We start from the raw sequence: 111,812 nt of genomic DNA, 5'->3' as shown, positions 1-111,812 counted from the left end.
TCGCGCGCCCTGTCCATCGAGAAGATGCAGCTCGACGAGATCCGCAAGGACCTCAACGAAGAGTTCCGCATCGTCGAAGGCGCCACCTTCGAGCGTCTGCGCTCCGCCCTGGTTGGTGCCAAGGCCGAAGGCGGCGCTGGCCTGAAGAAAGGTGCAGTGATCGACGACGCTTACCTCGACGGTCTCGAGCGCGGTCAGTGGTTCAAGCTGCGCATGGCGGAAGATGCTCTCAACGAGCAGCTGGAAAAGGCCCAGGCCTACATCAGCGACCGTCGCCAACTGCTCGACGACAAGTTCGAAGACAAGAAGCGCAAGCTGCAGCAGGGCGACGACCTGGCGCCGGGCGTACTGAAGATCGTCAAGGTCTACCTGGCCATCAAGCGTCGCATCCAGCCGGGCGACAAGATGGCTGGTCGTCACGGTAACAAGGGTGTGGTCTCGGTGATCATGCCGGTCGAAGACATGCCGCACGATGCCAATGGTACCCCGGTCGACATCGTCCTCAACCCGCTGGGCGTACCGTCGCGTATGAACGTCGGGCAGATCCTCGAAACCCACCTGGGCCTTGCGGCCAAAGGTCTGGGCGAGAAGATCAACCGCATGCTCGAAGAGCAGCGCAAGGTCGCCGAGCTGCGCAAGTTCATGCAGCAGATCTACAACGAGATCGGTGGTCGTCAGGAAAACCTGAACGAGCTGTCCGATACCGAGATCCTCGACCTGGCGAAGAACCTGCGTGGCGGTGTGCCGATGGCTACCCCGGTATTCGACGGTGCCAAGGAAAGCGAGATCAAGGCCATGCTCAAGCTGGCCGATCTGCCGGAAAGCGGCCAGATGCGCCTGACTGACGGCCGTACCGGCAACCAGTTCGAGCGTCCGACCACTGTCGGCTACATGTACATGCTCAAACTGAACCACCTGGTCGACGACAAGATGCACGCTCGTTCCACCGGTTCCTACAGCCTGGTTACCCAGCAGCCGCTGGGTGGTAAGGCGCAGTTCGGTGGTCAGCGCTTCGGTGAGATGGAGGTCTGGGCACTGGAAGCCTACGGCGCCGCTTACACCCTGCAGGAAATGCTGACCGTGAAGTCGGACGACGTGAACGGCCGGACCAAGATGTACAAGAACATCGTGGACGGCGATCACCGCATGGAGGCCGGCATGCCCGAGTCCTTCAACGTGTTGATCAAAGAGATCCGCTCGCTCGGTATCGACATCGAACTGGAAACCGAATAACACGCACCGCCTATGCGGCGCCCGGCCAAGGCCGGGTTGCCGCTGGTCCGTGAGGAGGAAAGGCCTTGAAAGACTTGCTGAATCTGTTGAAAAACCAGGGTCAGGTGGAAGAGTTCGATGCGATCCGTATCGGTCTGGCTTCGCCTGAGATGATCCGTTCCTGGTCTTTCGGTGAAGTGAAAAAGCCGGAAACCATCAACTACCGTACCTTCAAGCCTGAGCGCGATGGTCTGTTCTGCGCCAAGATCTTTGGCCCGGTAAAGGATTACGAGTGCCTGTGCGGTAAGTACAAGCGCTTGAAGCATCGCGGCGTGATCTGCGAGAAGTGTGGCGTGGAAGTGGCCCTGGCCAAGGTTCGTCGTGAGCGCATGGCGCACATCGAACTGGCCTCGCCGGTTGCTCACATCTGGTTCCTGAAGTCCCTGCCGAGCCGTATTGGCCTGCTGCTGGACATGACCCTGCGTGACATCGAACGCGTGCTCTATTTCGAGAGCTATGTCGTTATCGATCCGGGCATGACCACCCTGGAAAAGGGCCAGCTGCTGAATGACGAGCAGTACTTCGAAGCTCTCGAAGAGTTCGGTGACGACTTCGACGCGCGCATGGGCGCCGAAGCTGTTCGTGAGCTGCTCAACGCCATCGACCTGGACCACGAGATTGGCCGCCTGCGCGAAGAGATTCCGCAGACCAACTCGGAAACCAAGATCAAGAAGCTGTCCAAGCGCCTGAAGCTGATGGAAGCCTTCAAGGACTCCGGCAACCATCCGGAGTGGATGGTCCTGACCGTTCTGCCGGTACTGCCGCCGGACCTGCGTCCGCTTGTTCCGCTGGATGGCGGCCGCTTCGCGACTTCCGATCTGAACGATCTGTATCGCCGCGTGATCAACCGTAACAACCGTCTGAAGCGCCTGCTTGATCTGTCGGCGCCGGACATCATCGTGCGCAACGAAAAGCGCATGCTGCAGGAAGCAGTCGACGCCCTGCTCGACAACGGCCGTCGCGGTCGCGCCATCACTGGCTCGAACAAGCGTCCGCTGAAGTCGCTGGCCGACATGATCAAAGGTAAGCAAGGTCGCTTCCGTCAGAACCTTCTCGGTAAGCGTGTGGACTACTCCGGTCGTTCCGTGATCACCGTGGGTCCGACTCTGCGTCTGCACCAGTGCGGTCTACCGAAGAAGATGGCGCTTGAGCTGTTCAAGCCGTTCATTTTTGGCAAGCTGGAAATGCGCGGCATGGCGACCACCATCAAGGCCGCCAAGAAGATGGTCGAGCGCGAGCTGCCCGAGGTTTGGGACGTTCTCGCCGAAGTCATCCGCGAACACCCCGTACTGCTCAACCGCGCACCGACCCTGCACCGTCTGGGTATCCAGGCGTTCGAGCCGGTTCTGATCGAAGGTAAAGCGATCCAGCTGCACCCGCTGGTCTGCGCCGCGTACAACGCCGACTTCGACGGTGACCAGATGGCCGTCCACGTACCGCTGACGCTGGAAGCCCAGCTGGAAGCGCGTGCGCTGATGATGTCGACCAACAACATCCTCTCGCCTGCCAACGGCGAGCCGATCATCGTGCCGTCGCAGGACGTGGTTCTGGGTCTGTACTACATGACCCGTGAAGCGGTGAACGCCAAGGGTGAAGGTCGCGTATTCGCCGACCTGCAGGAAGTTGACCGCGTGTTCCGTGGCGGCGAAGCCTCCCTGCACGCTCGGGTCAAGGTACGCGTCAACGAAGTGGTCAACGAGAAGGACGGCTCGGTTACCCGCCGTACCCGCATCGTCGACACGACTGTTGGTCGCGCCCTGCTGTTCCAGATCGTGCCGGCGGGCCTGCCCTTCGACGTGGTCAACCAGTCGATGAAGAAGAAGGCGATCTCCAAGCTGATCAACCAGTGCTATCGCGTGGTTGGTCTGAAAGAGACCGTGATCTTCGCTGACCAGCTGATGTACACCGGTTTCGCCTACTCGACCATCTCCGGTGTGTCGATCGGCGTGAACGACTTCGTCATCCCGGATGAGAAGGCGCGCATCATCGACGCCGCCACCGAGGAAGTGAAGGAAATCGAATCGCAGTATGCCTCCGGCCTGGTAACCCAGGGCGAGAAGTACAACAAGGTGATCGACCTCTGGTCCAAGGCCAACGACGAAGTGTCGAAGGCGATGATGGCCAACCTCTCGAAAGAGTCGGTTGTCGATCGTGAAGGCAAGACCGTCGAGCAGGAGTCCTTCAACTCCATGTACATGATGGCTGACTCCGGTGCTCGTGGTAGCGCCGCGCAGATCCGCCAGCTGGCCGGTATGCGTGGTCTGATGGCCAAGCCGGACGGCTCCATCATCGAGACGCCGATCACCGCCAACTTCCGTGAAGGCCTGAACGTACTGCAGTACTTCATCTCCACTCACGGTGCTCGTAAAGGTCTGGCGGATACCGCACTGAAGACCGCGAACTCCGGTTACCTGACTCGTCGTCTGGTCGACGTGGCGCAGGATCTGGTAGTGACCGAGGTCGATTGCGGTACCGAACACGGTCTGCTGATGACCCCGCACATCGAAGGCGGTGACGTGGTCGAGCCGCTGGGCGAGCGCGTACTGGGTCGAGTGATCGCCAAGGACGTATTCAAGCCGGGCAGCGACGAAGTCATCGTGCCGGCCGGTACCCTGGTCGACGAGCAGTGGGTCGAGTTCATCGAGCGTGCCAGCATCGACGAAGTGATCGTGCGTTCGCCGATCAGCTGCGAAACCCGCTACGGCATCTGCGCCAAGTGCTACGGTCGCGATCTGGCCCGTGGTCATCAGGTCAACATCGGTGAAGCGGTCGGCGTTATCGCGGCCCAGTCCATCGGTGAGCCGGGTACCCAGCTGACCATGCGTACGTTCCACATCGGTGGTGCGGCCAGCCGTACTTCCGCAGCTGACAGCGTTCAGGTGAAGAACGGCGGTGCTATCCGTCTGCACAACCTGAAGCACGTCGAGCGCGTGGACGGCAACCTGGTAGCGGTTTCCCGCTCCGGCGAGCTGGCCGTGGCCGACGAGTTCGGTCGCGAGCGCGAGCGCTACAAGCTGCCGTACGGTGCCGTGATTTCCGTGAAGGAAGGTGACAAGGTCGAAGCTGGCGCCATCGTCGCCAAGTGGGACCCGCACACCCACCCGATCGTGACCGAGATGAAGGGTGTGGTTACCTTCGTCGGCATGGAAGAAGGCATCACCATCAAGCGCCAGACCGACGAACTGACCGGTCTGACCAACATCGAAGTGCTGGATCCGAAAGACCGTCCGGCCGCTGGCAAGGACATTCGTCCGGCGATCAAGATGGTCGACGCCAATGGCAAGGAACTGCTGCTGCCGGGTACTGATGTACCGGCCCAGTACTTCCTGCCGGCCAACGCCCTGGTCGGCGTGGCTGACGGTGCGCAGATTGCGGTCGGTGACGTTATCGCCCGTATCCCGCAGGAAACCTCGAAGACCCGCGACATCACCGGTGGTCTGCCGCGCGTTGCCGACTTGTTCGAAGCGCGTCGTCCGAAAGAAGCCTCGATCCTGGCGGAAATCAGCGGCACCATCGCCTTCGGTAAAGAGACCAAAGGCAAGCGCCGTCTGGTCATTACCCCGACTGATGGCAGCGATCCGTACGAGGAGCTGATTCCGAAGTGGCGTCACCTGAACGTCTTCGAAGGCGAACAAGTGAACCGCGGCGAAGTTATCTCCGACGGCCCGAGCGATCCGCACGACATCCTGCGTCTGCTGGGCGTCAGCGCGCTGGCCAAGTACATCGTCAACGAGATCCAGGACGTTTACCGCCTGCAGGGCGTGAAGATCAACGACAAGCACATCGAGACCATCCTGCGTCAGATGCTGCGTAAAGTTGAGATCACCGAATCCGGCGATTCCAGCTTCATCAAGGGCGACCAGATGGAACTGACCCACGTACTGGGCGAGAACGAGCGTCTGTCGGCTGATGACAAGTTCATCTCCAAGTTCGACCGCGTTCTGCTGGGTATCACCAAGGCCTCGCTGTCCACCGAGTCGTTCATCTCGGCGGCCTCCTTCCAGGAGACCACTCGCGTACTGACTGAAGCGGCGGTTACCGGCAAGCGTGACTATCTGCGCGGCCTGAAGGAAAACGTGGTGGTGGGTCGTCTGATCCCGGCCGGTACCGGTCTGGCTTACCACAGCGAGCGCAAGCGTCGCCGTGAAGCCGACAAGCCGGTGCGAGTGAGCGCCAGTGAAGTGGAAGCGGCGCTGACCGAAGCGCTGAACTCCGGCAATTGAGTGTGATGCCCCGGGCGAGCAATCGTCCGGGGCGTTGCCTTGACTGGGGGCTTCAGTCTCTTTAGACTCATGCACCCCTAAATTTGGCAGGGCGTTGTGCTCTGCCATTTTGCTTTTGTTGTAATAAATAGCGTCGAAAGACAACAGTGGAGCTAGTAGATGGCAACTATCAACCAGCTGGTACGTCAGCCGCGCAAGCGTATCGTCGAGAAATCCGACGTTCCTGCGCTGCAGAACTGCCCGCAGCGTCGTGGCGTGTGCACCCGCGTGTACACCACCACGCCGAAGAAACCGAACTCCGCACTGCGTAAAGTGTGCCGTGTTCGTCTGACCAACGGTTTTGAAGTCACCTCCTACATCGGTGGTGAAGGTCACAACCTGCAAGAGCACAGCGTCGTGCTGATCCGTGGCGGTCGTGTAAAAGACCTTCCGGGTGTGCGCTACCACACTGTTCGCGGTTCGCTGGATACCACCGGCGTTAAAGACCGTAAGCAGGGTCGCTCGAAGTACGGTACCAAGCGTCCGAAGTAATTCGGTTCGCCATTTTTCTTTTTATTGAGTCGATAAGAGTAAGGTCGGGCGTAACCGAATGGTTATGGTCCCGGGCTAACCTGAAGACCGTTTGAGGGCTTATCATGCCAAGACGTCGTGTAGCAGCTAAGCGTGAGATTCTGGACGATCCGAAATACGGAAGCCTGATTCTCGCCAAATTCATGAACCACGTGATGGAAAGCGGCAAGAAAGCAGTCGCCGAGCGTATCGTTTACGGTGCTCTGGAAACTGTTAAAGCGCGCAAGAACAGCGATCCCCTGGAGATCTTCGAGAAAGCTCTCGACGCCATCGCTCCGCTGGTCGAAGTGAAGTCCCGCCGTGTTGGCGGTGCGACTTACCAGGTCCCGGTCGAAGTTCGTCCGTCCCGCCGTAATGCCCTGGCCATGCGTTGGCTGGTGGATTACGCGCGTAAGCGTGGCGAGAAGTCCATGGCTCTGCGCCTTGCTGGCGAGCTGCTGGATGCTGCTGAAGGCAAAGGCGCCGCAGTGAAGAAGCGTGAAGACGTGCACCGTATGGCTGAAGCCAACAAGGCCTTCTCGCACTACCGCTTCTAATTTCAGCGCTTCTAAATTTGCGAGGGCTTTATGGCTCGTACTACACCGATTAACCGGTACCGTAACATCGGTATCGTGGCTCACGTGGACGCGGGTAAAACCACGACCACCGAGCGTGTCCTTTTCTACACCGGCAAAAGCCACAAGATGGGCGAGGTGCATGACGGCGCCGCGACCACCGACTGGATGGTGCAGGAGCAGGAGCGTGGTATTACCATCACCTCTGCTGCCATTACCGCTTTCTGGAAAGGTTCCGAGAAGCAGTACAAGGACGAGCACCGCTTCAACGTCATCGACACCCCGGGGCACGTTGACTTCACCATCGAAGTAGAGCGCTCGCTGCGCGTACTTGACGGCGCTGTCGTTGTGTTCTGCGGCACTTCGGGCGTTGAGCCGCAGTCGGAAACCGTATGGCGTCAGGCCAACAAATACGGCGTTCCGCGTCTTGTTTACGTCAACAAGATGGACCGTGCCGGTGCTGACTTCCTGCGCGTGATCGGTCAGATCAAGCAGCGCCTGGGTCACACTCCAGTGCCGATCCAGCTGGCTATCGGTTCCGAAGACAACTTCCAGGGTCAGATCGATCTGATCAACATGCAAGCTGTCTACTGGAACGATGCTGACAAGGGCATGGTTCCTGTGCGCAAGGAAATTCCGGCTGAATTGCTGGAAGAAGCCGAGAAGTGGCGCAGCAACATGGTTGAGGCTGCGGCCGAAGCCAACGAAGAGCTGATGAACAAGTACCTGGAAGGCGAAGAGCTGAGCATTGCTGAGATCAAGTCGGCCCTGCGTCAGCGTACTATCGCTGGTGAAATCGTTCTGGCTGTTTGCGGTTCTTCCTTCAAGAACAAGGGTGTTCCCCTGGTTCTCGACGCCGTTATCGACTTCCTGCCTGCTCCTACCGACATTCCTGCTATCAAGGGTTCCAACCCGGATAACGAGGAAGAGGAAATGGAGCGTCATGCAAGTGACGACGAGCCGTTCGCGGCACTGGCGTTCAAGATCGCTACCGACCCCTTCGTGGGTACCTTGACCTTCGTCCGCGTTTACTCGGGCGTGTTGGCCTCCGGTGACGGCGTGGTCAACTCGGTTAAGGGCAAGAAAGAGCGCGTGGGTCGTATGGTGCAGATGCACGCAAACGCCCGCGAAGAGATCAAGGAAGTACGCGCTGGTGACATCGCGGCCTTGATCGGCATGAAGGACGTCACCACCGGTGAAACTTTGTGCAACGCTGATCAGCCGATCATCCTGGTTCGCATGGACTTCCCGGAGCCGGTTATTTCGGTTGCCGTGGAGCCTAAGACCAAGGACGACCAGGAAAAAATGGGTATCGCTCTGGGCAAACTTGCTCAGGAAGACCCGTCTTTCCGCGTCAAGACCGATGAGGAGACTGGTCAGACCATCATCTCCGGCATGGGCGAGTTGCACCTGGACATCCTGGTTGACCGGATGCGCCGTGAGTTCAACGTCGAAGCCAACATCGGTAAGCCTCAGGTTTCCTATCGTGAGCGCATCACGAAGAACTGTGAAATCGAAGGCAAGTTCGTTCGTCAGTCCGGCGGTCGTGGTCAGTTCGGCCATTGCTGGATCCGTTTTGCTCCTGCTGACGAAGGTCAGGAAGGTCTGCAGTTCGTGAACGAAGTAGTGGGTGGTGTGGTTCCTAAGGAATACATCCCGGCTATCCAGAAGGGTATCGAAGAGCAGATGAAGAACGGCGTTGTTGCCGGCTATCCGCTGATCGGCCTGAAGGCTACCGTGTTTGATGGTTCTTACCACGACGTCGACTCGAACGAGATGGCGTTCAAGGTGGCTGCCTCCATGGCAACCAAGCAGCTGGCCCAGAAGGGCGGTGGTGAGCTGCTCGAGCCGATCATGGCGGTAGAGGTTGTTACCCCTGAAGACTATATGGGTGACGTGATGGGCGACCTTAACCGCCGTCGCGGCATGATCTTGGGTATGGAAGACACGGTCTCCGGCAAAGTAATTCGCGCCGAAGTTCCGCTGGGTGAGATGTTCGGTTATGCGACCGACGTCCGTTCCATGTCTCAGGGTCGCGCTAGCTACTCTATGGAATTCAAAAAATACAATACGGCTCCGTCGCACATCGTCGAGTCTGTAACCAAAAAACAAGGCTGATTCAGCCCTTTAGGCAAGGAGTTCACTGTCGTGGCTAAAGAAAAGTTTGAACGTAACAAACCGCACGTCAACGTAGGCACCATCGGTCACGTTGACCACGGTAAAACCACCCTGACCGCAGCTCTGACCCGCGTTTGCTCCGAAGTATTCGGTTCGGCTCGCGTTGACTTCGACAAGATCGACAGCGCCCCGGAAGAAAAAGCTCGCGGTATCACCATCAACACCGCTCACGTTGAGTACGACTCGGCTGTTCGCCACTACGCGCACGTTGACTGCCCGGGCCACGCCGACTACGTCAAAAACATGATCACCGGTGCTGCCCAGATGGACGGCGCGATCCTGGTTTGCTCCGCTGCTGACGGCCCGATGCCGCAGACCCGCGAGCACATCCTGCTGTCCCGTCAGGTAGGTGTTCCGTACATCGTGGTCTTCCTGAACAAGGCTGACATGGTTGACGACGCCGAGCTGCTGGAACTGGTTGAGATGGAAGTTCGTGACCTGCTGTCGACCTACGACTTCCCGGGCGACGACACTCCGATCATCATCGGTTCTGCTCTGATGGCTCTGAACGGCCAAGACGACAACGAAATGGGCACCAGCGCTGTGAAGAAGCTGGTTGAAACTCTGGACAGCTACATCCCAGAGCCGGTTCGTGCCATCGACAAGCCGTTCCTGATGCCGATCGAAGACGTATTCTCGATCTCCGGCCGCGGTACTGTAGTTACCGGTCGTGTAGAGCGCGGTATCGTTAAGATCCAGGAAGAAATCGAGATCGTTGGTCTGCGTGACACCACCAAGACCACCTGCACCGGCGTTGAAATGTTCCGCAAGCTGCTCGACGAAGGTCGTGCTGGTGAGAACTGCGGCGTTCTGCTGCGCGGCACCAAGCGTGACGACGTAGAGCGTGGTCAGGTTCTGGCCAAGCCGGGCACCATCAAGCCGCACACCAAGTTCGAAGCTGAAGTGTACGTGCTGTCCAAAGAGGAAGGCGGTCGTCACACTCCGTTCTTCAAGGGCTACCGTCCGCAGTTCTACTTCCGTACCACCGACGTAACCGGTTCGTGCGAACTGCCGGAAGGCGTTGAAATGGTAATGCCGGGCGACAACGTGAAAATGGTTGTCACCCTGATCAAGCCGATCGCCATGGAAGATGGTCTGCGTTTCGCGATTCGCGAAGGCGGCCGTACCGTTGGTGCTGGCGTGGTTGCCAAGATCATCGAGTAATCGATTGTCGCGGTAAAAGAAAAGGCCCTTCGGGGCCTTTTCTGTTTTCTGATCAAAAGTTGACACCCCCTGGACGCATCCGTACAATCACGCCTCCTTTTAACGGGCGTAGTCCGTCCGTTGGGGATAGCAGAGATAGAGTCTGAGGTCAAAATGCAAAACCAACAAATCCGTATTCGGTTGAAGGCTTTTGACCATCGCCTGATCGATCAATCCACCCAGGAAATCGTGGAAACCGCGAAACGTACTGGTGCTCAGGTGCGTGGTCCTATTCCTCTGCCTACTCGCAAGGAGCGTTTCACCGTACTGACTTCTCCGCACGTCAACAAAGACGCGCGTGATCAGTACGAGATTCGCACTCATAAGCGTGTTCTGGACATCGTCCAGCCGACGGATAAAACCGTTGACGCGCTGATGAAGCTTGACCTTGCAGCTGGCGTGGAAGTGCAGATCAGCCTCGGCTAAAACCTTGGGGTTTTAGTCGTGTAACGCTCTGAAATGGGCGGCCATAGCGGGTGAAAGCCCCGTACACTCATGAGGTTTACAACATGACTATTGGTGTAGTCGGTCGTAAGTGCGGCATGACCCGCATTTTCACCGAAGAAGGTGTCTCCATTCCGGTTACGGTCATTGAGATCGAGCCGAATCGCGTCACCCAGTTCAAAACTGAAGAAAGCGATGGCTATCGCGCCGTGCAGGTTACCGTTGGTGAGCGTCGTGCTTCCCGCGTAACCAAGGCTCAGGCTGGCCACTTTGCCAAGGCAAATGTTGCTGCTGGTCGCGGTGTTTGGGAATTCCGTCTTGAAGAAGGCGAGTACCAGGCTGGCGATCAGATCACCGCTGAGTTGTTCCAAGCTGGTCAGCTGGTGGATGTCACCGGTGAATCCAAGGGTAAAGGCTTTGCCGGTACCATCAAGCGTTGGAACTTCCGTGGTCAGGACAATACCCACGGTAACTCCCTCTCTCACCGCGTCCCGGGCTCCATCGGCCAGTGCCAGACTCCTGGTCGTGTATTCAAGGGCAAAAAAATGTCCGGTCATATGGGCGCTGAGCGCGTGACCGTGCAGTCCCTGGAAGTTGTGCGCGTCGACGCTGAACGCAATCTGCTGCTGGTCAAGGGTGCCGTTCCTGGCGCTACTGGCGGCAATCTGGTTGTGCGTCCGGCTACCAAGGCTCGCGGTTAAGGGGAGATGCTGAGATGCAATTGAATGTAACTAACGCTCAGGCGATCGAAGTCTCCGACGCGACTTTCGGTAGCGAATACAACGAGACCCTGGTTCACCAGGCCGTTGTCGCCTACATGGCTGGCGGTCGTCAGGGCAGCAAGCAGCAGAAGACTCGTTCCGACGTGTCCGGTGGTGGCAAGCGTCCGTGGCGTCAGAAGGGCACTGGTCGTGCTCGTGCTGGTACCACTCGTGGTCCGATCTGGCGTGGCGGTGGCGTGACCTTCGCAGCTCGTCCGCAGAACCATGACCAGAAGCTCAACAAGAAGATGTATCGCGCCGCTCTGCGCTCGATCCTCTCCGAGTTGGTGCGTGCTGATCGCCTGGTTGTTGTAGAAGACTTCGCTGTTGATGCGCCGAAAACCAAGGTTCTCCTGGACAAGCTGAATGGCATGGGTCTGAACGACGTTCTGATCGTGTCTGATGCTGTTGATCAGAACCTGTACCTGGCTGCGCGCAACCTGCCGCACGTCGACGTACGCGACGTTCAAGGTTCCGATCCTGTCAGCCTGATCGCCTACGACAAGGTGCTGGTCACCGTGTCTGCCGTGAAGAAATTCGAGGAGCTGCTGGGATGAACCAGGAACGCGTATTCAAAGTGCTGGTTGGCCCGCATGTCTCCGAGAAAGCCACTGTGCTGGCGGACGGCAAGAGCCAATTCGTTTTCAAGGTTGCCACTGATGCAACCAAGCTGGAAATCAAGAAGGCCGTCGAAAGCCTGTTCAACGTGAAAGTGGCCGCTGTTAATACCGTGAACGTTCTCGGTAAAAGCAAGCGCACCGCTCGCGGCGTTGGCAAGCGTAACGACTGGAAGAAGGCGTACATCGCTCTTCAGCCGGGCCAGGACATCGATTTCGCCAGCAGTGCTGAGTAAGGTAGGGGTGCATCATGGCAATCGTTAAATGCAAACCGACTTCCGCTGGCCGCCGTTTCGTGGTCAAGGTGGTCAATCAGGAGCTGCACAAAGGCGCTCCTCATGCTCCGCTGCTCGAGAAGAAGTCGAAGACTGGCGGCCGTAACAACAACGGTCGCATCACCACTCGTCACATTGGTGGTGGTCACAAGCAGCACTATCGTCTGGTCGATTTCCGTCGCAACGACAAAGATGGCATCCCAGCCACTGTCGAGCGTATCGAATACGATCCGAACCGTACCGCGCACATCGCTCTGCTGAAGTACGCCGACGGTGAGCGTCGCTACATCATCGCGCCGAAAGGCGTGAGCGCTGGTGATCAGCTGATCGCTGGTTCCGCTGCTCCGATCAAGGCTGGCAACAGCATGTCGCTGCGCAGCATCCCGGTGGGTTCGACCGTTCACGGTATCGAGCTGAAGCCAGGTAAAGGTGCTCAGATCGCGCGTTCCGCTGGTGCTTCGGCTCAGCTGGTTGCTCGTGAAGGTGCTTACGTCACTCTGCGTCTGCGCTCCGGCGAGATGCGTAAAGTACTGGCTGAATGCCGTGCGACCCTGGGCGAAGTCTCGAACTCCGAGCACAGCCTGCGTTCGCTGGGTAAAGCTGGTGCCAAGCGCTGGCGCGGTGTTCGCCCGACCGTTCGCGGTGTGGCGATGAACCCGGTAGACCACCCACATGGTGGTGGTGAAGGTCGTACCTCTGGTGGCCGTCATCCGGTGTCTCCATGGGGCTTCCCGACTAAGGGCGCGAAGACTCGTGGTAACAAACGCACCGACAACATGATCGTCCGTCGTCGCAAGTAACTAGAGGGATACGACAGTGCCGCGTTCTCTGAAAAAAGGTCCTTTTATCGATCTTCACCTACTGAAGAAGGTCGAAGTGGCGATGGAAAAGAATGATCGCAAGCCGGTTAAAACCTGGTCGCGTCGTTCCATGATCCTGCCGCAAATGGTCGGTCTGACCATCGCTGTACATAACGGTCGCCAACACGTCCCCGTTCTCGTGAACGAAGACATGGTCGGCCACAAACTCGGCGAGTTCGCTGGTACCCGCACTTATCGTGGGCACGTGGCGGACAAGAAAGCCAAGCGTTAAGGGGTAAGGAAATGGAAGTAGCCGCTAAGTTGTCGGGCGCTCGCATCTCCGCCCAGAAAGCCCGCTTGGTCGCCGACCAGATCCGCGGGAAGAAGGTGGGCGAAGCGCTCAACCTCCTGGCTTTCAGCAGTAAGAAAGCCGCCGAGATCATGAAGAAAGTGCTGGAGTCGGCCGTAGCCAACGCCGAGCACAACGAGGGCGCAGACGTTGATGACCTGAAGGTCAGCACCGTTTTCGTCAACGAGGGGCGTTCGCTGAAGCGCATCATGCCGCGTGCCAAAGGCCGCGCTGATCGCATCGTCAAGCGGTCTTGCCATATCACTGTCAAGGTTGCGGACAAGTAACGGAGTCGATCAGATGGGTCAGAAAGTACATCCCACTGGCATTCGCCTGGGAATCGTCAAGGAGCACACCTCCGTTTGGTACGCAGACAAGCGTCAATACGCTGATTATCTGTTTGCCGACCTCAAGGTCCGTGAGTATCTCCAAGACAAACTAAAAAGCGCGTCCGTAAGCCGTATCGACATTGCTCGTCCGGCTCAGACTGCACGCATCACCATCCACACCGCTCGTCCCGGCATCGTGATCGGCAAGAAAGGTGAAGATGTTGAGAAGCTGCGTCAGGACCTGACCAAGCAAATGGGTGTGCCGGTGCACATCAACATCGAAGAGATCCGCAAGCCGGAACTCGACGGTCTGTTGGTAGCACAGAGCGTTGCTCAGCAGCTGGAGCGTCGTGTGATGTTCCGCCGCGCCATGAAACGTGCCGTACAAAACGCCATGCGTATTGGTGCCAAGGGCATCAAGATCCAGGTGAGCGGTCGTCTTGGCGGTGCAGAAATCGCCCGTACCGAATGGTATCGCGAAGGTCGTGTGCCTCTGCACACCCTGCGTGCCGATATCGATTACGCCACTTACGAAGCGCACACCACTTACGGTGTGATCGGTGTGAAGGTTTGGATCTTCAAAGGTGAGGTCATCGGTGGCCTCAAAGAAGAGCTGAAACCACAAGCGCCCGCTCCTCGTAAAAAAGCTGCCAAGTAAGGAGTACGCAAAATGCTGCAACCCAAGCGTACAAAATTCCGCAAGCAGATGACTGGCCACAACCGTGGTCTGGCTCAGCGCGGTAGCAAAGTCAGCTTCGGCGAATTCGCCCTGAAAGCTGTTGCACGTGGTCGCCTGACTGCTCGTCAGATCGAGTCGGCTCGTCGTGCCCTGACTCGTCACGTTAAGCGTGGCGGTAAAATCTGGATCCGTGTTTTCCCGGACAAGCCTGTTACCAAAAAGCCCCTCGAAGTTCGTATGGGTAAAGGGAAGGGCGGCGTCGAGTACTGGGTAGCCCAGATTCAGCCGGGCAAGGTTCTGTACGAGATCGAAGGTGTTCCAGAAGAGCTGGCGCGTGAGGCATTCGCCCTGGCTGCTGCAAAGCTGCCCCTCGCCACCTCCTTTGTTAAGCGGACGGTGATGTGATGAAAGCGAATGAACTTCGTGAAAAATCGGTTCAGCAGCTGAACGAGCAACTGCTCGGTCTGCTGCGCGATCAGTTCAATCTGCGTATGCAGAAAGCAACTGGTCAGTTGGGGCAGTCTCACCTGCTCTCGCAAGTGAAGCGCGACATTGCTCGCGTGAAGACTGTGCTCAACCAGCAGGCAGGTAAGTAATCATGGCTGAAGCTGAGAAAACCGTCCGCACGCTGACTGGCCGCGTCGTCAGCGACAAAATGGACAAGACCATCACCGTTCTGATCGAGCGCCGCGTTAAGCACCCGATCTACGGTAAATACGTGAAGCGTTCGACCAAACTGCACGCCCACGACGAAACCAATCAGTGCCGCATCGGCGACAAGGTCACCATTCGTGAGACCCGTCCGCTGGCCAAGACCAAGTCTTGGGCTCTGGTCGAAGTCGTCGAACGTGCCGTGGAAGTCTAAGGACTAGGGGTCGGAGAAATTATATGATTCAGACTCAATCCATGCTCGACGTCGCTGACAACAGCGGTGCTCGTCGCGTTATGTGCATCAAGGTCCTTGGTGGTTCGCACCGTCGTTACGCCGGTATCGGCGACATCATCAAGGTCACCGTCAAGGAAGCAATTCCGCGCGGTAAAGTGAAGAAAGGCCAGGTGATGACCGCTGTTGTGGTCCGCACCCGTCACGGCGTTCGTCGTCCTGATGGCTCGATCATCCGCTTTGATGGCAACGCTGCTGTTCTGCTGAACAACAAGCAAGAGCCGATCGGCACCCGTATCTTCGGGCCAGTGACTCGTGAACTTCGTTCTGAGAAGTTCATGAAGATCGTCTCGCTCGCCCCCGAAGTGCTGTAAGGAGAAGCCGTCATGCAAAAGATTCGTCGTGATGACGAGATCATCGTGATCGCCGGCAAAGACAAAGGTAAGCGTGGCAAGGTGCTCAAGGTTCTCGCTGACGACCGTCTGGTCGTTGGTGGGATCAACCTGGTGAAGCGCCATACCAAGCCGAACCCGATGCTGGGTGCTCAAGGCGGTATCGTCGAGAAAGAGGCGCCTCTGCACGTCTCTAACGTCGCCATTTTCAACAATGAAACCAACAAGGCTGACCGCGTTGGCTTCAAAGTTGAAGACGGTAAGAAAATTCGTGTCTTCAAGTCCACCCAAAAGCCGGTTGGCGCTTGAGAATCATAGGTAGAACACCATGGCACGACTGAAAGAGATTTACCGGAAGGAAATCGCTCCCAAGCTGAAGGAAGAACTGAAGCTGGGCAACGTGATGGAAGTTCCGCGCGTTACCAAGATCACCCTGAACATGGGTATCGGCGAAGCGATCGGCGACAAGAAAGTCATCGAGCACGCTGTTGCTGACCTGGAAAAGATCACCGGTCAAAAAGCCGTCGTGACCTATGCCCGCAAGTCCATTGCAGGCTTCAAGGTTCGCGAGGGCTGGCCGATCGGCGTCAAGGTGACCCTGCGTCGCGATCGTATGTACGAATTCCTGGATCGCCTGCTCGCGATCTCCCTGCCGCGCGTGCGTGACTTCCGCGGCCTGAATGCCAAGTCCTTCGACGGCCGTGGCAACTACAGCATGGGTGTCAAAGAGCAGATCATTTTCCCGGAAATCGATTACGACAAGATCGATGCGCTGCGTGGTCTGGACATTACCCTGACCACCACTGCCCGTACGGACGACGAAGGCCGCGCTCTGCTGCGTGCATTCAAGTTCCCGTTCCGCAACTGATTGGAGTTGGATCATGGCCAAAATGAGCATGAAAAACCGTGAGCTGAAGCGTCAGCAAACGGTAGCCAAGTACGCCAAGAAGCGTGCCGAGCTGAAAGCTGTCATCGCCAACCCTAACTCCACTCCGGAGCAGCGTTGGGAAGCCCAGGTCGCCCTGCAAAAGCAACCGCGTGACGCCAGCGCCAGCCGCCTGCGTAACCGTTGCCGCATCACCGGCCGTCCGCACGGCGTTTACCGCAAGTTCGGCCTCGGCCGTATCAAGCTGCGTGAAGCTGCCATGCGTGGTGATGTACCGGGTCTGGTCAAGGCCAGCTGGTAATAAAAACGAAGCCGGCCTAGTGCCGGCTTTGTCTTTCTATGAATCAAGCCCCTTTTGGGGCTTGATTCATTTTTGATCGGTCTCTAGAATGTCCGGCTCTCCTGAGCCTGCATTCTGTGCGCCGGTTCAGGATGGTTCCAGCCGTAAGGCTGTTCTTTTTGTTTAGGAGCATCTAGCCCATGAGTATGCAGGACCCGTTAGCGGACATGCTAACTCGTATCCGTAATGCCCAGATGGCTGAAAAGTCCGTCGTAAGCATGCCGTCTTCCAAGCTGAAGGTGGCTGTAGCCCAGGTTCTGAAGAACGAAGGTTATATTGCGGGTTATCAGATCAGCAGCGACGTAAAACCGCAGCTGTCCATCGAGCTGAAGTACTTCGAGGGCCGTCCGGTCATTGAAGAAGTAAAACGCGTCAGCCGCCCTGGTCTGCGTCAGTACAAGCCCGTCGACCAGCTGCCGAAAGTTCGCGGCGGTCTCGGTGTATCCATCGTCTCCACCAACAAGGGTGTGATGACGGATCGCGCTGCGCGCGCTGCCGGTGTCGGCGGCGAAGTGCTTTGCACTGTGTTCTAAGGGGGGATAAGCATGTCTCGCGTTGCTAAGAACCCCGTCAAGCTACCGGCAGGTGTCGAGATTAATCTCGCTGGCCAGAAGCTTTCGGTTAAGGGTGCCAAGGGCACTCTGGAGCTGAATGTACATTCGTCCGTGGAAGTGATCCAGGAATCTGGTGAGCTGCGTTTTGCTGCGCGTAATGGCGATCAGCAGAATCGTGCCATGGCCGGTACCACCCGTGCGTTGGTCAACAACATGGTCATTGGCGTCAGCCAAGGCTTTGAGCGCAAGCTGCAACTGGTTGGCGTGGGCTACAAAGCCCAGGCTAAAGGCCAGGTGCTGAACCTTGCTCTTGGCTTCTCGCACCCGGTGGACTACCAACTGCCGGAAGGCATCACCGCTGAAACCCCGAGCCAGACCGATATCCTGATCAAGGGTATCGACAAGCAAATGGTTGGTCAGGTGGCTGCCGAGATTCGCGACTTCCGTCCGCCAGAGCCGTACAAAGGCAAAGGTGTGCGTTACGCCGACGAAGTCGTCCGTCGTAAAGAAGCTAAGAAGAAGTAGGGCATAGCAAATGAGCGTAAAGAAAGAAACTCGTCTGCGCCGTGCTCGCAAGGCACGCCTGAAAATGCGCGAGCTGGAAACCGTACGCCTTTGCGTGTATCGCTCTTCCCAGCATATCTACGCCCAGGTCATTTCGGCCGACGGCGCCAAGGTCCTGGCTACCGCCTCGACTCTGGACAAAGAACTGCGTGACGGCGCCACTGGCAACGTCGACGCGGCCAAAAAGGTTGGCCAACTGGTCGCTGAGCGTGCGAAAGCCGCTGGCGTTACCCAGGTTGCGTTCGATCGTTCTGGCTTCAAGTACCACGGCCGTGTGAAAGCACTGGCTGATGCTGCTCGTGAAGGCGGGCTGGAGTTCTAAGTTATGGCAAATAACGAGCAAAAGCGCGATCGCGGTAACCGTGACGATGCCCAGAGCGATGGCTACACCGAGAAACTGGTGCAGGTTAACCGCGTTGCCAAGACCGTCAAAGGCGGCCGTATCTTCACTTTCACCGCGTTGACCGTGGTAGGTGATGGCAATGGTCGTGTTGGCTTCGGTCGTGGCAAGTCTCGCGAAGTACCTGCTGCCATCCAGAAGGCGATGGAAGCTGCACGTCGCAACATGATTCAGGTCGACCTGAACGGCACCACTCTGCAATACCCGATGAAGGCAGTTCATGGCGCGTCCCACGTGTTCATGCAGCCGGCTTCCGAAGGTACCGGCATCATCGCTGGCGGCGCCATGCGTGCTGTGCTGGAAGTGGCTGGCGTGCAGAACGTTCTGGCCAAGTGCTACGGCTCGACTAACCCGGTGAACGTGGTTCATGCCACCTTCAAGGGTCTGAAGGCCATGCAGTCCCCTCAGTCCATCGCTGCCAAGCGTGGCAAGAGTGTTGAGGAGATCCGCTGATCATGGCTACCGTCAAAGTTACGCTGATCAAGAGCATGACCGGCCGTATCCCTAACCACAAACTGTGCGTTAAGGGTCTGGGTCTGCGTCGCATCGGTCACACTGTAGAAGTCCAGGATACTCCCGAGAATCGCGGGATGATCAACAAGGCTTACTACATGCTGCGCGTCGAGGGTTAATCGATGAAACTCAATGATCTGAGTCCTGCGCCGGGTTCCCGTCGCGAGAAGCATCGTCCGGGTCGTGGTATCGGTAGTGGTTTGGGCAAGACCGGTGGCCGCGGCCACAAAGGTCAAACCTCCCGCTCCGGTGGCACCATCGCTCCGGGCTTCGAGGGTGGTCAACAGCCGTTGCACCGTCGTCTGCCGAAGTTCGGCTTCGTTTCCCTGAAAGCCATGGATCGCGCCGAAGTGCGTACCTCCGAGCTGGCCAAGGTGGAAGGCGACGTCGTTACCGTGCAGTCGCTGAAGGATGCCAACCTGATTAACCAAAACGTACGGCGTGTGAAAGTCATGCTGTCCGGCGAGGTTACTCGTGCGGTTACCCTGAAAGGTATCGCTGCCACCAAAGGTGCGCGTGCGGCTATCGAAGCAGCTGGCGGCAAGTTCGAGGACTAAATGGCTAAGCAAGGTGCTCTCTCAGCGCTCAGCAATGGCGGGTTGTCCGAGCTGTGGGCTCGGCTGCGTTTTCTGTTCCTGGCGATCATCGTCTATCGGATCGGTGCGCACATTCCGGTGCCCGGAATAAACCCTGACCGGCTGGCCGAACTGTTTCGACAGAATGAGGGGACCATTCTTAGCCTGTTCAACATGTTTTCCGGCGGCGCGCTGGAGCGGATGAGCATCTTTGCACTGGGGATCATGCCGTACATTTCGGCATCGATCATCATGCAGCTGATGACCGTTGTCAGCCCGCAGCTGGAGCAGTTGAAGAAGGAAGGGGAAGCTGGCCGTCGCAAGATCAGCCAGTACACCCGCTACGGCACTTTGATCCTGGCCATCGTTCAGGCTGTCGGCATGTCCGTCGGCCTGGCGAGCCAGGGTGTAGCGTTTTCGACTGATTTCGGCTTCCACTTCGTGGCGGTGACGACCTTTGTGTCGGGCGCCATGTTCATGATGTGGCTGGGCGAGCAAATCACCGAGCGCGGTGTCGGCAACGGTATCTCGATGCTGATTTTTGCTGGCATCGTGGCCGGCTTGCCGTCGGCAATCGGGCAGTCTTTCGAGTCTGCTCGTCAGGGCGATATCAATATCTTTGCCCTGATTGCCATCGGTCTGTTGGCGGTAGCGATCATCGGTTTCGTGGTGTTCATTGAGCGTGGTCAGCGTCGCATTGCGGTGCACTACGCCAAGCGTCAGCAGGGCCGCAAGGTCTTCGCTGCGCAGACCAGCCACCTGCCCCTGAAGGTGAACATGGCGGGCGTTATCCCGGCCATTTTTGCCAGCAGTATCCTGCTGTTCCCGGCTTCGCTGGGTTCCTGGTTTGGTCAGTCCGAAGGTCTGGGCTGGCTGCAGGATATTTCGCAGGCGATCGCTCCCGGTCAGCCGTTGAACATTCTGCTGTTTAGTGCAGGGATCATTTTCTTCTGCTTCTTCTATACGGCGCTGATGTTCAACCCGAAAGACGTAGCGGAAAACCTGAAGAAGTCCGGTGCCTTTATTCCGGGTATCCGTCCGGGTGAGCAATCTGCACGCTATATCGATGGTGTGCTGACCCGCTTGACCATGTTCGGTGCTCTGTACATGACGGCTGTTTGCCTGCTGCCCCAGTTTCTGGTGGTTGCAGCCAACGTACCGTTCTACCTTGGCGGGACCTCGTTGCTGATCGTGGTCGTGGTTGTGATGGACTTTATGTCTCAAGTGCAATCTCACCTCGTTTCGCACCAGTACGAATCCCTGATGAAGAAAGCCAACCTGAAGGGTTATGGCGGCGGAATGCTCCGCTGACATCGCGTCCGTAAGGTTCTAGGAGTTACTGATGAAAGTTCGTGCATCGGTCAAGAAGCTGTGCCGTAACTGCAAGATCATCCGCCGCGAAGGTGTTGTTCGCGTGATCTGCAGCGCGGAGCCGCGTCACAAGCAGCGCCAAGGCTGAGTGTGATTTACGCGTAATGAGCCCGGCAGCTAGTGCGCTGCCGGGTTGATTCTTTGTTATTACAGCGCTAATATCGCGCGCCCTATTTCTTGGCTTCCAGGGCGTGGGTAGCTGTCAATTGGAGTTCCACTGAATGGCCCGTATTGCAGGCGTCAACATTCCGGATAACAAGCACACTGTTATCTCGCTGACCTACATCTACGGTGTTGGTCGGACTACTGCTCAGAAAATCTGTGCAGTGACCGGTGTCAACCCGGCGGTAAAGATCAAAGATCTCTCTGACGAGCAGATCGAGCAGCTGCGTGGCGAAGTCGCCAAGTTCACCACTGAAGGTGACCTGCGCCGCGAAATCAACATGAAAATCAAGCGTCTGATGGACCTGGGCTGCTACCGCGGTCTGCGCCATCGCCGTGGCCTTCCGGTCCGCGGTCAGCGCACCAAGACCAACGCGCGTACCCGTAAGGGCCCGCGTAAGCCGATCCGCAAGTAATTGCGCCCGCGAATCGACAGGAAATAAGTCATGGCTAAGCCTGCTGCTCGTACTCGTAAGAAAGTCAAAAAGACAGTGGTTGATGGGATCGCCCACATTCACGCGTCTTTCAACAACACCATCGTGACCATTACCGACCGTCAAGGTAACGCCCTGTCCTGGGCTACCTCCGGTGGTTCCGGTTTCCGCGGCTCTCGTAAATCCACTCCGTTCGCTGCCCAGGTGGCTGCTGAGCGTGCTGGTCAAGCAGCCCTGGAATACGGCCTGAAAAACCTCGACGTCAACGTCAAGGGTCCAGGTCCAGGTCGCGAATCCGCTGTCCGTGCATTGAACGGCTGTGGCTACAAAATCGCCAGCATCACCGACGTGACGCCAATCCCGCATAACGGGTGCCGTCCGCCGAAGAAGCGTCGCGTGTAATAGGAGACAGTGAAGAATGGCTCGTTACATTGGTCCCAAATGCAAACTGTCTCGTCGTGAAGGCACTGATCTCTTCCTGAAGAGTGGTGTGCGCGCGCTTGAATCGAAATGCAACATCGAATCGGCTCCTGGCCAGCACGGCGCTCGCCGTGGTCGTCAGTCCGACTACGGTACCCAGCTGCGTGAGAAGCAGAAAGTTCGCCGTATCTACGGTGTGCTCGAGCGTCAGTTCAGCAGCTACTACAAACTGGCTGCCAGCCGTAAAGGCGCTACCGGCGAAAACCTCCTGCAACTGCTGGAGTGCCGTCTGGATAACGTGATTTACCGTATGGGCTTTGGTGCTACCCGTGCCGAATCCCGTCAGCTGGTATCGCACAAAGCGATCACCGTGAACGGTTCGACCGTGAACGTCCCGTCCTACCAGGTTAAAGCTGGTGACGTCGTGGCAGTTCGCGAAAAGGCGAAGAACCAGCTGCGCATCGTGCAAGCTCTCGAGCTTTGCGCCCAGCGCGGTCGCGTTGAGTGGGTAGACGTAGACACTGAGAAGAAATCGGGCGTGTTCAAAAGCGTTCCGGCTCGCAGTGATCTGTCCGCCGACATCAACGAAAGCCTGATTGTCGAGCTCTACTCCAAGTAAGGGCTAGAAAATAGGTGCATCCATGCAGATTTCGGTAAATGAGTTCCTGACCCCCCGTCATATCGACGTTCAGGTGGTCAGTTCGACCCGCGCCAAGATCACTCTCGAGCCTCTCGAGCGTGGCTTTGGCCACACCCTGGGCAACGCGCTGCGTCGCATCCTGTTGTCCTCCATGCCTGGCTGTGCAGTAGTCGAGGCCGAGATTGACGGTGTACTCCACGAGTACAGCGCCATCGAAGGTGTTCAGGAAGATGTCATTGAGATCCTCCTGAACCTGAAAGGTTTGGCTATCAAGCTGCACGGTCGTGACGAAGTCACCCTGACTCTGGCCAAAAAGGGCTCGGGTGTGGTCACTGCTGCCGATATTCAGCTGGATCACGATGTCGAGATCGTCAACGGCGATCACGTTATCGCCAACCTGGCGGACAACGGTGCTCTGAACATGCGTCTCACCGTGCGTCGTGGCCGTGGCTACGAGCCGGCTGATTCGCGTCAGAGCGATGAAGACGAAAGCCGTAGCATCGGCCGTCTGCAGCTGGACTCCTCGTTCAGCCCGGTCCGTCGTGTGGCTTACGTGGTTGAAAACGCCCGCGTCGAGCAGCGTACCAACCTGGATAAACTGGTCATTGACCTGGAAACCAACGGTACTCTGGATCCGGAAGAGGCTATCCGTCGTGCTGCGACCATCCTGCAACAGCAGCTGGCCGCGTTCGTCGACCTCAAAGGTGACAGCGAGCCGGTCGTGGTTGAGCAGGAAGACGAGATCGATCCGATCCTGCTGCGTCCGGTTGACGACCTTGAACTGACCGTTCGTTCGGCCAACTGCCTCAAGGCGGAGAACATTTACTACATCGGCGACCTGATCCAGCGTACCGAAGTAGAGCTGTTGAAAACTCCGAACCTGGGCAAGAAGTCGCTCACCGAGATTAAGGACGTACTGGCCTCCCGTGGCCTGTCCCTCGGCATGCGTCTCGACAACTGGCCGCCGGCAAGCCTGAAAAAAGACGATAAGGCGACTGCCTGATCGTCACGATCACCGAACTTGAAGTTTGGTAAGGAATTGAACCATGCGTCATCGTAAAAGTGGCCGTCACCTCAGCCGCACCAGCGCCCACCGCAAGGCCATGTTCCAGAACATGGCGGTTTCGCTGTTCGAGCACGAGCTGATCAAAACTACTCTGCCGAAAGCCAAAGAACTGCGCCGCGTTGCCGAGCCGCTGATCACTCTGGCTAAAGAAGACAGCGTTGCTAACCGTCGTCTGGCTTTCGACCGTACTCGTTCGAAAGCTATCGTTGGCAAACTGTTCAACGATCTGGGCAAGCGCTACGCCACCCGTCAGGGCGGTTACCTGCGTATCCTCAAGTGCGGTTTCCGCGCTGGCGACAATGCTCCGATGGCTTATGTTGAACTGGTTGACCGTCCGGTCGCTGGTGCAGCAGTAGACGCCGAGTAAGACCTAACGGTCTGCGAAGAACCGGGCCTAGTGCCCGGTTTTTTGTGTATGCAGAAAAGGCATGTGCAGGCGTGATTCGCGGGCAGCCGTTCTGGCGAGCACCTGCGCTAAGCGGCGGATATCACGCATAAAAAAGGCCGGGCAATGCCCGGCCTTTTGCTGCACGGCCGGTTTAGCCCCGATCACGCTCCAGCAGCGGCTTGAGGAAGTGCCCGGTATGCGACTGCGGCATCGCGGCGACTTCTTCCGGGGTGCCGGTGGCGATGACCATGCCGCCCTTGGAGCCGCCCTCGGGGCCGAGGTCGACCAGCCAGTCGGCGGTCTTGATCACGTCCAGGTTGTGCTCGATCACCACCACGGTGTTGCCGTGGTCGCGCAGGCGGTGCAGTACGTCGAGCAGTTGCTGAATATCGGCGAAGTGCAGGCCGGTGGTCGGCTCGTCGAGGATGTACAGGGTCTTGCCGGTGTCGCGCTTGGACAGCTCGCGGCTCAGCTTGACCCGCTGCGCCTCGCCGCCGGACAGGGTGGTCGCCGACTGGCCGAGCTTGATGTAGGACAGGCCAACATCCATCAGCGTCTGCAGCTTGCGCGCCAGCGCCGGCACCGCGTCGAAGAACTCGCGGGCTTCCTCGATGGTCATCTCCAGCACCTCGTGGATGCTCTTGCCCTTGTACTTGATTTCCAGGGTTTCGCGGTTGTAGCGCTTGCTCTTGCACACGTCGCACGGCACGTAGATGTCCGGCAGAAAATGCATCTCCACCTTGATCAGGCCGTCGCCCTGGCAGGCTTCGCAGCGCCCGCCTTTGACGTTGAAGGAGAAGCGCCCGGCGCCATAACCGCGCGAGCGCGATTCCGGCACGCCGGCGAACAGCTCGCGGATCGGCGTGAACAGGCCGGTGTAGGTCGCCGGGTTGGAGCGCGGCGTGCGGCCGATCGGGCTCTGGTCGATGTCGACCACCTTGTCCAGGTGCTGCAGGCCGTCGATGCTGTCGTGGGCGGCGGCTTCCAGGGTGGTGGCGCCATTCAGCGCGGTGGCCGCCAGGGGGAACAGGGTGTTGTTGATCAGCGTCGACTTGCCCGAGCCGGACACCCCGGTGACGCAGGTGAGCAGGCCGAGCGGGATTTCCAGGTCGACGTTGCGTAGGTTGTTGCCGCGCGCGCCCTTGATCTTCAGCGCCAGCTTCTTGTTGCGCGGGGTGCGCTGCGCCGGATAGCGGATCTTCACCCGTCCCGACAGGTACTTGCCGGTCAGCGAGTCCGGGTGGGCCATGACTTCGGCCGCCGTACCTTCGGCCACGATGCGCCCGCCATGCACGCCGGCACCCGGGCCGATATCCACCACGTAGTCGGCCATGCGGATGGCGTCCTCGTCGTGCTCGACCACGATCACCGTGTTGCCGATGTCGCGCAGGTGACGCAGGGTGCCGAGCAGGCGCTCGTTGTCGCGCTGGTGCAGACCGATGGAAGGCTCGTCGAGGATGTACATCACCCCGACCAGGCCGGCGCCGATCTGGCTGGCCAGGCGGATGCGCTGGGCCTCGCCGCCGGACAGGGTGTCGGCGCTGCGGTCCAGGGTCAGGTAGTCGAGGCCGACGTTGACCAGGAACTGCAGGCGCTCGCGGATTTCCTTGAGGATCTTGTCGGCGATCTCGCCGCGCCGGCCGGTCAGCGCCAGGCTACCGAAGTAGTCGGCGGCATCGCCGATCGGCAGGCCAGTGACGGCGGGCAGGGTGCGCTCGCCGACCCATACGTGGCGTGCCTCACGGCGCAGGCGGGTGCCGCGGCAGTCCTGGCAGGCCTGGGTGCTGAGGAACTTGGCCAGCTCCTCGCGCACGGTGGTCGATTCGGTCTCGCGGTAGCGGCGCTCCAGGTTCGGCACTATGCCTTCGAAGGGGTGCGCGCGCTTGACGATGTCGCCACGATCGTTGAGGTAGCGGAACTCGACGTTGTCCTTGCCGCTGCCATGCAGGATGGCCTGGCGGTCTTCCTGGCTGAGTTCCTCGAACGGCACTTCCAGGCTGAAGCCATAGTGCGCGGCCAGCGAGCCGAGCATCTGGAAATAGTAGACGTTACGCCGGTCCCAGCCGCGGATCGCGCCTTCGGCCAGGGTCAACTCGCTGTTGACCAGGCGACGGGTGTCGAAGAACTGTTTAACACCCAGGCCATCGCAGGTCGGGCAGGCGCCCGCCGGGTTGTTGAAGGAGAACAGCTTGGGTTCCAGCTCGCTGATCGAGTGGCCGCACACCGGGCAGGCGAAGCGCGCGGAGAAGATGATTTCCTCGCCCGGCTCTTCATCCATCGGTGCCACCAGGGCCAGACCGTCAGCCAGCTTCAGTGCGGTCTCGAAGGATTCGGCCAGGCGCTGCTGCAGGTCCTCGCGCACCTTGAAGCGGTCGACCACCACATCGATGGAGTGCTTCTTCTGCTTGTCCAGCTTGGGCAGCTCGTCCAGTTCATACAGCTTGCCGTTGACCCGCGCGCGGACGAAGCCCTGGGCGCGCAATTCCTCGAACACCGACAGGTGCTCGCCCTTGCGCTCGCGGATCACCGGGGCCAGCAGCATCAGCTTGCTGCCCTCCGGCAGGGCCAGCACCTGGTCGACCATCTGGCTGACGGTCTGTGCTTCCAGCGGCAGGTCGTGGTCCGGGCAGCGCGGAATACCGACGCGGGCGTAGAGCAGGCGCAGGTAGTCGTAGATCTCGGTGATGGTGCCGACGGTGGAGCGCGGGTTGTGCGAAGTGGATTTCTGTTCGATGGAGATCGCCGGCGACAGGCCTTCGATGGTGTCGACGTCGGGCTTTTCCATCATCGACAGGAACTGCCGGGCGTAGGCCGACAGCGATTCGACGTAGCGGCGCTGACCCTCGGCGTAGAGCGTGTCGAAGGCCAGCGACGACTTGCCGGAACCGGACAGGCCGGTGATCACGATCAGCTTGTCGCGCGGCAGGGTCAGGTCGATGTTTTTCAGGTTATGGGTACGCGCCCCACGAATCAGAATCTTATCCACGAACAGCAGCCTCGTTTGGCGCCTGGAAACCGCCAAGTATACGGCTCCGTAGCACCTAGCGGCAAAGCGTCACGCCTGTGCCGCACGGCTTGCGGCTGATAGAATCGCCGCCTCGTTTTCATGGGGTTTATCGATGCACGATCCGCACAGCGAGCGCATGAGCGCCGGCGAGACTCGCGCGGCTAGCGGCCTGGCCCTGGTATTCGCCTTCCGCATGCTGGGCATGTTCATGGTGTTGCCGGTGCTGGCCACCTATGGCATGGACCTGGAAGGTGCCACGCCGCTGCTGATCGGCCTGGCCATCGGTGCCTACGGCCTGACCCAGGCGCTGCTGCAGATTCCCTTCGGCATCCTCTCCGATCGCATCGGCCGTCTGCCGGTGATCTACGTCGGCTTGCTGATCTTCGCTGCCGGCGCAGCCCTGGCCGCCACCGCCGATTCCATCTGGGGGGTGATTGCCGGCCGCGTGCTGCAGGGCGCGGGGGCGATTTCTGCGGCGGTGATGGCGCTGCTCTCCGACCTCACCCGCGAACAACACCGCACCAAGGCCATGGCCATGATCGGCATGAGTATCGGTCTGTCGTTCGCCGTGGCCATGGTCACCGGCCCGCTGCTGACCCGCGCCTACGGCCTGTCCGGGCTGTTCTGGGTCACCGCCGGCATGGCCCTGCTCGGCATCCTGATCGTCGCAGGGATGGTCCCGCGTGCTTCCAGCACCCTGCAGCACCGCGAGTCCGGGGTGGCCAAGCAGGCGCTTTGGCCGACCCTGCGCAACCCCGATCTGCTGCGTCTGGACCTGGGCATCTTCGTCCTCCACGCCATCCTCATGGCCAGCTTCATCGCCTTGCCGCTGGCGCTGGTGGAGCAGGGCGGGCTGGCCAAGGAAGAGCACTGGTGGGTCTACCTCAGTGCGCTGCTGATCGGCTTCTTCGGCATGGTGCCGTTCATCATCTACGCCGAGAAGAAGCGCCAGATGAAGCGCGTGCTGACCGGCGCAGTGTTGGTGCTGCTGCTCTGCGAGCTGTTCTTCTGGCTGTGCGGCACCAGCCTGCGCCTGCTGGTGCTGGGCATCATCCTGTTCTTCACCGCCTTCAACCTGCTTGAGGCGTCGCTGCCGTCGCTGATCAGCAAGGTCTCGCCGGCGGGCGGCAAGGGCACGGCGATGGGCGTGTACTCCACCAGTCAGTTCCTCGGCGCGGCGCTGGGCGGCATCCTCGGTGGCTGGCTGTACCAGATCGGCGGTCTCGGTGCAGTGTTCGTCGGATGTGCGCTGCTGGCTCTTTTCTGGGTTTTTATAGCTGCTACTATGCGCGAGCCGCCTTACGTGACCAGTCTGCGCCGGCCGCTGAGTACCGCGGCCCTGGCCGATACCGGACTGGTGGGGCGCCTGCTGGCCATCCCCGGCGTGAGTGACGCCGTGGTTGTCGCCGAGGAAGCGGCCCTGTACATCAAAGTGGACACCCAACAATTGGATCGTGCGTTGTTCGAGCGGGAGCTCGAAGAGGCGCCGGTTACGCATTCAGCTTAGGAGAACGAAAATGGCCCGTGGGGTAAACAAAGTCATTCTGATCGGTAACGTCGGCGGCGATCCGGAAACCCGTTATCTGCCCAATGGCAACGCGGTGACCAACATCACCCTGGCCACCACCGACAGCTGGAAGGACAAGCAGACCGGTCAGCAGCAGGATCGCACCGAATGGCACCGCATCGTGTTCTTCGGCAAGCTCGCCGAGATCGCCGGTGAGTACCTGCGCAAGGGCGGCCAGTGCTACATCGAAGGTCGTCTGCAAACCCGCGAGTGGGAGAAGGACGGCGTCAAGCGCTACACCACCGAGATCGTGGTCGACATGAACGGCACCCTGCAGCTGCTCGGCGGCCGTGGTGGCAACAGCGAAGGTGGCGGTGAATACGCCCCGCGTCAGCAGCAGTCGCGTCCGGCTCCGCAGCAGTCCGCCCCGCAGCAGCGCCCGGCGCCGCAGCCAGCCGCTCAGCAGCAGCCGGCTCCGGACTACGACAGCTTCGACGACGACATCCCGTTCTAATAACCTGCCTGTGATCTGCTGGCTCTAGCTCGCGAGATCATCAACAGGTTCTAAGCATGTCGCGTCAGATAAACCCGGCACTCCCCAGGAGTGCCGGGTTTTTTATTGCCTGCACGAAATAGGCTTACTGCAGCACGGATTTCAGGCTGATCAGGTCGTGGCCGGCGTCGAACAGGCTCTGATAACGGTGCAGGCTCATGGTCGAGGCGTGCACATTCATCACCGTATCGCTGTCGCTGGGCGGGCTGCTGCGCTGGATGATGCGAATGATGTTGCCGGAACAGCGGGCGACGACGAAGTAGGGGAAGAACATGGGGGCTCCAGGGAAGGTTGTGCCCTCCTGTCTGTCATTAAGTGGTGCGGTGCCGCTCGAAGAAACTGATCACCTGCTTCTCGGCTTCGCGCTCGGTCATGTCGTAGCGTTGCTGCACCAGGGTTGTGAGTTTCTGCGCATCGCCCCCGGACTTGATCAGTTCGTCCAGAATCAGGTCATCCCAGACGATCTGGGCGAGGCCGGCCAGTTGCCGCCATTTGCCCTTGATCACATCGGCGAGTTCTCGGCTCATCTTGTTTCTCCTGATTGATGCTGTGTCGACCATGGCAGAACGCCGTGTGCACCGTCGGTGCGCTATGCCCCATAGGCGCTAGCGCACCAGGTCGAGTGGTGTGTCGGCCGGCTGGGCGCAGTACAGCACCTCGACCCGGTGCGGGTTGCCGTCGTCGAGCAGGGCGATGTCGTGGCCATCCAGTCGTACGCCGTCCAGGTGCACCGAGCTGACCCCGCTGGCCGTCTGGCGCACCTCGATGTGATAGCGGCTGCCGCCCAGTTGATAGTCGAGGCTGAAGCCCGGCCAGTCGGTGGGCAGCACCGGCTGGAGGCGCAGGCTGTTGCCGTGGCGCTGCACGCCGAGCAGCGACTCGACGACCAGGCGGTACATCCAGCCCGCCGCGCCGGTGTACCAGCTCCAGCCGCCGCGCCCGGCATGCGGGGCCACGCCATAGACATCGGCGGCCAGCACATAGGGCTCGGCCTTGTAGCGGGCGATGCCGGCCGCGCTGTCGCCATGGCTGACCGGGTTGAGCATGCGCAGCATCTGCCAGGCCCGTCGACTGTCGCCCAGCGCGGCGAAGGCCATGCTCGCCCACACGGCGGCGTGGGTGTATTGCCCGCCGTTCTCGCGCACGCCCGGCACATAGCCCTTGATGTAGCCGGGGTCGAGCAGGCCTGTGTCGAAGGGTGGATCGAGCAGTTGCAGCAGGCCGACATCGCGGCGCAGCAGGTGCTGTTCGAGGGCTTCCATGGCACTGAGCTGATGCTCGTGGCTGGCGGCGCCGGAAAGCACCGCCCAGCTCTGGGCGATGGCGTCGATGCGGCATTCGTCGTTGCTCGCCGAGCCCAGTGGCGTGCCGTCGTCGAAGTAGGCGCGGCGGTACCAGGCGCCGTCCCAGCCGTGCAGGTCGAGGTTGCTGCGCAGGCTGGCCGCCTGTTGCAGGCAGTGCCGGGAAAAGTCGCCATCGCCCTGCTGGCGGGCGATCACGGCAAACTGGCTGAACACCTGATGGCTGAAGAAGCCCAGCCACACGCTTTCACCGTGGCCCTGCTCGCCGACCCGGTTCATGCCGTCGTTCCAGTCGCCGGAGCCGATCAGCGGCAGGCCGTGGGCGCCGCGTGGCAGGCTGTAGTCGAGCGCGCGCCGGCAGTGCTGGTAGAGGCTTTCTACCAGCGGCGAGCGACTGGGTAGGTCGTAATAGGACTCTTCGCCGGGGTTGCGTGGGCGGCCTTCGAGGTAGCCGACCGACTCGTCCAGCACGCTGCGGTCGCCGGTCAGCTGCACATAGCGGCTGGTGGCCAGCGGCAGCCACAGGTAGTCGTCCGAGCAGCCGGTGCGCACGCCGCGATCCAGTGGCGGATGCCACCAGTGCTGCACATCGCCCTCGACGAACTGGTGCGCGGCGCACAGCAGCAGATGGCGGCGCGCCGCCGCCGGGTCGGCATGCAGCATGGCCATGCTGTCCTGCAGTTGGTCACGGAAACCATAGGCGCCACCGGACTGGTAGAAGCCGCTGCGGGCCCAGAAGCGACAGGCGATCACCTGGTACATCAGCCAGCCGTTGACCAGCACGTCGATGTCCGGCTCCGGAGTGCGGATCTGCACCGCGCCGAGGGTCGTGTGCCAGTAGGCCTGCACCGCGGCCAGTGCGCCGGCCGCCGCGCTGCTGCCGCGCAGGCGCTGGAGCAACCGGCTGGCGGCGGCAGCGTTGTGCTCCGCGCCGAGGCGGAAGATCACTTCATGGCTGTCGCCAGCTGCCAGCTCGAAACCGACTTGCAGCGCCGCGCAGGGGTCGAGACCACTGCCGGTGCGGCCCGACAGGCGCACCTGGGCCAGCGCCGCCGGTGCCTGCAGGGTGCCGTTGCGGCCGATGAATTCGCTGCGGTCGGCGGTGACGCTGCGCACCGGCGCGTCCACATCGAAGAACGCCACCCGCCCGGGGAACTCGATGGAGTAGGCGTTGCGGGCCAGCAGCGCGCCACTCTGCGGGTCGGCCTCGCTGACCACATGCATGGCGGTTTTTTGCCGCAGGTCGCCGAGCACCCAGGCCACATAGCCGGTGGCCGACAGCCGCCGCGCGCGGCCCGAATGATTGGTCACCTTGAGGCGGGAGAACTTGATCGGCGCGTCCAGCGCCACGTACACCCACAGCTCGCTATGGATGCCGTCCTCGTCGTGCTCGAAGACGCTGTAGCCGAAGCCGTGGCGGGTCACGTAGCCACCGCTGCCGGGGCGTGGCAGCGGGGTTGGCGACCAGTAGTGGCCGCTTTCCTCGTCGCGCAGGTACAGCGCCTCGTCGCTGGCATAGCCGACCGGGTCGTTGTGCCAGGGCGTCAGGCGGAACTCGTGGGCATTTTCGCTCCAGGTGTAGGCGCCGCCGCTTTCCGACAGCACCGTGCCGAACTGCGGATTGGCCAGCACATTGACCCAGGGCGCCGGGGTGCTCTGCCCCGGCGCCAGGCGGATCACATATTCGCGGCCATCGCTGCTGAACGCACCGAGCGGCTGATCCGGCGCGGCTGCGATGGGCGGCAGGCTGCTCGGCGGCGAGCGCAGCAGGCGCGGCTCGAAGCGCGGCAAGGGTGCCTCGGCGCGGCGCCGATGCACCTGCTCGGCCAGGCCGCCACGGCTGTCGCTGAGCACCAGGCGCGCCACCGCTAGCATCAGCAGGCGGTCTTCACTGGACAGCTGCTGCGCCGGGCGCACGAAGATGCCGCCGGGACGGTCGAGCAGGTGGGCTTCGCTGCTCGAGGTGACGATGGCCAGGATCAGGTCCTGCAGGTGCTGGCGGTAGCCGGCCTGGTCTTCGTTCCAGATCACCAGATCGAGCACCAGGCCCTTCTGCCGCCAGTAGGCGTGGGCCTGCACCAGCTGGCGCACCAGCTCGATATTGCCGGGGTCGGCGATCTGCAGCAGGACGATCGGCAGGTCGCCGGAAATCGCCTGGCCCCACAGGCCCGACTGGCTGCGTCGGTTGGCGCTGAGCACGCCGGATTCGGCGCGCAGCGAGGCGTTGACGTAGAGGATCGCCGCGGCCATCTGCTCGAACAGGCGGGCGTCGGCCGGCGTCGCATTGAGCTGGCGCAGCAGCACCTGGCTGTGGGTCCAGGCCAGGTCGAACACGCGGTCGGCCAGGTGGCGGTCGCGGTACTTGTCGATCAGCTGCAGGCAGGCCTCGCGGCTCTGGCTGAGGCCGGTAACCAGGTCGATAGTAGCGGTCTGCCCCGGTTCCAGGCTGATGCGGCAGCGGATCGCCACGATCGGGTCGAGGACCGAACCGCAGCTGCCGCTGAGTGCCTCACAGGCCGGGTCGAGCGCCGCCGGGTTGGCCACGCTGCGCCCGCGGCCGAGAAAACGCACGCGCTCGGTCTCGTAGGAAATCGCCTGGATATCCGCGCCATGAGCGGCCAACAGGTGGCACATCCAGGGCACGCTTTCCTCGCTGGCGCGTGGCCGCCGGGTGCAGATAATGGCCTGCAGCGCGGGCAGCAGCTCGCTCTGCACGAACAGGTTGCTGAAGGCCGGGTGCAGGGCGTCGCTGATCGGCGTGGCCAGCACCACTTCGGCGTAACTGGTCAGCTCGATGCTGCGGCGCACGCGGGCGCGGTTGGTGATGTGCAGGCGGCGCAGCTCGATGTCGTCTTCCGGCGAGACGACGATCTCGCTGTGGCAGTCGTAGCCGCGCTCGCGCACGCGGAATTCGGCGCGGGCATCGGTGAAGATCGCCTCGTAGCTCTCGGTGCGCTGCAGCGTCGGCTGGTGCGCGCTGGACCAGTAGGCGCCGCTGGCGACATCGCGCAGGTAGCAGAACTGGCCCCAGTTGTCGCAGGTGATGTCCTCCTGCCAGCGGGTCACGGCCAGCTCGTTGCAGCGGCTGTAGCCGCCGCCGGCGCTGCTCAGCATGACGTGGTAGCGGCCGTTGGACAGCAGCTGCACGGCGGGGCGTTTGCGCTCCGGGTCGCTGTACACGCGCAGCTTGGTTTCGCTGACCCGTGCCGCCGTGTCGGCGACCGAGGCATTGGCCGCGTGCAGGTACTGCGCGGCGCTTTTCGGCACGCGCTCCTGCAGCAGCAGGGCGGTGGCCTGGAACTGCGGGTCCGACTCGAAACGCCGCTGCATCGGCCGCTCCAGCAGCAGGGCGGTCAGCGCCAGCAGGCTCATGCCCTGGTGGTGGGCCATGAACGAACGGATGACCGCCGCGCTCTGCCCACGGGGCAGGCGGCTGCTGGTGAAGTCGATCGCCTCATGCAGGCCGAAGCGTCCGGCCAGGCCCATGCCCGCCAGGCGCTGGAGGTTCTTGCAGGCGGCGTCGGGCACCAGCATCAGCGCCAGGGCCGTGGCATAGGGCGCCACCACGCTGTCTTCGCCGAGGCCGCGCTTGAGCCCCAGGCCCGGCACACCGAAGGCGCGGTACTGGTAATTGCCCTGGGCGTCCTGGGTGTTGTAGCCCGACTCGGACACGCCCCAGGGCAGGCCGAGCTGGTTGCCGTATTCGATCTGCCGGGCCACCGCGGCGCGGCAGGTCTGTTCCAGCAAGGTGCCGGCATAGCTGGGCATCACCAGCAGCGGCATCAGGTATTCGAACATCGAACCGGACCAGGACAGCAGCACCGGCACCCCGGCATTGCTGGTGAGCAGCCGACCGAGGGTGAACCAGCCTTCCTGGGGCAACTGGCCCTGGGCGATCACCACGAAGTTGGTCAGGCGTGCCTCGGAGGCCAGCAGGTCGTAGCAGGCCTCGTCCAGGCGCTGCTCGTCGGCGTTGTAGCCGATGGCGAAGAGGTTGCGCTGCGGGTCGTAGAGGAAGGTGAAGTCCATGTCGGCCAGGTCTTCGACCAACTCGGCCAGGCGCGCCAGCTGGGCCAGGCGTGCGCCGGCGGCATTGCGCACGGCGCTGACCCGGGCCTGGGCGGCGAGCGGCCATTGGCTGGCATCCAGCTCGGCCAGTTGGCGCCAGGTACTGATCGGCGCGGCGCTGCTGCTGGCCGGCAGCTGGCAGGCCAGCAGCTCGTGCAGCAGATCCTGGCAGTGCGCCTGCAGGGCACTGAGCCAGAACTGCGCGTCGCTGCCCGCGGGCAGGTTGAGTGCGGCGCTCAGGGCGTCTGCTTGCTGGCTGAGGCTGTGCAGGCGCAGCAGGGCGGCGTCGACGCTGGCCGGTGGTTTGGCGAGGGCGGCATCCAGCTCGCTCTGCAATTCCTGCAGCGGCGCTGTTTCCAACGCGGCGGCGGCCAGGGCGTCGCGCAGGGCGGCCAGGCTATCGGCCAGGCCGTCGAACTGGCGCGGCTGCAGCAGCGGCGCATCGGCCAGGGCCAGCAGGCCGGGACGCAGGGTCAGCAGCAGGCCGGCCAGGTTGCCGCTGTCCACCGTGGAGATGTAGTGCGGCGGCAGCGGCTGCAGGCTCTGCGTGTCGTACCAGTTGAAGAAGTGCCGGCGGTGGCGCTGCAGACGGGCCATGCTGGTCAGCGACTGGTCGAGGCGTTCCAGCAGGCGGCCGCTGCTGAGGTAGCCGAAGTCGTGGGCCGCCAGGTGCGAGAGCAGGGCCATGCCCATATTGGTCGGCGAGGTGCGATGGGCGACCACCAGGTCGGGGGCTTGCTGGATATTGTCCGGCGGCAGCCAGTTGTCCGCCGGGCCGACATGCTCGTCGAAGAATGCCCAGGTCTGGCGCGCCAGCACGCGCAGGAAGCGCAGCTCCTCGGCGGTCGGGGTGAACGGACGCTGGGTGGTCGCACGGCTCAGCCACCAGGCAATTCCCGGCGCGGCCAGCCAGGCCAGTAGGAAGGGGCCGGCCAGACCCAGCACCTCCGGTCGCGCCAGCAGCAGGCCCGCGCCGACCAGCACGGCCAGCAGCGGTGCGACGGCCATCTGCCGATACAGCCCCGGCAGCTCGTTGCGGCTGCTGCGCTCGACTTCCCGCGAGGGGTTCCACTGCAGCAGGCGGCGCTTGCTGACCAGCATGCGCCACAGGGTGCGGGCGATGGCGTCGAGGCTGCACAGCGCCTCGTAGGGCAGCCAGACCAACGCCAGCAGGGCACGGGCCAGGTGCAGGCCGGTGCTGCGCAGGGTGGCGCTGAGGTGCTGGTGCAGGGGCATGTCGTGTGCCTTGCGCAGCAGATCCTGGAGCGAGGCGAGCAGCGGCTGGGTGAGCACCAGGGCCAGCACCGCCAGGGTCCAGGGCAGCGGCTCGGCCACCGCGAACCAGCCCCACAGCAACATCGTCAGGAAGGCCAGCGGCTCCAGGCTGCGGCGCAGGTTGTCGAAGATCTTCCAGCGCGCCAGGGCGCTGAGGCGGTTGCGTTCCCGCGCGCCACAGGCGGTCGGCGTCCACGGCAGCAGCCAGGGCAGCAACTGCCAGTCGCCGCGAATCCAGCGATGGCGGCGCTTGGCGTCGGCGCTGTAGCGCGCCGGGTGTTCCTCGTACAGCTGCACATCGCTGAGCAGGCCGCAGCGCGCGTAGCAGCCCTCGATCAGGTCGTGGCTGAGGATGCGGTTGTCCGGCAGACAGTCGCTGAGGGCGAACTCGAAGGCATCCACCGCGTAGATGCCCTTGCCGATGAACGAGCCGTGCTGGAACAGATCCTGGTACACGTCGGACACGGCGCGGGTGTAGGGATCAATCCCGGCGTCGCTGCCAAACAGCTGGGCGTAGGCCGAGCGCGCGCTGCTCGGCAGGCTGATGCCGACCCGCGGCTGAAGGATTGCGTAGCCGGCGCTGATGCGCCGTTGCACGGGGTCGTACTGCGCGCGGTTGAGCGGGTGGGCCATGGCGCCGATGAACTGGCGGGCAACATCGCGCGGCAACTGGGTGTCGGTGTCCAGGGTGATCACATAGGTCACCGGTGGCAGCGCCGCGATGGCGCCGACGATCAGGCTGAAGCGCTCCTGGCCACGGCCGCGCAGCAGCGCATTGAGTTCGGCGATCTTGCCGCGCTTGCGTTCATGGCCCATCCAGCGCTGCTCGGCGGGGTTCCAGCGGCGCGGCCGGTGCAGCAGGAAGAAGCGCTCGCCATCGCTGCTCGGGTATTTCTGGTTCAGCGCCTCGACCAGCTGGCGGGCCAGTTGCAGCTGCTCGGTGTCCTGCGGCAGTTCGGCGCTGGCGGCGTCGAGGAAGTCGGTGAGCAGGGCGAAATGCAGGTTGCCGTCGCGGTTGGCGAGAAAGCGCACTTCCAGGCCTTCGACCAGTTCCTCGATGTCGCTGCTGCTGCCGATCAGGCTGGGCACCACCACCAGGGTGCGCGCCTGGGCCGGGATGCTGTCGCTGTAGTCCAGGCGCGGCAGGATGTCCGGGGCGACGGTCAGGGTCACCAGCCAGTTGACCAGGCCTATGGCCAAGCGGCTGCTTGTGATCAGGGCAGGCAGGGCGAGCAATGCCAGCAGGTAGCCTGGCGCGCCGCCGCGTTGCAGCAGCGCGAGAAACGGCCAGGTGAACAGCAGGGTAAGCAGCAGCACCGGGCCGAGGAACACCGTCAGCGGGGTGCGGCGCAGCAGGCGCTGCCAGGCATCGGCCGGCGGCACGCGGGCAGCCAGGCCGCGTTCCAGCTCGGCGCGGCCCAGGCCGATCAGGTAGTAGCCGACATGTGCAGTGACGGCCGTGGCGTCGCCTGCGGCCGCGCCAACCGCCAAGGCAATCGCGGCGCGCGCCACGTCTTCCTCGCTGTGCGGGCAGTGGCGCGCCACGCGCTCGACGGCATGGCGGTAGTGGTCGCGGGTGGCGAAATCCATCTGCACGTAGACCTGTACCGGGTCCTCGCGCAGCACCTGTTCGACGCGGCTGAGGCTCTCGACGAAGCTCTGCCAGTCGCTGGCCGTGAGCAGGCGCAGGCTGGCGATGCTGTTGCTGATGGAGACCTGTTCGGCGGCCTGCTGCTGGGCATCCAGTTGCACCAGGCGCTCGATGCTCTGCCCGGACTCGCCGAGCAGCTGTTCGATCCAGGTCAGCGGCAGGATCAGCGCCGCGTTCTGCCCCTGCAGGCGGCGCGCCAGTTCGGCGACGAACGAACTGCTCATCGGCGGTGCGGAGCGGGCCATGTCGGCCACCGCGAGGACGATGCTCTTGGCGTCGCGCTCGGCGGTTTCGGTGAGCTGGTCGGCCCACTCGTTGGCCAGGGTGCGGTCGTTCCAGTTGGCCATGACGCGCGCGGCCACGCGGCGCAGGTTCTCGATCAGCGCCAGGCGCAACATGATCGGGATCGCCCACAGCTCGCCGAGGGTCAGCGGCACGCAGCTCTGGTAGGCCTCGACGAAGCGGCTCAGGCTCTCGCAGTCGACCCGCCCGTCGCCATGGGAAATGGTGTCCAGGGCGATGTCGTAGACCCGCGGCAAACCGGCCGAGGGGCCGTTGGCCAGGCGCGGCAGTTCGCGGCTGTAGCCCTTGGGCAAGTGCTTCTGCGCGGTGCGGATCTGTTCTTCGATCAGGTAGAAGTTGTCCAGCAGCCACTCTGCCGCTGGCGTGGCCCGGCGCACGGCGGGTGCCACGCTGCTCAGGGTGGCGCAACTGCTGGCCAGGGTGGCGCTGTTGTCGGCCAGGCGCTGCAGCAGCGAGTCACTGGCCGAGCCGGGGCTCAGGCGATGTTGCTGGGCCAGGTGGATACCGTGGCTGGCCATCTGTTCGGCGCTGAACAGTTCAGCGCGCAGGACCGGTTCATACTCGAATGGCGGCGGCGGTTTGCGCCATAGGCGGCTCAGGGTGCGGGTCCATTGACTGTCCATGGTGTCCTTGGCAGGGCGCGACGACGGCTTGCGGCTGACGCAGGCAGCGGCGACGCGGGGGAAGACGCCAGCGCAGGGCTGGTACGGCGTTGCTCTGATGAGTCTGCGTGGCGCGGCGGGTGTGGGTCTGTCCGTTAGCGCACATAGCACCGGGTGCGACGCTGTGTCCTCCTGCGCTGTACGGTCTTCTCGCTAGAATGCGCCGACCTTGCAGGATGTCGTCCTTGAACCCACTCAGCCGCAGTTTCCGCGATTGGCTCTACGCCTTTGCCCTGGTGGGCATGCTGCTGCGCGTGAGCATGCCGCTGTGGGCCATGCCGCTGATGAGTGCCGATGGCTTCATGTTGCTGTGCACATCCCAAGGGGTGCAGTGGCAACTGAGCGAGCAGGGCGACGACAGCTCCGCCAGTCAGCAACTGCCCTGCATGCAGTGCGGCGCGCACCTGGCCAGCCTGCAGTCCTTCCCCTTCAGTCCACCGCCTCCCGCGGTGGCGCCGTCGCCGCAGCGCCCGCGCTTCGCCGAGCTGCTGGCGCTCAGCCCGCCGTTCCTGGTGGCGCCGCCTAACCGCGCGCCACCGCTCGTTTCCTGACTCCAGCCGATCTGCGCCCTCGCTATGGGGGCGTCCTGCTGTCTTTGCATTCAGGAAACATCATGACTGACCGTCCTTCCTCGTCGGCTGCTGCCGGCTGCTGTTCTTCGTTCGCTCTCAACCCGCCACGCCTGCGCTGGCAGCAGGCTTTGGCCCTGTGCAGTGGCCTGGCCCTGGCGGCTCCGCTGCTGGCGGCCGAAACGCCGGCAGAGGCGCCGCTGCAACTCACCGAGCTCGATGCCACGGTGATCACCGCCGTGCAGCAAAGCTCGCCGCTAACCGTGGTGACCAATCCCAAGGAGCCGCGCCAGCCGGTGCCGGCCGCCGATGGCGCCGACTACCTGAAGACCATCCCCGGTTTTGCCGTGACCCGCAGCGGCGGCGCCAATGGTGATCCGCTGTTTCGCGGCATGTTTGGTTCGCGCCTGAACATCCTCAGCAACGGTGGCGTGCTGCTCGGTGCCTGCCCCAATCGCATGGATGCACCGACCTCCTACATCGCGCCGGAAAGCTACGACCGCCTGACCGTGATCAAGGGCCCGCAGACCGTGCTGTGGGGGCCGGGGGCTTCGGCCGCGACGATTCTCTTCGAGCGCGACACCGAGCGTTTCAGCGAGCTGGGCGGGCGTGTCGACGGCAGTGTGCTGGCCGGTTCCAACGGCCGCTTTGATCGGCGCATCGATGCCACCGCTGGCAACTCACTGGGCTACCTGCGCCTGCTGGCGGGCAGCAGCCAGGCCGACGACTACGCGGATGGCGATGGCGACAGCGTGCCGTCGCGCTGGGACAAGTGGAACAGCGACCTGCTGGTCGGCTGGACCCCGGACGAGGACACCCTGGTCGAGCTGTCCGGCGGTCGTAGCGATGGCCAATCGCGCTATGCCGGGCGCGGCATGGATGGCACCCAGTTCCTGCGCGAGAGCCTCAACCTGCGGGTCGAGAAGAACAACATCGGCGAAGTGTTCAGTGGCCTGGAAGGGCAGCTCTACTACAACTACGCCGACCACGTGATGGACAACTTCACCCTGCGCAGCCCCAACCCGGCCGACCCCATGGTGATGATGCGCAACCCCATGGCCTCCAACGTCGACCGGCGCACCATCGGTGGTCGCCTGGCCGGTACCTGGACCTGGGCCGACCATGAGCTGGTGACCGGTGTCGATGCCCAGCGCAACGAGCATCGCAAGCGGGCCTCTACCTACAGCATGGGCATGATGGGCCAGCCAGGCGTCTACACCGACTACGACCAGTACGCCTGGGACAAGGATGCGGTGTTCCACAGTTACGGCCTGTTCAGCGAGCTGACCTGGAACCTCAGTGGCAGCCAGCGCTGGATCGGCGGGGCGCGCCTCGACCGCGCCTCGGTCACCGACTACCGGCAGACCCTGGGCAGTGCGATGAACATGAACCTGCGCACCAATCCGACCGCCGATGACACACGCAATGAAACCCTGCCCAGCGGTTTCCTGCGCTATGAGCACGATCTGTCCGGCGTACCGGCCACCGTTTATGCCGGCCTCGGCCATGCCCAGCGTATGCCCGACTACTGGGAGTTCTTCTCCGCCAGCCCCGGCCCGAGCGGTTTCATCCAGCCAATCGAATTTCTGGAGCCGGAGAAGACCACCCAGCTGGATTTTGGCGTGCAGTACCAGGACGAGCAGCTCGAAGCCTGGGCCTCGGCCTATGTCGGTCAGGTGCGCGACTTCATCCTGTTCAGCTATGGACCGGGCCTGATGCCGGGGCATACCCGCTCCACGGCGAGCAATATCGACGCACGCATCATGGGCGGCGAACTGGGCGCGGCGTATCGTCTGAACAGCCACTGGAAGACCGATGCCAGCCTGGCCTACGCCTGGGGAAAGAACAGTTCGGATGACGATGCCCTGCCGCAGATGCCACCACTGGAAGCCCGCCTGGGCCTGACCTACGAGCAGGAAAAGTGGAGCGCCGGTGGTTTGTGGCGCGTGGTGGCGGCGCAGAACCGCGTGGCGCTCAACCAGGGCAATGTGGTCGGCAAGGACTACCAGAAGACCCCGGGTTTCGCCGTGTTCTCGCTCAACGGGGCCTATCGCCTGAGCGAGGAGGTGAAGCTCAGTGCCGGCGTCGACAACCTGTTCGACAAGGACTACAGCGAGCACGTCAACCTGGCGGGCAACGCCGGATTCGGCTTCTCCGCCAGCGATCCCGAGGCGCTGAAGGAACCGGGGCGCACCTTGTGGACCAAGGTCGATGTGAGCTTCTGATCGCGTTCGGCTAAAAAGCACGGTGAATGGCGTAATGCGGTTCACTTAAGCGCGTTGCTCCCTTACCCACAAGTGGGAGAGGGGACTGTCCGTGTTGGCGGAAAGTCATTATTCCGTTGCATGGCCGCTGCATGTGCCGCCAAGAAAAACGCCGCGATCCGAATGGATGTCGCGGCGTTTTTCTTAAACGAGCAGCATTATGCCGTTAGGCAGGTTTTAGGGGGCGAACGCGCTCAACCTAGCCGCGCATGCCGGCGTTATTGCGCAGTGCCTTGACCTGATCATGATTGCGCAGCACGTTTGCATACTGGTGCTTGACCAGTTCGCGAACATTGAGCGGCAACTCGTTTTCCAGGGCCTCCGAATAGCGCTTCTTGGCTACGTCCTCGCCGCGCTCGCACTCATTGAGTACGGCCTTCTCGTCCTGCCCGGTGACCATTGCCTTGAAGTCGACCCAACGGCGGTGAAGATCGCCTGACACGCTGGTGTCATCCTCCGGGTCGCCGCCGAGTCCGAGCACCATGGTTTGCAGCTCTTTGGCCGCTGCAGCACATTCGCGCGCACGCTCATTGAACAGGCTTTTCAATTCCAGGCTCTTTACATCCTCGGCGCAGCTGAGAAATCCAGCTTCGCCATCTTTGCTGGTTTCGATCAGGTCGTTGAGGACGTCGATGGTTTTATCCAGGTTGTCATTGCTCATAGCGATGCTCCTTGCCGGTGGGGCCGGCGGCTAATCCGGGTGACCTCTGCTGAAGTCGCGAGTCCTGCAAGATTGCGGGGTGTCCGGTAGGAAAAAATGACACTCGGCGTAGGCCCAGTCGGTGCGCTATCGCGCTTATCAAATGGATCGATTCTTTGGCCCCGGTTAACCAACTGTTGCCGGGGGCCAGACTCTGCGAAGGCCTGAAATGGGCAAGTCTGCAGCGATCGAATACACCGACTGATGGGTGGTCTTTCAGCCACGTCGGGTGATGGCCCGACCCAGCAGAAACGCCAGCGCCGCCCCGGCGCCTACGGCTTTCCAGGGTTGCTCACGCACATAGCCATTGGTTACCGCGGCAGTCTGCCGGGCGCGCTGCATAAGGCTGTTACCGCCAGCCTCGGCGGCGGCCTTGGCCGTGGCGATCCGCGCACTCAGTTTGAACTTGGCCTGGGCCTGGTCATCGCCGGTGAGTGAGTTGGCATCCTTGATCAGCTCCTCGATGTCGGCCAGAAAACTATGGAAATCGCGTGCAGCATGGGCTGTGGGTGGGCTTGCCTCGCCTCGTGCAATGGGGCCCGCGACGATCGGGCCAATGCCGGTGTCGAGACTACTAGAGGCGGAATTTCCTGGGATGGTTGGATTGTGCATGGTGACTCCTGTAGCTGATGGAACTGCCGCATGGCGACGATTGCGCAGAGGCTCGCAAGGCGAGTCCGACTGGCGCGGTATGTCACCAATCTGCGCGCCAAAGGCTGACAGGTCTGTGCGTCAGCAAACGCTGGCGGTTGGCCACTGCGGTGCGAACGGGGGCTGACGTTTGGAGTGGCCATGCGGCCGTGTCGCGTTGAGCAACAGCGTCGCCTTCACGCCGCAGCTATTGCCTAGGGCTTTGCTCGCTGCAGGTCGGCGGCTGGCCGAATAGGCCTGCCAGCAGTGGCGGCTCGGCGCGCGGCTAGGCGCGAGTATCTGGAGTGCCGCGCGCGTGCTTCTTCTGCAGGATCAGCGATGCTTCGTTGTAGGCCTGCTGGAAGGAATTGCCGCCGATCCACGCCACGGCCGTGTCTTCGTCTTCATCGTGGAAGAGCGCGCGATAGGTGATCAGCAGACCCATCATGAAGTCGGTGGCTGCGTCTTCCGCTTCCTCGGCGACCACCAGTTCCAGCACCGGGTATTGCAGGAACACCAGGCACATCGCCAGCAGGCTGATGCCTTCACCAACCTTCATCGCCTCGAACAGATCGTCGAAGTCGGCCGGGTCGAAACCGTTCTCTTCGATGTCCTTGAAGTCGAAGGTGCTCAGGTCGATTGCCACATCATCGAACGGCTCGTTGATGAATGGATTAGCCAGTAGTGGATGGACGACATTGGCTTTGGCTTTGCCCGAACGGTTCTGCTTGGCCTTGGCTTTGGCCCGCTGGGCACGTTTTTGCTGTTTATCCGGGGAGGCCATGGCGGCGAGTTCCTTGAGCGAGGCAGCCATTTTCATGGCCCAGGTTATTCGGGGGCAAATTGTATTCAGTCTGGGCCAGGTTCGTCGGCCCAGAGGGGATAGATTTTTCTGTGCCCCAGCTGACCGCCACCGATGTGTGGCGGCAGCCGTTAGCCGAGTGAGCGGATCAGGTACAGTGCCGCCAGATGGCCAGGGTAGAACCAATAGCCCCAACGCGTGACCGGCCAGATCTTGAGCCGGCCCGGTCGACGCAACAGCCATAGCCCAAGCAGAGGGGTGAGGAACGCTGTGCTCACGATCAGCAAGCTGTAGGGCTGCAACCCCCACTCCGCGAGCCAGCGGTTGCGACTGTTGGCCAGTACGCACAGTGCGGCAGGCAAGAGCCACGCAAGCCCGGGGCGCTGAATGGCCATGAGCAGTGCTGCTGGCAGCAGTGCGCCGAAAACGCCGTACATCAGGCGTTCCTGCATCAGCACCGCGACAGTCACGCCAGTCAAAGCCAGCACCAAGCCGTCGCGTCCGCGGTGGTGCGCGCCCCAGGCGATCAGCAGGCCCAGCAGCAGCGAGGGCATCACGTTGAGCGTGCTGCTGTCGCTGGACAGCAGGCGATAGGGCAACTCCGAGATCACGGCAAACGCCGCCATCCAGCCCAGGTAGCGAGCGTTGTCTTCGCTGTACAGCACCCCCGATTGCGAGCGCGCCACGTTGGCTGCAATTCCCAGGCAGAACAGTGGAAAGGCCAGGCGCCCGACGATGAACAGCCATTCGCTTTCAGGCCAGACGTAGCGCAGGTGATCCAGCAGCATGCTCAGCATCGCCAGCCACTTGAGCAGGTCCAGGTGGGTGTCGCGCGCCTGTGGGCTCATCCAAGCCACCCCAATGTCAGCGCAGCCAGCAGCAGATAGCGAGTAGCCTTGGCCAGCGTCACGATCAACAGAAAACTCCAGAAGGGTTCACGCATGACGCCGGCGATCACGGTAAGCGGATCACCAATGATCGGCACCCAGCTGAGCAGTAGCGACCAGCGCCCGAAGCGGTGATAGGCCTGCTGGGCTTGTTCCAGCTTGCCTTCGCTGACGGGGAACCAGCGCTTGTGCCGGTAATGCTCGATGGAACGGCCCAGCAGCCAGTTCAGTGCCGAACCCAGCACATTGCCCGTGGTGGCCACCGCCAGCAGTGTCCAGGCCGCGTAGCGGTCGGTCAGCAGCAACCCGACCAGTACCGCCTCCGATTGCATGGGCAGCAGCGTGGCGGCGCCGAAGGCAGCGAGGAACAGGCCGAAATAACCGGATAACTCCCACATCGGCTAGGCGTTCAGGCCGATCCAGCCGTGGAAACCGACGTAAACCCCCACGCCGATGATCAGCAAGCTGGACAGGTAGGGTGCGCGTCGCGCCACGGCACCTAGCCAGGGCCAGCGATTGGAGGCCTGACGTGCGCCGATAGCGGCGGCAGCGCCCACGCTGACCAGGGTGATGGCCAAGCCAATGCTGAAGCACAGTACCAGCACAGCCCCCAGGGCAACTTCCTGCACTTGCAGGCAGAGCAACAGCACGGTGATCGCGGCCGGGCAGGGAATCAGTCCGCCCGTCAGGCCGAACAGGATGATCTGGCCGGTGGTGACATTGCGGTTGCTGAAACGCTGGCGGATATCGTTGGCATGCGCCAGCGCATGGGCATCCTGGTAGCCTTCCAGCGACAGCTCTAGGCCTTCCAACTCGGCATGAGCATGCTCATGGCCGTGCTCGCGGAACTCCAGGTCATAGTCGTGGGCGTGACCGGTATGGCCCAGGCTCAGGCGCGCGGTAAATTCGTGGGGCTCGGCAATCTCGTCCGTTGACTCCAGATAGTCCCCGCGGTCGACGAAGCGAAACTGCTGGGCCAGGCCATCGGCGCGGGTCGTCAGCAGGCTCACTTCGGCAGCCGGCCAGGCATGGCCAGTCAAGGTCTTCAGCCGCCAGCGCGGAGGGACGCCTGCCTCGAAGATCGACAGCTCGATGTGGCCGTGCCCGGTATCGATGCGGTGGGTTTCATCGTGGTTGTGATGCTCATGTTGATGCTCGTCACCCTCCTCGAAACGCCACATCTGTTCGCCTCGCCAGGTGCGCCAGAGCATCCACAGGGCGATGCTGATAATGATGGCGGCAGACGCGAGCTGGAAGTACGGCTCGGTGGTTTCGGCATTCAGGTTTTGCCCCAGGTACATGCCGGCCATGGCCACCAGCCAGACCACGGCGGTGTGCGAAAGCGTTGCGGCAAGCCCCAGCAGAACGGCCTGCTTCACCGTGCCGCGAATGGCCACGATAAACGCCGCCATCATGGTTTTTGAATGCCCAGGTTCCAGGCCGTGCAAGGCGCCCAGCAGGATGGCGCTGGGGAAGTACAGCCAGGCCTGCGAGGCCCCCTGTTGCAGCAGTTCGGCGAAGCTCGACATGGGGGTAATGACCTAGAGGTACTTGGTGATTTGCTTGAAATCTTCGAGTGACGCGCGCTCGCCGGTTGCGAGTGCTTCGACCGTGTGTTCCAGGCAGTGATCGATATGATCCTGGATCAGCACGCGCTTGGCCTGACACACGGCTTTTTCCACGGCATGCAGCTGCTGAGCGATGTCGACGCAGGCTCGACCGTCTTCGATCATGCCGACGATGCTGCGCAGATGCCCCTCCGCACGCTTCAACCTTTTGACGATATCGCCATGGCTTTGGTGCGGGTGGCCGTGTTCGTGATCGCTCATGCCTTGAGTCTCGTGCATCAATGAATTGCGCTCGCATGCTATCCCCCCTGGGGGGATATGGCAAACCTGCCGCGCCGACAGAAAAGCCAGCTATTTGCCTCTTGAAAGAGCTACTGCATGCTCAGCAAGCCCGTCAGCATCCAGGTGATTTTGCCCTTGCTCTCGCCATCCTGAGCGCCGTGGCTGTTGCCGCAGCCTTGCGGGTCACAATGCTGATGCCTGCGGAGTACCTGAGCGTCAAGCGAGTTATCTAAGACAAAATGCCCCTGCGGTGCGACATCAGGCGCAAGGCCGAGCAGGCGCAAAAACGCCTCGGCGCGTTGGCGGCGAGGCGTTGGCGGGGTGGTTACTTGAGGTTGGCTTTCAGCGCGGCAGCGGCTTGCTGCATGGCGCTTTGCGTGCCCGGGATCTGGCTGATCACGTTGAGCAAACCGAAGTCATGGATCATCCCGTTGTAGCGTACTGAGGTGACGTTGACCCCAGCTGCATCCAGCTTGCGCGCATAGGCTTCGCCTTCATCCCGCAGCACATCGAACTCGGCGGTCTGCACCAGAGCGGACGGCAAGCCTTGCAGTTGTTCCACCGATGCCTGCAGCGGCGATGCGTAGATTTCGGCGCGTTGTTTCGGGTCGGTGGTGTAGTTATCCCAGAACCACTGCATCAGGCTTTTGCTGAGGAAGTGACCGTCGGCGAACTGGTTGTAGGAGGCGTTGTTGAAGTTGGCGTCGGTCACCGGCCACATCAGCAGTTGGAATTTGATCGCCGGGGTGCCTTTGTCTTTGGCCATCAGGCTGACCACTGCGGCCATATTGCCGCCCACACTGTTGCCGGCCACTGCCAGGCGCTTGCCGTCGACGCCGATCTGCGCGCCGTTCTGCGCCACCCACTGGGTTGCGGCGTAGGCCTGGTTGATGGCAGTCGGGTACTTGGCTTCCGGGGACGGGGTGTAATCGACATACACCGCCGCCGCGCCAGAGCCCACTACCAGGTCACGAATCAGGCGTTCGTGGGTCGGGTAGTCGCCCAGCACCCAGCCGCCACCGTGGAAGAACATAAACACCGGCAGCGTGCCCTCGGCAGCGGCGGGGCGCACGACTTTGAGCTGGATCGACTGGCCATCGACCTCGATGGTCTTGTCGACCACCTTGATCGCGGATACATCGACCTTGACCCCCGCCTGCGCGCCAACCAATACGGCGCGGGCATCTTTGGGGCTCAGCTGTTCCAGCGGCTTGCCACTGCCTGCGGCGAGGGCATTGAGGAATTCTTGGGTGTTGCGCTCCACCCCGGGGCTACCCGCAGCGAAGGCGCTGTTGACAGCGAGGGCCAGTAGTCCGGCAGCGAGAATACGAGTCATGGCGTTACTCCTTAAATGAGTTCGTGGCAGTGCAGATCGGGATGGACGTTTAACTAGGACAGCGGTTGATCGCCTAAACGCGGCTTTGCCTGAGCCACGCGGCGCAAAGGCCCCATGGCTCGGCGATGAAGCTGCGCTCAGTTGGCGGTTTGCTCGGCCGCTTCAATGATCAAGGCCGCGACCTTTTCGGGGTTGGAGGTCATCACTACGTGTGAGGCACCCTGGATCGTCACGGTTTTCTTCGACCCGGCACGGTCCGCCATGAACTTCAGTGCGGCTGCGGGAATGTTCTTGTCCGCCGAGCCGTATATGAACCAGGACGGCAGTTGCTTCCAGGCCGGAGCGCCAGATGCTTCATGCAGGGCGTTTTCGGTGATTGGGCGTTGGCTAGCCGCCATCAGCGCTGCCTCGGGAGCGGCGACATCGGCAGCAAACTGCTGAGCGAATTTGTCCTGCTGGATGTACAGATCCTTATTGCCGTCTTTCAGCGTCACGGGCGTGGCCAGGGTTGGCCCCAGGGTGCTGCCCGGATAACGACCGGATAACTCGATTGCGGTCTCGCCTTTTTCGGGGGCAAATGCGGCGACATACACCAGGGCCTTCACGTTCGACTGGTCGTGCACCGCGTTGGAAATCACGCTGCCGCCGTAGGAGTGGCCGACCAGAATTACTGGGCCGCTGGTTTGCGCGACGATGCTGGCGACGTAGTCGGCGTCGTGCTTGACCCCGCGCAGCGGGTTGGCCGCCGCGACAACCGGGTAACCCTGCGCCTGCAACTGCGTGGCGACGCCGTTCCAGCTGGCGGACTCGGCAAACGCACCATGCACCAGTACCACGGTTGGCTTATCGCTTGCGCCTTGCGTGGCCATTGCAGGGCTCATGGCGCCAAGGGCGATGGCTGTGGTGGCGATGGCGGTCTTAATCATCGTGAAAGTACGCATGGTGAACTCCTTTCTCTTGAGCAAATTGATAACGCGCCGGTCCGAAGCTCTGCGGGCATGGCTCGGCCATCATGGGCAGCTGGTTGGCTGGTCAGGCGCCGCAGTGGGTTTGCGCTGCTGGCGCCTGGACAGGGCTGAGGCTTAGTCGAGCAACGTCAGGGTGACGTCGATGTTGCCGCGGGTGGCGTTGGAGTAAGGGCAGACGATGTGCGCACGCTCGATCAGGGTCTGTGCTTGCGCGCGGTCCATGCCGGGCAGACTGATGCGCAATTCGACTTCGATGCCGAAACCGTTGGGGATCGCGCCGATGCCCACCACACCTTCGATCGATGCGTCTGCCGGCATCGCCAGCTTGTCGCGGCCGGCCACGAACTTCATTGCGCCGATAAAGCAGGCCGAGTAACCCGCGGCGAACAGCTGCTCGGGGTTGGTGCCCTGGCCGCCGGCACCGCCAAGTTCTTTCGGGGTGGTCAGGGCAACGTCGAGTACGCCGTCGGAGGAGATGGCACGGCCATCACGGCCGCCGGTGGCTTCTGCATAGGCACGGTAAGCAATGGTTTGAATCGACATGCTGGTAATCCTCTAGAGCTGTTGGGTTGGGTGGTTCAGAGCGTTGCGGTGTCAGGTGGTGATCAATCTTTTCTGGATGGTAGCGCTAATGTTTTGTGCGCTAACCAGTTCCGTGGAGCGAAATCTAGCGCTCATTAATTTAGTGCGCAAGATATATTTTTGATCATTTAGCGATAAGAACTGCCTTGTTCAGGCATAAGCGAGGAATGGCGGGCTGTTGCGCCCTGTTTTCGCGGGCGACGGCAGGGCGAAATGGTTGAGGCGAGTGGGACGTGACGGGGAAAGTGCAGGGATATGGGCGACTGCGCCGTCGCCCCGCAGCTTACACGGCCTGTTGCAGGCTGCTGCGCAGAGCGACCAGCTCAGCCTTCAGGGCGCCGAGCTCCGCGCTGGATTGCTGGGTGGCGGTAAGGATGCAGCTGGGAATGCTCTTGGCCTGTTCGCGCAGGTTGCGGCCTTTGTCGGTGAGGAACAACTCGACTACCCGCTCGTCGACACTGCTGCGGGTGCGCTTGAGCAGGCCTTCGGCTTCCAGGCGCTTGAGCAACGGGGTAACCGAGCCGGGGTCGGTGAGCAGGCGGCTGCTGAGATCACCCACGGTGATGCCATCGCCTTCCCAGAGCACCATCATCGCCAGGTACTGTGGGTAGGTCAGGCCCAAGGCCTGTAGCAGCGGCTTGTAGACCTTGGTCAGCATCAGCGAGGTCGAATACAGGGCAAAGCACAGCTGGTTGTCGAGCAGCAGTTCGGCGCAAGGGTCTTGCGGGTTCATGGTGTTTTCCAGCGGCACAGGACAGTGGTCGACAATTTATCGCGCTAACTACTGTTATGCCAATTTAGTGCGCGTGACGCTCCGCCGGCCCTGGTAAACCCTGCTACGCCGTCCCGGGTCATCCAGGCTGACGTCCTGCCGTTGCATGGCCAGCTTCTGCCACCAGCCAGCCCGCTGCATGCCGGCTGGCGGTCTTCTCGGAGCCTGCTACTTCAACTCCCAGCGCCCATCCACCCGTTGTGCCAGACCGCGCTCACCGAGGGACTCCAGGTAGCGCTGCATGCCTTTTTCGCCGCGTTTCTTGAACACGCGGATGCTGCGCGGCAACAGGTTGGGGAAGAGCATGGCCAGGCTGGAGATCCATGACTCGCTGGCCTTGGGCGTGCGTTCCAGGCAGGGCTTGTCGAGCATCAGCAGGACTTGCTCGGCGACGTCTTCCGGTTGTTGCGGCGGGTCCATGAACTGCAGGGCGTTGCCGCCGTCGATGGCTTCTTTTTGCAGCATCGGCGTTTCGGTGGCGGCCGGCAGGATCGAGCCGACCTTGATGCCCTTGGCTTGCAGATCCAGGCCGATCGACAGCATGGCGCCGCGCAGGCCGAATTTGCTGGCGCTGTAGATCGGAGACTCGGGCATGGGGAAGATACCGCCGATGGACACCGTGGTGACCACCCGCGCATCGGCCGAGCGTTGCAGCAGTGGGATGGCCAGGCGGGTCAGCACCAGCGGCGAGATCAGGTTGATGTTCAGCTCGCCGACGATGCTTTCCACCGAGCGCGTGTCAAAGGGTTCGACCGTGGTGATGGCGGCGTTGTTGATGAGGATGTCGATCCGGCCGAATTTCTCCTCCACCGTTTCCATCAGGCGCTGCAAGGCGCTGTGGTCGGTGAGGTCGGCGGCGAATGGCGTAGCCTGTTCGCCGAGGCGCGCGGCCACCTGGGCCAGGCGCTCGGCGTGGATGTCGACCAGCACCAGGCGCATACCGCGCTGGATCAGCTTGGCGCAGATGGCCTGGCCGATGCCGCCGGCCGCGCCGGTAATCACTACCACTTCATTCATGGCTTGTACTCGTTGAGTGGTTCTTTGAGTCCGTCGGGTTGGCTCCGCGTCACCGTCATGGTGGATAAGCAAAGCGTTATCCATCCCTGGCCTGATCCTGTAGGAGCCAGCTTGCTGGCGATACGCAGCGTCCCGCTGATCGCCAGCAAGCTGGCTCCTACAAAAGCTCCCCGCAGATACAGACGGGGAGAGAGGAGCTAAGTGCTTACACAGCGTGCTGCGTCTGCTGCAGAGGCGCCGCGGGGAAGCCGGGGTGCTTGCGTAGGGTGGCGTAGTAGCCGTCGTCCAGTTCGCCCCAGCCTAGGGTCTGGCGCAGTTTGCGCAGGTGGCTCTTGAGCGCGTGGACTTCCAGGTACACCTCGTGGCGCTGGGATTTGACGAAGTTGATGCCGCCGGACAGGTCGGGGTTGTCGGTGGCGATCATCTGCTCGAACTGGCGCGCCTGTTCCGGGCGCAGCAGTTGGTCGCGCAGGTAGCAGGCGACGGCGTGGGCCTCGTTGTCGAACAGCTTGTAGGCGCTGGAGTTGGTTTCCAGGTAGCCGATGCCGAACAGGTTGTGGTGCTGGCGGCTGAAGATCGACAGGTACAGCTGTGGGCGGCCACCCTTCCATTCGAAGTAGTCGGCGGCGTACTTGCAGCTCCACTTGTAGCCAGTGGCGTAGAGCACCAGGTCGAGCGCCTCGCGGCTGCCGTCCTTGAACACCGCGTAGTCGCCTTCGAAGTGGGAGATATCCGGTTTCACCTGGATGTCGCCGTGCTGCAGGTAGTGCAGCAGCTGGGTGTTCATCAGCGGGTGGCTCTCGAACAGCTTGTGGTCCGGCTTGGGCAGGCCGAAGCGGGTCAGATCGCCGTTGATCAGGCGCAGGATCAGGCTGAACACCGGGCGCACCAGCCAGATCGGCAACTGCGGGCCTTTCTCGCTGACCTCGTCGGCGGGCAGGCCGAACAGGTGCTTGGGAATGAAGTGGTAGCCGCGCCGCAGGCTGATGAAGGCCTTGCTGGCGTGTGTTGCCGCGTCGCAGGCGATGTCCGCGCCGGAGTTGCCGGCACCGATGATCAGCACGCGCTTGCCGTTGAATTCGTCGGCTTTCTTGAAGGTCACCGAGTGGCGGATCTCGCCGTTGAACTGGCCTTTGACCTCCGGCATGTTCGGGTCCCAGTTGCAGCCGGTGGCGCAGACCACGGCGCGGTAGCAGCGCTTCTCGCCGCTGCTGAGGGTGACCAGCCAGCGGCCGTCCTCGCGCTTGGCAACATGCTCGACCGCGGTGTTGAAGCGGATCTTGTCGTACAGGTCGAAGGCATGGGCGAAGGAGCGGGCGTATTCGAGGATCTGCCGGTTGCTCGGGTAGTCGGGGAAGTGCTTGGGCATCGGGAAGTCGAGGAAGCCGGAGAGATCGCGCGAGGAGATGAAGTGCGCGGACTCGTACATCGGCGTGCCGGGGTTAGTGATGTCCCACACGCCGCCGACATCGCTGTGGCGTTCGAACTGCTCGTAGACCAGGCCCTGGCGCTTCAGCGCGCGGGCCATGCACAGGCCGCCGGGGCCGCCGCCGATGATGCACACGGCATCGCCGCAATCCTGGATGGTGTTGTTCGCTGTGCTCACGGGTTGCTCCGCTCTGGGTAGTGGCGATGAGTCCACGTTAGCCAAGCGCCGGGGTGGCCAGCAGGGGCGAGATGGCCGCGAAAGGGGGCGGAAACGGACAAGCGGGTAGGGCGGCTCCGTGTTGCCTGGCTCCTTCTCCCCCGCAGGTGGAAGGGGATGCCTTACGGGTGTTGGGAGCTTGTACAGAAGTGCCAGCTTGTAGAGCGGCTGAGTGGCGATGCCTGCCTCAGTCGGGGCGCTTGGTGGCAGCGGCTGATTCGGCTGGATGACTTATAGCTAGTGCGGTTTACGCGATTGGTGGGGAAAACCGCGGCGCAGAGGGCTCGCTTGGCGTGTGCTGGCCTGAGTTATACAAAATCTATACATGGCATAGATAAAATTGGCAAAACTTGTACAGCTTTAATGCTGGCACTGTGCCATTCTGTTGGCGTCAATATTCAATTTCGTCACGGAGTTAACCATGCATACCCCCATGAGCATCGCCCTACGCCTCAGTCTGGGGTTTGGTTTGATTCTGTCGCTGATGCTGCTGATCAGTCTGATTGGTGTGCAGCGTGTCGGCTTCATCGACGGCAGCCTGACCGAAGTCAGCGAGGATGCCGCCCTCAAGCAGCGCTATGCGATCAACTTCCGCGGCAGCGTGCATGACCGCGCCATTGCCATTCGCGATGCGGTGCTGGTGGATGACGCCGTGGCCCTGCAGCGGCACCTGCTGGAGATCGAGCGGCTGGCCAGCTTCTATGCCGAATCCGCTACGCCGATGCGTCAGCTGGTCAGCAGCAAGGGCGCCTCAGCGGAAGAAAAACGCCTGCTGGAGCAGATCAACCAGATCGAGCAGAGCACCCTGGCGCTGACGGCCAGCCTGATCAGCGAGCGGCAGAACGGCGCGCGCGACAGTGCCGTGCGCCTGCTCCTCGATCAGGTATCGCCGGCCTACAGCGAGTGGCTCAAGCGCATCAATGCCTTCATCGATTTCCAGGAGGGCATCGTCAATCAGAAAGTCAGCGCCGTACGTGAGGCCGCCGAAGGCTTCAAATGGCTGATTTTGCTGGCGACCCTGGCCAGCGTGGTGCTCAGTGTGATCGTCTCGTTGCTGATTATTCGCCAGCTGAAATCCACCCTGGGCGCCGAGCCTTATCAGGTTGCCGAAGCCATTCGTGATCTGGCCGCCGGCAAGTTGCTGCAACAACTCAACACCCGTTACCCGCACAGCGTGATGGGTATTCTGCAAACCAGCCTGGGCAATCTGGCGCAGACCATCGTCCAGGTGCGCAGCGCTGCCGAGCAACTGGCGACCGCGGCCGCCACCCTGCAACTGAATGCCGACAACAACCAGCAGCAGATTCGTCTGCAGTCGGATGAGGCGCAGCAGATGGCGGCGGCGGTCAACCAGATGGCCGCCACCGTCAGTGAGGTGGCCAGCTATGCCGCCACCGCCGCAGCGGCCACCCGCAGTGCCGACAGCGAAGCGGATCAGGGTAACCGCCTGGTCAAAGACAGCGCCGGCGGCATCCAGCACCTGGCGCAGACCCTGGAAAATGCCGCCACCACCGTGCAGCAGGTGTCCCATGACAGCGCCGGTATCGAGACCATCATCGAAGTGATCAACTCGATCGCCGAGCAGACCAACCTGTTGGCGCTCAACGCTGCAATCGAGGCTGCCCGTGCCGGCGAACATGGCCGTGGCTTTGCCGTGGTGGCCGATGAAGTGCGCTCGCTGGCCAGTCGTACCCAGGAATCCACCCGCGAAATTCGCGAGATGATCGGCAAGCTGCAGGACGGTGCCAGCAAGGCCGCCACCGTGATGCACGCCAGTCGTGAACTGGCCCGCCAGACCGTGGAGCAGACCAGCCAGGCCGAAAGCGCGCTGGGCAAGATCCGTCAAGAGGTCGGCTCGATCAACAGCATGAACGCGCAGATCGCCAGCGCCTCGGAACAGCAGAGTCTGGCCGCCGAAGAGGTCAGCCAGAACATCAGCCGCATCCATGAAGCCACCCGGCAGACTGCCGCCGGCTCAGAGGTGATGGCCGGTGCCAGTCGTGAGCTGGCGGGATTAGCCAGCCAACTGACCAATCGAGTGAGCTTCTTCCACGTCTAATCCAGGTGCCTCGGTGCGCATGGATAACTGCGTAGCCCGGATGCAATCCGGGAGGCAGGCGGCTCCGCCCCCCCGGATTGCATCCGGGCTACGTTGGTGGGCGGTGTCAGGCGGGGTGGATCTGCCGGCGGGCTTCGCGCGGGGCCACGCCGGTCCAGCGTTTGAAGGCGCGGCGGAAGTTGCGCACGTCGCTGAAGCCGGTTTCGCTGGCCACGTCGATCAGCCGGCTGTCGCGGTGGCTGAGCAGGGCCAGGGCCTTGGCCCGGCGCAACGAGTCGATGATGCCGTGGTAGGACAGCCCGGCCTCGTCGATGCGCCGGCGCAGGGTGCGCTCGCCGAGGTTGAGCTGCTGTGCCAGCTCGGCCAGTTGCGGTGGGCGGCAAAGGTTCTTGCGCACTTCGCGCTGGATGGTTTCGATCAGGTCGGAGCTGCCTTGCTGCTCCCAGCGGGCGCTGTCGAGCAGGCTGGCGATCTCGGCGGCGACGTAGTCGTCGCGAGTTGGCAGCGGCAGTTGCAGCCAGCGTGCGTCGAAGGCGATCAGGCTGTGCCCGGCGCCGAACTTGACCGGACAGCGGAAGATTTCCGCATAGCGCTGCCAGTGTGGCGGGCGCGGGTATTCCAGTTCGATGCGGTCGATGGTCAGATCCTCGCCGGACAGGTGACGGACGATGGCCTGGGCGCTGGCGAAGGCCTCTTCGAGGTAGAACACCGCCACTTCCGGGTCGAAGAAGCGCGTGCTGGCGAACACCAGGCAGCGCCCGCCGCGCAACTCCATTTCGTAGTCGAGCAGGGCGCCGGTGTGGCGCTGGTAGCGGATGGCAAGGTCCAGCGCCTCACCCAGGGTCGGGCTGGCGAGCATGGCCATGCCCACCAGGCCCCAGGACACGGCCGTCTGCCGATGCCCCACCGCCAGGCCCAGGCCGCTGTCGTCGAGGGTCTGCAGGGCGCGGCGCACCAGCAGGTAGCTCTGCCGGTAGGACAGGCGATAGTCGGGCTTCTTCAGATCGTCCGGCTCGAAGCCCAGGCCACGGCAGAGCTGGGCCGGATCGCGGCCGAGGGTGGCGACGTGCTGCAGGAGGAAGCGCGAAATCTGCGGCGGTGCGGAGGCCTCGGAATAGCGCGGGTCGGCGATGGGTTTCATGGGCACGCTCCGGCAGGAGGTCGTTATCTGGCGTCGAGCGCCTGGTTCTTGTTGTTATGGCGCGGGCATCAAGACCCGCTAGGTGTGCATAGTTAGCATGGGCTGGCAGCAGGGCGCCAGTCGCCGCTTTTCGTAGGAGCCAGCTTGCTGGCGATCAGTGCCCCGAGAGGACGTATCGCCAGCAAGCTGGCTCTTACAAGAGCGGTTGCCGCCCGACTCAATACGCCCCCAGCTCTGCCGATGCCTGCCCGGCGGCGTGCTGGGTGGCAGCGTTGGCTTGGTCCTTGAGCAAGCGCCGGCCGGCGATCAGGCGCACCCACCACGGTACTTTTTTCACCCGCCCGCCACCGAGGCGCGCCAGCACGTAGGCCATGGCGCATTTCTCGAACAGCTCGGCGTTGAACAACATACGGTTGCGGGTGACGCCGATGGCCAGCAGGTGGCCGTCGACCAGTCCGGCGTTGCCACCGGAGGCCAGCACGCCAGGCAATCGCGCGGCCGTGGCCGGTGCCCAGGAACGGCCGATATGCCGTGCCTGCTCGTCGAATACCGCGGGCATGGCCTCGCCCAGATCGCCCAGTTGCAGGCTCCAGCGCGGGCTCAGAGTGGCCACCGCGCCGGCATCGCCGCGCAGCCGGTAGACCTCGGCGTGCAGGGCTGCCAGGCCTGTGGCGGTCTGGTTCAGTTCGACTTCGCGCGGCTCCTCGCGAGCCAGCAGCAGGAGCATGCGCCCAGTGCCCGGCAGCAGCAGCGACAGGCTGTCGCCTGCATCATTGAGAAAGCCCTTGGCGCGCATTCGCGCGCCGGCGTGCAGCAGTTCGTCGTGCATGGCTCAGACCAGGCCGAAGACATCGTCGAAGCGATTGAGCGCCTCGTCGATGATCGCGTCGCTGTCGGCGGCGCTGGTGTACATGCGGCTGCCGGCCAGGGTCACCAGGCCGTGAGCCATGTAGGCGGCGCCCATCTCTTCCATCATGTGTTTGCGCGGGTTGACCTCGCGCAGCAGCTGGATCGGGTTGCGCACATTGAGCAGCAGCACGCCGGAGGTCTGCAGATGCACCACCGAGCCCTGGTTGTAGACCACGTAGGGCAGGCCGCGGCGCTCGATGATCTGCGCCAGGCCGGCGGTCAGGCGGTCGCCGGCACGCCCGGCGAGGAAGGGTGCGTTGCGTTTCTCCATCTCGATCAGGCTGTAGTAACCGGCCACGCAGGACAGCGGGTTGGCGGTCAGGGTGCCGCCGACGAAGGCGCGCTTGGTCTGCTTGCCGCCGATGCCACCAGCCAGCAGCATCATCACCTCGCGCCGCCCGCCGATGCCGCCGGCCATCGGGTAGCCGCCGGTCAGACACTTGCCGAAGATGGTCAGGTCCGGCAGCACGTTGAAGTAACCCTGGGCGCCGGACAGACCGACGCGAAAGCCGCTGACCACTTCGTCGAAGATCAGCAGCGCGCCGAACTCGTCGCACAGTTTGCGCAGGTTGGCGTTGAACTCCTTGTGCGCCGGGCGGGTGCCGCTTTCCGGGCCGAGCGGCTCGACGATGATCGCCGCGGTGCCGCCGCGCAGGCGGTTGAGTTGCAGGCGCCGGCGGATCGCCGCGAGGTCGTTGGGGAAGCTTTCCTGAGTGTGCGACGTGGCGCCGCGCGGGATGCCGATGGCCTCGCGCCGGCCGGTGCCGGGGATGCGCATGCCGTACACCAGCTGGTCGCTCCAGCCGTGGTAGGCGCCGCCGATCTTGATCACCCATTTCTTGCCGGTGTAGGCGCGGGCCAGGCGGATGGCGCCCATCACCGATTCGGTGCCGGAGGCGAGCATGCGGAACATTTCCACCGAGGGCACGTGACGGCAGACCAGCTCGGCCAGCTTGTATTCGTACTCGTGCAGCAGGCCGGTGACCGGGCCGCACTCGCGCAGGGTTTCGATGACCTTCTCCTGGACCAGCGGGTCGTTGCTGCCGAGCAGGGTCGGCCCGCCGGCCTGGAGGAAGTCGATGTAGCGGTTGCCGTCGACGTCTTCCAGGTGCGCGCCCTGGGCACTTTTCATCGCCAGGGGGAAGGGGTAGTTGAACGCCAGGTTGTGCTGGATGCCGCCGGGGATCACCGTCGCGGCCTGTTCGGCGAGGCGTTTGGAGGACTGGCATTTTTGCTCGAAGTAGCCGAGCACTTTGTCCATATTCTCGCGGCGGATCGGCCGGATCGGCTGCTTGATCAGCGCCTTTAGGCGCGCGTCGATGGCGTCGGTATCCGGCCAGGCGGAGATGCCGGAGTGTTGCGGATCGGGCTGGGTGGAGGCGTTCATCGCGGGTTCTCTTCTCATGATCCGGGTCTAGGAATTCAGGGCGGCCAGCGCTTGCTGGAACTGGCGGTTGGCGGGCTGGGCGGCCAGCGCGCGCTGGAACCAGCGCACCGCTTCCTGCTCCAGCAGTTGCACCACGCGGCAGGCGTCGTCGAGGCTAGCGCCCAGGCACACCGCGCCGTGGTTGCGCATCAGGTAGGCATTCAGGTCGAAGCGCACGCGCTTGCCGACATTGCTCGCCAGCCAACCGGTGCCGGAGGGGGCGTAGGCGCACACCGGCACGTCGCCGCCAATCAGCCGGCGCGCGTGCTCGTCGCTGATCGGCAACGGCCGGTCGAGCAGGGTGAAGGCGCTGGCCACTGGCTGGTGGGTGTGTACGCTGGCCCGGCAGTCCGGGCGAGCCTTGAACATGCACGCATGCAGGCCGCTTTCCACCGAGGGCTTGCCGTGGCCGGCGAGTTGCTTGAGGTCGCTCAGGCGCAGCACGCAGATATCGTCCGGGGCCATGGCGTAGTAGTCGCTGGCCGAAGGGGTGACGGCAAAGTGCTCGGCGTCGATGCGCAGCGCCAGGTTGCCTCCGACGCCGGCGAGGAAGCCCTGATCGGCCAGCGCCACGGCGGTGCGCACCACCTGTTCGCAGGCCTGCTGTGTGAGGTTCATGGCTTGGCTCCGTGCAGGCGGGCGTAGAACGGCGCCAGCGCCTTGTGCGCAGCGCGGAAGGTGGCGTAGCTGTCGTGATAACGCTGGCGATTGCTGGTGCCCGGCTCGAAGCTGCGGCGCAGGGCTACCCGCTGCGGGATATCGGTAAACGTCATGGCGCCGATGCCGACCCCGGCGAGGAAGGCGGCGCCGCGGGCGTTGGCCTGGATCGGTTGTTCTGGCTGGTGCACGGTGATGCCCAGCACGTCGGCGAAGATCTGGCTCCACACATCGGACTGGCCACCACCGCCGACTAGGGTGATCTCGCGTGCCGGTTGGCCGAGAAAGCCTTCGACCGCGTCCATCATCCAGCGCGTGTTCAGCGCCACGCCTTCGAGGAAGGCGCGCACCATGTCTTCGCGGGCATGCTCCAGGCTCAGGTTGAGCAGGCCGGCGCGCAGGTTGCCGTCGTCCACCGGGCTGCGCTCGCCCATCAGCCAGGGCAGGTAGAGCAGGCCGCGGGCACCGGCCGGTACGCCGGCGGCGATCTCGTCGAGGATGCGGTACACATCCGGGCGCGCTTCGTCCTGCAGCAGGGCGTCCTTGGCGTAGAGGATGCGGTCGCGCAGGAAGCTCAGGTTGGCCCCGGCGGCGGACTGCATGACCATCATCAGGTAGCGGTCGGGCAGGGCGCAGGGCACGGCGGCGATCTGCTTGAACAGGTCGGTTTTCTTCTGCGCCACATGGGCGCCGATCCACGACGAGGTGCCGACGTACAGGTGCAGGGCGTTGTCCGCCACCGCGCCGGAGCCGAGGGCTGAGGCGCTGTTATCTACCGCGCCGGCCACCACCGGCACACCGGCAGGCAGGCCGAGGCGTTCGGCCACCAGCGGGCGCAGCGGGCCGAGCACGTCGCTGCAGCGCACCAGTTCTGGCAACTGGTCGCGCTGCAGGCCGGCCAGTTTGAGCAGGTCGTCGTCGTAGTGGATGTTGGCCGGGTCGCGGTTGTCGGTGATCCAGGTGGTCAGTGCCGAATCGACGGTGGCCACAGTGCGCCCAGTCAGGCGCAGGTTCATGAAGTCGAGGACGTTGAGGAATTTGGCGGTGCGCGCATACAGCTCGGGCATCGCCTCGCGGATGAAGGCGATATGGCCGAACGGGTCCTTGCCGGACAGCGCCGGTGCGCCGCCGGTCAGGCGCAGCCAGCGCCAGAGTTTCAGCGGGTCGTAGCCGGCCACGCGCGGCAGACGCCCACTTACCTGGCGCTGCACGGCGGCCTGGCCGCGCATGTCCATGTACAGCATGGCGCGGGCCAGCGGCTTGCCGTCGCGGTCCACCGGCAGGGTGGCTTCACCCTGGCAGGAGCAGGCGATGGCCGCGACCTTGGCAGCGCTGCCGGGATTGTCGTGCAGCACTTCGATGGTGCTATCGAGAAAGGCCTGCCACCAGTCTTCCGGGCATTGCTCGACGCCGGCACCGGGCAGCACATGGCTGGTCACGGCGCGAAAGGCGAAGGCGCGCACCCGGCCATCGAGGCCGACCAGGGCGGTCTTGCAGCCGGAGCTGCCGAGATCCACGGCCAGTACCAGGCGTTCGTCGTGACTCACTGTTTCACCTCAGAACCTGTCTACGATCTTTTGATCGTCGGCCATGCTGCGTTGAAATTGGGCTCGGGCTGCTCATTTACAGCTCGTAAACTCCGCGCCCTCGCCCGATTTCGCCTTGCCTTGCTCTAGCTCAAAAAATCGTAAACAGGTTCTTAACACCATCGGCCTCTTCCCATTTTATGAGAGTCACGCTAAAACATAAGCATTGCTCATGTTTCGAGAATGCTGTGGCCAATAAAACTTTGTCAAGCGCCCCACCGACCCCGCGAGTGCGTCGTGAACCCAAGCAGGAGCGTAGCCAGGCGCGCTTCGAGGCGATCCTCGCGGTGGCCTTGGAACTTATCGCCGCGCGCGGCTACGAGGCTGTGTCGATGCGCGAAATCGCCCGCGAGGCCGGCCTGCCGATCGCCTCGCTGTACCTGTACTTCCCGACCAAGCTGGCCATCGTCCAGGAGGTCTGGCAGCGCTACACCGGCAGCGTCGGCGAGCGCCTGCAGGCCGACCTGGCGCTGCTCGATGGCGCGCCGGACAGTGCGGCGGCGGGGGCGCTGATCGAACGGTTGATCGACCTGATGGTGGATATCCAGGTCAGCCATCCCGGCTTCGTCGAGGTCTGGGGCTGCGTGGCGGCGTCACCGGAGCTGCGCGCGTTGAACAGTGCCGACACCCTGGCCACTGCCGAGCTGGTCGGCCGTGCCATCTGCGCCGCCCAGCCGGCAGCCGATGCCGAGCTGGTGCATGGCCTGGCGCTGGTGCTGTGCGAGGCCGGTAGCTCGGTGACCAAGTTGGCCCTGGAGCTGCCCGAGCCGCAGCGCTCGCGCACCCTGGCGCAGCTGAAAAAGACCCTGCAGTTCGTCTACGCCAGCAGCCTGCAGGCCTTTGCCCGGCAAGTGTGAAGAAGAGGTTTCAGGGGCCCCTTCGGCACCGTTTTTTGTCCGCTTCGGCCCCATGGAGGTTTTTGCAACTCGGCTAGTTTCGTCACATCACCACTAGGGGACAGCAGCATGTCGCATAACAAGAGCAAGATGGCGCTGGCAGTCGGGATAGGGATCTGGGGGATACAGGCCCACGCCTTCGAGATCGATACCGGGCCGAATGTCACCACCTCGCTGGAAAGCGTGGCCGAGTACACCTCGGTGTACCGCACCACCGGCCCCGAGCGCATCTACAGCAACGGGCAGAACATCTTTGCCAACAACAACGATGGCAGCGAGTACTACGACCGTGGCTTCGTCTCCAACGAGTTCAAGCTGACCTCGGAGCTGCACGTGCGCACCGAGCAGGACGGCCTGTTCGTCCGCGGTACCGCCTGGTACGACACCCAGATCATGGACAACGACCCCAGTGGCGATGGCTTCGCCACGCACAACACCGACAGTGACGAGCGTTACCCCTCCGACCTGGAGAACCGTGCCGGCCACCGTTCGCGCCTGCTCGACGCTTACCTCTACACCAACCGCTACATCGGCGAGATGCCGGCCAGCCTGCGGCTCGGGCGCCAGGTGATCAACTGGGGCGAGGGCATCTACTACGCCGACGGGATCAACGTGATCAACCCGGTGGACATCGGCCGGGTGGTGTTGCCCAACGCCAGTCTCAAGGACGCCCTGCTGCCGACCAACATGATCTCCGGTCAGCTCGGCCTGACCGACGCACTCAGCGTCGAGGCCTTCTATGGCCTGGAGTGGAAAGGCCACGAACTGATCCCCACCGGCGCCTTCCTCAACAACCAGGACTACTTCGGCAAGGGCAGCAACGGCGTGCTGGTCGACTTGCGCAACGACCTGGGCGACCTGGCCGAGCTGGTGCCGGGGCTGAATGGCGAGAACGGCATAGTCGCCGGCGCCCGCTATGGCGAGGAGCACGACGCTCGCGACGACGGCCAGTTCGGCGTGGCTCTGCGCTACCTGGTCGAGGAGTGGAACAACACCGAGTTCAGCCTGTATTACCTCAACTACCACAGCAAGGTGCCGTTCCTGAGCATCCAGAAGGGCCAGTCGTTTGCCTGTAGCAACGGCACGGCTGGGCAGTTCAGCGGCTTGTGCGGCTTTGGCCTCGACTCGACTGTCGACGGCCTGGCCCTGCTCGACAGCACTTACTACGACTTCATCTACCCCGAGGACATCCGCCTGTTCGGCCTCAGCGTGTCCGGCACCATCGGCGACACCAGCGTGGCCGGCGAGCTGGCCTACCGGCCCAACGCGCCGCTGGAGCCCTCGATGATCTATGAGCTGGAGCAGCTAGGCAGTGGTGCTTTGGAGGGGAATGGTGCCAGCGGCGGCAGCATCGACCTGGGCGAATTCGGCGACGGCTCGGCCAACGATTCGCGCAGCACTATCGACCTGTACAAGCGCCACGAGCTGTATACCGGCTCGGTTTCGGCCATCCACGCCTTCGGCCCGGTGCTGGGCCTGGATGACCTGATCGTGCTCGGCGAGGCCGCGTTCAACCATGTGCCGGGCAGCCTGCTCGATGCGGTCAACTACGAATACCTGGACTCCTTTGCCTGGGGCTACACGCTGAACGTCTCCGGGCTGATCCAGGACGTGCGCCCCAACCTCGATCTGCTGCCGGGCCTGACCTTCCGCCAGGACGTCTCCGGCACCTCACCGTCGCTCAACGAGAACTTCATCCAGGGGCGCAAGTCGGCAACCCTCGAACTGGGCGGCAAGTACGGCCAGAAACTGGCCGGCAAGCTCGCCTACACCTCGTTCTGGGGCGCGCGCAAAGACAACGCGCTGATCGATCGCGACCACGTCGCCCTCAACGTCACCTACTCCTTCTGACGGCAGGAACCACAATGACTAGAAATGCTTTGCGTGCCCGTTCCGTCCTGCTTTCGCTGGGTCTGCTGCTGCCATTGGCGGCCCAGGCCAAGGTCAGCGCCGAGCAGGCGGCGCAGCTGGATGGCCCCCTCACGCCCTTTGGCGCCGAGCGCCAGGGCGACGCGGCCAAGGGTATCCCCGAGTGGACCGGTGGCCTGACCCAGGCACCGGCCGGCTACGCCGGGCCGGGCAGTTTCCATGTCGATCCGTTTGCCGGTGAGCAGCCGCTGCGGGTGATCGATGCGCAGAACATGGCGGCCGACGAGGGCAACCTCAGCCCAGGGGTCAAGGCGCTGCTGAAGACCTATGCGCAGACCTTCAAGGTGCCGGTCTATCCCAGTCACCGCAGTTTTGCCGCGCCGCCGGATATCTATGCCAACACCCGCAAGAACGCCGAGCAGGCCAGTCTCGGCGACGGCGGTAATGGTCTGGTGAATGCCTATGCCGGCGTGCCGTTCCCGATCCCGGCGGATGGCCGCGAGGCGATCTGGAACCACATCGCCCGCTGGCAGGGCCGCTATATCGACGAGGTGGCGGTTACCGCCCAGGTCACGCCCAGCGGCAGCTACTCGATCCTGCGTGAACGCATCCAGCTGCTGTCCAGCTACTACAACCCGAACAAGGATGCCGGCAGCCTGGACAACAAGCTCTATACCTACGCCAGCGAGCTGTTGCCGCCTTCGCGCGATGCCGGCCGTGCGCTGCTGGTGCATGAGCCCATCGACCAGGTCGCCGAGGCGCGCTCGGCGTGGATCTACAACCCCGGCCAGCGCCGCGTGCGGCGTGCGCCGACCCTGGCCTATGACACGCCGATCGACGGCATCTACGCCGACGACACCGACATGTACAACGGCGCCACCGACCGTTACGACTGGAAGCTGCTCGGCAAGCAGGCGCTGCTGGTGCCCTACCACAACTACGCCATGGAGCAGCCGGGGCGCAAGCTGGAGGAGCTGATCCAGCCGGGCCACCTCAACCCCGACCTGACCCGCTGGGAAATGCACCGCGTGTGGGTGGTCGAAGCGACCTTGCGCCCTGGCCAGCGCCATGTGCACGCCAAGCGCCGCTTCTATCTGGATGAGGACAGCTGGTACGCCCTGATGGTGGAGAACCACGACGCCCGCGGCGAGCTGTGGCACGTCAACCTGGCCTTCAGCAAGAACGCCTACGAGGTGCCGACCATCGCCCCGGTCAACCTGGTGTTTCACGACCTGATCGCGCGCAGCTACTCGGCCCTGGGCCTGCGCAACAACGAGAAGGCACCGCGCCAGTTCCTCCTGGCGGCGCCGCCGGAAAGCTACTTCACCCCGGCCAGCCTGCGCCGCAAAGGTACGCAGTAGCTTTTCTTGGGGGAGAGGGCTTGGCCAACACCCCTCTCCCCAACCCTCTCCCGTGAACGGGAGAGGGGGCAAAGGCGATCCGCACCTGACGCTACACGTCGCCGTGGTGCTGAAAAAAAGATCGTAAAAAGCTTCTGAACGAGATTTCCAACTTGGTGGTTCAAGCTTGCGGCCCTGCCGCAGGGCGGAGCTTTGTCCGCCGCAAGCCGAGCCGACTGAGAAACCCACCGGCTGAGTTCAAGCCACCCGTTTGCAGTCTTGCAAGAGCGTTTCGCTCAAGGTGCTGAATCATGATGACAAGAAGGAGAATGCCCCGGTTATTCCTCGCGGCCTGCTGTGCCCTGTTGCCCGCATGGGCGCAGGCGTACAGCGACAACTACCTGGTTGGCGTCGGCAAGTACGACGTCACCGGCGCGGCTGCCGAGGTCGGCATGATGGGCTATGCCGACCCCGCGCAGAAAAGCAGCGGCATCCACAACCGCCAGTATGCGCGCGCCTACATTGTCGCCGAGCCTGGCGCGGACAAGGCCGTGGTGTTCGTCAATGTGGATGCCGGCGCGCTGTTCCAGTCGGTCAACCAGGCAGTCGTCGAACGCCTCAAGGCGCGTTTCGGCGAGCGCTACAACGAGGGTAACGTGGTGCTCAGCGCCACCCATACCCATGGCGCGGCGGGCGGTCAGTCGCACTATGCGCTGTACAACGTGACCATCTTCGGCTTCATCAAGGAGAACTTCGAGGCTCAGGTCAACGGCATCGTCGCGGCCATCGCCGAGGCCCACGCCAATCTGCAGCCCGGGCATGTGCTGATCAATCGCGGCGAGCTGCACAACGCCAGCATCAACCGCTCGCAGCCGGCCTACGACAACAATCCTGCGGCCGAACGCCAGCGCTACGGCAGCTCGGTGGACCCGGACATGCTGATCCTGCGTCTGCGTCAGGGCACGCGGGATGTCGGCATGATCAGCTGGTTTGGTGTGCATCCGACTTCAATGAGCAAGAGCAATACCCTGCTCACCAGCGACAACAAGGGACGCGCCGAGTGGCGCTTCGAGGAACTGGTCAAGGCGGCCGGCAACCCGGATTTCATCGCCGCGTTCGCCCAGAGCAACCATGCCGATACCACGCCCAACCTCAACCTGGATGGCACCGGGCCGACCAGTGATCAGTTGCGCAATACCGAGATCATCGGTGACCGCCAGTTCGACAAGGCGCTGCAGCTGTATCTCGATGCCAGCGTGCAACTCACCGGCAGCGTGGATTTCCGCCACCAGTACAACGACTTCTCGAAGATCAGCGTGCGCCCCGAGTTCACCGGCGGCCAGCCGCAGAAAACCTGCAACGCCGCACTCGGCTACGCCTTCGCGGCGGGCACCGAGGATGGCCGCGGCCTGGAGGATGTCGACGAAGGCACGCTGGAAACCAATCCGCTGCTCAATCTGATCACCCAGACGATCACCCCGCCGACCGAGGCGGACAAGGCCTGCCACGCACCCAAGCCGATCATCCTGCAGCAGAGCGCGTTCAAACCCTACCCCTGGAGCCCGGAAGTGCTGCCGACCTCGATCCTCAAGATCGGCCAGTTCGCCATGCTCGCGGTGCCGGGCGAGTTCACCGTGATGTCTGGTCGGCGTTTGCGCGAGACGGTGCGCCAGGCTCTTGGTGATACCCAGCAACTGGTAGTGGCAGGTATGTCCAATGCCTACGCGGGCTATGTCACCACCGCCGAGGAGTACGACAAGCAGCACTACGAGGGTGGCTCCACCCACTTCGGCCGATGGACCCTGGCCGCCTACCAGCAGGTGTTCCACGGCCTGGCCCTGGCCCTGCGCGACCAGCAGGCGGTGATCAGCAGCCTGACGCCACGTGATCTGCGCAACGACCAGAGCAACTTCGTCACCGGCGTGGTCTACGACAACCCACCGCTGGGCAAGCGCTTCGGCCAGCTGATCAGCGATGCCCAGGCCCAGTACCGCGTCGGGCAGACGGCGCAGGCGGCGTTCTGGACCGGCCACCCACGCAACAACCTGCGCACCGAAGGCACCTTCCTCGAAGTGCAGCGCAAGGTGGCCGGAAGTTGGCAGACGGTGGCCCGCGACAATGACTGGAGCACCGAGTACCACTGGCTGCGTAAGGACGGTTTCTGGGGCACCTCGCAGGCTACCCTGCGCTGGACCATTCCGCAGGGCACCCCGCCCGGCGAGTACCGCCTGGTGCATTACGGTGACAGCAAGGCGCCGGTAACCGGGCGTATCTCCAGCTTCTCCGGGGCCAGCCGCAGCTTCCTGGTGCAATAACAGCGGCGCCGCGGCAGGGCAGCAACGGCTCTGTCGCGGTCTTCCATGGCCTCCGTCACGCCGTAACGCAGTTTGCGGGTGACGACCCCGGGTAAAACCCGCAAAATACCGCCAGTCTGGCTGCTTGCAGCCTGTTCCTTTCGTGACTGGAGTAACCCGCACCACCATGCGCATGCGCCTGATGCTGCTGGGCGGCGGCAATGCCCTGGGGCAGGCGCTGATCCGCCTGGGGGCCGAGGAAGATATTGGCTTTCTTGCCCCACGCCCACCCGAGGGTGGCTGGGATGTCGCCAGCCTCACCCAACTGCTCGATGACACGCGCCCCGATGCGCTGATCAATCTCGCCTACTACTTCGACTGGTTCCAGGCGGAGACGGTTGACGAGGCGCGCTTCAGTCAGCAGGAGCGGGCGCTCGAACGCCTCGCCGAGCTCTGTCAGCACCACAATATCGTCCTCCTGCAACCGTCCAGCTACCGGGTCTTCGATGGCTCGCGGGCCACGGCCTACAGCGAGAAGGACGAGCCGGTGCCGCTGGGCATTCGTGGCCAGGCCCTGCGCCGTATCGAACAGAACGTGCGCGCCACCTGTCCGCGGCATGTGCTGCTGCGCTTCGGCTGGCTGCTGGATGACAGCGCCGATGGCCTGCTCGGGCGCTTCCTGCGCCGTGCCGAACTGGAGCAGCAACTGCTGATGGCCGATGACCGGCGCGGCAATCCGACCCTGGTCGACGATGCCGCGCGGGTGATCATCGCCGTGCTCAAGCAGCTCGATTGCCAGTTTCCGCTGTGGGGCACCTATCACTACGGCGGCCACGAGGCGACCACGCCGCTGGCCCTGGGTCAGGCAATCATCAGCGAGGCGCGCCCACTGCATAAACTGCAGGTACTGGAAGTCAGCCCGCAAGCCCACGCCGCGCGGGTGGATGCCGCCGACGAGCCGCAGCACGCAGTGCTGGCCTGCAAGAAGATCCTCAATACCTTCGGCATCAAGCCGCGCGCCTGGCGGGCCGGCCTGCCGGCCCTGCTCGATCGCTACTACCGACACAGTTGAGAGCGCATGCCTGATTCCCTGATCCTGGTCACCGGTGGCGCCGGCTTTATCGGCTCGCACCTGACCGATGCCCTGCTCGCCGCCGGCCACCGCGTGCGTGTGCTGGACAACTTTTCTACCGGCCAGCGCAGCAACCTGGCGCTGGATAATCCACGGCTGGAAGTGCTGCAGGGCGATGTCGCCGATGCCGCGCTGATGCGCCGCGCGGTGGTCGGCTGTCAGGCCGTCGCTCACCTGGCCGCGGTGGCCTCGGTGCAGGCCTCGGTGGACGATCCGGTGGGCACCCACCAGAGCAACTTCATCGGCACCCTCAACCTCTGCGAAGCCATGCGCGAAGCGGGCGTACGCCGTGTGGTCTACGCCTCCAGCGCGGCTGTCTACGGCAACAATGGCGAAGGTGTGGCGGTGGGCGAAGACACGCCCAAGGCGCCGCTCACCCCCTACGCCGTGGACAAGCTGGCCAGCGAGTTCTACCTGGACTTCTACCAGCGCCAACATGGCCTGGAACCGGCGATCTTCCGCTTCTTCAATATCTTCGGCCCGCGCCAGGATCCGTCCTCGCCCTATTCAGGGGTGATCAGCATCTTCACCGAACGCGCCCTGGCCGGGAAACCGATCTGCGTGTTCGGCGATGGTGAGCAGACCCGCGACTTCTTCTATGTTGCCGACCTGGTGCCGCTGCTGGTGCAGGCGTTGACTCAGGCGCAGGTGGCGAGCGGTGCGGTGAACGTCGGGCATAACCAGTCGATCAGCCTCAACCAGCTGCTCGCAGCGATTGGTGATGTGCTCGGCCGCCTACCGGCAGTGACCCATGCCGAGGCCCGTGCCGGCGATATTCGCCATTCGCGGGCGGACAACAGTCTGCTGCGCGAGCGCTTCCAGCTGGCCCCGGCGACGCCGTTGCAGGATGGTCTGGCGCAGTTGCTCGGTCGCGCGTAGGGCGGGTGAAACCCGCGAATGGGCAACGCGGGTTTCACCCGCCCTACGCCTGCACGCAAAAAGAAACCCCGCATTGCGGGGTTTCTTTTTATTGCGGCTAACAGGTTCTTAGAACTTGTAGCCCAGGCCGATCATATACACGAACGGATCGACGTCGACGTCCACTTCCACTTTGCCGAGGGCGTTGTGATCGACGGTCGCAGTGGTGTCGATGTCGAGGTAGCGCACCTGGGCGTTGAGCAGCAGGTTGTCGTTGAGCATGTAGTCCATGCCCACCTGGTAAGCCAGGCCCCACGAGTCGTCCAGTTCCAGGTTGCTGAAACCGTTGGTTTCCTGGCGGCTGCTCAGGTCTTCGTCGAAGAAGATGGTGTAGTTGATGCCCAGGCCGACATAGGGCTGGAAGGCGGATTTGCTGTCCAGCGGGTAGTACACGGCGCTCAGGGTCGGCGGCAGATGCTTGATGTCGCCGAAGCTGCCATCGATGGTGCCGGCCGGTGTGCCCAGCGCGGCATCGACGCCTTTCACGCCTACCTGGTGACTGAACGGGGTGGCGGCCAGCAGCTCGATACCGATGTTGTTGGTGATCATGTAGGCGAAGTTCAGGCCCAGCTGGGTGTCGCTGTCCAGGGTGGCCTTGGTGCCGGCTACGTCAGCGCCGCCGACTTGCAGCTCGCTGCTGTCTTCCTGCGGGTCAACGGTGGCGGCGCCAGCGCGCACGATGATGTCACCGGCTTCGAAGGCCTGGGCCAGCGGCGCGGCAACGGCGAGGGCGAGAAGGGATGCGGTCAGCAGGGACTTGCGCATGGGGTGCTCCAATCAGATAGGTAATGTGTTGGCTGAGTGAATTGTCAGCCAACCTGATGGGGGCACTTCTTGACTTGGCTCAATAGGCGGGGGTGTTGTTGAGCGGTTGGGGTGCGTCAATCTGGCACACCCTAGATCACATTTCGTATGGATAGATCTTCTCGGCCTGCATCTGGTAGCCGGCTTCGGCCAGCTCGCTGCTGATCTGGCCTACCTTGAGCGGGCCTTCGATCCAGAATGGCTGGTACAGCGCATCCATCAGCACGCCCAGTTCGCTGGTGACATGCACGATCTGGTTGGAGGGTGGCGGCGGCACGTGGATGCAGGCGCCGAAGTAGGGCACCAGGAGGAACTCGGTGACGCGGCCTTCCTCGGTCACATCCAGCGGCACGATGTAGCCCGGCAGTTTCACCTGCTGGCCGTCGAGCGCCTTGACCACCGGCGCCGCCGGCGACTGTTGCGCGGCGGCAGGGCCGCTTTCCGCGGCAAGGGCGTCGGCCAGTTGCGAGAGGTCGTGCATCGGCGCCGCCGGCTGGGCAGTCTGGGGCGGCGCGTCGGCCGGCACCATCTCGCTCCAGGTCAGCTCGCGCAGTTCGGCGGCCATGGGCGCGGCGCTCCACAGTGCGGTGGTGCAGGACAACAGCAGCGCAAACAACAGGCGACGCATGGGCAACCTCATAGACGTATCGACAGGCCATCGGCCAGAGACTGCCGATAGGCGCGCCAGGCCGGCACGCTGCCCATCAGCAGGGCGGCGCCCAGAATAGCGCCGAGCAGGCGCCACTCATAGCCGCTGGGCAGGTTGAGTGGCAGGAACAGGCCGTACTGCGCCTGCACATAACCCTGGCTGGCGGCGATACCGAGATACAGCAGGGCCAGCCCCAGCGCGACGCCGGCCAGGGCCAGTGCGAAGGCTTCCAGTACCAGCAAACCGGCGATATGCCAGGGACGCGCGCCCACCGAGCGGAGGATGGCCATCTCCCGGCGGCGTTCGTTGAGGCTGGTGAGGATGGCTGTGAGCATGCCGATCAGCCCGGTTAGCACGACGAACAGCGAGACCACGAACAGCGCCTTCTCGGCCACGCCCATCAGGCTCCACAGCTCCTGCAGGGCAACACCGGGAAGGATCGCCTGCAGCGGCTCGCCGCGGTATTCGTTGACCTGGCGCTGCACAGTGAAAGTGGCGATCTTGCTTTTCAGACCCAGCAGCACGGCAGTTATCGCCTTGGGTTGCAGGTGCATTTCACGGGCCTGCTCGGCCGAGACCTTGCCCGCGCCACGCGCCGGCACGCCGTTTTGCCAGTCGACATGCAGCGCTTCCATGCCGCTCAGGGAAATATGCAGGGTGCGGTCCACCGGCGTGCCGGTGCGGGCGAGGATGCCGACCACGCGGAACGGCTTGTCGTCGTGCTGGGTCAGGCTGACCGTGCTGACGCCGTGGGCCAGGACGATCTGGTCGCCCAGTTTGTAGTGCAGCGCCTGCGCCACTTCGGCGCCGAGCACCACTTCGAACAGGTCATTGAAGGGTTTGCCTTCGCTCAGCTGCAGCGGCTGGCCGCGGCCGTAGTGGTAGTGCGTGAAGTAGCCGGTGTCGGTGCCGAGCACCCGGTAGCCGCGGTGCGAGTCGCCCAGCGACAGCGGGATCGCCCACTTCACCTGCGGGTGTTTGGCCAGGGTCTCGAAGCTGTCCCAGCGGATATTGTTGGTGGCGTTGCCGATGCGGAACACCGAGTACAGCAGCAGGTTCACGCTGCCAGAACGGGCGCCGACTATCAGGTCGGTGCCGCTGATGGTGCTGGCGAAACTGGCGCGCGCCTCGCTGCGCACCCGTTCGACGGCGAGCAGCAGGCACACCGACAGGGCGATGGCGAACACCGTGAGCAGGGCGGTGAAGCGGCGGTTGTTGAGGCTGGCCAGGGCGATGCGGATCAGGTGCATATTAGGCTTCCTGCGGGCGCGCGGCGCGGTTCAGCTCGGCCAGCGACAGGGCGCGGTCGAACAGTGGGGCCAGGCTCTGGTCATGGCTGACGAACAGCAGGCTGGCGCCGGCTTCGCGGCATTCATTGAACAGCAGGGAGAGGAAGGCCTCGCGCGCATCGGCATCCAAGGCCGAGGTCGGCTCGTCGGCGATCACCAGTTCCGGTTGGCCGATCAGCGCGCGGGCGGCGGCGACGCGTTGCTGCTGGCCGATCGACAGCGAGTCGGCACGCCGCGACAGCAGTTCGGCCTTCAGCCCCAGGTGTTCGAGTAACGCCGTGGCAGCTGCAGCGACACTGCCGTGGCGCTGGCTGGCGCGGGCGGCGCGGGACTTGGAGAAGCGGCAGGGCAGCTCGACGTTCTCGCGCACCGAGAGGAACGGCAGCAGGTTGAACTGCTGGAAGATATAGCCGGTGTGGTCGACGCGGAAGCGATCACGGGCGCCCGAAGACAGTCGCGCAAGGTCGTGGCCGAGCAGCTTCACGCTGCCACGTCCGGGCAGTTGCACGCCACCGAGCAGGCCGAGCAGGGTGGTCTTGCCGCTGCCGCTGGGACCCTTGAGGAAAAGGCTCTCGCCGCGCTGCAGGGTGAAACCGGGAATATCCAGCAACTCCGCCTGGCCGGGCCAGGCGAAGCCGAGGTCGTTGAGTTCGATCAGTGGGTCGGACATGGTCGGGCCAATCGCGGACAAGGTGGACAGCATAGGGAGTTTGCTGCGGCAGGTGTAGACCGCGAAACGTAGGGTGCACCATGCGCACCAGGGGGCTGTGCGTGGCATGCGGTGCGCGCGGCGCAACCTACGGGATTAATCAGAAGGTCAGGCGCGTATTGCCCGGACTGAGCTGCGCACCCTGCTGGCCGCTGGGGCCGATCAGCTGCACGTCGAGTTTTTCGGTGCCGGGGAAGCTACCGAAGAAGCTGCCCAGCTCCAGGGTTTGCAAAGCAGCGGGCGTGGCGCAGTCGAACTGGTAGTGGGCGCTGATATCGCTATGGCCCTGTTCCTCGCCAGGTTCGTGAGCGGCATGCTCGTCGTGCTCGTGCTCGTGCTCGTGCTCGTGCTCATCTGCGTGTGCGGCGAACAGAGCGCCCTGCAGTTCATGCTGCTTGAGGGTGCACTTGGCTTCGATGGGCAAGGCAAACAGCGCCTGGGGTTGTTCCAATTGCTGGCGGACGGCGGCGACCTTGGCCTGATCCGCCGCGCTGCTGGCGGCGTGCTCGAAACCGACCAGGTTCATCGCCGGACTTTCCAGTTGGATTTCCAGGGTGCTGCCGTCCAGCGCCACATTCAGGCTGGCCACGCCGTGTTCATGCTTGTCGAGGCTGCCGTGTTCGGTATGGTCGTGCTCATGGCTCTGAGCGTTTGCAAGTGCCAGCGGCAGCAGGGCGAAGGGCAGGGCGAGCAGCAGATGGCGCATGTGGAGGCTCCGGAAAGGATAAATTTGTAGTTATGTTATAACAAGTTTTGGTTGAGATTGGCCAGCTCCGTTTGGCGCGCTCGCGGCGCCATGGCAGCATGCCCGCCATTCAGTGAGGAATTGACGATGCTGCGAATCAAGGGGCGAATCGGCGAGTGGCCGGTGGATCTGTCGGTGGAAATGGATCAGGAGGACTGGGCGCAACTGGCGGCGCTGCTGCCTCGCGACAGCGCCATAGCGCCGGTACCTGAACCGGTGGCTGCTGTGGCAAAGGCTCAGGACGGCCTGTGGCAGGCCGCGCAGGACTTGCTGCAGCGCGCCGGCAGCCTGGATGGCCCGCAACTGCTGACCGAGCTGACGGCCCTGGCAGGCAGTGCCGCGGCGGGCAAGCGCCTGCTGGTGCGCCTGCGCCATTGCTCGCAGGTGCAAATAGAAAGCGGCGCCGAAGCGCCGCTATATCGCTGGGTTGGCTGATCAGCCGGCCTGGTTGATCAATACGCTTGGCGCGCCGCGTTCCAGCTGCGCGCGCAGGTCGGCGGGGATGGCGATTTTGCCGAAGCTCTGCGCGTCGACCATCACATAGGTAACTTCGCTGCGCGCCACCAGGCGCTGCTCGGCCTGCTGGATGATCTCTACCAGCAGGCTGTACGAGGTGGTGCCCAGGCGCAGGGTCTGCACCTGGATGGCCAGTACGTCATCGAAGCGCGCCGGCGAGCTCCAGTCGGTGGTCATGCGCACCACCTGGCTGTCCAGGCCCCGGTCGAGCAGGTACTGATAGCTGCCAAACAGAGCGCGGTAGAACTCGGTGGCGGCTACGTCGATGTAGTCGCCATAGCGCGCGTTGAACACCACCTGCTGGGCATCGCACTCGCCGTAGCGTACGCGCAGCAATAGCTGGAATGGCGTGCTCATCTCAATAAATGGCCTGGTACAGCTTGCGCCGGTATAGGGTCACCAGCGGGTGGTCGTTGCCGAGCAGGTCGAATACCTGCAGCAGGGTCTTGTGAGCGATGCCCTCGGCATAGCTGCGGTTACGCACGAACAGTTTGAGCAGGCCGTCCAGGGCCGCCTCGTACTGCTGGCGCGCCAGTTGCTGGATAGCCAGCTGGTAGGTGGCCTCGTCGTCGTTGCTGTCCTGGGCCAGGCGGGCTTTCAGGTCGGCGCTGTCCGGAAGGTCGGCGGCCTGGCGCAGGAAGGTCAACTGCGCCTTGGCGCCGGCCAGGGCCTGCTTGTGTTCATCGCCTTTCACCGCATTCAGCACTGCCTCGGCTTCGCCCAGCTCACCGCGTTCAGCTAGGCAGCGCGCATAGAGGATCAGCGCGGCGGCATTTTCGTTGTTCTCGGTGAGGACCTGCTTGAGCAGGCTCTCGGCCTCGCCGATGCGGCCTTCGGCGAACAGCGCCTGCGCCGTTTCCATGGGGTCGGCGGCTTCCGGCGCCGGTTCGGCGACATGCGGCTTGAGCATCTCGCGGATCGCCGATTCCGGTTGCGCTCCAGCAAAGCCGTCAACCGGTTGGCCATCCTTGAACAGCACTACGGTGGGCAGGCTGCGGATGCCGAAGCGGGCGACGATGTCCTGCTCGATGTCGCAGTTGACCTTGGCCAGTAGCAGTTCGCCGCGGTATTCCTCGGTGATCTTCGCCAGCAGTGGCATCAGCGCCTTGCACGGCGCGCACCACTCGGCCCAGAAGTCCACCAGCACGGGCTTGTGGAAGGAGTTCTCGATCACCAGCTGTTCGAAGCTGGCGGCGCCGGAAATGTCGAAGATGTAGGAGGTATCGCTCATGGAAGAATCTCGGGAAGGCGAAAGGCTGCAACTATAAATGCGGGCGTGTTGGCACGGATACAAGTAGCCCGGATTGCGTCCGAGCTACGGACTGCTCTTGTAGGAGCCAGCTTGCTGGCGATGCTCTTGTGCTGCCGCGGATCGCCAGCAAGCTGGCTCCTACGCCGTCACCGTCGCCGTCAGCGCTGGGCGTGGTACAGGCTGACATGGCGAAACTCCGCCGGCTCGGCCAGGTCCGGCCAGGTGCAGGCTTCCAGCATGCCCAGGCGCTGGTACAGCGGGTGCTGGAAGTCCTTGACCCGCGAATCGGCGACCAGCGCCTCGCGGCCACGGCTGAGGAAATGGTCGAGCAGCGGCAGGTTGGCGCGGTCGTAAAGCACGTCGGCGACGATGATCAGGTCGAAGCGGTCGGCCTCGGCGAAGAAGTCCAGCGAGTAGCTCAACTCCACCCCGTTCAGCTCGGCATTGGCCCGGCAGGATTCGATGGCCAGCGGATCGAGGTCGCAGGCCACCACTTCCAGGGCACCGGCCTTGGCGGCGGCGATGGCGGCCACGCCGGAGCCGGCGCCGAAGTCCAGCACGCGCTTGCCGCGTACCCACTCGGGTTGTTCGGCCAGCCAGCGCGCCAGCACCAGGCCGCTGGCCCAGCAGAAGCTCCAGTAGGGCGGCTCCTCGAGGATCAGCCGGGTTTCTTCCGGGCTGAAGCAGCGATCCATGTTCGCCGCATCGATCAGCCACAGCTTGAGGTCGGTGCCGGGCAGGGTTTCCGCCACCAGGCGCGCATCACCGAGCAGCTGCTGCAGGGCGTCCTGCAGGACGTGCGGTGCTTTCATGGCGCGCTGACCAGTGGCAGTTCGCCGAGGCTTTGACTCTGCGCCTGGCTGATGCGCTGCGGCGGCAGGCGCAGGACCAGGCGTCCGGACTGGCTGATGCGGGCGCGCAGTTCGACCCGCGCACCGTTGGGGAAGTACGCCGGGTTGAACGGCAGGCGGAACGGCAGCAGCTGGCCGTTGCCCGTCAGGGTCAGGCTGGCCAGTAGCTGCTGCGGGCGGTCGCGCTCGTCGATCACCAGCAGGGCCATCTCCACGTCGCTGCCAGCTGGTGGTGTGCGCAGGCTGCCGCGCAGCTCGCGCATATGGCTGGGCAGCGGCGCCTCGACGACGACGGCCGGCTTGGCCACGGCGACTGGTGCTGGCGCCGGCGCGACGGGTTGCGTGGGTTTTTCCGGCGCACTGGCGCAGGCGGCCAGGAGCAGGGTACTGAACAGGGGAAGCAGCAAGCGTATCGACATGGCGAACCTGGGCGGCAAGGCATTTATACAGGCAAGACTAGCGCGGGATGCGCTGGGGCGGGCGCCTGTATACCGCAAAGGCGCTGGCTTGTCTTGGCAAAGGGATGCGCTACCATGAGCCACCTTTTCATAGGGCCGTTTCCCGCCATGCATTGCCCCTTCTGCGCTGCCAACGACACCAAGGTCATCGACTCCCGCCTGGTCGCCGAGGGCGAACAGGTGCGCCGCCGCCGCGAATGCCTGGCCTGCGGCGAGCGTTTCACCACCTTCGAAACCGCCGAGCTGGTGATGCCGCGCCTGATCAAGCAGGACGGCAGCCGCCAGCCGTTCGACGAGGACAAACTGCGCGCCGGCATGCAGCGTGCGCTGGAGAAGCGCCCGGTCAGCGTCGAGCGCCTGGAAGAGGCGATCGCCCATATCAAGCAGAAGCTGCGCGCCACCGGCGAACGCGAGATCAAGTCGCTGGTGCTCGGCGAGCTGGTGATGACCGAGCTGCAGAAGCTCGATGAAGTTGCCTATATCCGCTTCGCCTCGGTCTACCGGCGTTTTCAGGACCTCAACGAATTCCGCGAGGAAATCGATCGCCTGGCCCGTGAGCCAGCGAAACCATGAGCGTCACCGCGAACGACCAGCAGTTCATGGCCCGCGCGCTGGAGCTGGCGCGCAAGGGGCTGTATTCCACTCATCCCAATCCCCGCGTCGGCTGCGTCATCGTGCGTGACGGGCAGATCGTCGGCGAAGGCTGGCACGCCCGCGCCGGTGAGCCGCATGCCGAAGTGCATGCCCTGCGCCAGGCCGGCGCGCGGGCGCAAGGTGCCACCGCCTACGTCACCCTGGAACCCTGCAGCCACCACGGGCGCACGCCGCCCTGCGCCGATGCGCTGGTCGCGGCTGGTGTCGCCCGCGTGGTGGCAGCCATGCAGGACCCTAATCCGGAGGTGTCCGGCAAGGGCCTGCTGCGCCTGATGCACGCCGGCATCGCCGTGCACAGCGGCGTGCTGGAGGCCGAGGCGCGGGTGCTCAACGCCGGTTTTATCAAGCGCTTGGAACAGGGCCTGCCGTTCGTGCGGGTCAAGCTGGCGATGAGCCTGGACGGGCGCACGGCCATGGCCAGCGGTGAAAGCCAGTGGATCACCGGGCCGGAAGCACGCTCGGCGGTGCAGCGCCTGCGCGCGCGGGCCAGCGCCATCCTCACTGGTGCCGACACCGTACTCACCGACCAGGCGCGTCTGACCGTGCGGCCTGATGAGCTGGGCCTGGGCGCAGAACTGGCGGCCCTGGCGGTGACCCGTCCGCCGCTGCGCGTATTGGTCGACGGGCGCCTGCGCGTGCCGCTGTCGGCGCCGTTCTATCAGACCGGCCCAGCACTGGTCGCCACCTGCGCCGCTGCGGCAGCGCGTGATCGCTTCCTCAGCGATGGCCACGAACTGCTCGCCGTGCCGGGCAGCAATGGCCATGTCGACCTGCGCAAACTGCTGATGGAGCTGGCCAGCCGTGGCGCCAACGAAGTGCTGGTCGAGGCCGGACCGCGCCTGGCCGGGGCGTTTGCCCGCGCCGGGCTGGTCGACGAGTACCAGCTGTTCGTCGCGCCGAAGTTTCTTGGCTCCAGCGCGCGACCCTTGCTGGATTGGCCGCTGGCGCGCATGGCCGAGGCCCAGGAGTTGGAGATCCGCGAGATCCGTGCGGTGGGCACCGACTGGCGGATCATCGCGGTGCCCAAGCGCCCCGCGTAGAAGCGCGGCGGGCTTTTGTGGTAAAACGTCCCGCGCAGCCCAAGGGCTGCAACGTTCTCAGGGCGGGGTGTAATTCCCCACCGGCGGTAATGACACGTTAGGTGTCTAGCCCGCGAGCGCTTGTCTGTCCTGCTGGGGCGGCAAGGTCAGCAGACCCGGTGTGATTCCGGGGCCGACGGTATAGTCCGGATAAAGAGAGAGCGGGATTCCCTTCCGGGGCGCCGTACGTCTGCGCCCGCGAAAATCCCTATCGATCCCATCGCCCTGTTTGTCTTGCGAACAGGAGTGCGTAGTGATGTCTTATGTTTTTCGTGCTGTCCGCCGCCCTGTGTGCGGTGGTTGTGCGCTGCCAATAGGGGAGGTCTGATGTTTACCGGAATCATCGAAGCGATCGGCACCATTCGTGCGCTGAGCCCCAAGGGCGGCGACGTGCGCGTGTATGTCGAGACCGGCAAGCTGGACCTGGCGGATGTGAAGCTGGGCGACAGCATCGCGGTGAACGGCATCTGCCTGACCGCCGTGGAGCTGCCCGGCAATGGCTTCTGGGCCGACGTCAGCCGCGAGACCCTGGCGCGCAGCGCCTTTATCGACTTGAAAGCGGGGAGTAGGGTCAACCTGGAAAAGGCCCTGACACCGACCAGCCGCCTGGGCGGTCACCTGGTCAGCGGCCATGTCGATGGTGTCGGTGAAATCGTCTCCCGCGAGGAGAACGCCCGTGCCATCCAGTTCCGCATCCGCGCGCCGCGCGAGCTGGCCAAGTACATCGCGCTGAAAGGCTCGATCACCGTCGATGGCACCAGCCTGACGGTAAACGCCGTGAATGGCGCCGAATTCGAGCTGACCATCGTGCCGCATACCCTGGTCGAGACCATCATGGCCGACTACCGCCCCGGGCGGCAGGTCAACCTCGAGGTCGACCTGCTGGCGCGCTATCTGGAGCGCCTGCTGCTCGGCGACAAGGCTGCCGAACCGGCCGCTTCCGGCATCAGCGAAAGCTTTCTGGCCGAACACGGCTACCTGAACAAGTAAGGAATAGCCCCCATGGCTCTGAATACCGCAGAAGAACTGATCGAAGACATCCGCGCCGGCAAGATGGTCATCCTCATGGATGACGAGGATCGCGAGAACGAAGGCGACATCATCATCGCCTCCGAATGCGTCACCGCCGAGCACATCAACTTCATGGCCCGCTTCGCCCGCGGCCTGATCTGCATGCCGATGAGCCGCGAACGCTGCGAGCTGCTCAAGCTGCCGCTGATGGCGCCGCGCAACGGTTCCGGCTTCGGCACCAAGTTCACCGTGTCCATCGAAGCTGCCGAGGGCGTGACCACCGGCATTTCCGCCGCCGACCGCGCGCGTACCGTGCAGGCCGCCGTGGCCAAGGGTGCGGTGGCCGACGATATCGTCAGCCCCGGCCATATCTTCCCGCTGATGGCCCAGCCTGGCGGCGTGCTGGCTCGTGCCGGGCACACAGAGGCAGCCTGCGACCTGGCGCGCATGGCCGGTTTCGAGCCGAGCGGGGTGATCTGCGAGATCATGAACGACGACGGCACCATGGCCCGTCGCCCGGAGCTGGAAGTGTTCGCCGCCGAGCACGGCTTGAAGATCGGCACCATCGCCGACCTGATCCACTACCGCCTGATCCACGAGCGCACCGTGCAGCGCGTCAGCGAGCAGAAGATCGACAGCGAGCTGGGCCAGTTCAACCTGGTCAGCTACCGCGATGCCCTGGATGACAGCGTGCACATGGCCCTGACCCTGGGCAGCATCTGCGCAGAGACGCCGACCCTGGTACGGGTGCACAACGCCGATCCGCTGCGCGACCTGTTCATGGTCAAGCAGGCCGGGCGCTGGAGTCTGCGTGCGGCCATGGCCGAAGTGGCCAAGTCCGGCAGCGGCGTGGTGCTGCTGCTGGGCAATCCGATCAACGGTCCGGAGCTGCTCGCTCAGCTCGAACGCAGCCAGGGTGCGGAAAGCAAGTCGGCCAGCCCGACGACCTACAGCACCGTCGGCGCCGGCTCGCAGATCCTGCGTGACCTCGGTGTGCGCAAGATGCGCCTGCTCAGCTCGCCGATGAAGTTCAACGCGATATCCGGCTTCGACCTGGAAGTAGTAGAATACGTGCCCGCTGAATAAGCCGGTCTGTCGATCGGCTGTTCATATTCTATGTTTACAGTGCGCTGCCAATGGCGCACTGGCTCTTTAACGCCATACGAGACTCGCCATGACCCTGAAGACCATCGAAGGTACCTTCATCGCCCCCAAGGGCAAGTACGCCCTGGTAGTGGGCCGCTTCAACAGCTTCGTCGTCGAAAGCCTGGTCAGTGGCGCAGTTGATGCCCTGGTGCGCCACGGTGTGAGCGAAAGCGACATCACCATCATTCGCGCCCCGGGTGCCTTCGAAATTCCCCTGGTCACCCAGAAAGTCGCCCAGCGTGGCGAATACGCGGCCATCATCGCCCTCGGCGCGGTGATCCGTGGCGGCACCCCGCACTTCGAATACGTTGCTGGTGAATGCACCAAGGGTCTGGCTCAGGTCTCCATGGAATACGGCGTGCCGGTGTCCTTCGGCGTGCTGACCGTCGACTCCATCGAACAAGCCATCGAGCGTTCCGGCACCAAGGCCGGCAACAAGGGCGCCGAAGCTGCCCTGTCCGCTCTGGAAATGGTTAGCCTGCTGGCGCAGCTGGAGGCCAAGTGAGTCTTAACCACGACGACAGCCAGGACGCTCCGCAGCCCAAGGCCAAGGGCAAGATCGCGACCCGCCGTGTGGCCCGCAGCCTGGGTATGCAGGCTCTGTATCAGTGGCACATGGCCGGCCAGTCGCTGAACGAGATCGAAGCGCAGTTCCGCGTCGACAACGACTTCAGCGGCGTCGACGGCGGCTACTTTCACGAGATCCTCATCGGCGTGGCCACCCAGAAGACCGAGATCGACGAGGCCATCGCGCCTTGCCTGGATCGCCCGCTGGACGAGCTGGACCCGGTCGAACTGGCTATCCTGCGCCTGTCCACTTGGGAGCTGCGCAACCGCGTCGACGTACCCTATCGCGTGGTGATCAACGAAGGCATCGAGCTGGCCAAGGTGTTTGGCGCCACTGACGGACACAAGTTCGTCAACGGCGTACTGGACAAGCTGGCGCCGAGCCTGCGTGCCGCCGAAGTCAGCGCCCACAAGCGCTGATCGGGCGGTAGCCGGGTGGGTGAGTTCGAGCTAATCTGCCGCTTCTTCGCCGCCGCGCCCTGTGCGCAGGCGGCCGAAGGAGTCGCCCTGGGCATCGGCGACGACTGTGCCCTGCTGCAACTGCCAGCCGGCGAACAGCTGGCGGTGTCCACCGACACCCTGGTCGCTGGCGTGCATTTCCCCGCTTCCCCCGATCCCTTCCTGCTCGGCCAGCGTGCGCTGGCAGTGGCGGCCAGCGACCTGGCAGCCATGGGCGCTATGCCTCTGGGCTTTACCCTGGCCATCACCTTGCCGCAGGCGGACGAAGCCTGGCTGCAGGCGTTTGCCCGTGGTCTGTCGCAGATGGCGCAAGGCTGTCGCCTGGCCCTGGTCGGCGGCGATACCACCCGTGGTCCACTGAGCCTGACCGTCACGGTGTTCGGCCGGCTGCCGGTCGGCCAGGCGCTGACCCGCAGCGGTGCCCGTCCCGGCGACCTGCTCTGCGTCGGTGGCGCACTGGGCGATGCGGCGGGTGCCTTGCCGCTGGTGCTGGATCAGCGCCAAGAGCTTGGGGAACAGGCTGGCTATCTGCTGCAGCGCTACTGGGCGCCGCAGCCGCAACTGGCGCTCGGCCTGCTGCTGCGCGGCAAGGCCACGGCGGCGCTGGATATCTCCGACGGCCTGCTGGCGGACTGCGGGCATATCGCCGCCGCCTCCGGCCTGGCCCTGCATATCGAACTGGCTCGCGTGCCGTTGTCGCCGGCCCTGCAGGTCATCGCCGGGACGGCCGCACGCGATTGCGCGCTGGCCGGTGGCGACGACTATGTATTGGCGTTTACTCTGCCGCCCGAGCACCTGGCTGCCGTGCAGGCGGCCTGGCCGGCGACCGTGGTGATCGGCCGGGCAGTGGCCGGTACCGGGGTGGCGCTGCTGGATGACAGCGGCGCCGTGATCCAACCGCCACGGGCGGGCTATCAACATTTCGGGAGTTCGGGTGACTGATTCGGTTCGTGTGGCGCCGCAGGTGTGGCGCAATCCCTGGCATTTTCTGGCCTTCGGTTTCGGCTCCGGGCTGATGCCCAAGGCGCCGGGCACCTGGGGCTCGCTGGTGGCCATTCCGTTCATTCCGCTGTGGCAGATGCTGCCGGACTGGGGCTACTGGCTGATGCTCGGCATCACCATGCTGTTCGGTTTCTGGCTGTGCGGCCGGGTCGCCACGGATATGAAGGTGCATGACCATGAAGGCATCGTCTGGGATGAAATGGTCGGCATGTGGATCACCCTGTGGCTGGTGCCTGAAGGTTGGCACTGGATCCTGCTAGGCTTCCTGGTATTCCGCTTCTTCGACATCCTCAAGCCGTGGCCGATCCGCTGGATCGATCGTCATGTGCACGGCGGAGTAGGCATCATGCTGGATGACGTGCTGGCCGGCGTATTTGCCTGGCTGAGCATGCAGTTGATTGTCTGGGGCGTCGCCTGGCTCTAGGAGTAGGTATGCGCGGTTACTGGCTGGGCTTTGTGCTGTTGTTTTTCGGCCTGTCGACCGTGCAGGCCGAAGAGAGCGAGCTGACCGAGATTCGGCTGGTCAGTGAACACTGGACCGGGCATACCAATCCTGATGGCAGTGGCCTGGCCTGGGATATCCTGCGCCAGGTGTTCGAGCCAGCCGGGGTCCGGATGAATTTCCAGATCGTGCCCTATACCCGCTCCATCGGCCTGGTGCAGCGCGGCGAGGCGGATGCCTGGCTCGGCTCGTACCGTGACGAGGTGACCGAGCGCATTTTCTACCCGCGCTGGCATTACGATTCCGATCAGATCAGCGCCCTGGGCCTGGCCAGCCAGCCGCTGCCAACCCTGCAGACGCTCGGCAGCTACCGTCTGGCCTGGATGCGCGGTTATGACTATCAGAACTATCTGCCAGGGCTCGGCAAGTTCCAGGAAGTCGAGCGGCGCAGCGGCATCCTGCACATGCTCGAGCGTGGCCATGCCGACTTCTATATCGACGCCCTGACCGAAGTCGAAGATGTCATACGCACGGCTGCGCAGCCGGAACGCTTCCGCATAACCGAACTGACGCGCTTGCCGCTGTATCCCGGCTTTGCCGATACTGCGCGCGGTAAGGCGCTGGCGCAGATCTACGACCGGCGTATGGCCGAGCTGGTGCAGAGCGATGCCCTGCGTCCGTTGTTCCAGCACTGGCAACAGCCGTACCCCTTCGACAAGGACATGGAGAAACCCGATGCGTCGCCTTGAGTTACTGACTGCCAGCCTGTTGCTGGTGGTGAGCGCCGTGTTGCATGCCGAGACCCAGGTGCAGGTGGTCGGCCTGTTTCCCAATGCCGCCGTGCTGGTCGTCGATGGCCAGCGCAAGCTGGTCAAGGCCGGCCAGACCGGCCCTGGCGGGGTGAAAGTGTTGAGTGCCGACAGCAAAGGCGCGGTCTTGCTGGTGGATGGCGTGCAGCGTAACTTCAACCTGACGCGCGAGTACAACCAGGCCGGCAGTGCCGGGCCGCAGACTGAGCAGCTCAGCATTACCCGGGGGATTGGCAACCACTTCTGGGTGGCGGGTTCGCTTAACAGCTATCCGGTGCAGTTCCTCGTCGATACCGGCGCGACCTCGGTGGCAATGAACGAGGGGCAGGCTCGCCGTCTGGGCATCGACTATCGCGTAGTCGGCCGGCCGATGGTGGCCAGCACGGCGGGCGGCAATGTACGCGGTTGGCGGATCAAACTCGACCGGGTCAAGGTTGGCAGCATTGAAGTGCTGGGTGTCGAGGGTGTGGTACTGGAAGGCGACGCGCCGACCGAAGTGCTGCTCGGCATGAGCTTCCTCAGTCGCGTGCGCTGGCGCGAAGAGAATGGCGTGCTGCTGCTGGAATCGAAGATCTAGCGGCGCGCTCTGCTCGGCAGCCCGGCCGCGCAACAGCTTCGCGAGCAGAGCTCGCTCCTAAAGTGCTTGCTTGCCGGCGCGCAGGGGCGATCGATCGAATGGCTCGATCCTTATCCCGCACAATTCACGCTGCCTGCCCGGCGGGTGCTGCTGGTACAATGCCGGCCTTTCTGCCGAACACTCAACAGGAGCACCCGGTGTCCGTTGTCTTCGTCGCCGCCTCCCAGCTGCCCACGCCTTTCGCGACTTTCACCATGCACGGTTTTCTCGATGAGGAGACCGGCAAGGAGCACGTCGCCCTGACCCTCGGCCAGGTGAACGATGGCGCTCCCGTGCTCGGTCGCCTGCACTCCGAGTGCCTGACCGGCGATGCCCTGTTCAGCCAGCGCTGCGACTGCGGCGCCCAGCTCGAAGCGGCTTTGCGCGCCATCGCCAAAGAGGGCCGTGGCGTGCTCCTGTATCTGCGCCAGGAAGGCCGCGGTATCGGCCTGCTGAACAAGATTCGCGCCTATGAACTGCAGGATGGCGGGGCCGATACGGTCGAGGCCAACGAGCGCCTGGGCTTCGCCGCCGACCAGCGTGACTATTCGATCTGCCAGCCGATGCTCGATCACCTGGGTATCAGCGCGATCAAGCTGATGACCAACAACCCGCGCAAGGTCAAAGCCCTGGAAGGCTTCGGCGTGCGTGTGGCCGAGCGTCATCCGCTGGAGATCGGCCTCAACGTGCACAACCGCAAGTACCTGACGACCAAGGCTGGCAAGCTCGGCCATATGCTCGGCTTGCAGCATCAGGAAGAGGCCGAGTGACGCGCGCCGAAGTGCGCCGCCGTCTGGCCAGCGAATGGTGGCGCCAGCTCGCCCTGACGCTGGCGCCGTTGCTGGTCCTCGGCTTCTTCTTCGGTGGTCAGCCTCCGGTGCTGGCGCTGCTGGAAATGCCGCTGTTCATTGCCGCGATGATTTCGCTGTTCATCACCTTGCCGCTGTTTTCCGCCTACAAGCGCGCGCTGATCGCCACCCAGCAGGCGCTGGATAGCGCCGATGAGCCGGCTGCCTGGGTCGAGCTGGCGCGTCGTCGCCGCCTGGCCTTTCTCGCTGCCGGTCTGCCGGCCTGGATCGCCGCTGCGGCGCAGTTCACCGGTTTGCATGCAGTAGCGCTGTTCCTCCTCGCCCTGAGCAGCGTGGTGCTGCTCTGCCTGTACCGCATTCCTCGCCAGCTGGCCTGATGCGACTGCTGCTTGGCGCCTGCCTGCTCGCCTGTGCCTTGCCGCTGGCGGCGGTGGAGCGGGTAGTCAGCCTGGCGCCGTCGATGACCGAGATCATGCTCGAGCTGCAGGCGTCAGACTTGCTGGTCGGTGTGCTGGATGCCGGCGAGCGCCCGCCGGCCCTGGTTGGTCTGCCTTCGCTGGGGCGCTACCAACAGGTGGAGCTGGAAACCCTGCTCAGCCTCAAGCCCGACCTGATTCTGCTCTGGCCGGACAGCGTGACGCCCAGTCAGCGTGAACAACTGCGTCGCACCGGCATTCCCCTGCATATCGGCGAGCCGCATGACTTGCAGGAACTGGCCGAGCAGTTCGCCGCAGTCGGCGCGCGCATCGGCCGCGAGCGCCAGGGTCGCGAGCTGGCCGCGCGGTTCCAGACCGGCCTGCAACGCCTGCGCCAGACCTATCGCCGCGAGCCGCCGTTGCCGGTGTTCTACCAGGTCTGGCACCAGCCGCTGTATACCGTCGGCGGCGGCCAGATCATCAGCGATGCCCTGCGCCTGTGCGGCGCCGAGAATGTCTTCGCCGAGCTGCCGCTGGCCGCGCCGCAGGTCAGCGTCGAGGCTGTGTTGCAGCGCGATCCGGCGGTAATTCTCGCCGGCAGTGTGGCCGAACTGCAGACCTGGCAGGCCTGGCCGCAGCTTAGGGCGACCCGTCGCCAGCAGCTCTGGGCGGTGCCGGACAAGGGGCTGGAACGGCCCAGCTTCCAGATGCTGGCAGCTACCGAGAAACTCTGCCAGTTGCTGGCCCTGGCGCGGTAGGGCGGGTGAGCCCGCGAGATTGACTGCGCGGGTTGCTGGCCCTACGACAGACAAACAAAAGGCCCCGGTTGGGGCCTTTTGCGTTGTGCCGGGTGTTTACAGCTGCGGCGTCCAGACGAAGCCGAGCAGGGCGCTGCGGCCTTCCTGGCTGTAGCTGTAGCGCTCACCCGCGTGCTCGTACAGCGAGCGGCTGTAATCCTTGTCCAGCAAGTTATCCAGCTTGGCTTCCAGCTTCAGCTCGGGGCTGACCTGCCAGCTGCTGCGCAGGGCCAGCAGGCCGTAGCCAGCTAGTTGGTACTGATTGTCCGGGTCGTCGTAGCTGCTGCTCACGGCCTGCCAGCTGGTGCCGATGGCGACATCGCCGAAGCTGCGATCCAGATCCAGGCTCAGGGTGCGCCGCGCGCGGCGGTTGAGGGTGTGGCCGCTGTCACGATCGCGCGGGTCGACGAAGGCCACGCCCAGTTGCCCCTGCCAGCCGAACAGTTCCTGCTGCAGCGCGGCCTCGAAGCCATGGATGCGCGCCTTGGCGATGTTCTGCGGGATGAAGTCCTGGTCGCTGGCGATCGCGTCTTCGATGTCGGTGCGGTAGACCGAGGCCTCCAGGTGGGTACTGGCGGCCAACTGGCTGCGCCACTGCAGCTCGACACTCTTGGAGTGTTCCGGCTGAAGGTTCGGGTTGCTGTAGTCCGGGTAGTACAGGTCGTTGAAGGTCGGTGCGCGGAAACCTTCACTGTAGGAGGCGATCAGGTCGTTGCGCTCGTCGAGCGGCAGGGTCAGGGCGCCGCTCCAGGTGTTTTCGCTGCCGAACTGCTCGTTCTTGTCGTGGCGCAGGCCCAGTTCGGTGGAGAAATGCTCGCCGTCGTAGCGGTGCTGGATGAAGGCGGCCTGGTTCCAGCGCTGTTGCTCGGCGAAGGCGGTGTTGCTGTTGAGCTGGTCTTCGTACCAGTCGGCACCGAGCATCAGGCTGTGGCTGTCGCTGAGGCTCAGGGTGTTCAGCCAGTTGACCGAGTCGCGGTAGGTGTTGAACACGCCGCGCTCGGTGCTGAGCTTGTCCAGGCTTTCTTCGCGGTTCTCGCTGTGGCCGACTTCCAGGCGGCTGTTCCAGCTGTCGTTGAGCTGGGCGTCGAGGTAGCTGGAGACGCTGCTGACGGTGAAGTCGCTGTACGGGTCCTGTTCCACCGATTCGAAGGTGGTCATGTCGAAGCGGCCAAAGGGGTTGTCGAACTCGGTACGGCCGCGCTGGTCGAGGATGCTGATGCCGGCTTCCAGCTTGTCGCTGAAACTGTGGCTGAGGCTCAGGCTGAAGGCCTTGTTGCGGTAGGCGTCATGATCCTGATCGGCTTCGTAGGACGTGCCGGTGCGGTCGAAGCCATTGGTTTCGTCGAGGCTGCCGGCCAGGCTGAAACGCGTGGCCTCGTCGCCACCGGAAATGCCGGCGCTGCGCTGCCAGGTACCCCGGCTGCCATAGCCCACGCGCACGAATGGCTTGAACCCTTCGCCGCTGCTGCGGCGGGTGAATATCTGCACGACGCCGCCGATGGCATCAGCGCCGTACATGGCCGAGCGCGGCCCGCGCAATACTTCGATGCGCTCGATCTGCTCGATATTGAGGTGTTGCAGGTTGCTGTCGCCGGAGCTGGCCGAGCCGATGCGCATGCCGTCTACCAGCACCAGGCTCTGCGCCGACTTGGTGCCGCGGATATACAGGCTGGCCAGGCTGCCACTGCCGTTCTGCGTTACCTGCACGCCGGGCACGCGCTGGAGCAGCTCGGTCACCGAGGACGGTTGCAGGCGCTCGATATCGGCGCGGGTGAACACCGTGCTGGCGGCGCTGCTGGCGCTGCGTTGCTGCACGTCGCGGTTGGCGCTGATCAGGGTTTCCGACAGCTTCAGCGCGGCCTCCTGGTCTTCGCTGGCGAAGGCCGTGGAAGCGGGCAGCAGGGCAATGGCAAGAGCCAGGCGGGACAGTTTCATCAATGGATCCTCAAAGAGTCGGCAGACTTTTGAGGAGGGCAGGGACAAGCGCCACGACAAGCCGACGCTTGACGGTGATGCCCTCCGCAACACCAGTCGAATCCGTCGAGGCCGGTCTCCGGGCTTGCCACTGAAAGCGAACTTTCCCTGTCGATCGCCTTCCCGGGGAATCTCCCAGTGGCACGTCGATCGACATGGCAGCGCGAGGCTGCGGTGGCTTACCGTTGCGGGGGCAGCGCCGGAATGGCTCGTGACGAGCGCACCGGCTTCCCGTTTAACGCCGGTCGATCACGACGGGCGCACCTTGGCGGAAGTAAAACGCCGCGCACCTTAGTGCGCGGCTGGATGAATTACAAGCGAGTTAGACTGTGCTCTGGATGAGCGGCATTCATGTGGGCAGTTGCGCCAGGCGCTGGCGCACGGCCGCTTCGATGCCGGCTTCGTCCAGGCCGCATTCGGCAAGCATCTGCGCCGGCTTGGCGTGCTCGACGTAGCTGTCCGGCAGGCCCAGGTGCAGTACGGGCTTGAGCAGGCCTTGCTGGGCGAGGAACTCGCTGACCGCGCTGCCTGCGCCACCCATGATGACGTTCTCCTCGATGGTCACCAGCAGCTCGTGGCTGGCCGTCAGCTCGCGCACCAGGGCTTCGTCCAGCGGTTTGACGAAGCGCATGTCGACCACCGTGGCGTCCAGCGTCTCGCCGACCTTGAGGGCTTCGGCCAGTTGTACGCCGAATACCAGCAGGGCGGTTTTCTGGCCACGACGACGTACCAGGCCCTTGCCGATTTCCAGGCTTTCCAGCGCCGGATCGATGGGCGTGTTCGGCCCGCTGCCGCGCGGGTAACGCACCGCCGCCGGACCATCGAAGTGGTAGCCGGTGGTGAGCATCTGGCGCAGTTCGTTCTCGTCACTCGGTGTCATCACCAGCATGCCGGGGATACAGCGCAGGTAGGAGATATCGAAGCTGCCGGCGTGGGTCGGACCGTCTTCGCCGACCAGACCGGCGCGGTCGATGGCGAACAGCACGTCGAGGTGCTGCACGGCCACGTCATGGATCAGCTGGTCGTAGGCGCGCTGGAGGAAGGTCGAGTAGATCGCCACCACCGGCTTGGCGCCGTCGCAGGCCATGCCGGCGGCCAGGGTCACCGCGTGCTGCTCGGCGATGGCCACGTCGAAGTAGCGCTCGGGGAATTTATCGGCGAAGGCCACCAGGTCGGAGCCTTCCTTCATCGCCGGGGTGATGCCGACCAGGCGCGGGTCGGCTGCAGCCATGTCGCATAGCCACTGGCCGAACACGGCGGAGTACTTGGGGCCGGAGACTTTCTTCGGCTCTTCGCTGGCGGCGGTCTTGATCGGCTCCAGCTTGGTGATCGCGTGGTAGCCGATCGGGTCGGCCTCGGCCGGGGCGAAACCTTTGCCCTTCTTGGTCACCACATGGAGGAACTGCGGGCCCTCCAGGTCGCGCATGTTGCGCAGGGTGGCGAGCAGGGTCGGCAGGTCGTGGCCGTCGATGGGGCCGACGTAGTTCCAGCCCAGTTCCTCGAACAGGGTACCGGGCACCAGCATGCCCTTGGCATGCTCTTCGACCTTGCGCGCGATCTCCCAGGCGCCGGGCAGGCGCGAGAGGATCTTCTTGCTGCCTTCGCGCATGCTCGAATAGGTACGGCTGGAGATGATCTTGGCCAGGTAGTTGGACAGGCCGCCGACGTTCTTCGAGATCGACATGTCGTTGTCGTTGAGCACCACCAGCATATTGGCTTTCACATCGGACGCATGGTTCAACGCCTCGAAAGCCATGCCGGCGGTCAGTGCGCCATCGCCGATCACCGCCACGGCCTTGCGCCTGCTGTTCTGCAGCTTGGCCGCAATGGCCATACCCAGCGCCGCGCTGATGCTGGTGCTGGAGTGGCCGACGCCGAAGGTGTCGTACTCGCTCTCGCTGCGCCGCGGGAAGGCGGCCAGGCCGTCCTTCTGGCGCAGGCTGCCCATGCGCTCGCGGCGGCCGGTGAGGATCTTGTGCGGGTAGGCCTGGTGGCCGACGTCCCACACCAGACGGTCGTCCGGGGTGTCGAAGATGTAGTGCAGGGCGATGGTCAGTTCGATCACGCCGAGGCCGGCGCCGAAGTGCCCGCCGGTCTGGCCCACGCTGTACAGCAGGTACTGGCGCAGCTCGTCGGCGAGGGTTTCCAGCTCGCTCTCGGCCAGGCGGCGCAAGCCGACCGGCGTCTCGGCGCGGTCGAGCAGGGGCGTGGCGGGGCGCTCGCGGGGGATCTCGTGGAAAGTCGTGGGCATCAGGCTGATCGTTATAGGCGTACAAAAGATGCGGCAGTTTACCCGATGCGCCGGGAACTGCCCAAACAAGGTTCGCTCAGCGCAATCGGTAGCCCGGATGCACGCCAGGGAATGTTGTCCGCGGCTGCCCGGATTGCCTCCTGGCCAGCTACCAGGTGTCGACGAAGGGCCGTTTCTTGCCGCTGCGCGGCGCCGGGCGCGCTGCGCTATTGAGCCCGCGCAGCAGCCAGGCGCGGGTTTCCAGCGGGTCGATCACCGCGTCGATCTCGAGAAAACTGGCCATGTTCAGGCCCTTGCCGTTCTCGTACGCCTTGGCCACCAGTTTGTCGAACAGCGCCTGCTTCGCCGTTGCATCCGGCTGGGCTGCCAGCTCCTTGGCGAAGCCCAGGCGTACCGCGCCCTCCAGGCCCATGGCGCCGAATTCGCCACTGGGCCAGGCGATGGTGAACAGTGGCGAGTGGAAACTGCCGGCGGCCATGGCCTGGGCGCCGAGGCCGTAGCCCTTGCGCAGCACCACGGTGAAGAACGGCACGCTGAGGCTGGCGGCGGCGACGAACATGCGCGACACGTGGCGCACCGTGGCCTGTTTCTCCGCTTCCGGGCCGACCATGAAGCCGGGGGTGTCGCACAGCGAGAGCATGGGGATATCGAAGGCGTCGCACAGCTGCATGAAGCGCGCGGCCTTGTCGCCGGCCAGTGCATCGATGGCGCCGCCCAGATGGCTCGGGTTGTTGGCGATCAGGCCGAACGGCTTGCCTTCGAGGCGGATAAAGGCGGTGATCAGACCCGGGGCGAACTGGCGGCGCAGCTCCAGCACGCTGCCCGTATCGGCCAGGGTGGCGATCACCCGGCGGATGTCGTAGACGCGCAGGCGGTTTTCCGGAATCAGGTGACGCAGCTCGCGCTGGTCGGCGCACTGCCAGTCGGCAACATCGCCCTGGAAGTACGCCAGGTACTGCTTGGCCACGCGCACCGCTTCGGCCTCATCCTCGACCAGCACGTCGATCACCCCGTTCGGCCCTTGCACGCTGACCGGGCCGACCTGTTCCGGGGTGAAAGTGCCCAGGCCGCCGCCTTCGATCATCGCCGGGCCGGCCATGCCGAGGGTGGCGTCCCTGGCGGCGATGATCACGTCGCAGCAGCCGAGCAGCGCGGCGTTACCGGCGAAGCAGCGCCCGGAAACGATACCCACGGTCGGCACCAGGCCCGATAGCCTGGCCAGGCCGATAAAGGTGTGGCAATCCAGCCCTGCCACGCCGACGAAGTCGGTATCGCCCGGCCGGCCGCCACCGCCTTCGGCAAACAGCACCAGCGGCAGGCGCTGCTGCTCCGCCAGGCCGAGCATGCGGTCGGTCTTCTTGTGGTTGATCACCCCCTGGGTGCCGGCGAACACCGTGTAGTCGTAGGCGATCGCCATGCAGCGGGCGGCGTGATGGCCGAACTCCTCGGCGTTGACCGTGCCGATGCCGGCGACCAGACCATCGGCCGGGCTCAGCTCCATCAGCTCTTCGGCGGAACGGCGGCGGCGCTGGGCGGCCAGGGCCATGGCGCCGTATTCGATGAAGCTGCCTGTATCCAGCAGGTCGGCGAGGTTTTCCCGAGTGGTGCGCTGGCCGGTCTTGCGCCGCTTGGCTACGGTGGCGGGGCGGCGGGCGTCGGTCAGGCGTGCATGGCGCTCCAGCACTTCGGCGAGGTCGGCGCGGATATGCGCCAGGTCCAGGCTCTGCTCGTCCTGCAGGCCACTGCCATCGACCTCGGCGGGTTCGATGAACAGCAGTGCCTGGCCTTCGCCGAGGGCGTCGCCAGGTTGCGCGGCGAGGGCACGGACGATGCCGCTGTGGCTGGCCGTGACCACGAACTCCATCTTCATCGCTTCGAGTACGGCGATGGCCTGGCCGGCAGCCACGGCATCGCCCACGGCCACATCCAGGCTGACCAGCACGCCGGTGTTGTGGGTGCTCAGCGCCAGGGTGCCGGGCGGGGTGTCGACGCTGCGCTGCACCTGGTTGGCGGTTGCGGCGCTGGCTGCGAAATAGTGGTGCGGATGGGCCACGTTCTGGGCACCGAGCAGCTCGGCAAGGTAGCTTTCGACGAAGCGGGTGGTGACCCGGTTGGCCTGGACTTCTTCGCGTTGCAGCAGGTTCTGCAGCAGGTGCAGGTTGCTCGCTACACCCTCCAGGCGAAACTCGCAGAGGGCGCGATAGGCCCGGCGTAGTGCGGCCGGGTAGTCCACGCCGTGGGCGATCAGCTTGGCCAGCAGCGAGTCGTAGCTGGGGCTGACCGGGTAGCCGGCGTAGCCGTAGCCATCCACGCGCAGGCCGGGGCCACTGGGCGGCTGGTAGGCGCTGAGGGTGCCGCTGGCCGGGCGGGTGCTGCCGTCGGCGTGCAGGGTCTCCAGGTTGATCCGCAGCTGCACGGCGTAGCCGTTGAGCCGCGGCGGTTGCAACAGGCCGAGCTCGGCCAGGGACTGACCGGCGACCAGCTTGAGCTGGGTATGCAGCAGGTCGACGCCGGTGACCTGCTCGGTGACGGTGTGCTCAACCTGCACCCGCGGGTTGGCTTCCATGAAATAGAACTGCCCGGGGCGGCTCTCGTCGAGCAGGAACTCGAAAGTACCGATGCCCTGGTAGCGCACCTCGCTGGCCAGTTGCAGGGCGGCGGCGATGATCGCCTCGCGGACGCCGGTGTCGAGGCCGGGGCTGGGAGCAGTCTCGATGAGTTTCTGGTTGCGCCGCTGCAGGCTACAGTCGCGCTCCCACAGGTGGCTGACCGCGCCTGTGCCATCGCCGAGTACCTGCACCTCGATATGCCGGGCGCTGTGCACCAGTTGCTCGACGTACAACGCGGCGTTGCCGAACGCCGCCTGGGCTTCCGACTGGCAGCGTGCGTAGGCTTCGGCCAGCTCGCTCTCGGCCAGCACCGCACGCATGCCACGGCCTCCACCGCCGGCCAGGGCCTTGAGCATCACCGCGCCGTGTGCGGCGAGGAAGGCGCGCGCCTCGTCCAGGCTCACGGCACGGTTGAGGCCGCTGACCAGAGGCACCGCGCAACGCTCGGCCAGGGCGCGGGCGGCGGCCTTGTCGCCGAACAGTTCGAGTACCTCTGGCGCCGGGCCGATAAAGCGGATATCCGCCGCCGCACAGCGGCGGGCGAACTCGGCGTTCTCGGCGAGGAAGCCGTAGCCGGGGTGGATGGCGTCGCAACCCTGTTCGCCGGCGATGGCGATCAGCTGATCCATGTCCAGGTAGGCCGGCACGCCTCGGCCCTTGAGCAGCACGGCGAGGTCGGCCTGGCGGCAGTGCAGGCTGGCGCTGTCGTCTTCGGCGTACACCGCGACTGCGCGGATATCCAGGTCGGCGCAGGCGCGGGCAATGCGGATGGCGATCTCGCCACGGTTGGCGATCAGCAGGCTGCTAAAGGGCATGGTGGCTCCAGATTTTTATTCTGCAGCCATCTTAGGCGCTCTGTCGCCGGGGTAAACCAAGCCCTAGTGGGCGTAAGTGCGGGTATTGATCGGGGTGATGATCGCCGCATCCGGGCTACGCGTTTAGTTGCGCCGCTCGACGATGTAACGGGCCAGTTCGCGCAGCGGTTCGGCGCTGCTGCCGAACGGGCGCAGGGCATGCAGGGCCTGGTCGCGCAGTTCCAGGGCATAGGCCTTGGCGGCATCGAGGCCGAGCAGGGCCGGATAGGTCGGCTTGTGGTTGGCCTCGTCCTTGCCCTGGGTCTTGCCCAGGGTGGCGGTATCGCTTTCCACGTCGAGGATGTCGTCCTGTACCTGGAAGGCCAGGCCGATGGCGCGGGCGTAACTCTGCAGCGAGCGCAGCGCGGCGTCATCGGCCAGGCCGCTGGCCAGGGCGCCAAGCTGAACGCTGGCCTCGATCAGGGCGCCGGTCTTGTGCCGGTGCATGACTTCCAGGGCCGCCTGGTCGAGTCGCTGGCCGACCGAGCCGAGGTCGATGGCCTGTCCGCCGACCATCCCGGCCGGGCCGGCGGCGCGCGCCAGGCCGAGGACCATGGACAGGCGCAGGTTGGCGTCCGTCGGGTTGTGTCGCGGATCGGCGAGGGCTTCGAAGGCCAGGCTTTGCAGGCCGTCGCCGGCGAGAATCGCGCAGGCTTCGTCGAAGGCGATGTGGGTGGTGGGCTGGCCGCGGCGCAGCTCATCGTCGTCCATCGCCGGCAGGTCGTCGTGCACCAGCGAGTAGGCGTGGATCAGTTCCACCGCACAGGCGGCACCATCGGCGCGGTCGAGATCGCCATTCAAGGCTTCGCAGGCTGCATACACCAACAGCGGGCGGACCCGCTTGCCGCCGTTGACCACGCTGTAACGCATGGCCTGGTAGAGCCGTGCCAGTTCACTGCGCGGGGCATCGAAGAGACTTTCCAGGGCCGCGTCGACGCGGGTCTGGCAGCGCTGCTGGTAGATTGCGATCATGCTTGGTCGTCCGCGTCGAAGGGGGCTTCCTCCAATTGGCCGTCGCGTTCCAGGAGGATCTGTACCTTCTGCTCGGCCTGGGCCAGGGCGGCTTGGCAGTCGCGAGTCAAACCGATGCCTTGTTCAAAGGCGGTCAGCGAGTCTTCCAGCGACAGTTCGCCACCTTCCAGGCGCTCGACCAGCTGCTGCAGGTCGGCGAGGGATTGTTCGAAGTCGACGGTAGCTTTCTTGCGGGCCATGGCTAACGCTCTCGTGGGCTCTATAACGGGCGCGACACTAGCAAAGGCAGAGCCGCACAGCTCGGGTGAATCAGTGGCTCAGAAACGCAACACTTCGCTGTTGTTGCGGGCCGGGCCGACCATGGGGATTTTCGGCTGCTGCTTGGGTTTGACCGGCGTTTGCGGCGAAGGTGCCGGTTTGCTTTCCGCCGTCGGCTGGTTGCGCAGTGGCTCGATGGCGACGGCCAGTTGCTCGACCAGCTGTTGCAGCAGCAGGCTCTGCGCCCGTACCTGCTCGGCCGGGCTGCCGGTATGGGCCTGCTCCAGGCGCAGCAGGCGGCTGTCACGCAATTGGCCGCTGCGGTCGAGCAGGCGCCACTGGGCTTCCAGCACGGCTGGGTGCAGCGGGCCGGAGTCCAGGCGGCTGATGCTCAGCAGCACCTGTACGTCAGGGTTGAAACCGGGATTGCTCGGGGCCAGCACCAGGCGCTGGCTGTCCAGCCGGGCGGCCAGTTGGCGCAGCAGGACCTGGTCGATGTCGGCGGCCAGGCTGCCGGCCCAGCGCGCATCCTCGGCGGGCACCAGGCTGCCGTCGGCCTGGCGCTGGAGGAAGGCTTCGCGCTGCAGGTAGTCGGCGATCGACACCGGCCCGAGCAGCACGGCCAGGCCCTGGGTCTGTTGCGGTACGGCGGGGTTGCCGCCATCCAGCTGGTACAGCGGGATCGGTTTATGCGCCGTACAGCCGGCCAGGCCGAGCAGGCCGGTCAGCAGGAGAACAAAGGGGAGGCGCAACACGGTCATCATTTCACCCTGGGGGCCGCGGGTAGCGGCCGGCAGTCATACGCGAACGGGCAGGGGTTTGCCTGCGGCCGCGTATCATCCGTCAAAGCGCCGCCGGACTCCAGCCTGCGCTGCTCAGCGGGCCGCTGCAGCGGGATTGTCGAGCGGCGCTGCCGGCAGGGTGCGCACGGCCCTGGCCAGTTGCTGGCCTAGCTGTTCGACCAGTTGGCCCTGTGCAGCCACCTGGCCGTCCAGGCTGCCATCGTGGGCCTGCTGCAGGTGCAGCAGATCACTGGCGCGCTGCTCGCCGCGGGCATCCAGCAGGCGCCAGCGAGCTTCCAGCACCGCCGGCTGCTGCGGCCCGGAATCGAGGCGGCTGATATGCAGGATGATCTGCGCTTGGGCCGGGAAGCCGATGCGATCCGGGTACAGCGCCAGACGGCTGCTGTGCAGGTCGCTGGCCAGAGTTGCCAGCAGCAGCTGACCGATATCGTTCTGCAGGCTGCCGGCCCAGCGGCCGCTGGCGCTGATGTCGAGGCGCTGAAGGCTGTGGCGCTGCATCAGGCTTTCCCGTTGCAGATAGTCGGCCAGCTGTAGCGGGCCGAGCAGCACGGCCGGGCCGTCGGCACTCGGTGTGGGTGGCGTGGCGCTGCCTTGCAGCTGATAGAACTGCTGGGGTGGCGCGCTGCTGCAGGCGCCGAGCAGCAGGAAGGCCAAAGGCAGGAAGGCGACGTGCAGTAGACGTTGGCTCATGGCTGGGGTTTCCCGAAGATCAGCGATTGCGGTTGCTGTTCCAGCGTCTCGGCGGTGCGTTGCAGGGCCTTGCTGGCCCGGCTGAGCTCCTGCAGGGTGTTGCCGAGTTCGTATTGCAGGGTCGATTGCGGGCCGATGCTCTGCCGGCCATCGACCAGCAGGCCGTTGGCCTGTTCCAGAGTCTGCCGGGTGCTGGTAGCGGCCTGGCGGATTTCCACCAGGGTGGCGTTGAGTTCGCCGCTGCTGCGCTGTGCCGAGTCGAGCAGGCCGGGCAGTTGCTGCTCCAGGCGCTGGCTCAGGCGGTCGAGGTTGGCCAGGGTGGCGGCCAGGCTGCTCAGGCCCTGGTGCAGGTCGTCTGAAGTGCTCAGCTTTTCGATCGCCTGCAGGGTGCGGTTGGCCGACTCGATCAGCTCGCCCAGCGGTACTTCGCTCAAGCTGCTGGCCAGGTCCTGCAACAGGGTGGCGGCCTGGTCGATGCGCGAGGGCACGCTGGGGATGCTGGGCAGGTCGACGTCGCTGGGGCTGAACACGTAGCCGGCCTGCTCGGGGAACATGTCCAGCGCAACGATGGCCTTGCCGGTCAGCAGGCTGGGAGTCTGCAGCTGGGCGCGCAGGCCGCGCTTGATCAGCTGCTCGACCACCTGGTCGAAACCGCGCTGGCTGGCGGCTTTCTTCGGGTCGATCTGCAGGATCACCGGCATCACCACGTCCTTGAGTTTGCGGTCATAGGACAGGCGGATCTCGCGCACGCTGCCGATCTTCACGCCGCGGTAGGTGACGTCGGCGCCGACATCCAGGCCATCGAGGGCGCCGGTGAAATACACCACGTACTCGTTGGGCTTGCTGAACCAGCTGTCCCGTGACAGCAGCAGGGCGCCGGCCACCAGCAGGACCAGGCCGCCGAGCAGGAAGCTGCCGATCAGAAAGGGCTTGCGTGTTTCGCTCATGCGTCCTCCGCCTTGAGGAATGTGCCGTTGCGACCGAGGAAGCGTTGTACTGCCTGCGGGCCGTTGGCCAGCAACTCGCGCGGGGCGCCGAGGGCGATCTGGGTGCCAGTCTGGCCGTCGAGGAACAGGCAGGTGTCAGCCACCGCGAAGATGCTCGGCAGTTCGTGGGTGACCAGCACGATACTGGAGCCGAGGCTGTCGCGCAGCTGCAGGATCAGTTCGTCGAGGGCTTTGGAGCTGATCGGGTCTAGGCCGGCCGAGGGTTCGTCGAAGAACAGTACCTGCGGGTCGAGGGCCAGGGCGCGGGCCAGCGCCGCGCGTTTGCGCATGCCGCCGGACAGCTCTGCCGGGTACAACTCGTCGCAGCCGCCGAGGCCGACCAGGTTGAGCTTGAGCGCGGCCAGCTCATCCAGCTCGGCGCGGCCGAGGTTGGGCCGGTAGGTTTCCAGTGGCAGGCAGATGTTCTCGCGCAGGGTCATCGAGCCCCACAGCGCGCTGTTCTGGTAGAGCACGCCGAAGTGCTGCAGCAGCTCGGCGCGGCGCGCCTCGTCCTGTGCCCAGAAATCCTCGCCGTGGAACAGCACGCGCCCGCCCAGCGGCGCCTGCAGACCGATCAGGTGACGCAGCACGGTGCTCTTGCCGCAGCCGCTGCCGCCCATGATGACGAACACTTCGCCGGGCTGGATGCTGAAGTTGAGGTCGTGCTGGATCACCCGCGTGCCATAGCCGGCGTCCAGCTGTTCCACGATCAGCACGGCATCATTCATGAGAGATCCTGCCTATGGGCTTCTGGATTAGTGCCAGACAAGGAAAAAAGGGCCGAGGCAGCGGAGTTTACGAGCTGTAAATGAGCATGCCGAGGCCCTTTTTGACGCAGTGTGGCCGACAGACAGGAGTTCATAGGCGGGATCTCAAATCCCCAGCTGCGTGCAGATCAGCGTGATCAAGGCATCGCTGACCACCAGGGCGACGATGATGCTGACCACCGCACGGGTGGTGGCCTGGCCCACGGCCTGGGCGTTGCGTCCGCTGGCCAGGCCGTAATGACAGCCGATCAGGCCGATCAGCACGGCGAACACCAGGCTCTTGAAGATGCCGAGCAGGAAGTCGGTGAGGCTGAGCATCTCCAGGCTCTGGTTGAGGTATTGGGTGGCGGAGATGTCGAACAGTCCGGCGCCGATGATGAAGCCGCCGAGGATGCCCAGGACGTCGGCGAATACGCAGAGCAGCGGCATGGCCACCAGCAGCGCCAGCAGGCGCGGCAGTACCAGGAAGTCCAGTGGCGGGAAACCGAAGGTCTTCAGCGCGTCGATCTCCTCGTTGGCCTGCATGCTGCCCAGCTCGGCGGCGTAGGCCGCACCTGTGCGCCCCGCCATGATCACCGCGGTCATCAGTGCGCCCATCTCGCGGGTCATGCCGATGGCCACCATGTTGGCGATATACAGCTGGGCGCCGAAGGCCTCCAGCTGAGCCGCACCGACGAAGGCGAGGATCAGCCCGACCAGGCTGGCGATCAAGGCGACTATCGGCAGGGCGCCGGGGCCGCACTGCTGCAGGGCCAGCCAGAAGTCGCCGGCACGCAGGCGCGAGCGGCCCTGCAGCAGGCGCAGCAGGGCCAGGCAGACTTCGCCGAGGAAGGTGCAGCTGTTGGTCAGGGTGGTCAGCAGGTCGAGGAAGCCCTGGCCCATGCGGGTCAGGGGATTGCGGCTAACGCTGGCTTGGTCGGCGGCCTTGATCGGGTGGGCGCTGCCCATCTGCAGCAGGCGTTCCACGCCATCGGGCAGCTCCAGCCAATGCAGGGTCAGCTGACGCTCCTCGGCCAGGCGCTGTATGCGCCGGAGCAGAGCCAGCAGGCTGCTGTCCCAGGCGCTGACCGCGACCCGCACGGGCAACTCATGGCTGTCACTGTGGTAGGCCTGGAACACTGCCTGCAGGTCCGGCTTGTGCGCGTGCAGGGTCCACTGGCCGCTGACGCACAAGTGCGTCTGGCCCTGCGGGTCTTCCTGCCAGCGCAGCTCGGCTGTGGCGGCGTCCATGTCTGTTCTCCCTTCGGGCCTGTTTACGACCTCGGAAAATCCCCTCTCCCACTTGTGGGAGAGGGAGCAAAGCGATCCGTACCTGCCCCTGCACGCCGTGTAGGCGTCAGCCAAAAGATCGCAAACAGGTTCTTAGGCGCTCGGCACCTCGACCAGCAGCGCATCGACCCGCTGGAAGCCCCGTGGCAGCTTGTTGCCACGCCGGCCGCGTTCGCCCTTGTAGTGCTCCAGATCGTCCGGCTTGAGCGACAGGGTACGCTTGCCGGCCTGCAATACCAGCGTGGCGCCGTTCGGCAGCACGGCCAGGTCGGTGAGGTATTCCTCGCGGCTGGCCACGCGCTCACCGGGGATGCCGATGATCTTGTTGCCCTTGCCTTTGCCCAGTTGCGGCAGGTCGGCGACCTTGAACAGCAGCAGACGGCCTTCGGTGGTCACCGCCGCCAGCCAGTCTTCCTCGCGGTTGGCCAGCGGCTTGGGCGGGACGACCAGCGCGCCGGTGGGCAGGGTCAGCAGGGTCTTGCCGGCCTTGTTCTTGGCCTGCAGGTCCTCGCCCTTGACCACGAAGCCATAGCCGGCGTCCGAGGCGATCACGTAGAGGGCGTTGTCATCCGGCAGCAGCACGCACTCGAAGGTCGCCCCCGGCGGCGGTTGCAGGCGGCCGGTGAGCGGTTCGCCCTGGCCGCGGGCGGAAGGCAGCGAGTGCGCCGGCAGCGAGTAGCTGCGCCCGGTGTTGTCGATAAACACGGCGAACTGGTTGGAGCGGCCCGGCGCGGCGGTCTTGAAGCCGTCGCCGGCCTTGTACGACAGGCCGGTGGCGTCGATGTCGTGGCCCTTGGCGCAGCGCACCCAGCCTTTTTCCGAGAGCACCACGGTGACCGGTTCGGTCGGCAGCAGCTCGGTTTCGCTGAGCGCCTTGGCTTCGGCGCGGGCAACGATTGGCGAGCGACGCTCGTCGCCGTACTTCTCGGCGTCGTCGAGGATTTCCTGGCGCACCAGCTTCTTCAGCTTGGCTTCGCTGCCGAGCAGGGCCAGCAGCTTGGCGCGCTCCTTGGCCAGCTCGTCCTGCTCGCCGCGGATCTTCATTTCCTCGAGACGCGCCAGCTGACGCAGGCGGGTGTCGAGGATGTAGTCGGCCTGGATCTCGGTGAGGCCGAAACGCTCCATCAGCACCGGCTTGGGCTGATCTTCGGTGCGGATGATGTGGATCACTTCATCCAGGTTGAGGAACGCGGTGAGCAAACCTTCCAACAGGTGCAGGCGCTTCTCGACCTTGTCCAGGCGGAACTGCAGGCGGCGGCGCACGGTGCCGACGCGGTATACCAGCCACTCGGTCAGCAGGGTGCGCAGGTCCTTGACCGACGGCTTGCCATCGAGGCCGATGACGTTGGTGTTGACCCGGTAGCTGGACTCCAGCTCGGTGGTGGCGAACAGGTGCTGCATCAGCTCGTCGGCATCCACGCGGTTGGAGCGCGGGATGATGACGATGCGGCAGGGGTGCTCATGGTCCGACTCGTCGCGCAGGTCGGCGACCATCGGCAGCTTCTTCGCCTGCATCTGCGCGGCGATCTGCTCCAGCACCTTGGCCCCGGAGACCTGGTGCGGCAGGGCGGTGACCACGATGTCGCCGTCCTCGACACGGTATACGGCGCGCATGCGCACCGAGCCCTTGCCGGTTTCGTAGATCTTCAGCAGGTCGCTGCGCGGGGTGATGACTTCCGCCTCGGTTGGGAAGTCCGGGCCGAGGATGTGCTCACAGAGCTGCTCGACCGTGGCGTTCGGCTCATCCAGCAGGCGTACGCAGGCGGCAGCGACTTCGCGCAGGTTGTGCGGCGGCACGTCGGTGGCCATGCCCACGGCGATGCCGGTGGTGCCGTTGAGCAGGATGTTGGGCAGACGCGCCGGCAGGGTCGCCGGCTCGTCGAGGGTGCCGTCGAAGTTCGGTACCCAGTCGACGGTGCCCTGGCCTAGCTCGCTGAGCAGCACTTCCGAATAGCGCGACAGGCGCGCCTCGGTGTAACGCATGGCGGCGAAGGACTTCGGATCGTCCGGCGCACCCCAGTTACCCTGGCCGTCGACCAGGGTGTAGCGGTAGCTGAACGGCTGGGCCATCAGCACCATGGCCTCGTAGCAGGCGCTGTCGCCGTGTGGGTGGAACTTACCGAGCACGTCACCGACGGTGCGCGCCGATTTCTTGTGCTTGGAGTCGGCGTCCAGGCCCAGTTCGCTCATGGCGTAGACGATGCGGCGCTGTACCGGCTTGAGGCCGTCGCCGATATGCGGCAGGGCGCGGTCCATGATCACGTACATGGAGTAGTTGAGATAAGCCTGCTCGGTGAAATCGGCGAGGGAACGTCGTTCCACGCCTTCCAGGCTCAAATCGAGGGAGTCGCTCATGCGTGCCTCAGGGTCATTTCAGTGAAGTCGATTGGCGCAGCACCAGGGTGCCGCCCTTTTGAGTGAATTCGAGTTGCTTGAGGGCGCTCATGCCGAGCAGCACCTCGTCGCCGTCCATGCCGGGGGTAATCAGTGCCGCTACATCGTGCAGCTGGATATCGCCCAGTTGCAGGGAGGCCAGGCGGGTGCGCGAGCCGGTCACCGTGCCGTTGGCGGTGCGGATCTGCACCGGCGCGCCGGGCTCCAGGCGCAGCTGGGTGGCCAGCTCTGCGGGGATCGCCACGGCCGTCGCGCCGGTGTCGAGGAGGAAGGTCAGCGTCTGGCCGTTGATCTTGCCGTCCAGCAGGTAGTGACCGCCACGGCCGCTGGCCAGGCGCACCTCTATGTAACCATCGCCATGCAGTGACTGCGGGGCGCGGTTGGGGTTGGCGCGCTGGTCTTCCCAGTTGCCGAACCAGTAGGTGGCCAGCGCCAGGGCGAAGATCCAGGCGAAGATCAACATGATGCGCCCGGCGCGCTGGCCGGCTGGTCGCTCTTCGCTCATGGCGCGCTCCAGCCGTCTTTGGGCGCGGCAAACTGCCAGAGCAGCGGCCGGCTTTCGCCGTCGCCGCGAGCCTTGCCGTCGTTATCCAGGCCGACCCAGGCGCTGCTGTCGTCCAGCCACAGGGCTTCCGCGGCGCCATAAGGCTGCGGGTAGCGGCGTGCTTCGGTCAGGGCTGCGGCGGCGAACGACCAGCACTTTTCCGCCTGGCCATCGTTGGGGTTGCGCCGGCAGATGCGATGGGCGCCGCGTTCCAGGCTGAACAGCTGGCCATTGAACAGGTGCAGGTCGCTGAAGTCGACGGGCAGCGACACGCCGGGTTCGACCAGCGAGGGCTGCTGCCCGGCTTCGCTGAGCAGCACGCAGCCGCCGGTGCAGCGCCAGCTGCCATTCAGCCGGTGCAGCACCAGCAGGCCGCGGCGTCCGCGCTCGGCGGCCAGCCACAGGCGCTCGCCGTTGGGCTCGATGGCGAGGCCTTCGAGCAGGGCGTTGTGATGCAGCAGCATGCCACTGGCGCGGGCCTGACGGACCAGGGTGGTGGGCAGCTTGAGCCAGTCGGCACTGCCGCTTGGGCTGATCTGTAGCACCGCAGCATGGGCTTCGCTGAGCAGGTAGCGGTTGCCGGCGCTGTCACAGCTCAGGCCTTCGAAGTCCAGGTTGCCGCCGCGCAGCAAGCCAGCCGCCCAGGTGCGCGCGCGCAGGCCCCAGGGCAGGCTGCTGGTGGGTGGCGGTGGGGCGTTGAAGGTCTCGGCCTGGGCTTGCCAGACCTCACCTTGCTGCTGCAGGCGATACAGGCGGTCGTCCTCGCGGTCGGAAACGGCCAGCCACTCGTCGCCGCAGCGGGCCAGGCCGGACAGATGACAGCCGCTCAGGCCTTCTAGCGGATGCTCGGCAAGCAATTCCAGCTCGCCCAGCGCAGGCACTGTGGCTGCACTGAGCGAGGTGCTCAGCAGCAGGCCGAGCAGGGCGCCGCTCAGTCTCACACCAGAACCTCGGCCAGGTTGCCTTTGGCTTCCAGCCAGCTCTTGCGGTCGCCGGCGCGTTTCTTCGCCAGCAGCATGTCCATGATCTCCAGCGTGCCCTCGAAGTCTTCCAGGGTCAGCTGCACCAGGCGCCGGGTGTTGGGGTCCATGGTGGTTTCGCGCAGTTGCGGCGGGTTCATCTCACCCAGGCCCTTGAATCGAGTGACCTGCGGCTTGCCGCGGCGCTTCTCGGCGACCAGGCGGTCGAGGATGCCGTCGCGTTCGGCGTCGTCCAGGGCGTAGAAGATTTCCTTGCCCAGATCGATGCGGTACAGCGGCGGCATGGCGACGTAGACGTGGCCGGCATCCACCAGCGGGCGGAAGTGACGCACGAACAGGGCGCAGATCAGCGTGGCGATGTGCAGGCCGTCGGAGTCGGCGTCGGCGAGGATACAGACCTTGCCGTAGCGCAGTTCGCCGAGGTCGTTTGAGCCCGGGTCGACGCCGATGGCCACGGCGATGTTGTGCACTTCCTGGCTGGCCAGCACTTCGCCGCCGTCGACTTCCCAGGTGTTGAGGATCTTGCCGCGCAACGGCAGGATTGCCTGGAATTCCTTGTCGCGCGCCTGCTTGGCCGAGCCGCCGGCGGAGTCACCCTCGACCAGGAACAGTTCGGAGCGCATCGGGTCCTGGCCGGCACAATCGGCCAGCTTGCCGGGCAGTGCCGGGCCCTGGGTGATCTTCTTGCGCTCGACCTTCTTGCCGGCCTTGAGGCGGCGGTTGGCGTTGCTGATGGCCAGCTCGGCGAGCTGCTGGCCGAGCTCGGGGTGGCCGTTGAGCCACAGGCTGAAGGCATCCTTGACCACGCCGGAAACGAAGGCCGCGGCCTCGCGCGACGACAGGCGTTCCTTGGTCTGCCCGGAAAACTGCGCATCCTGCATCTTCATCGAGAGGACGAAGGCGATGCGTTCCCAGATATCTTCCGGGGCCAGCTTGACCCCGCGCGGCAGCAGGTTACGGAACTCGCAGAACTCGCGCATGGCATCCAGCAGGCCCTGGCGCAGGCCATTGACGTGGGTGCCGCCCTGGGCGGTGGGGATCAGGTTGACGTAGCTTTCCTGCACTGCGTCGCCGCCTTCCGGCAGCCACAGCAGGGCCCAGTCCACCGCCTCTTTATTACCGGCCAGGCTGCCGACGAAGGGCTCCTCGGGCAGGCGCTGGAATTCACTGACGGCATCCACCAGGTAGGAACGCAGGCCGTCTTCATACAGCCACTCGACTTTTTCGCCACTGGCCTTGTCCTCGAAGCTCACGGCCAGGCCGGGGCAGAGCACGGCCTTGGCTTTCAGTACGTGCTTGAGGCGGCTGACCGAGAACTTGTGCGAGTCGAAGTACTTGGCGTCCGGCCAGAAGTGCACGCTGGTGCCGGTGTTGCGCTTGCCCACCGTGCTGACCACGGCCAGGTCGCTGGCCTTGTAGCCGTCGGCGAAGCTCATCTGGTACTCGTTACCGTCGCGCTTGACGGTGACGATCACCTGGGTCGACAGCGCGTTGACCACCGAGATGCCCACGCCGTGCAGGCCGCCGGAGAACTGGTAGTTCTTGTTGGAGAACTTGCCGCCGGCATGCAGCTTGGTGAGGATCAGCTCGACGCCGGGCACGCCTTCTTCCGGGTGGATGTCCACCGGCATGCCGCGGCCGTCGTCGAGCACTTCCAGGGAGTTGTCCTCGTGGAGGATCACCTGGATGGATTTGGCGTGGCCGGCCAGGGCCTCGTCGACGCTGTTGTCGATGACTTCCTGGGCCAGGTGGTTGGGCCGCGAGGTGTCGGTGTACATGCCCGGGCGCTTGCGCACCGGGTCGAGGCCGGAGAGGACTTCGATGGCATCGGCGTTGTAGGAGTTCTGCTGGGCCATGGGGTCTCTTGTCGTCAGTTGATCTGGGCGCTGGACGGGCTGCGCTGTGGCAGCCCCGCGGGGCTCAAAGGGTGGAAAAGTCGAAATCTTGCCAGATTGCCGGGCTGAAACCAGCCAGTTCGAGGATTTCCGGCAGACGGCCGGCAAAACCCTGGTAGCTGTGGTCGCCACCTTCCTGGATATCCATGCTGCAACCCTGGTAGTAGGTTTCGGCCTGGCGGTAGTCGAGGGTCTCGTCGGCCGTCTGCAGCCACACGCGATAGCGTTGGGCGTCCTGCGGTGGTGGCACTTCCAGCTCGGCCAGAGCCTGTACATGGTCGTGGGTCAGCAGCCAGGTTTCACCACTGTAGTGATTGGTCTGCTCGACTTCGCGGCCGCCGAACAGCTGGTGCGGGCGCACCGCCGGGTTGATCAGCAGGGCGCTCAGGTCGTGCTGCTGGGCCAGGTAGGTGGCGTAGTAGCCGCCCAGCGAACTGCCCACCAGCAGCGGCCGGCCCAGTTCGGCGATGGCCGCCTGCAGCTGGGCCATGGCCTGGCGCGGGTGGTGGTGCAGGGCCGGTACGCGCAGGTGCTGGGCGATCCCGCCGTGTTCGGCGACCCGCAGCAGCTGGCTGGCCTTGGTCGAGGCCGGTGAGCTGTTGAGGCCGTGGATATAAATGATGCTGGTCATGGGGAGGGGAGGCTACAAGCTGAAAGCTTCAGGCTGCAAGCGGAGTTGCCCCCGGTATACAGCTTATTGCGTGCGGTTCTGGCGTGGCTCAATAGCCTTTGACGCTGTAATCCACTTCGAAGTGAATGCCGGTGACCCGTGATACGCCGGTTTCCAGGCGGCCATCGGCATGCAGGCGCAGCCAGCGGTAGCCGGGGGCCGTGGTGTCGACCTGGAATTCCTCGCTGCCGGGGGCGAACTGCACGCAGGTGGACGGCGAGGCGAGCAGGCGTACGCCGTCACGCTGCTGATCGAACTCCTGGTGGATATGCCCCCAGAGGATCGCCTTGACCTGCGGCGCCTTGGCCAGCACGGCAAACAGGGCATCGGGGTTACGCAGGCCGATCGGTTCCATCCAGTTGCAGCCGATGGACACCGGGTGATGGTGGAAGCACACCAGATGGTGGCGTTCGGGCGCAGAGTTGAGCGATTGCTCCAGCAGTTCGAGCTGGTCGTCGCCGAGGAAACCGGGCACCGCGCCGGGAATCGAGGAGTCGAGCAGGGTGATGCGCCAGTTGCCGAGGTCGAGGATCGGCTCCAGTCGATCGCTGTCCTTGCAGGCGGCGCGCATGCTCGGTAGCTCATCGTGGTTGCCGGCGAACCAGCGGGCCTTTGCCGCAACCGGATCGGTCAGCTCGCGAAAGCGCTGGTAGGACGCCAGCGAGCCATCCTGCGACAGATCGCCGGAGGCCAGCATCAGGTCGATGCGCGGCTGTTCTTCGAGTGCGCGCTCGATGACCCGCTGCAGGCTGTCGCAGGTGTTCATGCCAAGCAGCTTGCCGTCTTCTTCGGCAAACAGATGACTGTCGGAGAGCTGAACGATCAGCACCGATGGGTCATGGGCAGGGGAAACGGGGCGCGACAAGGTGCGACTCCTGAACAGGTTCTCAGGATTATGGTGGCTGAAATGCGATTCGGTAAACCCGGCAAACGTGAACGGGTCACATTTGCCACGTTTGGCGGGCGTTTCTGCGGCGAAAGCCGGGGTGTTCGAGGGATTTCAGGCTGGAAATTGATCGCTGTGCGGCTGTGGGTGGGGGACGCCTGCTAGCGCACGCTGGCCAATTCATGGCCACAGGCCATGCAGTGGCTGAGCCACTCACCGAGGAACAGGTTGAGCTGGGTCTTCTCGTCCGGCTGGTGCATGGCGGCGTTCGGGTAGCTGTAGATGCTGCGAAAACGCCGGGCATTCTCCGCGCTGACCACTTCGGCCATGCGCGCGTCGTGGTAGACCCGTACCTCCAGCTTGGGCACCGGCAGCCACGGCAGGCTGTGTTCCTGGCGCACCTGCAGGGTGGTGGTGTAGGGGCAGGCTTCCAGCACCTGCAGCACCAGCACGCCGAGCAATTGGTCGCCCTGGCTCAGGGCGACGCGGCGCTCGCCCTGCGCCGCCCGCATGTCCGGCAGCAGGCGCAGCAGGCGCGCGTAGTTGGCTTCGCAAGCGGCCTGCAGTTCGACCAGGTCGACCCGGTAACGCTCGCGCAGCAGGTTCATGACCATAGCCCCCGCACTTCCGCGCGGTTCAGCGCCAGCCATTGCAGGGCGATGATGCTGGCGGCGTTGTTGATGCGCCCGTCCTTGACCGCTTGCAGGGCATCTTCCAGCGGCCAGACATGCACGCGGATGTCCTCGCCTTCTTCGGGCAGGCCATGCACGCCGCCCGCACCCTGGCTGTCACAGCGCCCGACGTACAGGTAGACGCGCTCGTCAGAACCGCCGGGTGATGGGTAGTAAGTGGTGATCGGCCACAGCGCGCCGAGGGTCAGGTCGGCTTCCTCGATCGCTTCGCGGCGGGCCACCTCTTCCGGCTCCTCGTCCTTGTCGATCAGCCCGGCCACCAGCTCCAGCAGCCAGGGGTTGGCGCTCTTGTCCATGGCGCCGACGCGGAACTGCTCGATCAGCACCACACTGTCGCGTTGCGGATCATAGGGCAGCACGCACACGGCGTCGTGGCGCACGAACAGCTCGCGACTGAGCTGCGGGCCCATGCCGCCGGCGAACTGGCGGTGGCGCAGATGCAGGCGGTCCAGGCGGTAGAAGCCCTTGAAGCAGGTCTCGCGCTGGAGTACCTCGACATCGGCATGTGACATGCAGTTCCCCCTCGTGGCAGGGCTCGGCCCTGCAGAAAATCCAGCCGCCAGCGGCGGGCTATGGGTGAATGTGCGCGCGGCAGCCGCGCTTTGGCAAGGCCTGCCGCTGCGACTCGGCGCTGTCGCTTTCAGGCCATTCAAGCAAGACAGTGTGACGTCGATATTCCGTGCCGTTCGGCATTTATCGGAAATAGCAGACTTTTTCATGGACTGCCGCTGAGTATACTCGGGGCCGTCGGTATCGATTTCAACAGGGAGGTAGGGAATGCGCGCTGCAGAGCTGATCGATCTGCTCCGGCAATATGATCCGGACACGGATATCCCGGTGGCCTATACCGACGCCGAATTCGGCGCAGAGCCGCAATTGCAGGTGGCCAGCTGCTACAGCACTGGCGACACCCGCTGCTACCAGAACCTGGTGGAGCAGGCACAGGAGGGGCTGGTGGTCCTCGATCCTTCCGGTCGCATCACCTACATGAACCCCTTCATGCAGCACTTCCTCGGCTACTCGCCGGCCGAGGCCCTAGGCCGACCGCTGGCCCAGGTCATCTCCGCCGACCTGGTCGAGGTAGTCCTGATGCAGCGCCGCCAGGGCCCGTCGGCCGAGCGCTATCCCATGCGTATCCAGGCCAGCGACGGCCAGGTGCGCTGGGTACAGATGAGTGCGGCGCCGATTCCCAGCGTCGACGGCCGCGACCGTGGCAGCCTGCTGACCATCACCGACATCTCCCACCGCGAGAGCCATGCCGGCAAGCTCGGCGACCAGGAGAGCCTGGGGCAGAAGGTCTGGCGTATCTCCGAGCAGCTAGACAGCCTCAAATCCCTGCGCATGAACCTGCTGGCCGAGTTCGAGGCCCTGCAGGACTCGCCGCGCATCGCCGCCACGCCCTACTGGCACCAGCAGCGCTACCTCTATCTGGTGCGCCCGCAGAAGGGCGGCAAACGCGTGCGCGAGTACATCGGCGCGCAGCCGGAGCGGATCAGCGAGGCCCTGGCCGCCGTGCGCCGCGAACAGCGTTACCAGGAAGTCTGTCGTGAGCTGCACGACATCGAGGAAAAAATCCGCACGTCCACCTTCAAGCTCGACAGCTTCCTCTGGGAGCTGACAACGGTGCCGGATAACCTGCACAAACTCGTAGGCTAGAGCCTTCGCGAGCACTTTTTTCGATGACGATTGCATGACAGGCCGCCCCATTACGGGGCGGTTGTCGTTTGTGTACCTCCAATATCTGTGATCACAGATAAAAATATCAATAAAAACATATGGTTAGATGGTTTTGTCGTTAATGGCAGCGGAGGCTTTTTGCTCCTTGTTGTGCCATTAAAGCGCTGAATAGGATGCCCGCCTCCCTTACTGCGCAGGACGCCACAATGAGTCACCCACTTCCCCCCCTGGATCACGATCAGTTTTATCGCGAACTTACCCTGCGTAACGCCGGGTTCATCAGCACAGACGAGCAGTGTGGCCTGCGCGAGGCGGTGATCCTCATCGCCGGTTGCGGTTCCACCGGCGGCAGCGTGATCGAGCTGCTGGTGCGTAGCGGCGCCGAGCACCTGATCCTGGCCGACAACGGCAGCTATGAGCTGAACAACGCCAACCGGCAGAACATGGTGATCAGCGATATCGGCCGAACCAAGGTCGAGGTGTTTGCCGAGCGCGTACGCCAGATCAACCCCTACATCAAGCTGGAGCTGCACAGCCACGGCGTGACGCCGGACAACGTCGAAGCCATGGTCGCCCAGGCCGACGTGGTAGTGGACGCCATTGATGTCACCGGCCGCTCCGGCCTGGAAATGAAGTACCTGCTGCACCGCGTCTGTCAGCGCCAGTACAAGCCGGTGGTGTGCGGCTACGACATGGCCGCCGCGCAGTACATCCCGGTGTTCGACTACCGCAACCCGGATCTGGCGGTGCTGGATAACCAGCTGAGCGCCGAGCAGGTGGCCACTCTCGATCCGATGCAGGCCTGCTCCTATCTGATCCCGGTGGAGTGCGTGCCGCTGGACATGTACGCCGAGCTGGACCGCCACCTGGCCGGCAAGGACTACACCTCGCAGCTGGGCATCGCCGCCCACCTGTTCGGCACCCTGGCCACCGCACTGATCATCGATCTGCTCAATGGTCGCGCGGTACGTGAGACCATTTATGTCGACGTCTGGGAGCTGACCCGGCGCCGTGATGCCCAGGCCGAGCGCGAGCACCAGCGTCTGCTGGAGCAGGGCCGTCAGGCCCTGGCGCAGTGGCGCCAGCTGCCGCCGGAGCGGCCCGATGCGTTCTTCCTCGAGCGCTCGGTGAAGCACTACCAGGCGCCCCTGCTGGGCGGCCTGCGCAGCTACCAGCAGTTCTGCATCGACCGCCGCGCCGGCATCGCCACCTACGCGATTCCCAACTATCAATTGGACAACAACCTGACTCGTCAGCTGCTGCGTTTCGCCTTCGTCCACTACGCCAAGGTCGGCTTCATCAATCCGCTGGTGGCTTCCAGCCGCCAGTTGCACGCCGAGCCACTGGAACACCTGGCTCAGGAGGATGTGCATATCGTCCTGGTGCGCGAGAGCGACCAACAGCTACTGGCTTATTCCACGCTCAAGGCGCCGATTGCCCGCGGCAAGCGCTTCGACGACGCGCAGCGCCCGGCCTTCGGCGTGGAGACCGCCTTCGGTCGCGATCTCTATGCGCAGATCACCGAGCTGCAGGAGTTGCCGGTGGAGCAGGTGCGCGAGATTGGTCGGGTGACCAAGGCGCAGATCGGTGATCCGCTGCTGGAGGCCAAGGCCGGCATGCTGCTGCTCAGCGCCTACGGCAAGCTGCTGTGCAGGTCCGACAGCGGTGTGGCCGCGATGGTCGGCGACGGTGAGCGCCAGGTCACCCTGCGCAACCTGAGTTTCTTCGGCTTCCGCCCGCAGGTGATGCCGGCACGCGACGCCAGCATTCCGGCCGAGCACCTCTACGCCAACCGCTACCAGGGCCGCGAGGTGCATCCCTTCTGGCTGCGCCTGGACGCCATCGACCATGAGCGCGTAGCGCAGATCGAGGCTCTGATTGAGCTCGAAGGCGACGAATTCCTTTCCCAGCTGCGCGCCGCCAAGCAGCAGAACACTCTGCACATAGGAGCATGAACATGAACGGTATCTGGAACGAACAACAGCAAGACATCCGCGCCCACTACCTGACCGTCGGCCGCGAGCTGGTGCGCCCCACATCCTCCCTGCGTGATCGCGAACTGGGCTTCGACCGCGAACTGTGGCGGGCCCTGGGCAGCAGCGGCCTGTTCGGCGTACACATGCCCAAGCAGTACGGTGGCCAGGGCCTCGGCATCTGGGAGTTCTCCGCCGCACTGGAAGGCTTCTCCGAGGGCTGCCAGGACATGGGCGTGCTGGTCTCCTTCGTTGCCCAGGTGGCCCTGGTGCAGGCGGCGCTGATCAGCTACGGCACCGAGGAACAACTGCAGCGCTGGCTGCCACCGCTGATCAGTGGCGAGAAAATCGGCTGCTTCGCCATCACCGAACAAGGCTGCGGCTCCGATGTGCGTTCGCTGAAGCTGGCGGCACGCCGCGATGGCAGTGGCTACCGCCTCAACGGGATGAAGTGGAACATCACCAACGCCCCGGTGGCAGATATCTGCATGACCTTCGCGCGTCTCGAAGAGGGTGGTGCCAACGCCATCTCCTGCTTCATCACCGAGACCGCCAAGCCAGGGCTTACCCAGTCCACACCGTTCGAGCTGATGGGCAACCGCGGCACGCCGATCGGCAGCCTGAGCTTCGACGAAGTGGCGCTGGACGCCGCCAGCCTGGTCGGCATCGAGGGCCAGGGCCTACGCGTGCTGTATTTCGGCTTCCTGGTCGAGCGCATCTTCACCGGCGTGTCCATCGTCGGCTGCATGCAGCCGGTGATCGACGAGTGCCTGCAGTACAGCCTCAAGCGCGAGGCCTTCGGTCGGCCGATCAGCGACAACCAGTATGTGCAGGGCCACATCGTCCAGGCCTACACCCAGCTGGAGCTGCTGCGCAGCGTGGTCGGCCGCGGCCTGACCGAACTGGAGCAGGGCCGCGACTGCTCGACCCTGGCCTCGATCATCAAGGTGCTGGCCAGCGAGTCGATGCACGAGGCCTGCCTGAATGCCATGCGCATCCACGGCAACTACGGCTACCGCCGCGATCACCACTACGAACGCCTGCTGCGCGACTCCATCGGCCTGTTCTTCGCCGGCGGCACTAGCGAAATCCACAAGACGGTGATCTGGGCCAACCTGGTGGCCGAGGCGCAGAACCGCAGCAAGGCCAAGGACGACCTGCGCCTGGACG

The 111,812-nt window shown here is 64.0% G+C and carries 111 protein-coding genes and 2 riboswitches (2 of these 113 running past the window's edge); of the genes, 62 read left to right on the top strand and 49 right to left on the bottom strand.

Annotated features, from left to right (window positions below; all coding sequences use genetic code 11):
* The 34 genes from rpoB to rplQ form a co-directional block, all read left to right on the top strand.
* A protein-coding gene (gene rpoB, locus H3H45_RS15080) for a DNA-directed RNA polymerase subunit beta (protein WP_182834525.1) crosses the window boundary here: on the top strand, window positions 1-1,233 show its 3' portion. It extends 2,841 nt beyond the left edge of the window; the window shows 1,233 of its 4,074 coding nt (coding positions 2,842-4,074); its start codon lies off the left edge, out of view; it ends in the stop codon at window positions 1,231-1,233.
* Window positions 1,234-1,298: 65 nt separating this feature from the next.
* Window positions 1,299-5,495: a DNA-directed RNA polymerase subunit beta' gene (rpoC, locus tag H3H45_RS15075; RefSeq protein ID WP_182834524.1), complete on the top strand. Its 4,197-nt coding sequence runs from the start codon at window positions 1,299-1,301 to the stop codon at window positions 5,493-5,495.
* A 159-nt stretch (window positions 5,496-5,654) separates the two neighbouring features.
* The gene (gene rpsL / locus H3H45_RS15070) at window positions 5,655-6,026 is read left to right on the top strand and encodes a 30S ribosomal protein S12 (RefSeq protein WP_021217014.1); all 372 of its coding nucleotides are present in this window, start codon (window positions 5,655-5,657) and stop codon (window positions 6,024-6,026) included.
* Between the two features lie 104 nt (window positions 6,027-6,130).
* The gene (gene rpsG / locus H3H45_RS15065) at window positions 6,131-6,601 is read left to right on the top strand and encodes a 30S ribosomal protein S7 (RefSeq protein WP_173203028.1); all 471 of its coding nucleotides are present in this window, start codon (window positions 6,131-6,133) and stop codon (window positions 6,599-6,601) included.
* A gap of 30 nt (window positions 6,602-6,631) precedes the next feature.
* Entirely contained in the window at window positions 6,632-8,737 is a 2,106-nt protein-coding gene (gene fusA / locus H3H45_RS15060; RefSeq protein ID WP_182834523.1) for an elongation factor G, read from the top strand.
* Window positions 8,738-8,767: 30 nt separating this feature from the next.
* Window positions 8,768-9,961, top strand: coding sequence for an elongation factor Tu (tuf, locus tag H3H45_RS15055; protein WP_182834522.1), 1,194 nt, complete (start codon window positions 8,768-8,770; stop codon window positions 9,959-9,961).
* Between the two features lie 153 nt (window positions 9,962-10,114).
* Window positions 10,115-10,426 (top strand): 30S ribosomal protein S10, encoded by a 312-nt coding sequence (rpsJ, locus tag H3H45_RS15050; protein WP_013789756.1) that lies wholly within the window; start codon window positions 10,115-10,117, stop codon window positions 10,424-10,426.
* 83 nt (window positions 10,427-10,509) lie between these two features.
* Window positions 10,510-11,145, top strand: a complete 636-nt coding sequence (gene rplC, locus H3H45_RS15045) for a 50S ribosomal protein L3 (protein WP_173203032.1) — start codon at window positions 10,510-10,512, stop codon at window positions 11,143-11,145.
* A gap of 14 nt (window positions 11,146-11,159) precedes the next feature.
* Window positions 11,160-11,762: a 50S ribosomal protein L4 gene (gene rplD, locus H3H45_RS15040; RefSeq protein WP_173203034.1), complete on the top strand. Its 603-nt coding sequence runs from the start codon at window positions 11,160-11,162 to the stop codon at window positions 11,760-11,762.
* Window positions 11,759-12,058 (top strand): 50S ribosomal protein L23, encoded by a 300-nt coding sequence (gene rplW / locus H3H45_RS15035; RefSeq protein ID WP_160082942.1) that lies wholly within the window; start codon window positions 11,759-11,761, stop codon window positions 12,056-12,058. Before rplD ends, rplW begins: the two co-directional genes overlap by 4 nt.
* 14 nt (window positions 12,059-12,072) lie before the next feature.
* Window positions 12,073-12,897, top strand: a complete 825-nt coding sequence (gene rplB / locus H3H45_RS15030; RefSeq protein ID WP_173203036.1) for a 50S ribosomal protein L2 — start codon at window positions 12,073-12,075, stop codon at window positions 12,895-12,897.
* A 16-nt stretch (window positions 12,898-12,913) separates the two neighbouring features.
* Window positions 12,914-13,189 (top strand): 30S ribosomal protein S19, encoded by a 276-nt coding sequence (gene rpsS / locus H3H45_RS15025; protein ID WP_173203038.1) that lies wholly within the window; start codon window positions 12,914-12,916, stop codon window positions 13,187-13,189.
* Between the two features lie 11 nt (window positions 13,190-13,200).
* Window positions 13,201-13,533 carry a 50S ribosomal protein L22 gene (gene rplV, locus H3H45_RS15020; protein WP_003103908.1) on the top strand — a complete coding sequence of 111 codons (333 nt, stop codon included), beginning with the start codon at window positions 13,201-13,203 and terminating at the stop codon, window positions 13,531-13,533.
* Window positions 13,534-13,546: 13 nt separating this feature from the next.
* Window positions 13,547-14,233, top strand: coding sequence for a 30S ribosomal protein S3 (rpsC, locus tag H3H45_RS15015; protein WP_160082938.1), 687 nt, complete (start codon window positions 13,547-13,549; stop codon window positions 14,231-14,233).
* Between the two features lie 12 nt (window positions 14,234-14,245).
* Complete coding sequence (gene rplP, locus H3H45_RS15010) at window positions 14,246-14,659, top strand: 50S ribosomal protein L16 (protein WP_160082936.1); 414 nt, start codon at window positions 14,246-14,248, stop codon at window positions 14,657-14,659.
* Window positions 14,659-14,850 (top strand): 50S ribosomal protein L29, encoded by a 192-nt coding sequence (gene rpmC / locus H3H45_RS15005; RefSeq protein ID WP_016490538.1) that lies wholly within the window; start codon window positions 14,659-14,661, stop codon window positions 14,848-14,850. Before rplP ends, rpmC begins: the two co-directional genes overlap by 1 nt.
* Before the next feature lie 2 nt (window positions 14,851-14,852).
* Entirely contained in the window at window positions 14,853-15,119 is a 267-nt protein-coding gene (gene rpsQ / locus H3H45_RS15000) for a 30S ribosomal protein S17 (RefSeq protein ID WP_173203040.1), read from the top strand.
* A gap of 23 nt (window positions 15,120-15,142) precedes the next feature.
* Window positions 15,143-15,511 carry a 50S ribosomal protein L14 gene (rplN, locus tag H3H45_RS14995; RefSeq protein ID WP_003289207.1) on the top strand — a complete coding sequence of 123 codons (369 nt, stop codon included), beginning with the start codon at window positions 15,143-15,145 and terminating at the stop codon, window positions 15,509-15,511.
* A gap of 12 nt (window positions 15,512-15,523) precedes the next feature.
* Window positions 15,524-15,838, top strand: a complete 315-nt coding sequence (rplX, locus tag H3H45_RS14990) for a 50S ribosomal protein L24 (protein WP_173203042.1) — start codon at window positions 15,524-15,526, stop codon at window positions 15,836-15,838.
* Between the two features lie 19 nt (window positions 15,839-15,857).
* Window positions 15,858-16,397: a 50S ribosomal protein L5 gene (gene rplE, locus H3H45_RS14985; RefSeq protein ID WP_173203044.1), complete on the top strand. Its 540-nt coding sequence runs from the start codon at window positions 15,858-15,860 to the stop codon at window positions 16,395-16,397.
* Between the two features lie 13 nt (window positions 16,398-16,410).
* Window positions 16,411-16,716, top strand: a complete 306-nt coding sequence (rpsN, locus tag H3H45_RS14980) for a 30S ribosomal protein S14 (RefSeq protein WP_182834521.1) — start codon at window positions 16,411-16,413, stop codon at window positions 16,714-16,716.
* Window positions 16,717-16,895: 179 nt separating this feature from the next.
* Window positions 16,896-17,288: a 30S ribosomal protein S8 gene (gene rpsH / locus H3H45_RS14975; RefSeq protein WP_160489004.1), complete on the top strand. Its 393-nt coding sequence runs from the start codon at window positions 16,896-16,898 to the stop codon at window positions 17,286-17,288.
* Window positions 17,289-17,300: 12 nt separating this feature from the next.
* Complete coding sequence (rplF, locus tag H3H45_RS14970) at window positions 17,301-17,834, top strand: 50S ribosomal protein L6 (protein ID WP_182834520.1); 534 nt, start codon at window positions 17,301-17,303, stop codon at window positions 17,832-17,834.
* Between the two features lie 10 nt (window positions 17,835-17,844).
* A complete protein-coding gene (gene rplR / locus H3H45_RS14965) occupies window positions 17,845-18,195 on the top strand; it encodes a 50S ribosomal protein L18 (protein WP_021219603.1) in 351 nt (116 codons plus the stop codon).
* A 3-nt stretch (window positions 18,196-18,198) separates the two neighbouring features.
* Entirely contained in the window at window positions 18,199-18,726 is a 528-nt protein-coding gene (gene rpsE, locus H3H45_RS14960) for a 30S ribosomal protein S5 (protein ID WP_160082918.1), read from the top strand.
* Between the two features lie 2 nt (window positions 18,727-18,728).
* A complete protein-coding gene (rpmD, locus tag H3H45_RS14955; RefSeq protein ID WP_003176408.1) occupies window positions 18,729-18,905 on the top strand; it encodes a 50S ribosomal protein L30 in 177 nt (58 codons plus the stop codon).
* A gap of 3 nt (window positions 18,906-18,908) precedes the next feature.
* Window positions 18,909-19,343, top strand: a complete 435-nt coding sequence (gene rplO, locus H3H45_RS14950; protein ID WP_160082916.1) for a 50S ribosomal protein L15 — start codon at window positions 18,909-18,911, stop codon at window positions 19,341-19,343.
* Entirely contained in the window at window positions 19,344-20,672 is a 1,329-nt protein-coding gene (secY, locus tag H3H45_RS14945; RefSeq protein WP_182834519.1) for a preprotein translocase subunit SecY, read from the top strand. It abuts the gene before it with no gap.
* 31 nt (window positions 20,673-20,703) lie between these two features.
* A complete protein-coding gene (rpmJ, locus tag H3H45_RS14940) occupies window positions 20,704-20,820 on the top strand; it encodes a 50S ribosomal protein L36 (protein ID WP_002555468.1) in 117 nt (38 codons plus the stop codon).
* 133 nt (window positions 20,821-20,953) lie between these two features.
* Window positions 20,954-21,310, top strand: a complete 357-nt coding sequence (rpsM, locus tag H3H45_RS14935; protein ID WP_068829029.1) for a 30S ribosomal protein S13 — start codon at window positions 20,954-20,956, stop codon at window positions 21,308-21,310.
* 30 nt (window positions 21,311-21,340) lie between these two features.
* Window positions 21,341-21,730 (top strand): 30S ribosomal protein S11, encoded by a 390-nt coding sequence (gene rpsK / locus H3H45_RS14930; RefSeq protein ID WP_068829030.1) that lies wholly within the window; start codon window positions 21,341-21,343, stop codon window positions 21,728-21,730.
* A gap of 16 nt (window positions 21,731-21,746) precedes the next feature.
* Window positions 21,747-22,367, top strand: a complete 621-nt coding sequence (gene rpsD / locus H3H45_RS14925; protein WP_173203058.1) for a 30S ribosomal protein S4 — start codon at window positions 21,747-21,749, stop codon at window positions 22,365-22,367.
* Window positions 22,368-22,389: 22 nt separating this feature from the next.
* Window positions 22,390-23,391: a DNA-directed RNA polymerase subunit alpha gene (locus H3H45_RS14920; RefSeq protein ID WP_173203060.1), complete on the top strand. Its 1,002-nt coding sequence runs from the start codon at window positions 22,390-22,392 to the stop codon at window positions 23,389-23,391.
* 43 nt (window positions 23,392-23,434) lie between these two features.
* Window positions 23,435-23,821 (top strand): 50S ribosomal protein L17, encoded by a 387-nt coding sequence (gene rplQ, locus H3H45_RS14915; protein ID WP_160347644.1) that lies wholly within the window; start codon window positions 23,435-23,437, stop codon window positions 23,819-23,821.
* A 172-nt stretch (window positions 23,822-23,993) separates the two neighbouring features.
* On the opposite strand, the gene uvrA is transcribed toward rplQ, so the two are convergent.
* Window positions 23,994-26,828, bottom strand: coding sequence for an excinuclease ABC subunit UvrA (gene uvrA, locus H3H45_RS14910; RefSeq protein WP_182834518.1), 2,835 nt, complete (start codon window positions 26,826-26,828; stop codon window positions 23,994-23,996).
* Window positions 26,829-26,961: 133 nt separating this feature from the next.
* On the opposite strand from uvrA, the gene H3H45_RS14905 reads away from it, so the two are divergent.
* Window positions 26,962-28,356 (top strand): MFS transporter, encoded by a 1,395-nt coding sequence (locus H3H45_RS14905; protein WP_182834517.1) that lies wholly within the window; start codon window positions 26,962-26,964, stop codon window positions 28,354-28,356.
* Window positions 28,357-28,366: 10 nt separating this feature from the next.
* A complete protein-coding gene (locus H3H45_RS14900; protein ID WP_173203066.1) occupies window positions 28,367-28,870 on the top strand; it encodes a single-stranded DNA-binding protein in 504 nt (167 codons plus the stop codon).
* A 124-nt stretch (window positions 28,871-28,994) separates the two neighbouring features.
* Here H3H45_RS14900 and H3H45_RS14895 read toward each other — a convergent pair whose 3' ends face one another.
* The 3 genes from H3H45_RS14895 to H3H45_RS14885 form a co-directional block, all read right to left on the bottom strand.
* Window positions 28,995-29,183, bottom strand: coding sequence for a hypothetical protein (locus H3H45_RS14895; RefSeq protein ID WP_182834516.1), 189 nt, complete (start codon window positions 29,181-29,183; stop codon window positions 28,995-28,997).
* A 37-nt stretch (window positions 29,184-29,220) separates the two neighbouring features.
* Complete coding sequence (locus H3H45_RS14890; RefSeq protein WP_182834515.1) at window positions 29,221-29,436, bottom strand: CsbD family protein; 216 nt, start codon at window positions 29,434-29,436, stop codon at window positions 29,221-29,223.
* 78 nt (window positions 29,437-29,514) lie between these two features.
* On the bottom strand, window positions 29,515-38,130 hold the full coding sequence (locus tag H3H45_RS14885) for a GH36-type glycosyl hydrolase domain-containing protein (RefSeq protein ID WP_182834514.1): 8,616 nt from the start codon (window positions 38,128-38,130) through the stop codon (window positions 29,515-29,517).
* Window positions 38,131-38,354: 224 nt separating this feature from the next.
* On the opposite strand from H3H45_RS14885, the gene H3H45_RS14880 reads away from it, so the two are divergent.
* Both H3H45_RS14880 and H3H45_RS14875 read left to right on the top strand, forming a co-directional pair.
* Window positions 38,355-38,720, top strand: coding sequence for a hypothetical protein (locus H3H45_RS14880; protein WP_182834513.1), 366 nt, complete (start codon window positions 38,355-38,357; stop codon window positions 38,718-38,720).
* A 62-nt stretch (window positions 38,721-38,782) separates the two neighbouring features.
* Window positions 38,783-40,963, top strand: a complete 2,181-nt coding sequence (locus H3H45_RS14875; RefSeq protein WP_182834512.1) for a TonB-dependent copper receptor — start codon at window positions 38,783-38,785, stop codon at window positions 40,961-40,963.
* A gap of 238 nt (window positions 40,964-41,201) precedes the next feature.
* Here H3H45_RS14875 and H3H45_RS14870 read toward each other — a convergent pair whose 3' ends face one another.
* The 13 genes from H3H45_RS14870 to H3H45_RS14810 form a co-directional block, all read right to left on the bottom strand.
* Window positions 41,202-41,663 (bottom strand): PA2169 family four-helix-bundle protein, encoded by a 462-nt coding sequence (locus H3H45_RS14870; RefSeq protein WP_182834511.1) that lies wholly within the window; start codon window positions 41,661-41,663, stop codon window positions 41,202-41,204.
* 255 nt (window positions 41,664-41,918) lie between these two features.
* On the bottom strand, window positions 41,919-42,314 hold the full coding sequence (locus H3H45_RS14865) for a DUF883 family protein (protein ID WP_182834510.1): 396 nt from the start codon (window positions 42,312-42,314) through the stop codon (window positions 41,919-41,921).
* A 304-nt stretch (window positions 42,315-42,618) separates the two neighbouring features.
* Entirely contained in the window at window positions 42,619-43,116 is a 498-nt protein-coding gene (locus H3H45_RS14860; protein WP_182834562.1) for a hypothetical protein, read from the bottom strand.
* Between the two features lie 149 nt (window positions 43,117-43,265).
* A complete protein-coding gene (locus H3H45_RS14855; RefSeq protein ID WP_182834509.1) occupies window positions 43,266-43,982 on the bottom strand; it encodes a TraX family protein in 717 nt (238 codons plus the stop codon).
* Window positions 43,979-44,419 carry a YqaA family protein gene (locus H3H45_RS14850; protein ID WP_182834508.1) on the bottom strand — a complete coding sequence of 147 codons (441 nt, stop codon included), beginning with the start codon at window positions 44,417-44,419 and terminating at the stop codon, window positions 43,979-43,981. Before H3H45_RS14850 ends, H3H45_RS14855 begins: the two co-directional genes overlap by 4 nt.
* Before the next feature lie 3 nt (window positions 44,420-44,422).
* On the bottom strand, window positions 44,423-45,550 hold the full coding sequence (locus H3H45_RS14845) for a nickel/cobalt efflux transporter (RefSeq protein ID WP_182834507.1): 1,128 nt from the start codon (window positions 45,548-45,550) through the stop codon (window positions 44,423-44,425).
* A gap of 12 nt (window positions 45,551-45,562) precedes the next feature.
* On the bottom strand, window positions 45,563-45,850 hold the full coding sequence (mreA, locus tag H3H45_RS14840) for a metal-sensing transcriptional repressor MreA (RefSeq protein WP_152480794.1): 288 nt from the start codon (window positions 45,848-45,850) through the stop codon (window positions 45,563-45,565).
* A gap of 346 nt (window positions 45,851-46,196) precedes the next feature.
* Window positions 46,197-47,207 carry an alpha/beta hydrolase gene (locus H3H45_RS14835; protein WP_182834506.1) on the bottom strand — a complete coding sequence of 337 codons (1,011 nt, stop codon included), beginning with the start codon at window positions 47,205-47,207 and terminating at the stop codon, window positions 46,197-46,199.
* A gap of 137 nt (window positions 47,208-47,344) precedes the next feature.
* The gene (locus tag H3H45_RS14830; RefSeq protein WP_182834505.1) at window positions 47,345-48,148 is read right to left on the bottom strand and encodes an alpha/beta fold hydrolase; all 804 of its coding nucleotides are present in this window, start codon (window positions 48,146-48,148) and stop codon (window positions 47,345-47,347) included.
* A 141-nt stretch (window positions 48,149-48,289) separates the two neighbouring features.
* Window positions 48,290-48,718: an organic hydroperoxide resistance protein gene (locus H3H45_RS14825; protein ID WP_182834504.1), complete on the bottom strand. Its 429-nt coding sequence runs from the start codon at window positions 48,716-48,718 to the stop codon at window positions 48,290-48,292.
* Between the two features lie 322 nt (window positions 48,719-49,040).
* Entirely contained in the window at window positions 49,041-49,490 is a 450-nt protein-coding gene (locus H3H45_RS14820) for a MarR family winged helix-turn-helix transcriptional regulator (protein WP_182834503.1), read from the bottom strand.
* A 207-nt stretch (window positions 49,491-49,697) separates the two neighbouring features.
* The gene (locus tag H3H45_RS14815; RefSeq protein WP_182834502.1) at window positions 49,698-50,546 is read right to left on the bottom strand and encodes an SDR family NAD(P)-dependent oxidoreductase; all 849 of its coding nucleotides are present in this window, start codon (window positions 50,544-50,546) and stop codon (window positions 49,698-49,700) included.
* A gap of 205 nt (window positions 50,547-50,751) precedes the next feature.
* Window positions 50,752-52,152 carry a flavin-containing monooxygenase gene (locus H3H45_RS14810; protein WP_328822365.1) on the bottom strand — a complete coding sequence of 467 codons (1,401 nt, stop codon included), beginning with the start codon at window positions 52,150-52,152 and terminating at the stop codon, window positions 50,752-50,754.
* Between the two features lie 460 nt (window positions 52,153-52,612).
* Here H3H45_RS14810 and H3H45_RS14805 point away from each other — a divergent pair, with 460 nt between their 5' ends.
* A complete protein-coding gene (locus H3H45_RS14805) occupies window positions 52,613-54,250 on the top strand; it encodes a methyl-accepting chemotaxis protein (RefSeq protein WP_182834501.1) in 1,638 nt (545 codons plus the stop codon).
* A gap of 106 nt (window positions 54,251-54,356) precedes the next feature.
* Here the strand turns inward: H3H45_RS14805 and H3H45_RS14800 are convergent, their stop codons facing one another.
* From H3H45_RS14800 to H3H45_RS14780, 5 genes are all read right to left on the bottom strand, one after another.
* Window positions 54,357-55,391 carry an AraC family transcriptional regulator gene (locus H3H45_RS14800; RefSeq protein ID WP_182834500.1) on the bottom strand — a complete coding sequence of 345 codons (1,035 nt, stop codon included), beginning with the start codon at window positions 55,389-55,391 and terminating at the stop codon, window positions 54,357-54,359.
* 217 nt (window positions 55,392-55,608) lie between these two features.
* Window positions 55,609-56,220 (bottom strand): hypothetical protein, encoded by a 612-nt coding sequence (locus H3H45_RS14795; RefSeq protein ID WP_182834499.1) that lies wholly within the window; start codon window positions 56,218-56,220, stop codon window positions 55,609-55,611.
* A 3-nt stretch (window positions 56,221-56,223) separates the two neighbouring features.
* Window positions 56,224-57,687 carry an aspartate aminotransferase family protein gene (locus H3H45_RS14790; RefSeq protein WP_182834560.1) on the bottom strand — a complete coding sequence of 488 codons (1,464 nt, stop codon included), beginning with the start codon at window positions 57,685-57,687 and terminating at the stop codon, window positions 56,224-56,226.
* 27 nt (window positions 57,688-57,714) lie between these two features.
* Window positions 57,715-58,344 (bottom strand): class II aldolase/adducin family protein, encoded by a 630-nt coding sequence (locus H3H45_RS14785; RefSeq protein WP_182834498.1) that lies wholly within the window; start codon window positions 58,342-58,344, stop codon window positions 57,715-57,717.
* Window positions 58,341-59,930 (bottom strand): xylulokinase, encoded by a 1,590-nt coding sequence (locus H3H45_RS14780; RefSeq protein WP_182834497.1) that lies wholly within the window; start codon window positions 59,928-59,930, stop codon window positions 58,341-58,343. Before H3H45_RS14780 ends, H3H45_RS14785 begins: the two co-directional genes overlap by 4 nt.
* A gap of 269 nt (window positions 59,931-60,199) precedes the next feature.
* On the opposite strand from H3H45_RS14780, the gene H3H45_RS14775 reads away from it, so the two are divergent.
* The 6 genes from H3H45_RS14775 (at window position 60,200) to H3H45_RS14750 (ending at window position 68,379) form a co-directional block, all read left to right on the top strand.
* The gene (locus tag H3H45_RS14775; RefSeq protein ID WP_182834496.1) at window positions 60,200-60,826 is read left to right on the top strand and encodes a TetR/AcrR family transcriptional regulator; all 627 of its coding nucleotides are present in this window, start codon (window positions 60,200-60,202) and stop codon (window positions 60,824-60,826) included.
* A 108-nt stretch (window positions 60,827-60,934) separates the two neighbouring features.
* Complete coding sequence (locus tag H3H45_RS14770) at window positions 60,935-62,716, top strand: DUF1302 domain-containing protein (protein ID WP_182834495.1); 1,782 nt, start codon at window positions 60,935-60,937, stop codon at window positions 62,714-62,716.
* Between the two features lie 14 nt (window positions 62,717-62,730).
* On the top strand, window positions 62,731-64,095 hold the full coding sequence (locus H3H45_RS14765; RefSeq protein ID WP_182834494.1) for a DUF1329 domain-containing protein: 1,365 nt from the start codon (window positions 62,731-62,733) through the stop codon (window positions 64,093-64,095).
* Window positions 64,096-64,403: 308 nt separating this feature from the next.
* Window positions 64,404-66,389 (top strand): neutral/alkaline ceramidase, encoded by a 1,986-nt coding sequence (locus H3H45_RS14760; RefSeq protein ID WP_182834493.1) that lies wholly within the window; start codon window positions 64,404-64,406, stop codon window positions 66,387-66,389.
* Between the two features lie 166 nt (window positions 66,390-66,555).
* Window positions 66,556-67,440 (top strand): sugar nucleotide-binding protein, encoded by an 885-nt coding sequence (locus H3H45_RS14755; RefSeq protein WP_182834559.1) that lies wholly within the window; start codon window positions 66,556-66,558, stop codon window positions 67,438-67,440.
* A gap of 6 nt (window positions 67,441-67,446) precedes the next feature.
* Window positions 67,447-68,379: an NAD-dependent epimerase/dehydratase family protein gene (locus tag H3H45_RS14750; RefSeq protein ID WP_182834492.1), complete on the top strand. Its 933-nt coding sequence runs from the start codon at window positions 67,447-67,449 to the stop codon at window positions 68,377-68,379.
* 108 nt (window positions 68,380-68,487) lie between these two features.
* On the opposite strand, the gene H3H45_RS14745 is transcribed toward H3H45_RS14750, so the two are convergent.
* From H3H45_RS14745 to H3H45_RS14725, 5 genes are all read right to left on the bottom strand, one after another.
* Window positions 68,488-69,183, bottom strand: a complete 696-nt coding sequence (locus H3H45_RS14745) for an OmpW/AlkL family protein (protein ID WP_182834491.1) — start codon at window positions 69,181-69,183, stop codon at window positions 68,488-68,490.
* Window positions 69,184-69,319: 136 nt separating this feature from the next.
* On the bottom strand, window positions 69,320-69,850 hold the full coding sequence (locus tag H3H45_RS14740) for a DUF3299 domain-containing protein (protein ID WP_182834490.1): 531 nt from the start codon (window positions 69,848-69,850) through the stop codon (window positions 69,320-69,322).
* Between the two features lie 8 nt (window positions 69,851-69,858).
* Entirely contained in the window at window positions 69,859-71,121 is a 1,263-nt protein-coding gene (locus tag H3H45_RS14735; RefSeq protein WP_182834489.1) for an ABC transporter permease, read from the bottom strand.
* Window position 71,122: 1 nt separating this feature from the next.
* Window positions 71,123-71,830, bottom strand: a complete 708-nt coding sequence (locus H3H45_RS14730; RefSeq protein ID WP_182834558.1) for an ATP-binding cassette domain-containing protein — start codon at window positions 71,828-71,830, stop codon at window positions 71,123-71,125.
* 139 nt (window positions 71,831-71,969) lie between these two features.
* Window positions 71,970-72,575 carry a DUF2796 domain-containing protein gene (locus tag H3H45_RS14725; protein WP_182834488.1) on the bottom strand — a complete coding sequence of 202 codons (606 nt, stop codon included), beginning with the start codon at window positions 72,573-72,575 and terminating at the stop codon, window positions 71,970-71,972.
* 126 nt (window positions 72,576-72,701) lie between these two features.
* Here H3H45_RS14725 and H3H45_RS14720 point away from each other — a divergent pair, with 126 nt between their 5' ends.
* The gene (locus H3H45_RS14720; RefSeq protein ID WP_182834487.1) at window positions 72,702-73,049 is read left to right on the top strand and encodes a hypothetical protein; all 348 of its coding nucleotides are present in this window, start codon (window positions 72,702-72,704) and stop codon (window positions 73,047-73,049) included.
* Here the strand turns inward: H3H45_RS14720 and H3H45_RS14715 are convergent, their stop codons facing one another.
* The 4 genes from H3H45_RS14715 to H3H45_RS14700 form a co-directional block, all read right to left on the bottom strand.
* Complete coding sequence (locus H3H45_RS14715) at window positions 73,050-73,487, bottom strand: acyl-CoA thioesterase (protein ID WP_182834486.1); 438 nt, start codon at window positions 73,485-73,487, stop codon at window positions 73,050-73,052.
* Window position 73,488: 1 nt separating this feature from the next.
* The gene (trxA, locus tag H3H45_RS14710; RefSeq protein ID WP_182834485.1) at window positions 73,489-74,361 is read right to left on the bottom strand and encodes a thioredoxin; all 873 of its coding nucleotides are present in this window, start codon (window positions 74,359-74,361) and stop codon (window positions 73,489-73,491) included.
* A 179-nt stretch (window positions 74,362-74,540) separates the two neighbouring features.
* Window positions 74,541-75,194, bottom strand: coding sequence for a class I SAM-dependent methyltransferase (locus H3H45_RS14705; RefSeq protein WP_182834484.1), 654 nt, complete (start codon window positions 75,192-75,194; stop codon window positions 74,541-74,543).
* Window positions 75,191-75,652, bottom strand: coding sequence for a YbaY family lipoprotein (locus H3H45_RS14700; RefSeq protein ID WP_182834483.1), 462 nt, complete (start codon window positions 75,650-75,652; stop codon window positions 75,191-75,193). Before H3H45_RS14700 ends, H3H45_RS14705 begins: the two co-directional genes overlap by 4 nt.
* Before the next feature lie 147 nt (window positions 75,653-75,799).
* Here H3H45_RS14700 and nrdR point away from each other — a divergent pair, with 147 nt between their 5' ends.
* The 13 genes from nrdR to H3H45_RS14635 all read left to right on the top strand — a co-directional run bounded on the left by nrdR (window position 75,800) and on the right by H3H45_RS14635 (window position 85,459).
* Complete coding sequence (gene nrdR, locus H3H45_RS14695; protein WP_160488971.1) at window positions 75,800-76,264, top strand: transcriptional regulator NrdR; 465 nt, start codon at window positions 75,800-75,802, stop codon at window positions 76,262-76,264.
* Window positions 76,261-77,385 carry a bifunctional diaminohydroxyphosphoribosylaminopyrimidine deaminase/5-amino-6-(5-phosphoribosylamino)uracil reductase RibD gene (gene ribD, locus H3H45_RS14690; RefSeq protein WP_182834482.1) on the top strand — a complete coding sequence of 375 codons (1,125 nt, stop codon included), beginning with the start codon at window positions 76,261-76,263 and terminating at the stop codon, window positions 77,383-77,385. Before nrdR ends, ribD begins: the two co-directional genes overlap by 4 nt.
* A 49-nt stretch (window positions 77,386-77,434) precedes the next feature.
* A riboswitch (FMN riboswitch) is annotated at window positions 77,435-77,591 on the top strand.
* 160 nt (window positions 77,592-77,751) lie between these two features.
* Entirely contained in the window at window positions 77,752-78,414 is a 663-nt protein-coding gene (locus H3H45_RS14685) for a riboflavin synthase (RefSeq protein WP_182834481.1), read from the top strand.
* Between the two features lie 12 nt (window positions 78,415-78,426).
* Entirely contained in the window at window positions 78,427-79,521 is a 1,095-nt protein-coding gene (ribBA, locus tag H3H45_RS14680; RefSeq protein ID WP_182834480.1) for a bifunctional 3,4-dihydroxy-2-butanone-4-phosphate synthase/GTP cyclohydrolase II, read from the top strand.
* 88 nt (window positions 79,522-79,609) lie between these two features.
* Window positions 79,610-80,086 carry a 6,7-dimethyl-8-ribityllumazine synthase gene (ribH, locus tag H3H45_RS14675; RefSeq protein WP_182834479.1) on the top strand — a complete coding sequence of 159 codons (477 nt, stop codon included), beginning with the start codon at window positions 79,610-79,612 and terminating at the stop codon, window positions 80,084-80,086.
* The gene (nusB, locus tag H3H45_RS14670) at window positions 80,083-80,568 is read left to right on the top strand and encodes a transcription antitermination factor NusB (RefSeq protein WP_182834478.1); all 486 of its coding nucleotides are present in this window, start codon (window positions 80,083-80,085) and stop codon (window positions 80,566-80,568) included. Before ribH ends, nusB begins: the two co-directional genes overlap by 4 nt.
* A gap of 15 nt (window positions 80,569-80,583) precedes the next feature.
* On the top strand, window positions 80,584-81,549 hold the full coding sequence (gene thiL, locus H3H45_RS14665) for a thiamine-phosphate kinase (protein WP_182834477.1): 966 nt from the start codon (window positions 80,584-80,586) through the stop codon (window positions 81,547-81,549).
* Window positions 81,542-82,033 carry a phosphatidylglycerophosphatase A family protein gene (locus H3H45_RS14660; RefSeq protein ID WP_328822363.1) on the top strand — a complete coding sequence of 164 codons (492 nt, stop codon included), beginning with the start codon at window positions 81,542-81,544 and terminating at the stop codon, window positions 82,031-82,033. Before thiL ends, H3H45_RS14660 begins: the two co-directional genes overlap by 8 nt.
* A gap of 8 nt (window positions 82,034-82,041) precedes the next feature.
* Entirely contained in the window at window positions 82,042-82,800 is a 759-nt protein-coding gene (locus H3H45_RS14655) for a substrate-binding periplasmic protein (RefSeq protein ID WP_182834476.1), read from the top strand.
* The gene (locus tag H3H45_RS14650; protein WP_182834475.1) at window positions 82,787-83,437 is read left to right on the top strand and encodes a retropepsin-like aspartic protease family protein; all 651 of its coding nucleotides are present in this window, start codon (window positions 82,787-82,789) and stop codon (window positions 83,435-83,437) included. The genes H3H45_RS14655 and H3H45_RS14650 overlap by 14 nt, the downstream gene beginning before the upstream one ends.
* Before the next feature lie 197 nt (window positions 83,438-83,634).
* Window positions 83,635-84,246: a GTP cyclohydrolase II gene (ribA, locus tag H3H45_RS14645; protein WP_182834474.1), complete on the top strand. Its 612-nt coding sequence runs from the start codon at window positions 83,635-83,637 to the stop codon at window positions 84,244-84,246.
* Window positions 84,243-84,662 carry an MFS transporter gene (locus H3H45_RS14640; protein ID WP_182834473.1) on the top strand — a complete coding sequence of 140 codons (420 nt, stop codon included), beginning with the start codon at window positions 84,243-84,245 and terminating at the stop codon, window positions 84,660-84,662. Before ribA ends, H3H45_RS14640 begins: the two co-directional genes overlap by 4 nt.
* Complete coding sequence (locus H3H45_RS14635) at window positions 84,662-85,459, top strand: cobalamin-binding protein (RefSeq protein ID WP_182834472.1); 798 nt, start codon at window positions 84,662-84,664, stop codon at window positions 85,457-85,459. The genes H3H45_RS14640 and H3H45_RS14635 overlap by 1 nt, the downstream gene beginning before the upstream one ends.
* 96 nt (window positions 85,460-85,555) lie before the next feature.
* On the opposite strand, the gene H3H45_RS14630 is transcribed toward H3H45_RS14635, so the two are convergent.
* The 18 genes from H3H45_RS14630 to H3H45_RS14545 all read right to left on the bottom strand — a co-directional run bounded on the left by H3H45_RS14630 (window position 85,556) and on the right by H3H45_RS14545 (window position 107,504).
* Window positions 85,556-87,433, bottom strand: a complete 1,878-nt coding sequence (locus tag H3H45_RS14630) for a TonB-dependent receptor domain-containing protein (RefSeq protein WP_182834471.1) — start codon at window positions 87,431-87,433, stop codon at window positions 85,556-85,558.
* 92 nt (window positions 87,434-87,525) lie between these two features.
* Window positions 87,526-87,755, bottom strand: a riboswitch (cobalamin riboswitch).
* Window positions 87,756-87,821: 66 nt separating this feature from the next.
* Window positions 87,822-89,723, bottom strand: coding sequence for a 1-deoxy-D-xylulose-5-phosphate synthase (gene dxs / locus H3H45_RS14625; protein WP_182834470.1), 1,902 nt, complete (start codon window positions 89,721-89,723; stop codon window positions 87,822-87,824).
* A 148-nt stretch (window positions 89,724-89,871) separates the two neighbouring features.
* Window positions 89,872-93,147 carry an acetyl-CoA carboxylase family protein gene (locus H3H45_RS14620; protein ID WP_182834469.1) on the bottom strand — a complete coding sequence of 1,092 codons (3,276 nt, stop codon included), beginning with the start codon at window positions 93,145-93,147 and terminating at the stop codon, window positions 89,872-89,874.
* A gap of 123 nt (window positions 93,148-93,270) precedes the next feature.
* Window positions 93,271-94,158, bottom strand: coding sequence for a polyprenyl synthetase family protein (locus H3H45_RS14615; RefSeq protein ID WP_182834468.1), 888 nt, complete (start codon window positions 94,156-94,158; stop codon window positions 93,271-93,273).
* Window positions 94,155-94,397 carry an exodeoxyribonuclease VII small subunit gene (locus H3H45_RS14610; protein ID WP_182834467.1) on the bottom strand — a complete coding sequence of 81 codons (243 nt, stop codon included), beginning with the start codon at window positions 94,395-94,397 and terminating at the stop codon, window positions 94,155-94,157. The genes H3H45_RS14615 and H3H45_RS14610 overlap by 4 nt, the downstream gene beginning before the upstream one ends.
* A 78-nt stretch (window positions 94,398-94,475) precedes the next feature.
* The gene (locus tag H3H45_RS14605) at window positions 94,476-95,177 is read right to left on the bottom strand and encodes a PqiC family protein (protein ID WP_182834466.1); all 702 of its coding nucleotides are present in this window, start codon (window positions 95,175-95,177) and stop codon (window positions 94,476-94,478) included.
* A gap of 114 nt (window positions 95,178-95,291) precedes the next feature.
* Window positions 95,292-95,909, bottom strand: coding sequence for a PqiC family protein (locus tag H3H45_RS14600; protein WP_182834465.1), 618 nt, complete (start codon window positions 95,907-95,909; stop codon window positions 95,292-95,294).
* Window positions 95,906-96,856, bottom strand: coding sequence for an MlaD family protein (locus H3H45_RS14595; RefSeq protein WP_182834464.1), 951 nt, complete (start codon window positions 96,854-96,856; stop codon window positions 95,906-95,908). Before H3H45_RS14595 ends, H3H45_RS14600 begins: the two co-directional genes overlap by 4 nt.
* Entirely contained in the window at window positions 96,853-97,623 is a 771-nt protein-coding gene (locus H3H45_RS14590) for an ABC transporter ATP-binding protein (protein WP_182834463.1), read from the bottom strand. Before H3H45_RS14590 ends, H3H45_RS14595 begins: the two co-directional genes overlap by 4 nt.
* 144 nt (window positions 97,624-97,767) lie before the next feature.
* Entirely contained in the window at window positions 97,768-98,892 is a 1,125-nt protein-coding gene (locus H3H45_RS14585) for an ABC transporter permease (protein WP_182834462.1), read from the bottom strand.
* 132 nt (window positions 98,893-99,024) lie between these two features.
* A complete protein-coding gene (gene parC, locus H3H45_RS14580; RefSeq protein ID WP_182834461.1) occupies window positions 99,025-101,286 on the bottom strand; it encodes a DNA topoisomerase IV subunit A in 2,262 nt (753 codons plus the stop codon).
* A 13-nt stretch (window positions 101,287-101,299) separates the two neighbouring features.
* Window positions 101,300-101,830, bottom strand: a complete 531-nt coding sequence (locus H3H45_RS14575; protein WP_182834460.1) for a retropepsin-like aspartic protease family protein — start codon at window positions 101,828-101,830, stop codon at window positions 101,300-101,302.
* Window positions 101,827-102,810 (bottom strand): esterase-like activity of phytase family protein, encoded by a 984-nt coding sequence (locus H3H45_RS14570; RefSeq protein ID WP_182834459.1) that lies wholly within the window; start codon window positions 102,808-102,810, stop codon window positions 101,827-101,829. The genes H3H45_RS14575 and H3H45_RS14570 overlap by 4 nt, the downstream gene beginning before the upstream one ends.
* Window positions 102,807-104,705, bottom strand: coding sequence for a DNA topoisomerase IV subunit B (parE, locus tag H3H45_RS14565; RefSeq protein WP_182834458.1), 1,899 nt, complete (start codon window positions 104,703-104,705; stop codon window positions 102,807-102,809). Before parE ends, H3H45_RS14570 begins: the two co-directional genes overlap by 4 nt.
* Before the next feature lie 64 nt (window positions 104,706-104,769).
* The gene (locus H3H45_RS14560) at window positions 104,770-105,375 is read right to left on the bottom strand and encodes a YqiA/YcfP family alpha/beta fold hydrolase (protein ID WP_182834457.1); all 606 of its coding nucleotides are present in this window, start codon (window positions 105,373-105,375) and stop codon (window positions 104,770-104,772) included.
* Between the two features lie 88 nt (window positions 105,376-105,463).
* Window positions 105,464-106,279 (bottom strand): 3',5'-cyclic-AMP phosphodiesterase, encoded by an 816-nt coding sequence (gene cpdA, locus H3H45_RS14555; protein WP_182834456.1) that lies wholly within the window; start codon window positions 106,277-106,279, stop codon window positions 105,464-105,466.
* Between the two features lie 182 nt (window positions 106,280-106,461).
* Entirely contained in the window at window positions 106,462-106,914 is a 453-nt protein-coding gene (locus H3H45_RS14550; protein ID WP_182834455.1) for a DUF1249 domain-containing protein, read from the bottom strand.
* A complete protein-coding gene (locus tag H3H45_RS14545) occupies window positions 106,905-107,504 on the bottom strand; it encodes an NUDIX domain-containing protein (RefSeq protein WP_182834454.1) in 600 nt (199 codons plus the stop codon). Before H3H45_RS14545 ends, H3H45_RS14550 begins: the two co-directional genes overlap by 10 nt.
* A gap of 265 nt (window positions 107,505-107,769) precedes the next feature.
* Between H3H45_RS14545 and H3H45_RS14540 the strand changes: the two genes are divergently transcribed.
* The 3 genes from H3H45_RS14540 to H3H45_RS14530 all read left to right on the top strand — a co-directional run.
* On the top strand, window positions 107,770-108,648 hold the full coding sequence (locus tag H3H45_RS14540) for a PAS domain S-box protein (protein WP_182834453.1): 879 nt from the start codon (window positions 107,770-107,772) through the stop codon (window positions 108,646-108,648).
* A gap of 227 nt (window positions 108,649-108,875) precedes the next feature.
* A complete protein-coding gene (locus tag H3H45_RS14535) occupies window positions 108,876-110,624 on the top strand; it encodes a HesA/MoeB/ThiF family protein (RefSeq protein WP_182834452.1) in 1,749 nt (582 codons plus the stop codon).
* 2 nt (window positions 110,625-110,626) lie between these two features.
* Window positions 110,627-111,812 carry the 5' portion of an acyl-CoA dehydrogenase family protein gene (locus H3H45_RS14530; RefSeq protein ID WP_182834451.1) on the top strand. The gene runs 29 nt beyond the window's last position, so only the first 1,186 of its 1,215 coding nucleotides appear in the window; the start codon lies at window positions 110,627-110,629; its stop codon lies beyond the right edge, outside the window.

Source organism: Aquipseudomonas guryensis (assembly GCF_014164785.1).
GTDB classification, from domain to species: Bacteria; Pseudomonadota; Gammaproteobacteria; order Pseudomonadales; family Pseudomonadaceae; genus Aquipseudomonas; species Aquipseudomonas guryensis.
The sequence above is the reverse complement of the archived record's forward strand: the minus strand, read 5'-3'. Positions and strand labels throughout refer to the sequence as shown.

Excerpts from the sequence above, each read along its gene's own strand:
- rpsL (WP_021217014.1), top strand. The coding sequence starts at position 5,655 with ATGGCAACTATCAACCAGCTGGTACGTCAGCCGCGCAAGCGTATCGTC.
- rpsG (WP_173203028.1), top strand. The coding sequence starts at position 6,131 with ATGCCAAGACGTCGTGTAGCAGCTAAGCGTGAGATTCTGGACGATCCG.
- fusA (WP_182834523.1), top strand. The coding sequence starts at position 6,632 with ATGGCTCGTACTACACCGATTAACCGGTACCGTAACATCGGTATCGTG.
- rpsJ (WP_013789756.1), top strand. The coding sequence starts at position 10,115 with ATGCAAAACCAACAAATCCGTATTCGGTTGAAGGCTTTTGACCATCGC.
- rplC (WP_173203032.1), top strand. The coding sequence starts at position 10,510 with ATGACTATTGGTGTAGTCGGTCGTAAGTGCGGCATGACCCGCATTTTC.
- rplD (WP_173203034.1), top strand. The coding sequence starts at position 11,160 with ATGCAATTGAATGTAACTAACGCTCAGGCGATCGAAGTCTCCGACGCG.
- rplW (WP_160082942.1), top strand. The coding sequence starts at position 11,759 with ATGAACCAGGAACGCGTATTCAAAGTGCTGGTTGGCCCGCATGTCTCC.
- rplB (WP_173203036.1), top strand. The coding sequence starts at position 12,073 with ATGGCAATCGTTAAATGCAAACCGACTTCCGCTGGCCGCCGTTTCGTG.
- rplV (WP_003103908.1), top strand. The coding sequence starts at position 13,201 with ATGGAAGTAGCCGCTAAGTTGTCGGGCGCTCGCATCTCCGCCCAGAAA.
- rpsC (WP_160082938.1), top strand. The coding sequence starts at position 13,547 with ATGGGTCAGAAAGTACATCCCACTGGCATTCGCCTGGGAATCGTCAAG.
- rplP (WP_160082936.1), top strand. The coding sequence starts at position 14,246 with ATGCTGCAACCCAAGCGTACAAAATTCCGCAAGCAGATGACTGGCCAC.
- rpmC (WP_016490538.1), top strand. The coding sequence starts at position 14,659 with ATGAAAGCGAATGAACTTCGTGAAAAATCGGTTCAGCAGCTGAACGAG.
- rpsQ (WP_173203040.1), top strand. The coding sequence starts at position 14,853 with ATGGCTGAAGCTGAGAAAACCGTCCGCACGCTGACTGGCCGCGTCGTC.
- rplN (WP_003289207.1), top strand. The coding sequence starts at position 15,143 with ATGATTCAGACTCAATCCATGCTCGACGTCGCTGACAACAGCGGTGCT.
- rplX (WP_173203042.1), top strand. The coding sequence starts at position 15,524 with ATGCAAAAGATTCGTCGTGATGACGAGATCATCGTGATCGCCGGCAAA.
- rplE (WP_173203044.1), top strand. The coding sequence starts at position 15,858 with ATGGCACGACTGAAAGAGATTTACCGGAAGGAAATCGCTCCCAAGCTG.
- rpsN (WP_182834521.1), top strand. The coding sequence starts at position 16,411 with ATGGCCAAAATGAGCATGAAAAACCGTGAGCTGAAGCGTCAGCAAACG.
- rpsH (WP_160489004.1), top strand. The coding sequence starts at position 16,896 with ATGAGTATGCAGGACCCGTTAGCGGACATGCTAACTCGTATCCGTAAT.
- rplF (WP_182834520.1), top strand. The coding sequence starts at position 17,301 with ATGTCTCGCGTTGCTAAGAACCCCGTCAAGCTACCGGCAGGTGTCGAG.
- rplR (WP_021219603.1), top strand. The coding sequence starts at position 17,845 with ATGAGCGTAAAGAAAGAAACTCGTCTGCGCCGTGCTCGCAAGGCACGC.
- rpsE (WP_160082918.1), top strand. The coding sequence starts at position 18,199 with ATGGCAAATAACGAGCAAAAGCGCGATCGCGGTAACCGTGACGATGCC.
- rpmD (WP_003176408.1), top strand. The coding sequence starts at position 18,729 with ATGGCTACCGTCAAAGTTACGCTGATCAAGAGCATGACCGGCCGTATC.
- rplO (WP_160082916.1), top strand. The coding sequence starts at position 18,909 with ATGAAACTCAATGATCTGAGTCCTGCGCCGGGTTCCCGTCGCGAGAAG.
- secY (WP_182834519.1), top strand. The coding sequence starts at position 19,344 with ATGGCTAAGCAAGGTGCTCTCTCAGCGCTCAGCAATGGCGGGTTGTCC.
- rpmJ (WP_002555468.1), top strand. The coding sequence starts at position 20,704 with ATGAAAGTTCGTGCATCGGTCAAGAAGCTGTGCCGTAACTGCAAGATC.
- rpsM (WP_068829029.1), top strand. The coding sequence starts at position 20,954 with ATGGCCCGTATTGCAGGCGTCAACATTCCGGATAACAAGCACACTGTT.
- rpsK (WP_068829030.1), top strand. The coding sequence starts at position 21,341 with ATGGCTAAGCCTGCTGCTCGTACTCGTAAGAAAGTCAAAAAGACAGTG.
- rpsD (WP_173203058.1), top strand. The coding sequence starts at position 21,747 with ATGGCTCGTTACATTGGTCCCAAATGCAAACTGTCTCGTCGTGAAGGC.
- H3H45_RS14920 (WP_173203060.1), top strand. The coding sequence starts at position 22,390 with ATGCAGATTTCGGTAAATGAGTTCCTGACCCCCCGTCATATCGACGTT.
- rplQ (WP_160347644.1), top strand. The coding sequence starts at position 23,435 with ATGCGTCATCGTAAAAGTGGCCGTCACCTCAGCCGCACCAGCGCCCAC.
- H3H45_RS14905 (WP_182834517.1), top strand. The coding sequence starts at position 26,962 with ATGCACGATCCGCACAGCGAGCGCATGAGCGCCGGCGAGACTCGCGCG.
- H3H45_RS14900 (WP_173203066.1), top strand. The coding sequence starts at position 28,367 with ATGGCCCGTGGGGTAAACAAAGTCATTCTGATCGGTAACGTCGGCGGC.
- H3H45_RS14895 (WP_182834516.1), bottom strand. The coding sequence starts at position 29,183 with ATGTTCTTCCCCTACTTCGTCGTCGCCCGCTGTTCCGGCAACATCATT.
- H3H45_RS14890 (WP_182834515.1), bottom strand. The coding sequence starts at position 29,436 with ATGAGCCGAGAACTCGCCGATGTGATCAAGGGCAAATGGCGGCAACTG.
- H3H45_RS14885 (WP_182834514.1), bottom strand. The coding sequence starts at position 38,130 with ATGGACAGTCAATGGACCCGCACCCTGAGCCGCCTATGGCGCAAACCG.
- H3H45_RS14875 (WP_182834512.1), top strand. The coding sequence starts at position 38,783 with ATGACTGACCGTCCTTCCTCGTCGGCTGCTGCCGGCTGCTGTTCTTCG.
- H3H45_RS14870 (WP_182834511.1), bottom strand. The coding sequence starts at position 41,663 with ATGAGCAATGACAACCTGGATAAAACCATCGACGTCCTCAACGACCTG.
- H3H45_RS14865 (WP_182834510.1), bottom strand. The coding sequence starts at position 42,314 with ATGCACAATCCAACCATCCCAGGAAATTCCGCCTCTAGTAGTCTCGAC.
- H3H45_RS14860 (WP_182834562.1), bottom strand. The coding sequence starts at position 43,116 with ATGGCCTCCCCGGATAAACAGCAAAAACGTGCCCAGCGGGCCAAAGCC.
- H3H45_RS14855 (WP_182834509.1), bottom strand. The coding sequence starts at position 43,982 with ATGAGCCCACAGGCGCGCGACACCCACCTGGACCTGCTCAAGTGGCTG.
- H3H45_RS14850 (WP_182834508.1), bottom strand. The coding sequence starts at position 44,419 with ATGTGGGAGTTATCCGGTTATTTCGGCCTGTTCCTCGCTGCCTTCGGC.
- H3H45_RS14845 (WP_182834507.1), bottom strand. The coding sequence starts at position 45,550 with ATGTCGAGCTTCGCCGAACTGCTGCAACAGGGGGCCTCGCAGGCCTGG.
- mreA (WP_152480794.1), bottom strand. The coding sequence starts at position 45,850 with ATGAGCGATCACGAACACGGCCACCCGCACCAAAGCCATGGCGATATC.
- H3H45_RS14835 (WP_182834506.1), bottom strand. The coding sequence starts at position 47,207 with ATGACTCGTATTCTCGCTGCCGGACTACTGGCCCTCGCTGTCAACAGC.
- H3H45_RS14830 (WP_182834505.1), bottom strand. The coding sequence starts at position 48,148 with ATGCGTACTTTCACGATGATTAAGACCGCCATCGCCACCACAGCCATC.
- H3H45_RS14825 (WP_182834504.1), bottom strand. The coding sequence starts at position 48,718 with ATGTCGATTCAAACCATTGCTTACCGTGCCTATGCAGAAGCCACCGGC.
- H3H45_RS14820 (WP_182834503.1), bottom strand. The coding sequence starts at position 49,490 with ATGAACCCGCAAGACCCTTGCGCCGAACTGCTGCTCGACAACCAGCTG.
- H3H45_RS14815 (WP_182834502.1), bottom strand. The coding sequence starts at position 50,546 with ATGAATGAAGTGGTAGTGATTACCGGCGCGGCCGGCGGCATCGGCCAG.
- H3H45_RS14805 (WP_182834501.1), top strand. The coding sequence starts at position 52,613 with ATGCATACCCCCATGAGCATCGCCCTACGCCTCAGTCTGGGGTTTGGT.
- H3H45_RS14800 (WP_182834500.1), bottom strand. The coding sequence starts at position 55,391 with ATGAAACCCATCGCCGACCCGCGCTATTCCGAGGCCTCCGCACCGCCG.
- H3H45_RS14795 (WP_182834499.1), bottom strand. The coding sequence starts at position 56,220 with ATGCACGACGAACTGCTGCACGCCGGCGCGCGAATGCGCGCCAAGGGC.
- H3H45_RS14790 (WP_182834560.1), bottom strand. The coding sequence starts at position 57,687 with ATGAACGCCTCCACCCAGCCCGATCCGCAACACTCCGGCATCTCCGCC.
- H3H45_RS14785 (WP_182834498.1), bottom strand. The coding sequence starts at position 58,344 with ATGAACCTCACACAGCAGGCCTGCGAACAGGTGGTGCGCACCGCCGTG.
- H3H45_RS14770 (WP_182834495.1), top strand. The coding sequence starts at position 60,935 with ATGTCGCATAACAAGAGCAAGATGGCGCTGGCAGTCGGGATAGGGATC.
- H3H45_RS14765 (WP_182834494.1), top strand. The coding sequence starts at position 62,731 with ATGACTAGAAATGCTTTGCGTGCCCGTTCCGTCCTGCTTTCGCTGGGT.
- H3H45_RS14760 (WP_182834493.1), top strand. The coding sequence starts at position 64,404 with ATGCCCCGGTTATTCCTCGCGGCCTGCTGTGCCCTGTTGCCCGCATGG.
- H3H45_RS14755 (WP_182834559.1), top strand. The coding sequence starts at position 66,556 with ATGCGCATGCGCCTGATGCTGCTGGGCGGCGGCAATGCCCTGGGGCAG.
- H3H45_RS14750 (WP_182834492.1), top strand. The coding sequence starts at position 67,447 with ATGCCTGATTCCCTGATCCTGGTCACCGGTGGCGCCGGCTTTATCGGC.
- H3H45_RS14745 (WP_182834491.1), bottom strand. The coding sequence starts at position 69,183 with ATGCGCAAGTCCCTGCTGACCGCATCCCTTCTCGCCCTCGCCGTTGCC.
- H3H45_RS14740 (WP_182834490.1), bottom strand. The coding sequence starts at position 69,850 with ATGCGTCGCCTGTTGTTTGCGCTGCTGTTGTCCTGCACCACCGCACTG.
- H3H45_RS14735 (WP_182834489.1), bottom strand. The coding sequence starts at position 71,121 with ATGCACCTGATCCGCATCGCCCTGGCCAGCCTCAACAACCGCCGCTTC.
- H3H45_RS14730 (WP_182834558.1), bottom strand. The coding sequence starts at position 71,830 with ATGTCCGACCCACTGATCGAACTCAACGACCTCGGCTTCGCCTGGCCC.
- H3H45_RS14725 (WP_182834488.1), bottom strand. The coding sequence starts at position 72,575 with ATGCGCCATCTGCTGCTCGCCCTGCCCTTCGCCCTGCTGCCGCTGGCA.
- H3H45_RS14720 (WP_182834487.1), top strand. The coding sequence starts at position 72,702 with ATGCTGCGAATCAAGGGGCGAATCGGCGAGTGGCCGGTGGATCTGTCG.
- H3H45_RS14715 (WP_182834486.1), bottom strand. The coding sequence starts at position 73,487 with ATGAGCACGCCATTCCAGCTATTGCTGCGCGTACGCTACGGCGAGTGC.
- trxA (WP_182834485.1), bottom strand. The coding sequence starts at position 74,361 with ATGAGCGATACCTCCTACATCTTCGACATTTCCGGCGCCGCCAGCTTC.
- H3H45_RS14705 (WP_182834484.1), bottom strand. The coding sequence starts at position 75,194 with ATGAAAGCACCGCACGTCCTGCAGGACGCCCTGCAGCAGCTGCTCGGT.
- H3H45_RS14700 (WP_182834483.1), bottom strand. The coding sequence starts at position 75,652 with ATGTCGATACGCTTGCTGCTTCCCCTGTTCAGTACCCTGCTCCTGGCC.
- nrdR (WP_160488971.1), top strand. The coding sequence starts at position 75,800 with ATGCATTGCCCCTTCTGCGCTGCCAACGACACCAAGGTCATCGACTCC.
- ribD (WP_182834482.1), top strand. The coding sequence starts at position 76,261 with ATGAGCGTCACCGCGAACGACCAGCAGTTCATGGCCCGCGCGCTGGAG.
- H3H45_RS14685 (WP_182834481.1), top strand. The coding sequence starts at position 77,752 with ATGTTTACCGGAATCATCGAAGCGATCGGCACCATTCGTGCGCTGAGC.
- ribBA (WP_182834480.1), top strand. The coding sequence starts at position 78,427 with ATGGCTCTGAATACCGCAGAAGAACTGATCGAAGACATCCGCGCCGGC.
- ribH (WP_182834479.1), top strand. The coding sequence starts at position 79,610 with ATGACCCTGAAGACCATCGAAGGTACCTTCATCGCCCCCAAGGGCAAG.
- H3H45_RS14655 (WP_182834476.1), top strand. The coding sequence starts at position 82,042 with ATGCGCGGTTACTGGCTGGGCTTTGTGCTGTTGTTTTTCGGCCTGTCG.
- H3H45_RS14650 (WP_182834475.1), top strand. The coding sequence starts at position 82,787 with ATGCGTCGCCTTGAGTTACTGACTGCCAGCCTGTTGCTGGTGGTGAGC.
- H3H45_RS14635 (WP_182834472.1), top strand. The coding sequence starts at position 84,662 with ATGCGACTGCTGCTTGGCGCCTGCCTGCTCGCCTGTGCCTTGCCGCTG.
- H3H45_RS14630 (WP_182834471.1), bottom strand. The coding sequence starts at position 87,433 with ATGAAACTGTCCCGCCTGGCTCTTGCCATTGCCCTGCTGCCCGCTTCC.
- dxs (WP_182834470.1), bottom strand. The coding sequence starts at position 89,723 with ATGCCCACGACTTTCCACGAGATCCCCCGCGAGCGCCCCGCCACGCCC.
- H3H45_RS14620 (WP_182834469.1), bottom strand. The coding sequence starts at position 93,147 with ATGCCCTTTAGCAGCCTGCTGATCGCCAACCGTGGCGAGATCGCCATC.
- H3H45_RS14615 (WP_182834468.1), bottom strand. The coding sequence starts at position 94,158 with ATGATCGCAATCTACCAGCAGCGCTGCCAGACCCGCGTCGACGCGGCC.
- H3H45_RS14610 (WP_182834467.1), bottom strand. The coding sequence starts at position 94,397 with ATGGCCCGCAAGAAAGCTACCGTCGACTTCGAACAATCCCTCGCCGAC.
- H3H45_RS14605 (WP_182834466.1), bottom strand. The coding sequence starts at position 95,177 with ATGACCGTGTTGCGCCTCCCCTTTGTTCTCCTGCTGACCGGCCTGCTC.
- H3H45_RS14600 (WP_182834465.1), bottom strand. The coding sequence starts at position 95,909 with ATGAGCCAACGTCTACTGCACGTCGCCTTCCTGCCTTTGGCCTTCCTG.
- H3H45_RS14595 (WP_182834464.1), bottom strand. The coding sequence starts at position 96,856 with ATGAGCGAAACACGCAAGCCCTTTCTGATCGGCAGCTTCCTGCTCGGC.
- H3H45_RS14590 (WP_182834463.1), bottom strand. The coding sequence starts at position 97,623 with ATGAATGATGCCGTGCTGATCGTGGAACAGCTGGACGCCGGCTATGGC.
- H3H45_RS14585 (WP_182834462.1), bottom strand. The coding sequence starts at position 98,892 with ATGGACGCCGCCACAGCCGAGCTGCGCTGGCAGGAAGACCCGCAGGGC.
- parC (WP_182834461.1), bottom strand. The coding sequence starts at position 101,286 with ATGAGCGACTCCCTCGATTTGAGCCTGGAAGGCGTGGAACGACGTTCC.
- H3H45_RS14575 (WP_182834460.1), bottom strand. The coding sequence starts at position 101,830 with ATGAGCGAAGAGCGACCAGCCGGCCAGCGCGCCGGGCGCATCATGTTG.
- parE (WP_182834458.1), bottom strand. The coding sequence starts at position 104,705 with ATGGCCCAGCAGAACTCCTACAACGCCGATGCCATCGAAGTCCTCTCC.
- H3H45_RS14560 (WP_182834457.1), bottom strand. The coding sequence starts at position 105,375 with ATGACCAGCATCATTTATATCCACGGCCTCAACAGCTCACCGGCCTCG.
- H3H45_RS14550 (WP_182834455.1), bottom strand. The coding sequence starts at position 106,914 with ATGGTCATGAACCTGCTGCGCGAGCGTTACCGGGTCGACCTGGTCGAA.
- H3H45_RS14545 (WP_182834454.1), bottom strand. The coding sequence starts at position 107,504 with ATGTCACATGCCGATGTCGAGGTACTCCAGCGCGAGACCTGCTTCAAG.
- H3H45_RS14540 (WP_182834453.1), top strand. The coding sequence starts at position 107,770 with ATGCGCGCTGCAGAGCTGATCGATCTGCTCCGGCAATATGATCCGGAC.
- H3H45_RS14535 (WP_182834452.1), top strand. The coding sequence starts at position 108,876 with ATGAGTCACCCACTTCCCCCCCTGGATCACGATCAGTTTTATCGCGAA.